The organism is Bordetella parapertussis (assembly GCF_020735925.1).
In the GTDB taxonomy this organism is placed as follows: Bacteria; Pseudomonadota; Gammaproteobacteria; order Burkholderiales; family Burkholderiaceae_B; genus Bordetella; species Bordetella pertussis.
In genome coordinates this window covers 1,761,709-1,874,594 of the sequence record NZ_CP085971.1, presented here as the reverse complement: position 1 = coordinate 1,874,594, position 112,886 = coordinate 1,761,709, and the positions used below count along the sequence as shown (strand labels likewise).

The 112,886-nt window shown below is 67.9% G+C and carries 107 protein-coding genes, 2 tRNA genes and 4 pseudogenes (2 of these 113 only partly in view); 41 read left to right on the top strand and 72 right to left on the bottom strand.

What is annotated here, in order from left to right; genetic code table 11:
* From LK409_RS08955 to LK409_RS08860, 19 genes and pseudogenes are all read right to left on the bottom strand, one after another.
* Positions 1-1,202, bottom strand: the 5' portion of a protein-coding gene (locus LK409_RS08955; RefSeq protein ID WP_010928410.1) for an NAD(P)/FAD-dependent oxidoreductase. Its footprint begins 31 nt before the window's first position; the window shows 1,202 of its 1,233 coding nt (coding positions 1-1,202); the start codon lies at positions 1,200-1,202; its stop codon lies off the left edge, out of view.
* Positions 1,203-1,302: 100 nt separating this feature from the next.
* Positions 1,303-2,541 (bottom strand): MFS transporter, encoded by a 1,239-nt coding sequence (locus LK409_RS08950; RefSeq protein ID WP_010928409.1) that lies wholly within the window; start codon positions 2,539-2,541, stop codon positions 1,303-1,305.
* 12 nt (positions 2,542-2,553) lie between these two features.
* Complete coding sequence (locus LK409_RS08945; protein ID WP_003809811.1) at positions 2,554-3,840, bottom strand: TRAP transporter large permease; 1,287 nt, start codon at positions 3,838-3,840, stop codon at positions 2,554-2,556.
* A 17-nt stretch (positions 3,841-3,857) separates the two neighbouring features.
* On the bottom strand, positions 3,858-4,415 hold the full coding sequence (locus tag LK409_RS08940; RefSeq protein ID WP_003809809.1) for a TRAP transporter small permease: 558 nt from the start codon (positions 4,413-4,415) through the stop codon (positions 3,858-3,860).
* A gap of 102 nt (positions 4,416-4,517) precedes the next feature.
* Positions 4,518-5,525, bottom strand: a complete 1,008-nt coding sequence (locus LK409_RS08935; protein ID WP_003809807.1) for a TRAP transporter substrate-binding protein — start codon at positions 5,523-5,525, stop codon at positions 4,518-4,520.
* 38 nt (positions 5,526-5,563) lie between these two features.
* Positions 5,564-7,060, bottom strand: a pseudogene (locus tag LK409_RS22860) (acetate--CoA ligase family protein).
* A gap of 7 nt (positions 7,061-7,067) precedes the next feature.
* The gene (locus LK409_RS08920) at positions 7,068-7,793 is read right to left on the bottom strand and encodes an acetate--CoA ligase family protein (protein WP_010928408.1); all 726 of its coding nucleotides are present in this window, start codon (positions 7,791-7,793) and stop codon (positions 7,068-7,070) included.
* The gene (locus tag LK409_RS08915) at positions 7,790-8,011 is read right to left on the bottom strand and encodes an acetyl-CoA carboxylase biotin carboxyl carrier protein subunit (protein WP_003809801.1); all 222 of its coding nucleotides are present in this window, start codon (positions 8,009-8,011) and stop codon (positions 7,790-7,792) included. The genes LK409_RS08920 and LK409_RS08915 overlap by 4 nt, the downstream gene beginning before the upstream one ends.
* 45 nt (positions 8,012-8,056) lie before the next feature.
* Positions 8,057-9,592 (bottom strand): acyl-CoA carboxylase subunit beta, encoded by a 1,536-nt coding sequence (locus LK409_RS08910; RefSeq protein WP_003809800.1) that lies wholly within the window; start codon positions 9,590-9,592, stop codon positions 8,057-8,059.
* A gap of 15 nt (positions 9,593-9,607) precedes the next feature.
* On the bottom strand, positions 9,608-10,978 hold the full coding sequence (accC, locus tag LK409_RS08905; protein WP_010928407.1) for an acetyl-CoA carboxylase biotin carboxylase subunit: 1,371 nt from the start codon (positions 10,976-10,978) through the stop codon (positions 9,608-9,610).
* Between the two features lie 32 nt (positions 10,979-11,010).
* Positions 11,011-11,802 (bottom strand): GntR family transcriptional regulator, encoded by a 792-nt coding sequence (locus LK409_RS08900; RefSeq protein ID WP_010928406.1) that lies wholly within the window; start codon positions 11,800-11,802, stop codon positions 11,011-11,013.
* A 12-nt stretch (positions 11,803-11,814) separates the two neighbouring features.
* Positions 11,815-12,870 carry an SDR family oxidoreductase gene (locus LK409_RS08895; RefSeq protein WP_003809793.1) on the bottom strand — a complete coding sequence of 352 codons (1,056 nt, stop codon included), beginning with the start codon at positions 12,868-12,870 and terminating at the stop codon, positions 11,815-11,817.
* 25 nt (positions 12,871-12,895) lie between these two features.
* A complete protein-coding gene (locus tag LK409_RS08890) occupies positions 12,896-13,771 on the bottom strand; it encodes an amidohydrolase family protein (RefSeq protein ID WP_003809791.1) in 876 nt (291 codons plus the stop codon).
* Between the two features lie 45 nt (positions 13,772-13,816).
* Complete coding sequence (locus tag LK409_RS08885) at positions 13,817-14,125, bottom strand: DUF4286 family protein (protein WP_003809789.1); 309 nt, start codon at positions 14,123-14,125, stop codon at positions 13,817-13,819.
* A gap of 34 nt (positions 14,126-14,159) precedes the next feature.
* Complete coding sequence (locus tag LK409_RS08880) at positions 14,160-15,614, bottom strand: carboxylase (protein WP_010928405.1); 1,455 nt, start codon at positions 15,612-15,614, stop codon at positions 14,160-14,162.
* Entirely contained in the window at positions 15,611-16,123 is a 513-nt protein-coding gene (gene accB, locus LK409_RS08875) for an acetyl-CoA carboxylase biotin carboxyl carrier protein (RefSeq protein WP_010928404.1), read from the bottom strand. Before accB ends, LK409_RS08880 begins: the two co-directional genes overlap by 4 nt.
* A 28-nt stretch (positions 16,124-16,151) precedes the next feature.
* Positions 16,152-17,504 (bottom strand): MmgE/PrpD family protein, encoded by a 1,353-nt coding sequence (locus LK409_RS08870; protein WP_010928403.1) that lies wholly within the window; start codon positions 17,502-17,504, stop codon positions 16,152-16,154.
* 223 nt (positions 17,505-17,727) lie between these two features.
* Positions 17,728-20,616, bottom strand: coding sequence for an HD domain-containing phosphohydrolase (locus tag LK409_RS08865; protein WP_003809780.1), 2,889 nt, complete (start codon positions 20,614-20,616; stop codon positions 17,728-17,730).
* 260 nt (positions 20,617-20,876) lie between these two features.
* Positions 20,877-20,953, bottom strand: a tRNA-Arg gene (locus tag LK409_RS08860).
* Between the two features lie 181 nt (positions 20,954-21,134).
* Between LK409_RS08860 and amaB the strand changes: the two genes are divergently transcribed.
* Both amaB and LK409_RS08850 read left to right on the top strand, forming a co-directional pair.
* Positions 21,135-22,637 carry an L-piperidine-6-carboxylate dehydrogenase gene (gene amaB, locus LK409_RS08855; RefSeq protein WP_010926191.1) on the top strand — a complete coding sequence of 501 codons (1,503 nt, stop codon included), beginning with the start codon at positions 21,135-21,137 and terminating at the stop codon, positions 22,635-22,637.
* Positions 22,638-22,771: 134 nt separating this feature from the next.
* Entirely contained in the window at positions 22,772-24,073 is a 1,302-nt protein-coding gene (locus tag LK409_RS08850) for a phospholipase A (protein WP_010928402.1), read from the top strand.
* Positions 24,074-24,088: 15 nt separating this feature from the next.
* Here the strand turns inward: LK409_RS08850 and LK409_RS08845 are convergent, their stop codons facing one another.
* Entirely contained in the window at positions 24,089-24,805 is a 717-nt protein-coding gene (locus LK409_RS08845) for a flagellar brake protein (RefSeq protein ID WP_003809774.1), read from the bottom strand.
* A 281-nt stretch (positions 24,806-25,086) separates the two neighbouring features.
* Here LK409_RS08845 and LK409_RS08840 point away from each other — a divergent pair.
* Positions 25,087-25,767 (top strand): annotated as a pseudogene (locus LK409_RS08840) (DUF3313 domain-containing protein).
* An 11-nt stretch (positions 25,768-25,778) separates the two neighbouring features.
* On the opposite strand, the gene LK409_RS08835 reads toward LK409_RS08840, so the two are convergent.
* From LK409_RS08835 to LK409_RS08825, 3 genes are all read right to left on the bottom strand, one after another.
* Positions 25,779-25,946, bottom strand: coding sequence for a hypothetical protein (locus LK409_RS08835; RefSeq protein ID WP_003809770.1), 168 nt, complete (start codon positions 25,944-25,946; stop codon positions 25,779-25,781).
* Positions 25,947-26,054: 108 nt separating this feature from the next.
* Entirely contained in the window at positions 26,055-26,204 is a 150-nt protein-coding gene (locus LK409_RS08830) for a hypothetical protein (RefSeq protein ID WP_041937190.1), read from the bottom strand.
* 93 nt (positions 26,205-26,297) lie between these two features.
* Positions 26,298-26,957, bottom strand: coding sequence for a thiopurine S-methyltransferase (locus LK409_RS08825; RefSeq protein ID WP_003809767.1), 660 nt, complete (start codon positions 26,955-26,957; stop codon positions 26,298-26,300).
* 398 nt (positions 26,958-27,355) lie between these two features.
* Between LK409_RS08825 and LK409_RS08820 the strand changes: the two genes are divergently transcribed.
* On the top strand, positions 27,356-29,188 hold the full coding sequence (locus LK409_RS08820; RefSeq protein ID WP_041937189.1) for an ABC transporter ATP-binding protein: 1,833 nt from the start codon (positions 27,356-27,358) through the stop codon (positions 29,186-29,188).
* A gap of 44 nt (positions 29,189-29,232) precedes the next feature.
* Entirely contained in the window at positions 29,233-29,775 is a 543-nt protein-coding gene (locus LK409_RS08815) for a YbaK/EbsC family protein (RefSeq protein ID WP_010928398.1), read from the top strand.
* Positions 29,776-29,815: 40 nt separating this feature from the next.
* Here LK409_RS08815 and LK409_RS08810 read toward each other — a convergent pair whose 3' ends face one another.
* Positions 29,816-31,117 (bottom strand): UDP-N-acetylglucosamine 1-carboxyvinyltransferase, encoded by a 1,302-nt coding sequence (locus tag LK409_RS08810; protein ID WP_010928397.1) that lies wholly within the window; start codon positions 31,115-31,117, stop codon positions 29,816-29,818.
* A 120-nt stretch (positions 31,118-31,237) separates the two neighbouring features.
* The gene (locus tag LK409_RS08805) at positions 31,238-31,441 is read right to left on the bottom strand and encodes a hypothetical protein (RefSeq protein WP_010928396.1); all 204 of its coding nucleotides are present in this window, start codon (positions 31,439-31,441) and stop codon (positions 31,238-31,240) included.
* A gap of 290 nt (positions 31,442-31,731) precedes the next feature.
* Between LK409_RS08805 and LK409_RS08800 the strand changes: the two genes are divergently transcribed.
* From LK409_RS08800 to LK409_RS08770, 7 genes are all read left to right on the top strand, one after another.
* The gene (locus LK409_RS08800) at positions 31,732-32,052 is read left to right on the top strand and encodes a hypothetical protein (RefSeq protein ID WP_010928395.1); all 321 of its coding nucleotides are present in this window, start codon (positions 31,732-31,734) and stop codon (positions 32,050-32,052) included.
* Positions 32,053-32,205: 153 nt separating this feature from the next.
* Positions 32,206-33,345 (top strand): ABC transporter substrate-binding protein, encoded by a 1,140-nt coding sequence (locus tag LK409_RS08795; RefSeq protein ID WP_010928394.1) that lies wholly within the window; start codon positions 32,206-32,208, stop codon positions 33,343-33,345.
* A 64-nt stretch (positions 33,346-33,409) separates the two neighbouring features.
* Complete coding sequence (locus LK409_RS08790) at positions 33,410-34,282, top strand: branched-chain amino acid ABC transporter permease (protein ID WP_003809752.1); 873 nt, start codon at positions 33,410-33,412, stop codon at positions 34,280-34,282.
* Entirely contained in the window at positions 34,279-35,283 is a 1,005-nt protein-coding gene (locus LK409_RS08785; RefSeq protein ID WP_010928393.1) for a branched-chain amino acid ABC transporter permease, read from the top strand. Before LK409_RS08790 ends, LK409_RS08785 begins: the two co-directional genes overlap by 4 nt.
* Positions 35,280-36,083: an ABC transporter ATP-binding protein gene (locus LK409_RS08780; RefSeq protein ID WP_003809748.1), complete on the top strand. Its 804-nt coding sequence runs from the start codon at positions 35,280-35,282 to the stop codon at positions 36,081-36,083. The genes LK409_RS08785 and LK409_RS08780 overlap by 4 nt, the downstream gene beginning before the upstream one ends.
* Complete coding sequence (locus tag LK409_RS08775; protein WP_003809746.1) at positions 36,076-36,828, top strand: branched-chain amino acid ABC transporter ATP-binding protein; 753 nt, start codon at positions 36,076-36,078, stop codon at positions 36,826-36,828. Before LK409_RS08780 ends, LK409_RS08775 begins: the two co-directional genes overlap by 8 nt.
* 13 nt (positions 36,829-36,841) lie before the next feature.
* Entirely contained in the window at positions 36,842-37,642 is an 801-nt protein-coding gene (locus LK409_RS08770; RefSeq protein WP_010928392.1) for a nitrilase family protein, read from the top strand.
* Between the two features lie 12 nt (positions 37,643-37,654).
* Here the strand turns inward: LK409_RS08770 and LK409_RS08765 are convergent, their stop codons facing one another.
* From LK409_RS08765 to LK409_RS08740, 6 genes and pseudogenes are all read right to left on the bottom strand, one after another.
* Positions 37,655-39,994, bottom strand: a complete 2,340-nt coding sequence (locus LK409_RS08765) for a molybdopterin guanine dinucleotide-containing S/N-oxide reductase (protein WP_003809741.1) — start codon at positions 39,992-39,994, stop codon at positions 37,655-37,657.
* A gap of 60 nt (positions 39,995-40,054) precedes the next feature.
* Positions 40,055-41,047 (bottom strand): tripartite tricarboxylate transporter substrate binding protein, encoded by a 993-nt coding sequence (locus LK409_RS08760; protein ID WP_010928391.1) that lies wholly within the window; start codon positions 41,045-41,047, stop codon positions 40,055-40,057.
* A 54-nt stretch (positions 41,048-41,101) separates the two neighbouring features.
* Positions 41,102-42,133, bottom strand: a complete 1,032-nt coding sequence (locus LK409_RS08755) for a M14 family metallopeptidase (protein WP_010928390.1) — start codon at positions 42,131-42,133, stop codon at positions 41,102-41,104.
* Positions 42,130-43,356 (bottom strand): annotated as a pseudogene (gene metC, locus LK409_RS08750) (cystathionine beta-lyase). The gene LK409_RS08755 and the pseudogene metC overlap by 4 nt, the downstream one beginning before the upstream one ends.
* A 30-nt stretch (positions 43,357-43,386) precedes the next feature.
* Positions 43,387-44,988 (bottom strand): rhodanese-like domain-containing protein, encoded by a 1,602-nt coding sequence (locus LK409_RS08745; RefSeq protein WP_010928389.1) that lies wholly within the window; start codon positions 44,986-44,988, stop codon positions 43,387-43,389.
* 1 nt (position 44,989) lies between these two features.
* Positions 44,990-45,580 carry a cysteine dioxygenase family protein gene (locus LK409_RS08740; RefSeq protein ID WP_010928388.1) on the bottom strand — a complete coding sequence of 197 codons (591 nt, stop codon included), beginning with the start codon at positions 45,578-45,580 and terminating at the stop codon, positions 44,990-44,992.
* Between the two features lie 107 nt (positions 45,581-45,687).
* Here LK409_RS08740 and LK409_RS08735 point away from each other — a divergent pair, with 107 nt between their 5' ends.
* Positions 45,688-46,578 carry a LysR substrate-binding domain-containing protein gene (locus LK409_RS08735; RefSeq protein WP_010928387.1) on the top strand — a complete coding sequence of 297 codons (891 nt, stop codon included), beginning with the start codon at positions 45,688-45,690 and terminating at the stop codon, positions 46,576-46,578.
* Here LK409_RS08735 and LK409_RS08730 read toward each other — a convergent pair.
* The 3 genes from LK409_RS08730 to LK409_RS08720 all read right to left on the bottom strand — a co-directional run bounded on the left by LK409_RS08730 (position 46,575) and on the right by LK409_RS08720 (position 50,078).
* A complete protein-coding gene (locus LK409_RS08730; protein ID WP_010928386.1) occupies positions 46,575-48,290 on the bottom strand; it encodes an aspartate:alanine exchanger family transporter in 1,716 nt (571 codons plus the stop codon). The two genes, LK409_RS08735 and LK409_RS08730, sit on opposite strands and share 4 nt — an antisense overlap.
* A gap of 221 nt (positions 48,291-48,511) precedes the next feature.
* Positions 48,512-49,087 carry a DUF4142 domain-containing protein gene (locus tag LK409_RS08725; protein ID WP_010928385.1) on the bottom strand — a complete coding sequence of 192 codons (576 nt, stop codon included), beginning with the start codon at positions 49,085-49,087 and terminating at the stop codon, positions 48,512-48,514.
* 91 nt (positions 49,088-49,178) lie between these two features.
* A complete protein-coding gene (locus LK409_RS08720; protein ID WP_003809730.1) occupies positions 49,179-50,078 on the bottom strand; it encodes a LysR family transcriptional regulator in 900 nt (299 codons plus the stop codon).
* 206 nt (positions 50,079-50,284) lie between these two features.
* Between LK409_RS08720 and LK409_RS08715 the strand changes: the two genes are divergently transcribed.
* Genes LK409_RS08715 through LK409_RS08680 form a run of 8 tightly spaced genes read left to right on the top strand, consistent with a single transcriptional unit; the run spans position 50,285 to position 58,143 of the window.
* Positions 50,285-51,244 (top strand): tripartite tricarboxylate transporter substrate binding protein, encoded by a 960-nt coding sequence (locus tag LK409_RS08715; RefSeq protein WP_003809729.1) that lies wholly within the window; start codon positions 50,285-50,287, stop codon positions 51,242-51,244.
* Positions 51,245-51,264: 20 nt separating this feature from the next.
* Positions 51,265-52,209, top strand: a complete 945-nt coding sequence (locus LK409_RS08710) for a tripartite tricarboxylate transporter substrate binding protein (RefSeq protein WP_223851095.1) — start codon at positions 51,265-51,267, stop codon at positions 52,207-52,209.
* Positions 52,210-52,247: 38 nt separating this feature from the next.
* Positions 52,248-53,042: a creatininase family protein gene (locus tag LK409_RS08705; protein ID WP_004568168.1), complete on the top strand. Its 795-nt coding sequence runs from the start codon at positions 52,248-52,250 to the stop codon at positions 53,040-53,042.
* Positions 53,039-53,833 (top strand): HpcH/HpaI aldolase family protein, encoded by a 795-nt coding sequence (locus LK409_RS08700; protein ID WP_003809725.1) that lies wholly within the window; start codon positions 53,039-53,041, stop codon positions 53,831-53,833. Before LK409_RS08705 ends, LK409_RS08700 begins: the two co-directional genes overlap by 4 nt.
* Positions 53,833-54,630: a maleate cis-trans isomerase family protein gene (locus tag LK409_RS08695; protein WP_003809724.1), complete on the top strand. Its 798-nt coding sequence runs from the start codon at positions 53,833-53,835 to the stop codon at positions 54,628-54,630. Before LK409_RS08700 ends, LK409_RS08695 begins: the two co-directional genes overlap by 1 nt.
* 4 nt (positions 54,631-54,634) lie before the next feature.
* Positions 54,635-55,909, top strand: coding sequence for a Zn-dependent hydrolase (locus LK409_RS08690; protein ID WP_010926185.1), 1,275 nt, complete (start codon positions 54,635-54,637; stop codon positions 55,907-55,909).
* 11 nt (positions 55,910-55,920) lie between these two features.
* Positions 55,921-56,898 carry a hydroxyacid dehydrogenase gene (locus tag LK409_RS08685; RefSeq protein ID WP_041937187.1) on the top strand — a complete coding sequence of 326 codons (978 nt, stop codon included), beginning with the start codon at positions 55,921-55,923 and terminating at the stop codon, positions 56,896-56,898.
* A 21-nt stretch (positions 56,899-56,919) separates the two neighbouring features.
* Positions 56,920-58,143: a pyridoxal phosphate-dependent aminotransferase gene (locus tag LK409_RS08680; protein WP_010928383.1), complete on the top strand. Its 1,224-nt coding sequence runs from the start codon at positions 56,920-56,922 to the stop codon at positions 58,141-58,143.
* A 19-nt stretch (positions 58,144-58,162) separates the two neighbouring features.
* Here LK409_RS08680 and LK409_RS08675 read toward each other — a convergent pair whose 3' ends face one another.
* The 6 genes from LK409_RS08675 to LK409_RS08650 all read right to left on the bottom strand — a co-directional run bounded on the left by LK409_RS08675 (position 58,163) and on the right by LK409_RS08650 (position 64,086).
* Positions 58,163-58,507: a hypothetical protein gene (locus tag LK409_RS08675; protein WP_003809720.1), complete on the bottom strand. Its 345-nt coding sequence runs from the start codon at positions 58,505-58,507 to the stop codon at positions 58,163-58,165.
* An 84-nt stretch (positions 58,508-58,591) separates the two neighbouring features.
* Positions 58,592-59,308, bottom strand: a complete 717-nt coding sequence (locus tag LK409_RS08670; RefSeq protein ID WP_161781416.1) for an amino acid ABC transporter ATP-binding protein — start codon at positions 59,306-59,308, stop codon at positions 58,592-58,594.
* 77 nt (positions 59,309-59,385) lie between these two features.
* A complete protein-coding gene (locus LK409_RS08665) occupies positions 59,386-60,540 on the bottom strand; it encodes an amino acid ABC transporter permease (protein ID WP_010926182.1) in 1,155 nt (384 codons plus the stop codon).
* 12 nt (positions 60,541-60,552) lie between these two features.
* A complete protein-coding gene (locus LK409_RS08660) occupies positions 60,553-61,764 on the bottom strand; it encodes an amino acid ABC transporter permease (protein ID WP_010926181.1) in 1,212 nt (403 codons plus the stop codon).
* A gap of 130 nt (positions 61,765-61,894) precedes the next feature.
* On the bottom strand, positions 61,895-62,905 hold the full coding sequence (locus tag LK409_RS08655; RefSeq protein WP_010928382.1) for an amino acid ABC transporter substrate-binding protein: 1,011 nt from the start codon (positions 62,903-62,905) through the stop codon (positions 61,895-61,897).
* Positions 62,902-64,086: an amidohydrolase gene (locus tag LK409_RS08650; RefSeq protein WP_010928381.1), complete on the bottom strand. Its 1,185-nt coding sequence runs from the start codon at positions 64,084-64,086 to the stop codon at positions 62,902-62,904. Before LK409_RS08650 ends, LK409_RS08655 begins: the two co-directional genes overlap by 4 nt.
* Before the next feature lie 372 nt (positions 64,087-64,458).
* Here LK409_RS08650 and LK409_RS08645 point away from each other — a divergent pair, with 372 nt between their 5' ends.
* The 11 genes and pseudogenes from LK409_RS08645 (at position 64,459) to LK409_RS08600 (ending at position 72,774) form a co-directional block, all read left to right on the top strand.
* Positions 64,459-65,661 carry a diaminopropionate ammonia-lyase gene (locus LK409_RS08645; RefSeq protein WP_003809714.1) on the top strand — a complete coding sequence of 401 codons (1,203 nt, stop codon included), beginning with the start codon at positions 64,459-64,461 and terminating at the stop codon, positions 65,659-65,661.
* 234 nt (positions 65,662-65,895) lie between these two features.
* Positions 65,896-66,399, top strand: a complete 504-nt coding sequence (locus LK409_RS08640) for an Lrp/AsnC family transcriptional regulator (protein ID WP_010928380.1) — start codon at positions 65,896-65,898, stop codon at positions 66,397-66,399.
* A 189-nt stretch (positions 66,400-66,588) separates the two neighbouring features.
* Positions 66,589-67,260 carry a GntR family transcriptional regulator gene (locus LK409_RS08635; RefSeq protein ID WP_010928379.1) on the top strand — a complete coding sequence of 224 codons (672 nt, stop codon included), beginning with the start codon at positions 66,589-66,591 and terminating at the stop codon, positions 67,258-67,260.
* Between the two features lie 46 nt (positions 67,261-67,306).
* Positions 67,307-68,221, top strand: a complete 915-nt coding sequence (locus LK409_RS08630; RefSeq protein WP_003809711.1) for a fumarylacetoacetate hydrolase family protein — start codon at positions 67,307-67,309, stop codon at positions 68,219-68,221.
* 40 nt (positions 68,222-68,261) lie between these two features.
* Positions 68,262-68,657 carry a cupin domain-containing protein gene (locus LK409_RS08625; protein WP_003809710.1) on the top strand — a complete coding sequence of 132 codons (396 nt, stop codon included), beginning with the start codon at positions 68,262-68,264 and terminating at the stop codon, positions 68,655-68,657.
* A complete protein-coding gene (locus LK409_RS08620) occupies positions 68,654-69,712 on the top strand; it encodes a TRAP transporter substrate-binding protein (protein WP_010928378.1) in 1,059 nt (352 codons plus the stop codon). The genes LK409_RS08625 and LK409_RS08620 overlap by 4 nt, the downstream gene beginning before the upstream one ends.
* A 78-nt stretch (positions 69,713-69,790) precedes the next feature.
* On the top strand, positions 69,791-70,303 hold the full coding sequence (locus tag LK409_RS08615) for a TRAP transporter small permease (RefSeq protein WP_010928377.1): 513 nt from the start codon (positions 69,791-69,793) through the stop codon (positions 70,301-70,303).
* Positions 70,303-71,583, top strand: coding sequence for a TRAP transporter large permease (locus LK409_RS08610; protein ID WP_010928376.1), 1,281 nt, complete (start codon positions 70,303-70,305; stop codon positions 71,581-71,583). The genes LK409_RS08615 and LK409_RS08610 overlap by 1 nt, the downstream gene beginning before the upstream one ends.
* Positions 71,584-71,617: 34 nt before the next feature.
* Positions 71,618-71,959: pseudogene (locus LK409_RS22665) on the top strand (SDR family NAD(P)-dependent oxidoreductase); the annotation flags it as partial.
* 67 nt (positions 71,960-72,026) lie between these two features.
* The gene (locus LK409_RS22660; RefSeq protein WP_231840526.1) at positions 72,027-72,446 is read left to right on the top strand and encodes an SDR family NAD(P)-dependent oxidoreductase; all 420 of its coding nucleotides are present in this window, start codon (positions 72,027-72,029) and stop codon (positions 72,444-72,446) included.
* Between the two features lie 19 nt (positions 72,447-72,465).
* Complete coding sequence (locus LK409_RS08600) at positions 72,466-72,774, top strand: Dabb family protein (RefSeq protein WP_003809704.1); 309 nt, start codon at positions 72,466-72,468, stop codon at positions 72,772-72,774.
* Positions 72,775-72,817: 43 nt separating this feature from the next.
* On the opposite strand, the gene LK409_RS08595 is transcribed toward LK409_RS08600, so the two are convergent.
* The 17 genes from LK409_RS08595 to LK409_RS08515 form a co-directional block, all read right to left on the bottom strand.
* Positions 72,818-73,480, bottom strand: coding sequence for a GntR family transcriptional regulator (locus tag LK409_RS08595; protein WP_226376531.1), 663 nt, complete (start codon positions 73,478-73,480; stop codon positions 72,818-72,820).
* A 115-nt stretch (positions 73,481-73,595) separates the two neighbouring features.
* Positions 73,596-74,990 carry an NAD(P)/FAD-dependent oxidoreductase gene (locus tag LK409_RS08590; protein WP_010928374.1) on the bottom strand — a complete coding sequence of 465 codons (1,395 nt, stop codon included), beginning with the start codon at positions 74,988-74,990 and terminating at the stop codon, positions 73,596-73,598.
* Positions 74,991-75,069: 79 nt separating this feature from the next.
* Positions 75,070-76,452: an amidase gene (locus LK409_RS08585; protein ID WP_010928373.1), complete on the bottom strand. Its 1,383-nt coding sequence runs from the start codon at positions 76,450-76,452 to the stop codon at positions 75,070-75,072.
* Positions 76,449-77,174, bottom strand: a complete 726-nt coding sequence (locus tag LK409_RS08580) for an ABC transporter ATP-binding protein (protein WP_010926176.1) — start codon at positions 77,172-77,174, stop codon at positions 76,449-76,451. The genes LK409_RS08585 and LK409_RS08580 overlap by 4 nt, the downstream gene beginning before the upstream one ends.
* Positions 77,171-77,932, bottom strand: a complete 762-nt coding sequence (locus LK409_RS08575) for an ABC transporter ATP-binding protein (RefSeq protein ID WP_003819916.1) — start codon at positions 77,930-77,932, stop codon at positions 77,171-77,173. The genes LK409_RS08580 and LK409_RS08575 overlap by 4 nt, the downstream gene beginning before the upstream one ends.
* Positions 77,933-77,934: 2 nt before the next feature.
* Positions 77,935-78,834, bottom strand: coding sequence for a branched-chain amino acid ABC transporter permease (locus LK409_RS08570; protein ID WP_010928372.1), 900 nt, complete (start codon positions 78,832-78,834; stop codon positions 77,935-77,937).
* Positions 78,835-79,710 (bottom strand): branched-chain amino acid ABC transporter permease, encoded by an 876-nt coding sequence (locus LK409_RS08565; RefSeq protein WP_010928371.1) that lies wholly within the window; start codon positions 79,708-79,710, stop codon positions 78,835-78,837. It abuts the gene before it with no gap.
* A 37-nt stretch (positions 79,711-79,747) separates the two neighbouring features.
* On the bottom strand, positions 79,748-80,986 hold the full coding sequence (locus tag LK409_RS08560) for an ABC transporter substrate-binding protein (protein WP_010928370.1): 1,239 nt from the start codon (positions 80,984-80,986) through the stop codon (positions 79,748-79,750).
* 86 nt (positions 80,987-81,072) lie between these two features.
* Positions 81,073-82,275 (bottom strand): CaiB/BaiF CoA transferase family protein, encoded by a 1,203-nt coding sequence (locus tag LK409_RS08555; RefSeq protein ID WP_010928369.1) that lies wholly within the window; start codon positions 82,273-82,275, stop codon positions 81,073-81,075.
* Between the two features lie 37 nt (positions 82,276-82,312).
* Positions 82,313-83,080 (bottom strand): enoyl-CoA hydratase-related protein, encoded by a 768-nt coding sequence (locus tag LK409_RS08550; protein ID WP_010928368.1) that lies wholly within the window; start codon positions 83,078-83,080, stop codon positions 82,313-82,315.
* A gap of 435 nt (positions 83,081-83,515) precedes the next feature.
* Complete coding sequence (locus tag LK409_RS08545; RefSeq protein WP_010926173.1) at positions 83,516-84,424, bottom strand: 3-hydroxyacyl-CoA dehydrogenase family protein; 909 nt, start codon at positions 84,422-84,424, stop codon at positions 83,516-83,518.
* Positions 84,421-85,935: a flavin-containing monooxygenase gene (locus tag LK409_RS08540; protein ID WP_010928367.1), complete on the bottom strand. Its 1,515-nt coding sequence runs from the start codon at positions 85,933-85,935 to the stop codon at positions 84,421-84,423. The genes LK409_RS08545 and LK409_RS08540 overlap by 4 nt, the downstream gene beginning before the upstream one ends.
* A 16-nt stretch (positions 85,936-85,951) precedes the next feature.
* On the bottom strand, positions 85,952-86,791 hold the full coding sequence (locus LK409_RS08535; RefSeq protein ID WP_225665818.1) for an alpha/beta fold hydrolase: 840 nt from the start codon (positions 86,789-86,791) through the stop codon (positions 85,952-85,954).
* A 60-nt stretch (positions 86,792-86,851) separates the two neighbouring features.
* Positions 86,852-87,826 (bottom strand): Bug family tripartite tricarboxylate transporter substrate binding protein, encoded by a 975-nt coding sequence (locus LK409_RS08530; RefSeq protein ID WP_010928365.1) that lies wholly within the window; start codon positions 87,824-87,826, stop codon positions 86,852-86,854.
* 66 nt (positions 87,827-87,892) lie between these two features.
* The gene (gene fabG, locus LK409_RS08525) at positions 87,893-88,642 is read right to left on the bottom strand and encodes a 3-oxoacyl-ACP reductase FabG (protein ID WP_010926169.1); all 750 of its coding nucleotides are present in this window, start codon (positions 88,640-88,642) and stop codon (positions 87,893-87,895) included.
* A gap of 131 nt (positions 88,643-88,773) precedes the next feature.
* Positions 88,774-89,550, bottom strand: a complete 777-nt coding sequence (locus LK409_RS08520) for an IclR family transcriptional regulator (RefSeq protein ID WP_041937186.1) — start codon at positions 89,548-89,550, stop codon at positions 88,774-88,776.
* A 5-nt stretch (positions 89,551-89,555) separates the two neighbouring features.
* A complete protein-coding gene (locus LK409_RS08515; protein WP_010928363.1) occupies positions 89,556-90,935 on the bottom strand; it encodes an MmgE/PrpD family protein in 1,380 nt (459 codons plus the stop codon).
* Between the two features lie 223 nt (positions 90,936-91,158).
* On the opposite strand from LK409_RS08515, the gene LK409_RS08510 reads away from it, so the two are divergent.
* Genes LK409_RS08510 through LK409_RS08490 form a run of 5 tightly spaced genes read left to right on the top strand, consistent with a single transcriptional unit; the run spans position 91,159 to position 95,652 of the window.
* Positions 91,159-92,367 (top strand): amino acid ABC transporter substrate-binding protein, encoded by a 1,209-nt coding sequence (locus LK409_RS08510; protein WP_003809685.1) that lies wholly within the window; start codon positions 91,159-91,161, stop codon positions 92,365-92,367.
* Between the two features lie 27 nt (positions 92,368-92,394).
* The gene (locus LK409_RS08505) at positions 92,395-93,258 is read left to right on the top strand and encodes a branched-chain amino acid ABC transporter permease (protein ID WP_003809684.1); all 864 of its coding nucleotides are present in this window, start codon (positions 92,395-92,397) and stop codon (positions 93,256-93,258) included.
* On the top strand, positions 93,255-94,202 hold the full coding sequence (locus tag LK409_RS08500) for a branched-chain amino acid ABC transporter permease (protein WP_003809683.1): 948 nt from the start codon (positions 93,255-93,257) through the stop codon (positions 94,200-94,202). The genes LK409_RS08505 and LK409_RS08500 overlap by 4 nt, the downstream gene beginning before the upstream one ends.
* The gene (locus LK409_RS08495; protein WP_010928362.1) at positions 94,199-94,933 is read left to right on the top strand and encodes an ABC transporter ATP-binding protein; all 735 of its coding nucleotides are present in this window, start codon (positions 94,199-94,201) and stop codon (positions 94,931-94,933) included. The genes LK409_RS08500 and LK409_RS08495 overlap by 4 nt, the downstream gene beginning before the upstream one ends.
* Entirely contained in the window at positions 94,930-95,652 is a 723-nt protein-coding gene (locus tag LK409_RS08490) for an ABC transporter ATP-binding protein (RefSeq protein WP_010928361.1), read from the top strand. Before LK409_RS08495 ends, LK409_RS08490 begins: the two co-directional genes overlap by 4 nt.
* Positions 95,653-95,676: 24 nt before the next feature.
* Here LK409_RS08490 and LK409_RS08485 read toward each other — a convergent pair whose 3' ends face one another.
* The 9 genes from LK409_RS08485 to LK409_RS08445 form a co-directional block, all read right to left on the bottom strand.
* A complete protein-coding gene (locus LK409_RS08485) occupies positions 95,677-96,903 on the bottom strand; it encodes an ABC transporter substrate-binding protein (protein WP_010926165.1) in 1,227 nt (408 codons plus the stop codon).
* An 83-nt stretch (positions 96,904-96,986) separates the two neighbouring features.
* On the bottom strand, positions 96,987-98,000 hold the full coding sequence (locus LK409_RS08480; protein WP_010928359.1) for a branched-chain amino acid ABC transporter permease: 1,014 nt from the start codon (positions 97,998-98,000) through the stop codon (positions 96,987-96,989).
* A gap of 7 nt (positions 98,001-98,007) precedes the next feature.
* On the bottom strand, positions 98,008-98,895 hold the full coding sequence (locus LK409_RS08475; RefSeq protein WP_010928358.1) for a branched-chain amino acid ABC transporter permease: 888 nt from the start codon (positions 98,893-98,895) through the stop codon (positions 98,008-98,010).
* 3 nt (positions 98,896-98,898) lie between these two features.
* Positions 98,899-99,603 carry an ABC transporter ATP-binding protein gene (locus LK409_RS08470; RefSeq protein WP_010928357.1) on the bottom strand — a complete coding sequence of 235 codons (705 nt, stop codon included), beginning with the start codon at positions 99,601-99,603 and terminating at the stop codon, positions 98,899-98,901.
* On the bottom strand, positions 99,596-100,447 hold the full coding sequence (locus LK409_RS08465; RefSeq protein ID WP_003809672.1) for an ABC transporter ATP-binding protein: 852 nt from the start codon (positions 100,445-100,447) through the stop codon (positions 99,596-99,598). The genes LK409_RS08470 and LK409_RS08465 overlap by 8 nt, the downstream gene beginning before the upstream one ends.
* A 274-nt stretch (positions 100,448-100,721) precedes the next feature.
* Positions 100,722-101,465, bottom strand: coding sequence for a TenA family transcriptional regulator (locus LK409_RS08460; RefSeq protein ID WP_003809670.1), 744 nt, complete (start codon positions 101,463-101,465; stop codon positions 100,722-100,724).
* A gap of 73 nt (positions 101,466-101,538) precedes the next feature.
* Complete coding sequence (locus LK409_RS08455) at positions 101,539-101,997, bottom strand: cupin domain-containing protein (RefSeq protein WP_010928356.1); 459 nt, start codon at positions 101,995-101,997, stop codon at positions 101,539-101,541.
* A gap of 98 nt (positions 101,998-102,095) precedes the next feature.
* The gene (locus LK409_RS08450) at positions 102,096-103,676 is read right to left on the bottom strand and encodes an aldehyde dehydrogenase (NADP(+)) (protein ID WP_010928355.1); all 1,581 of its coding nucleotides are present in this window, start codon (positions 103,674-103,676) and stop codon (positions 102,096-102,098) included.
* Positions 103,677-103,718: 42 nt separating this feature from the next.
* Positions 103,719-104,858: an iron-containing alcohol dehydrogenase gene (locus LK409_RS08445; RefSeq protein WP_010928354.1), complete on the bottom strand. Its 1,140-nt coding sequence runs from the start codon at positions 104,856-104,858 to the stop codon at positions 103,719-103,721.
* Positions 104,859-105,023: 165 nt separating this feature from the next.
* On the opposite strand from LK409_RS08445, the gene LK409_RS08440 reads away from it, so the two are divergent.
* A complete protein-coding gene (locus LK409_RS08440; RefSeq protein ID WP_003809661.1) occupies positions 105,024-105,971 on the top strand; it encodes a LysR family transcriptional regulator in 948 nt (315 codons plus the stop codon).
* A gap of 97 nt (positions 105,972-106,068) precedes the next feature.
* Entirely contained in the window at positions 106,069-106,809 is a 741-nt protein-coding gene (locus tag LK409_RS08435; protein ID WP_003809659.1) for a carbonic anhydrase, read from the top strand.
* A gap of 11 nt (positions 106,810-106,820) precedes the next feature.
* On the opposite strand, the gene LK409_RS08430 is transcribed toward LK409_RS08435, so the two are convergent.
* Genes LK409_RS08430 through LK409_RS08420 form a run of 3 tightly spaced genes read right to left on the bottom strand, consistent with a single transcriptional unit; the run spans position 106,821 to position 110,658 of the window.
* A complete protein-coding gene (locus LK409_RS08430) occupies positions 106,821-108,176 on the bottom strand; it encodes a cytochrome c (RefSeq protein WP_003809657.1) in 1,356 nt (451 codons plus the stop codon).
* A 10-nt stretch (positions 108,177-108,186) separates the two neighbouring features.
* Positions 108,187-109,956 (bottom strand): GMC family oxidoreductase, encoded by a 1,770-nt coding sequence (locus tag LK409_RS08425; RefSeq protein WP_010928353.1) that lies wholly within the window; start codon positions 109,954-109,956, stop codon positions 108,187-108,189.
* A 3-nt stretch (positions 109,957-109,959) separates the two neighbouring features.
* Complete coding sequence (locus LK409_RS08420) at positions 109,960-110,658, bottom strand: gluconate 2-dehydrogenase subunit 3 family protein (protein ID WP_003809653.1); 699 nt, start codon at positions 110,656-110,658, stop codon at positions 109,960-109,962.
* A 407-nt stretch (positions 110,659-111,065) separates the two neighbouring features.
* On the opposite strand from LK409_RS08420, the gene LK409_RS08415 reads away from it, so the two are divergent.
* Together LK409_RS08415 and LK409_RS08410 are read left to right on the top strand one after the other, a co-directional pair.
* A complete protein-coding gene (locus LK409_RS08415; protein WP_010928352.1) occupies positions 111,066-111,248 on the top strand; it encodes a type II toxin-antitoxin system HicA family toxin in 183 nt (60 codons plus the stop codon).
* Between the two features lie 22 nt (positions 111,249-111,270).
* A complete protein-coding gene (locus LK409_RS08410; protein ID WP_010928351.1) occupies positions 111,271-111,660 on the top strand; it encodes a type II toxin-antitoxin system HicB family antitoxin in 390 nt (129 codons plus the stop codon).
* 148 nt (positions 111,661-111,808) lie between these two features.
* On the opposite strand, the gene LK409_RS08405 is transcribed toward LK409_RS08410, so the two are convergent.
* The 3 genes from LK409_RS08405 to pstA form a co-directional block, all read right to left on the bottom strand.
* Positions 111,809-111,885: transfer RNA gene (locus tag LK409_RS08405), tRNA-Pro, on the bottom strand.
* 40 nt (positions 111,886-111,925) lie between these two features.
* Complete coding sequence (gene pstB, locus LK409_RS08400; protein WP_033448479.1) at positions 111,926-112,702, bottom strand: phosphate ABC transporter ATP-binding protein PstB; 777 nt, start codon at positions 112,700-112,702, stop codon at positions 111,926-111,928.
* A 44-nt stretch (positions 112,703-112,746) separates the two neighbouring features.
* Positions 112,747-112,886 carry the end of a phosphate ABC transporter permease PstA gene (pstA, locus tag LK409_RS08395; protein WP_003809638.1) on the bottom strand. It continues 718 nt past the right edge of the window, so 140 of the gene's 858 nt are visible here — the last part of the coding sequence; the start codon falls outside the window, past its right edge; the stop codon is at positions 112,747-112,749.

Genomic DNA, 112,886 nt, shown 5'->3' with positions numbered 1-112,886 from the left:
GCCAGCGGCGAGCGCGGGTCGGCCAGGCGCCGCGCATCCAGGCGCGCGCCTTCGGCGATGTATTTGCGCAGCTGGCGGAACTCGCGCGCTGCATTGACGCCCAGCACGGCCGCCGCCCTGCCATCGGCGCGCATCTCCACGCAGAGCAGCTGCGCCGGCCCGCCCTGGCGCAGCACCAGCGCGGCGCCCGGTTCGCTGGCGCCGGCCATCTGCACCAAGGTGTCGTACTGCTGCGACCAGAAAAACGGCAGCGGCGCGTAGCGCACCGCCTGGCCCAGCGCGGCGCGGGCCGCCGCGATGCCCTGGTCCTGCGCGTTCTGCCAGGATTCCAGGCCCGCCAGCTTCCCATCCGGCCGCGCCATCACCGCGACGTCGCCCGCGGCGTAGATATCCGGGTCCGACGTGCGGCAGGCGCCGTCGACGATCACCCCGTGATCGCAGGCCAGCCCGGCCTGTCTTGCCAGCTCGTCGTTGCGCACCAGCCCCACGCCCGCGACCACGATGTCGGCCTCGATCCCCTGGCCATCGGCCAGCGCCAGCCGGCAGCCGCGCCCATGCGCGTCTATGCGCTGGACCCGGGCGTTCAGGCGCAGGTCCACCCCCTGGCCGGCATGCAGCCGCGCCAGCGTCTCGGACAGCAGCCCCGGACCGCTGCGGGCGCACAGGCGGTCGGCGGCTTCGAGCAGCACCACCGCGCCCCCCCGCTGGCGCGCCGCGGCCGCCACTTCCAGCCCTATCCACCCTCCGCCCAGCACCGCGACGCGTGGCGTGCCGTCGAAGGCCGCGCGCAGACGGGCGGCATCGTCGATGGTGCGCAAGGTATGGACGCAGGGCAGGTCCGCGCCGGGCAGCGGCGGCAGCCTGGGCCGCCCGCCTGTGCACAGGATCAGCGCGTCGTAGCGCAACGCCTGCCCGTCGCCCAGCAGCACCCGGCGGCCGGCGCGGTCGATCCGCGTGGCGGCCGCGCCGCCGAGCCAGTCGATATGCAGCTCGGCCAGCTGCGCCGCGTCCATCAGGCTGGGCAAGGCCGGCGCCTGCGCCGCCAGTTGCTCCTTGGACAAGGGCGGCCGCTCGTAGGGCGGCGCGGTTTCGTCGCCGCACAGCAGCACGCGGCCGGCATAGCCCTCGGCGCGCAGCGTCCGCGCGGCCCAGCCGCCGGCCTGCCCGGCGCCGATGATGACGATGGTGTGCTGCTGCTCCATGGCTGGCCTCCCGTGCCTGTCGTGCGACGTGGAAGCGATCGTGCCGCGCGCGCCGCCTGCGGCGCAAGCCCGCCGCGGGAATAGCTGTTGTTCCCGCGGCCTAGCGTTGCGCGGGCAGCGCCAGCCGCTTCGCGCCGCCGTGCCCGGCAATGCGGGACTTGCACGCCAGCACGATGCCCAGCGCCAGCATGCTCAGCAGCAAGGCGGCAAAGAAAGCCAGGTCGAAACGGCCGCCGCGCAGATCGAACAGCGTGCCCACCAGCCAGGTCCCGAAGCCGGCCGCGATGAAGCTGGCCAGATACAGCTCGGTCAGGCGCCGGCCGACCTGCTCCTTGGGATAATGGCCCTGCATCAGCGCGCCGTAGGCCGGGTAGTAGCCGCCGAAGCCGATGCCGATGGCGGCCGCGCCGGCCACCACCATGGCGATGGAGTCGGTGAACTGCAGCAGCAGCGCGCCCACGATCTGGATGGCGGTGGTCGCCAGCAGCACGGCGTACTTGTCCAGGCGGTCGAGCGAATAGCCGATCGCCAGCCGGGCGACCAGCACGAGCCCATAGTGCGCCGACATCAGGGCGCCCGCGCGCACCGGCGACAGGCCGGCCTGCGCGCCGTACGAAACCAGGTGCGAGGCCACGCCCGCCGCGGCCGAATTGGCCAGGAGCAGCGCCAGCGCCAGCCACACGATCAGCCGGCCGCCATCCGGCGCGGCCGCGCCGGCAGGCGGGCCGGCCAGGGACCGGGGCCTGCCCAGGCCGACCGGCGGGCGCGGCATGTACAGCGCCATGGCGGCCAGCATCGCGACCACCGCGACGGCCGCGTAGGCCAGCAGCGCGTCGCGCCAGCCGTGCCCGCCGCTGACGGCGCGCAGCAGCGGCGGCACCAGCAGGCCGCCCACGCCCTGTCCGCACAGGGCAATGGCCACCGCCAGCGACCGGCTGCGCAGGAACCATTGCGACACCGCCGCGGCGACGGTGCTGAGAAACGCCCCCTGGCCCAGCCCGCCTATCAGCACCGCGTAGATCAGGTAGAACTGCCAGCGCGCCGTCGCCACGCTGGCCAGCGCCATCCCGCCGCACATCGCCAGCGTCGCCACCACGCCGATCGGAAAGAAACCGATGCGATCGAGCAGCCGCCCCATCAGCAGGGACGACACCGCCGCGCCGGCCATGGTGGCGCCATACAGCGAGGCCACGCTGCTGCCGTCCCAGCCGAACTCGGCCGAAAGCTCGGGAAACAGCATGGGCAGCGAGTTGGCGGCGCCGAAGCTGAGCGAGGCCAGCACCAGCGTGGCCGCCGCCACCGCCCAGCTGTACGGGCTGTCCGGATCAGCCGCGCGCATGGCCGCGGCGCCCTACCACGGAATGCCCATGGCGCGCGGCAGGCCGATCGAGATGACCGGAAAGGCCATGATCACCGCCAGGCCGGCCAGAAGCAGCAGCAGGAAGGGAATCAGCGGCCGGATGATGGCCTGCATGCTGACCCGCCCCACGCTGCATGCCACCAGCACCGCCAGCCCGGTGGGCGGCACGAACAGCCCGATGCCCGAGGCCAGCACCACGACGGTCAGCCAATGCACCACGTCGATGCCCAGCTCGCGCACCACGGGCAGCAGGATGGGCACGAAGATCAGCACGGCGGGCGCGCCCTCGAGCACCGCGCCGATGAACACGAAGATCAGCGCCGTGATCAGCATGACGCCCCAGGGGCTGATGTGGTTGTCGCGTATCCATTGCGCCACCGCGCCCGGCACCCCTTCGGTCGCCAGCAGGTAGCCGAAGATCATGGCGAACCCCATCAGCAGGCAGATCACGCCGGTCGCCACGCAGGTGTCGACCAGCGCCTGGTAGATGCCGCGCCAGCTCAGCCGGCGGTAGACCAGCCCGCCCACCAGCAGCGAGTACACCACGGCGAAGGCCGCCATCTCGGTGACGGTGGCCACGCCCATGCGTATGCCGCCGAAGATGAGGATGGGCACGCCCAGCGCGAACAGCGCGTCCTTCAGGCCCTTGAGGATGGCCACGAACGAGTAGGCTTCGCCGCGCGGCATGTTCTGCAGGCGTGCCTGGATGTGGATGAAGGCGAAGAACATCAGGCCGATGACGACGGCCGGCACCACGCCCGCGGCGAACACGGCGACCACCGAGGTATTGGCCACGGCCGCCACGACCACCATCAGGATGCAGGGCGGGATGAGGATGGAGAACGCGCACGATGCGCCGATCACCGACAGGCTGTACGGGCGTGGATAGCCTTCGTTCTCCAGCGGCTTGAGGGTCATCGCCGACATCGCGGAAACGTCCGCGACGGTCGAGCCCGAAATGCCGGACTGCAGCATGGTGGACCCCACCACCACCATGGGCAGGCCGCCGCGAAAGCGGCCGAGCAAGGTATAGGCGAAACGGACCAGCCGCTCGGAGATGCCGCCCTGCTCCATGATGGAGCCGGCGAAGATGAACAGCGGAATGGCCAGCAGGACGAACGAATCGATACCCATCACGGTGCGGTGCACCAGCAGGTTGATGGGCAGGTCGCTCTGGTAGAGCATCGCCAGCAGCGACGAAATGCCCATGGCGAAACTGATCGGCATGCCGACCAGTACCAGCAGTACGAAGGAGAACGAGAGAATGGCGATAGTCATAGGATGTCCTCCGGGGATCAGAGATCTCCGCCGGCCTCGTAATGGGGCGGCTGGCGCTGGCCCCGCAGCGTCTGGATGAGCATCAGGGTGGCGTAGACCACCATCAGCACCCCGGCGGCCACGCAGCTGCTGTACAGCCAGCCTATCGTGATGCCCAGGCCGGGCAGCGTCTGGATGCTTGCGAATTGCACGGTCTGGTAGGCGGCGTAGGTGAACACCACCGAAAACACCAGGATCAGTGCGTCCTGCAGGATGTAGAGGGCGCGTTTCATGCGCGGCCCGGCCTGTTCGACCAGGATGTCGACGGCCACGTTGGCGCGCTGCTGCACGGCGACGGCAAAGCCCACCATCACGATCCAGGCAAACAGGATGCGGGCGAACTCATCGGACCAGGGCGTGCCCAGTTGCATGAAATAGCGGCTGATGACGGACATCACCAGGAAAATGATCAGCAGTGCCAGCAGGCCCGCCAGCACCATCCTGGGAAATCCGACCAGCACCCTGGTGGTCAGCGCGGCGGCGCCCTGTTTGCGGTTCATGGTTTGGTACTCCCGTCGTTCGGACAGTTCAGCCATGGTTTTGTCTCCTCGTCAGCGGTCTGGGCCGGCCGCGGCATGCCGGATCGCATGCCACGGCGCCCTGGCGGGATGCCTGTGCAAGGCCTGGCGGGCCAGGCGCTACTTCTGCGCATCCAGGACTTGCTGGAACAGCGTCTTGTCCAGCTGGCCCTCGAACTGCTTCCAGATCTGCTGGCCGGTCGTGCGCCACTGCGTCATTTCCTCGGCGCTCGGATGGTAGACCTTCACCCCCTGGCTTTCCGCATAGGCCAGGGCCTTGGCCGCCATGTCATGGTCGATCCGGTTGCCGTATGCCTCGGCCTCGCGGGACGCCTCCAGGATGGCCTTCTGGCTTTCGGCCGGCAGCTTGGCGAACCTGTCCTTGCGCATCACCAGGGTCTGCACGCCGATCACCGCGTCGTTGGCGGTGGCGTACTTGAGCACTTCGTAGTGCTTGGCCGTCGCCAGCCAGGTCGGCATCACGAACTCGCCGTCCACCACCCCGGAGCTCAGGGCGTTGTAGACCTCGGCCCAGTCCACCGATGTGGGAATGGCGCCCCAGTTCTTGAACATGGCGATTTCGACCGGGGACGCCGTGGTGCGGATCTTCAGGCCCGCCAGGTCGCCCGGCACCTTGAGCTGCTTCTTGGTATTGACGACATGGCGAAAGCCGCCGTTGTTCAGCAGCATCAGCAGCTTGAAGCCGTCGCGCTCGAAGCGCTGGCGGATTTCCTCGCCGACCTGGCCCGCCATGGCCTTCTCGAACGCCGCCTCGTCCTTGAACACGTACGGCAGGTCCATGAAGATCAGCGTGCGGGTAAACGCCCCCCAGTTGGCGTTCGAGCCGCCGCCCAGGTCCACCGCGCCATTGAGCACCGCCTCGATGGAGGTGCGCTCGTTGTACAGCGAGCCGGCCAGGTGGGTCTCGATGGCCAGCGTGCCGCCGGACTTCTCCTTGACCAGCTCGGCGAACTTGAGGAAGGCCATGCCCACCGCCTGGTTCTCCGTGGCGCCGTGCGCCAGCTTGAGCACCTTGGCGGGCTTGCCCTGGGCATGGACGGCCGAGGCCGGCGTAAGCAACGACACCGCCGCCGCGGCGCAGGCCGCGGCCAACATCTTGAGCTTCATGTTTGTCTCCTAGGTTTTTATGTATTGGGTCCGTTTGGTCAGGACGCCTGACTGGCAGACTCCGGCGCGGACCGCGACCGTCCATCCACGGGGATCGACGGTTGCGCACGCCGGCAACGCACGGCCTCGATGACGCGCAGGCAGGCCAGGGCCTTGGCTGCCTCGGCAATCTCGTTGAACACGGGAATGCCCGCCTGCACGGAATCGCGCCGGTAACCGCGTTTTCTTTCCTCGATCTCCGCGTCGCCGTCCGAGCGCAGCACCAGGATGAGGTGCGCCACGCCGCGGCCGTGCTGCCTGGCCTGCGTCACGGCGGCGATGATGTTCTTCAGCATGTCCACGTGCTGGAAGTCGGTGATCACCGTCATGTTGGCGTGGATGATGACGGCGTCGATGCTGTCGTCCTGCGCGAGGATGCGCACGATATCCGTCGCCGCCCTGCCCTCGTTCTGCTGCAGGGCGCCGGCCGGCACGTCCACCGGATTGAGCACCGACGAGCCTGCCGGCCGCTTGAGCGCCTCCAATGCCGCCAGCGTGTCCGCCGCGAACGGCGGCACCGCGAAGCCGGCGCGGCCGCAGGCGTCGGTGCCCAGCACGCTGGTGCCGCCGCCGTTGCCGAACAAGGCGACGGTGCGCGTCGGCTGGGAGCGGGGCAGCAGGCACTGGCACAGCAGCAGCACGTCGAGGAACTCGTCCAGCGTGTCGACGATGGGCATGCCGGTCTGCTTGCCCAGCGCGGCCCACGCCTGTTCGCTGCCGGCCAGCGCGCCGGTGTGCGAAGACGCGGCGCGCCGTCCCTACGCGGTGCCGCCGCCCTTGAGCAGGACCACCGGCTTGCGGCATCCCGCCTGGCGCAGCACCTCGAACAGGCGGCGTCCATCGCGGGCGCTTTCGAGATACATGCCTATGACGCGCGTCTGCTCGTCCGCCAGGAAGTACTCCAGCAGTTCCGAGGCGCTGACATCGACGGCGTTGCCGATGGTGACCAGGCCGCTGAAACGCAGGCCGCGCTGCTGGCCGCGCCGGATGATGTCGGTGCCCAGCCCGCCGCTCTGGCAGACCACGCCGACATGGCCCGCCTCGTCGGTGACGCGGCGGGTGAAGCTGACGCGCGCGCGCGGCGAATACACCCCCAGGCAGTTCGGGCCCACCACGCGCACGTTGGCGTCGCGCGCCGCGGCCAGCAGATCCCGCTGCAGCGCGTCGCCTTCCTGGGTCTCGCCGAACCCGCTGGACATGACCTGGGCCACGCGCACTTTGCCGCGCCCGCTGCGTATCACCCCGGGCACCCGCTCGGCGGCCGTCGCCACGTAGGCGTAATCGACCGTCTCCGGCAAGGCCTCCAGCGACGCGAAGACCGGCAGGCCCTCGATCTCGCCGGCGCTGGGGTGCACCGGATAGATCGGCCCGGCATAGCCGAAAGCGCGCAGGTTGCGGATGAAGCGGTTGCCGCCGGACACCGTCGAGGCCGACGCGCCGACAACGGCGATGCTTTTCGGCTGGAAAAGCGAATCGAGAATCTTGGGTTCAGTCATGCTGCTCTCACTGCGTCAGGATGAATCGGGCGTCGACCGCGACGGCGCCGCGCGGCGATACGATGAGCGGATTGATGTCCAGCTCGGCCACCTCGGGCTGGCCGGCCAGCAGCACGCCGCCTTCGCCGCCCACGCGCAGGATGGTCTCGACCAGCGCGTCGATGCTGACCGCCTGCTTGCCGCGCGCGCCCGCGAGCAAGGGGCTGCTTCGCAACTCCCCTATCATGTCGAGCGCGTCCTCGCGCGTGACCGGGCAGATGCGAAACGCCACGTCCTTGAAGATCTCGACGAAAATGCCGCCCAGGCCGATCATCACCATCGGACCGAACTCGGGATCGCGCAGTCCGCCCACCAGCACTTCCACGCCGGGCTCGGCCATTTCCTCGACCAGCCAGCCCTCGACCCGCGCGCCGGCCTGCTCGACGCGCTGACGCATCTCGTCGGCCGCCTGCCGCAGCGCCGCCGGGCTGGCCAGGTTGAGCCGCACCCCGCCCATCTCGGTCTTGTGGATCACGTCGGGCGAGACCAGCTTCAGGACATAGGGTTGGGCCAACTGGCCCTCGACCTGCGCGAACGACGCGTCGGCGGGTAGCACCACGGACTTGGGCACGGCGATGCCGTGGCCGGCGAGGATGCGCTTGCCGGTCGGTTCGTCGAGCGCGCCGCGCCCCGCCTCCAGGGCCTGGCGCAGGATGGACGAGAGCTCGCGCTGGTCCATGGGCGCGGGGCTCATTCGCTGATCACCGCGATCACGTCGCCTTCGCCCACCGGCGCGCCCACCTCCATGCGCAGGTCGCCGATGGTGCCGCCGCACGGCGCCAGCACCGGGATCTCCATCTTCATGGATTCCAGGATGGCGATCTCCTGGTCTTCGGCGACCGTGTCGCCCGCCGCCACCAGCACTTTCCACACGGAACCGCTGACTTCCGAAATCACTTCTACATTGGCCATGATGTGCTCGACTCTCGATAAGGTTTGGACCGGCGCGCCGGTCGCTCAATAGGTAGTGGGCCAGTTCGACAGCAGGTGCTGTCCGATGCGGCGGCCCTGCGCGCCGCGATGGATGTCCAGCAGGCGGATGAGATGCGCGCGCGTCTCGCGCGGATCGATCACCGCATGCGTTTCGTACAGAGCGGCCAGCCCCCAGGCCGAGGTGTCCTTGGACAGTTGCGCCACCAGTTCGCGATAGCGCTCGGGGTCGTCCTGCTCGTTGACGCCGAACAGCACGTTGGCGCCGACGCCGGGCGCCATGAAGCCCAGGTCCGCGCTGGGCCAGGCCAGCACTTCGTCGGAGTTCCTGCCGCCGCCCATGTTCAGGTACGCCTGGCCATAGCTCTTGCGCATGATCACCGAGATCTTGGGCACGGTGACCAGCGAGATCGCGTTCATCCAGTTCATGATCCGGCCCGGCGCGGCGCGCCGCTCGCCCTCGATGCCGATCAGGAAGCCCGGCTGGTCGACCAGGAACACCAGCGGGATGTTGAACGAGTCGCACAGCACCAGGAACGAGATGGCCTTGTTGCAGGCGTCCACGTCGATCGCCCCGCCCTTGAACATCGGGTTGCTCGCCAGGATGCCGACCGGATGGCCGTCCAGGCGCGCGACCATGGTGCAGATGGAACGGCCGAACCTGGCCTTGAGCTCCATCACGCTGTCGCGGTCGACGATGCAGTCGATCGCCTTGCGCACGTCATAGACCTTGTTGCTGTCGGTCGGCACGTGCTGCAGGATCGCCCCGGTGTCGGGCACGCTTTCCGGCGTGACGGCCTGGCGCGGCGGCGGCTCGTTCTGGTTGCTGGGAAAATAGGCCAGCCACTTCTTGACGATCTCCAGCGCTTCCTCGTCGGTTTCCGCCAGCGCGTCGACCAGGCCGGTGGACTGCGTGTGCATGCGCCAGCCGCCGAGCTCCTCCGAGTCGATCTCCTGGCGGATGGCCTTGGACGTGACCCGCCCGCTCGCCACCGCCATGGTGGCGCCGCGGCGCATGACGACGAAATCCGAGAGGCAGGCGTACCACGTGGAGGACCCGTAGCACGGCCCGAGCAGCGCGCTCACCCAGGGGGTTTCGCGCAGGCGGCGGTACTCGTAGGGATCCTGCCCCAGGATCGCGCGGCCCTCGGCGCCCATGCGGTCGGGCATGCGCGCGCCGGTGGATTCGCCCAGGAAGATCAGCGGCAGGCCGTTTTTGGTGGCGACTTCGCGCATATGGCGGATCTTCTTGCCGTTGACCACCGAGCTGGATGCGCCCATCACGGTGAAGTCGTTGGCCACCACCGCCACCTTGCGCGCCTGGACCTTGCCGTAGCCGGCGATCTTGCCGTCGGCCGGGGTGCGCTCGGCCACTTCCTTGCGGTGCGACACCGCGAACAGGCCGCTTTCCTCGAAGGTGCCCGGATCGAGCAGGAGCTCGAGCCGTTCACGCGCGTTCAGCACGCCTTCGGCGCGGCGCTTCTCCAGCTTGGCCGGGCCGCCCATGCCCAGCGCATGGTCCTTGCGGGCGGCATAATCGACAAGCAGTTCTTCGTGTGACATGTGAGGCTTACCTTCTCAGAGCAAATGGCGCATGGGGTGGTCGGCGTACAGCTTTTCCTTGACGAACTGGGTGCTGACATTGGCGGCGATGAAATCCTCGTCTCGCATGAGCCGTTCGTGGAATTCCTTGGTCGTCTTCACGCCGACGATCTCCAGCTCGCCCAGCGCGCGCAGCATGCGGGCGATGGCTTTCTCGCGCGACTCGTCCCAGACGATCAGCTTGCCCAGCAGCGAGTCGTAGTACGGCGGCAGCTTGTAGCCGCGGTACACGTGCGAATCCATGCGCACGCCCGGCCCCGAAGGCAGCCGGATATCGTTGACCGTGCCCGGGCTGGGCATGAACGCCTTCTGCGGGTCCTCCGCGTTGATGCGGCATTCGATCGCGTGCCCCTTCATGACGATGTCCTGCTGGCGCAGGCCCAGCCTGCCGCCAGCGGCCACCGCCAGCTGGAGCCTGACCAGGTCCACGCCGGTGACGGCTTCCGTGACCGGATGCTCGACCTGGATGCGCGTATTCATTTCGATGAAGAAGAATTCGCCGCTCTTGCCGTCCATGACGAATTCCAGCGTGCCCGCGCCGCGATACTTGACCGCGCGCGCCAGCGCGCAGGCCGCCTCGCCCATGCGCTGCCGCGTTTCTTCGGACAGCACCGGCGACGGGCTTTCCTCCAGCAGCTTCTGGTGGCGGCGCTGGATCGAGCATTCCCGCTCGCCCAGGTGGATGACGTCCTCGCCATCGCCGAACACCTGGATCTCGACGTGACGCACGGGCGAGATATAGCGTTCGATATAGACGGAGCCGTCGCCGAAGGCCGACTTGGCCTCCATCGACGCGCGCTCCAGCCCCTCGCGCAGCTGCGCCTCGCCCTGGATCACGCGCATGCCGCGCCCGTCGCCGCCCGCCGCCGCCTTGACCAGCAAGGGATAGCCGACCTCGCGGGCCACCTTGATGGCCTCCTCGACGTCGCTGACCGGCTCGGGCGCGCCCGGCACAATGGGCACGCCCGCCTCCTTGGCGATCTTGCGGGCCTGCGCCTTGTCGCCCATCATGCGGATCGCGCCGGGGTCCGGGCCGATGAAGACGATGCCGGCGTCGATGCAGGCCTGGGCGAAGTCTTCGTTCTCGGACAGGAAGCCGTAGCCGGGATGGATGGCGTCGCAGCCATGCTCGCGCGCGGCGGCGATCAGCGCCGCGATGTTCAGGTAGCTTGCCGACGGCTCGGGGCCGCCGATGGGGACCGCTTCATCGGCCAACCTGACAGGCAATGAATCCTCATCCGCGCTGGAGTAGACCTGGACGGTCCGTATGTCCATCTCCCGGCACGCGCGGACGATACGCAGGGCGATCTCTCCCCTGTTCGCAATCAATACCTTTTTCAGTCTCATGGATTGGCCTCTTGAATGAAGGGTTCCCGATGTCAACCGTAGCGGCTGGTGTCTCCGCCGGTGACATCGACGTATTCGTGATTCTCCGAATCGAGCAGGCTGCAGCGATACTCGATCGGCGTATCTCCAAAGCTGTACGCCACGCGCAGGATGCGCAGCATGGGCGCGCCCAGCTTGCAACCCAGGCGCTTGGCCGTGTCCTTGTCGGCAACGGTCGCGCTGACGCGGTCTATCGTCTTGACGATATTGATGCCGTACTGTTCGCGGTAGAAGTCATAGATGGTGGCGTCGCGCGCGCTCAGCTTCTCGCGGGTCAGGCCCTCGAACGTGCGCACCGGAACATAAATCGTGTCGAGCAGCACCGGCGTGCCCTGCATCGTCATCGAGTTCTTGATGACGAAGACCGGGTCGCCAGGCTGCAGCGCCAGTTTCTGCGCCACCTCCTCGGTGGCCGACGCCTGGGAAAAGCCGTGCGTCGACACCAGCGGCACGTCTACCACGCCATCGCGCCGCTCGATGTGCCAGAACGAATTGAGCATGCGGCTGGTGTCGTAGGGAGCCAGGAAGGTGCCGCGCCCTTGCTGCCGGATGACGATGCGCTCCGAGACCAGCTCGGCAATGGCCCGGCGCACGGTGCCCACGCTAACGCCGAACTGGCTGGCCAGCTCGTTGTCGCCGGGCAGCGCCATGCCGGACTTGATGCCCTTCTTCTGCACGAACCGGATCAGCTCCTCCTTGATCATCCGATAGAGCGGGATGAAGCGGTTCTCATACAGGACGAGGGTCGCGCGATTCGAGACGTTGTTATCTTTCATTTGAGCCATGGTGGGTCCTGGTTATGCTGGAAGCAGCTTCCGTTGCCGTAAATCCGAAAGCATAGACTTGAGCATATCGTCAAATAAAAGAATTTCCGTCCATCCCGCGCGGCGGAGCTTGTACAGGCTGCAGACCTGGTCGAAGCCGTTGGAATAGACCCAATCGGCAAACGACCAGTTGACATAGGCCTCCAGGGGAAAATGGCGCAGCCCCTGCCGCTGGCAGATCGCCTGCCAGGCGGCTTCGTTGGCCGGCATCATGGCGGCCAGGCGTATCTGCTGCACGCCCCCCGCCTGCATGCCGAACGCCTCGGCGACCGCCGGCCAGAGATTGGCCCAGCGCTCGGGCTCGCCGTTGTGGAAATTGAAGGCCTCGTTCTCGCAGGCCGCGACATCCACCGACCAGGCCATGGCGCGCGCCAGCAGCCGGGCGTCGGTGCACTGGTTGAGCGCCGCGAAGGCCGCCGGCGTGCCGGGGAACTTCAAGGGCGTCGCCGCGGCCTTCATGACCGAGGCATACAGGGACAGGGCCATGAGGTGGTTCATGGGGCTGCCCAGGGCGTAGCCGAAGATGCCGTGCGGCCGGAACGCGGTCCAGCTCCAGCGTCCGGACTCGCGCTGGCGCGCGGCGATCCAGTCCTGCTGGTCGTAATAGAAATTGGGCGGGCAGTGGCGCGCATCGTCCTCGCGCGCCGGGGTGCGGAAGGGCCCCAGGTGATTGCCATACCATTTCGTTCCGTGCACCAGCACGACGCGCGCCAACCCGCGCGCGTGCCTGTCCACCGCCGACACCAGGTTGGCCAGCATGGCCAGATTGGGCGCGGCCTCCTCGCCCAGGGTGGGGCGCGGCGCGTAGGCGCAATAGAAGACGTGCGTGATGCCGGGGAAGGCGGCCAGCGCGGCCTCGGCCTGGGCCGCGTCCAGCAGGTCGGCCGCGATATGCCGCACGCCGGGCAGCGTCGCTTCCTGGCGTCGGGAGATCGTCACGACATCCCAGGCCGCGTCGCGCGCCAGATGCTGCACGAGCGCGTTGCCCACGATGCCGTACGGTCCGGCGATCAGCGCTGTCCTCTTCACGTCGTCCTCCGTCCTGGCCGCCGCGTTACTTGTCCACGCCCAGCAGGCGGGCGGCGTTGGTCCACAGCACCTTGTGGATGATGTCCTCGCGCCAGCCCAGCTGCAGGAAGTCGCGCAGGGAATCCTGGATGTCCTTGACCGGATACGCGGTGCCGAACAGGGTGCGGTCCTCCAGGAACATGTTCGCGCCCTTGACGTAGCTGTCGGCGCAGATCATGCCGCGCGTCGACGCATACAGGTCCGGCGATACATAGATGTTGGGACAGGCCAGCGCCACCACGACCATCTCGTCGGCATAGGGCCAGGCGGCGTGCGACACCACGATCTTCAGGTCGGGGTAGCGCTGGGCCACCCGCTGGATCGACACCGGGCTGGACCAGGTGATATCGTGGCCGGCCAGCGCCGACAGCAGGCCGGAGAGCGAGATCGACACCGGCAGCTTGAGCTCCAGCGCCAGTTCGTAGACCGGATCCAGGGTCTTGTCGTCCGACCAGCGCGGAACCCGGGCCGAGCCGGGCTCGATGGAAATCCCCTTGACGCCGGGAGCGCCGGCCAGCTCGCGGATCTCCGCCAGGCTGCCTGCGATGTTGTCCAGATCCACGCCCAGGAAACCGAGAAAGCGGTCGGGATAGGTGGCCAGCAGGTCGACGATGTCCTGGTTGGCCACGCCGCCCAGATTGCCGGCCCCGCTGGAAGCCCGGCCCATGGCCACGCCGTAGCGGATGCCGGCCGAGTCCATTTCCTCGAACAGCAGCCCGACGTCCTCGAGCCAGGCCGAGCGCGCGCCCTTGAACGTCAGGTTATGGCGCGGATAGTGCATGGCCGTGCGGAACACCGAACCCTTGGTCCAGGCCGGAACGGGCGGCCGCAGCCGCATGTCGAGGATGGGAGGCATGATCATTCTTGTGGTCCTTGGGTCAGGTGGGTTGGGCGCGTCGCGGGCATCTCAATAGATGCGCCGGCAGGTCAGGCCGAGGCGGTTGGCGACGCCGCGCTGGTTGGCGTCCTGCTGCGAGCGCGCGCCGGCTTCGCTGTCGCGCCACGCCAGCGTGGCGTCCAGGTCGTCGGTCTCGATCACGGCGAGGTACTTGCGGCAGGCTTGCGGCCCGTCCAGCACCTCGTAGCGGCGCACGCCCGTCACGCCCGGGGTGGCCAGCACCTCGCGGTAGTGGTCGCCGTGCATCCAGGCGTCCAGTTCGGCGGGCGCGTCGTACATCACGATGACGGCGTGGGAGGAAGCGGCGGGCTGTGTCATGCGGATTCTCCGTGGCAACGAAACCGGGACCGGCTCAGGGTCGCGTGAACGAAATGTGTTCGGACTGGCTGCGCAATTCGAAATGGCGTATGCCGGCGCGCGGCAGGATTTCCTCGATCAGCCTGACGATCGGCCCGCCGGCGGGAACGGTCAGCTTCAGCGGCTTGCAGCCCAGCGTCGCCTCGACGTCGTCGGCCGGGAACATGTAGCGCAGCAGCAGTTCTTCGTCGGTCATGCCGGGATTGGCCTTGCGCAGCCCCGGCAAGGCGGGGTCCTTCGGTTGCGGCGTCAGGCCGACATCGGGCGAGCCGTTGGCGACGATGCGGTCCAGGGCGTTGGGTTCGACCGGCCCCAGCAGCCTGCCGAAGTGGCCCAGCGCGTACATCTTCACTTCGTCGGGCACGGCGCGGTAGCGCTCGCCGTTGACCACGTTGAGCATGGCCTGCACGCCGATGATCTGCGAGAACGGCGTCACCATGATCGGCCAGGCCAGGTCCTCGCGCACGCGGCCGATCTCTTCGAGGATTTCCTCGAAGCGGTTCTCCAGCCCCGCCTGGCGCAACTGGAAGCGCCAGTTCTCCGTCATGCCGCCCGGCATCTGGTGCCGATAATGGAATTCGTCGTATTCCATCGGCTTGCCCAGCGGGAAGTCGTAGCGGGCCGCCAGCCGGTGCAGATAGGCGCTGATCTCCTCGACGCGCGCCATGTCCACGTCGGTGCGGTAGCCGCGCTGCGCGAGATTGCGCGTCATGTTCTGGATGGAGGGCTGCGCCACCCCGCCGGCCAGCGGCGCGATCGAGGTATGCAGCTGGTCAATGCCCAGGTCGGCCGCGTCCAGGTAGACGCGCTGGACCAGGCCGGTATTGCTGTGGCTGTGCACCTCGATCGGGATGTCGCCGACGGCGGCGCGCAGCGCCGGGATGAGCGTGCGGATGCGCTCGATCGTCAGCAGGGCGCCGGAGTCCTTGAGCATGATGCCGTCCACCCCGCAGCGCACCAGCTCGGCGGCCGTGCCGGCATACAGCGCGTCGGTATGCAGGGGGCTTTCGCAGAACACCAGCGCGCCGATCGACTTGATGCCGATCTTCTTGGCGCGCCCGACGCTGACTTTCATGTTGTCGACGTCCAGCAACGAATCGAGCGTACCGACCGCGCTGAAGCCGTTGGCCGCCAGGCAATCGATCCACAGCTCGACCATGTCGTCGGGCACCATGCTGAACCCGACCAGGCTCTTGCTGCGGCAATAGCTGCGCATGGGCGTGTTGCGAAAGCGCTTGCGGAAGTGGCGCGCCTTCTCGAACGGGTCTTCGCGCAGGTAGCGCACGCACACATCGAACTGCACCGGGGCCATGAAATCGATCATGTCGAACCCCGCCTCGTCCAGCGCCTGGGCGATCGGGTCCATCATGCCGGCCGTCATCCGCGTCGCCCACAGGCATTGCTGGGCGTCGCGCAGCGTCGTGTCGATGATTCCTATGCGGCGGCTCATTGCGGCTTCACCCGGAACAGCACATCGCCCTCTTCGACCATGTCGCCCTCCTGCACCAGGATCTCGACGATTTCGCCCGCCACGCCGGCCTTGACCGTGTTGAACAGCTTCATCACCTCGAGAATGCAGACGCTGTCGTCCGGCCCGACCTGGCTGCCCAGCGCCACGAACGCGGGATCGTTGGGCGATGGCTTGGCATAGAAGCGGCCTATCATGGGCGCCGTGATGCTGAGCAGGTCCTGCCGCGCCGCGGCGGGCGCGGCCGCCGCGGCGACCGCGGGCTGCGCCGCCGGCGCGGGAGATGGCGCGGGAGCCGGAGCCTCGGCGGCGGCCGGCGCGGATACGGCCGGCAGAGCGACCGGCGCGCCGACATTGCCCTTGCGTACGCGCAGGCCCAGGCCGTCGACCTGGATCTGCAGGTCGATGTCGTCGACCCGGTTCACGATTTCGAGAATCCGATCAATGTCTTCGTGCGTCAAATCGGAGAATTTTGTTTTCACCACAAGCATCCTTGCTCTTTGATTGGAAGACGGCGGATCAGGCGGGCGTGGCCAGGCACCGCATGAGCTCGGCGACGCTGTCCAGCCCGGCCAGCCCGCGCAGCAGCGCGATCGAGCGCTCGACCTGTTGTTCGGGATAGATGCCCTGCACGCAGCCCAGGTACTTGGGCACGCACTGGTCGAACGTCAGCAGCGCCGGCGGCTGCCCGCGCGCCTGCTCGGGCTCGCGCACGATCACCCGGCCGTCGGCCAGGCGGTAGGTGATCCGCGGCGTCCAGCCCGTGGGGGTCCAGCCCCAGTCTTCCCGCACCACCTGCTTGACCTTGCGCCGGAATACCTGGAACGCCGCGTCGTCGATGCGCGCCTGGGAGAATCCGGCCGGCACCACCTGGTCCTCCAGCATGGCGATGGCCAGCACGTGCGGCAGGCTGAACTGCGCCTCGATCTCGTCGTGCGGTTCCATGTGCTGGACAACGGTGGGGAAGAACGCGTTGACCTCCACCGAAATCTCCTCGATGTCGGCGGCGGCCAGGCCTTCGGCGTGGCGCAGGTCCACGGTGGTCTCGATGATGCGCTGCAGGTGATAGCAGCAGGGATAGGACTTGATGCCGATTTCCATCAGGCGGTACGGCCTGCCCCAGTGCTCGATGATGGCGGCCGGCGCTTCGACCTGGTCGCCGGTGATCATGTTCATGAGCCCGCGCGGCGCTTCCAGCACGTCCGGCTGCCCGGTCATGCCCTGGGCCGCCATCAGGGCGGCGGCGATGCCGTTGCGGGCCGCGAACCCCATTTCCACGATGTGCGCCATCGAGCCGGTCTGGTAGCCGATGCCCGCCCCTTGCGAGGCCGCAAGGCTGAGCGCCATGGTGGTCTGGCGCTCGTCCAGGCCCAGCAGCTTGGCGGCGGACGCTGCGCAGCCGATCGACCCGGCCAGGCTCAGCACCATGAAGCCGTTGCGGCGCGCCTGGCGGCACGCCAGGCCGATGCGCGCCTGCGCTTCGTAGCCGGCGGCGAAGGCCTCCACCACGCGGGCGCCGCTTGCCTGGGCGTGCTCGGCCACGGCGAAGATGGCCGGGAACAGGGTGTAGCTGGACACTGCCTCGGGGAAGCTGTCGTCCTCGTATTCGGTCGCGTGCGCGAAGGTGCCGTTGGCCAGCCCGGCCATTTCCATGCTGGTCTTCAGGCCGTGGCCGAGCACGGTGGCCTGGGCGGCGCCGCCGGCGCTTTTGACGTAATCGACGATTTCCCGGCCGCCCGCGCTGCGGTGGCCGGCGGCCATCGCGCCCAGCGCGCTCATGGCCAAGGTTTCGGAGTAACCCACTGCATCGGCCGGCAGGTCCCGGATCGAAGTCTGCACGACCCGCTTGGCGATTTCTTGCGTGATATTCACGACGTCTCCGTTGTTGGTGTGTTTCGATGAATTCTAAACTTCTATATATAAGTTGTACAAGATAGATATCTAACTAAGATGACTAGGTGTTTTCCCGCATCGCCGGCGGCGCGAGACTGGCACAGGGGGAGGAGAACGGAATGGGCGCGGCCATCCGGCCGCCCGCGGCTTGCGCCGCGGCGGCCGGATGGCCGGCTTCAGGACAGGGGATGAAAGAGGCGGGTCAGCCCTGGGCGATGCGCGCCAGCGCTTCGATGTCCACGTCGTCGATCTGCGACGGGTTCATGTGCTGCTGCGCGTAAGCCAGCCAGATGCGGTGGCGCAGGAAATACAGATAGAGCTCGGTGTCGAGATGCCGCTCCTTGCACATGACCGCCATGATGCGCAGGGATTCGGACAGCGTTTTGGGCAGCTTGTAGGGACGGTCCGCGGCCGTCAACGCCTCGAACACGTCGGCCACCGCCATCACCCGCTCGGTCAGGTGCAGCGCCTCGCCCGGCAGGCGGCGCGGATAGCCCGTGCCGTCCATTTTCTCGTGATGGTTCGCGGCGATGTCCGGCACCCGCTCCAGGTGGCGCGGCCACGGCAGCTGCTTGAGCATGATCAGGGTCTGCACGATGTGGTCGTTGATCGCGAAGCGATCCTCGTCGGTCAGGGTGCCGCGCCGGATGCTCAGGTTGTGCAGTTCGCCCATGTCCTGCCGGTACGCCGGCAGCTTCATGTCGAAGCCCAGCGCGTTGCGCGGATCGTCGCGCTCGACGGCGGGCTTGTTGTCGCCCCACTCCACCCGGTGCTGCGGCTTGTCGGCCAGCAGCGGTTCGATGGCCGGCAGCGCCGGCGCGCCGGCGCGGCTGCCCTCGAGGCGGCGCCGCTCGGCCGCGGCCAGGCCCAGGCCATCGTCGAAATGGCGCAGCCAGGTTGCCTGCCCCAGCCGGCGCAGGCGCTCGATTGCCTCGTCGGCGAGAAACTCGCCGCCCAGGTTGCATTCGGCGACGAACCGGAAGTCGTCCTGCAGTTGCGCCTGCCGTTCGTCGCGCGCCTGGGCGCTGGCCGCGGCCGGCTGCCCGTCCAGGCACGCGCGCAGGTGCGCGATCTCCGCGTCGCGCCACAGCACCTCGAAACGCATGCGGATTTCATGGATGCGGTTGTAGATGACCTCCAGCTTGGTGGCCTTGTCCACGATATGCTCGGCGCTGGTGATCTTGCCGCAATCGTGCAGCCAGGCGGCCAGGTAGAACGCGTAGCGCTCGTCCTCGGTGAACGTGAAGTCGGCGTAGGGGCCGCTGGTATCGGCGCACATGCGGTCGGTCATCATGATCGCCAGCGCGGGCACCCGCTCGCAGTGGCCGCCGGTATAGGGGCTCTTGGCGTCGATCGCATCGGCGAGCACCCGGATCACCGCGTCGAACAACTGCTTCTGCGACTCGATCAACTGCCGCGTCTCGATCGCCGCGCTCAACATGCCGGTCAGGCGAAACGCAAAGGCCTGGAACCCCGGCGCGGCATGGTCCTGGTCCTGGGCGTGGCGCAGCACCAGCAGGCCCTCCACCCGGCCGGCGCGGCTGCGCAGCTCGAACTGGACGCGCTGCAAGCCGTCCGCGGCGCCTGCCGCGGGCGCCGCATCGCCGCCGCCAGCGCACGGCAGCGATTCCTCCAGGCCGTGCGCATCGCCGGCAACGGCCGCCCGGGCCATGGTTCGCGAGTCCTTCTGCAGCAGGTAGATGGCGCCACTGCGGCAACGCGTGGCATGGACGAACTTCTCCAGCACCTGGGCCAGCATGGTTTCGATGCGGGGCTCGGCGCCGAGCACGTCGCTGATCGCCAGGAAGGCCTCGACCGTGTTGCTGACGTTGTCCATGACGCCATTGAGCTCCCTGGTCTCGCGCAGCCATGCCGGCGCATCCGGCGGCCGGCTGAAATCGAAGGCGGACATGCGCTTGGCCTGCGCGGTGGTGCGCTCCAGCGCCCGCCCGATGCGGCTGCCGCCCCACCACCCCAGGCCCAGGAACAGCAGGATCAGGCCCCCGGTGATCAGGACCATGCGCTGACGGTCGTGCTGCAGGTCGCCCAGCAGTTCGTCGGCCGGCGCCGTCAACAGCAGGCGGAGGTCCACATTGTCGAAGCCGTCGAAAGGCAGCATGACCCCCAGCCACTCATGTCCTGCGACGTCATACGAGACGGGTCGGCCGTCGCGGGCGATCCGGCGCAGATCCGACAAGGGCTCGACCCCCAGGTCGTCCAGCGGCCGCAGGTGCGTATCTCCCGCGGCCTGGGCCCTGGCCGTGAGGACCTGCGGGTCGCGGTAGGCGACCACCGCGCCGCTGCCGTCGACCAGCGCAAGCTCGGCGCTCGGCGTGATGCGCAGTTCGTCCAGCATCCTGCCCAGGTCGTCCAGCACGATGTCCAGGCCCACGATGGCCTTGCCGCCCTCGGCCCGCCGCGACAGGCTGACGCCCACCTGGCGGGTCGAGAAAAACACATAGGGCGCGGAGATGGTCAAGGCCGCGCCCTCGCCGGCGTTCGCATACCAGGGCCGCTCGCGCGGGTCGTACCGGTAATCGGCCTCGCTGCGGCGCGTAATCGGGCTCAGCCCGCCGTCGTAGAACAGGAAATCTCCCTTGGCCGTGCCGTCGGCCGCGCGGGTGACCGTCTGCACCAGGAAGCGGGCCTGCCCGGGCGCGCCGAAATGCTGGCGGATGCCCGGGTCGTCGAGCATGCGGGCCAGCAGGAAATCCCCGTTGTCATAGCCGACGTACAGCGCGGAAATCAAGGGATTGGCAGCCAGCTCTTCGGCCAGCAGCCGCATGCGCTCCAGGCGGTCCTGCAGGCGCGGCGCGCTCACGATGGGATCGAACGACAGGGTGCGCAAGGTGGCCGAGGCCGGCTCGATCATCCGGCGCGTGCGCTCGAAGGTGATCTGCGCCGCATCGTTGGCGGTGCGCGCGGCCGCGTCGAGCAGCAGGTTGCGCGAGTTCATCCAGCTCAGCGCGATCAGGACGGCCGCGACCAGGAAAATCGCGGCGACGGCCAGGCCCGCGATGAGCAGGCGCACCGGCCAGCCCCGCAAGCGTCGAGCACCATTTCCCATCTTGCACACCCTCGCTGGAGCCATGCGGCAGGACTGCGCGCCGCCGCACGGCGATTGGATCGGGGAAGCGGACCGCCGCGGGCAGCCCCGGCGAAGCCCTCCGGCCCCTCCGGCAAGCCTGAAGGACTGGCGTCAATATGCCATTAAATAAAACTCGAAGTAACCATTATTATCTTCAGGGTGGGCAACCCAGGGCGGCCACGGCGCCGAAGCGCAAAAAAATCCCATGCAAATCAGTGATCTGCATGGGATTTCCGGTCTGGCCGCAATGCGCGGGAAAGCTGTGGCCCGCCCTACAAGATTCGAACTTGTGACCCCAGGTTTAGAAGACCTGTGCTCTATCCAACTGAGCTAAGGGCGGTACGGAATGCGCGCGGCGCGGCGATGCCGGCGGGCGCATGGCCGGGCGCGCATTTTACCCCGGAAGACGCAGGCCGGCCCAATCGCCCCCGCCGATCGATGCCCACGGCATGCCGGCGACGTAGTACGGTGTCTGTTTTTCCGGCTTCAATGCCGCCGTTGCCACGCTTACAGGAGCAATCATGGATACGCCTTCCGATCTCTTGCGCAAGCTGGGGCTGGACCCCGCCGCCCTGGCCCAGGGCAGCCTGCGGGCCCGCAGCCCCATCGACGGCGCGCTGCTGGCCCGCGTTCCCGAGCACAGCGTGGCGCAGGCGCATGCCGCGATCACCCGCGCGCGCCAGGCCAGCCAGCAATGGCGCGACGTGCCCGCGCCGCGGCGCGGCGAGCTGGTGCGCCGGTTCGGCGACGTGCTGCGCGAGCACAAGGAGGCGCTGGGCCGGCTGGTCTCGCTGGAGGCCGGCAAGATCCTCGCCGAAGGCGCCGGCGAAGTGCAGGAGATGATCGATATCTGCGATTTCGCCGTCGGCCTGTCGCGCCAGTTGTACGGGCTGACCATCGCGTCCGAGCGCCCCGGCCACCGCATGATGGAAACCTGGCATCCGCTGGGCGTGGTCGGCGTGATCAGCGCGTTCAACTTCCCGGTCGCGGTCTGGTCCTGGAACGCCGCGCTGGCGCTGGTGTGCGGCAATGCCGTGGTCTGGAAGCCTTCCGAAAAAACGCCGCTGACCGCGCTGGCCTGCCAGGCGCTGCTGGCGCGCGCCCTGCAGGATTACGGCGAAGCGCCGGCCGGGCTGGCCGAAGTACTGATAGGCGGGCGCCAGCTTGGCGAGGCGCTGGTCGATTCGCATGACGTGGCGCTGGTATCGGCCACCGGCTCGACCCGCATGGGCCGGCAGGTGGGCCCGCGCGTGGCGCAGCGCTTCGGCCGCGTCCTGCTGGAGCTGGGCGGCAACAACGCCATCATCGTCGCGCCCAGCGCCGACCTGGAGATGGCCACGCGCGGCATCGTGTTCGGCGCCATCGGCACGGCCGGCCAGCGCTGCACCACCACGCGCCGCCTGATCGCGCACACCGATATCGCCGATACCCTGGTCGCGCGCCTGAAGCAGGCCTACGCCAGCGCGACGGTGGGCGACCCGCTGCAGCCCGGCACCCTGGTCGGGCCGCTGATCGACCGCGCTGCGTACGACGCCATGCAGGCCGCGCTGACGGCCGCGCGCGAACAGGGCGGCCAGGTCAGCGGCGGCGAGCGCCTACTGGCCGAGCGATATCCCGACGCCTGGTACGTGCGCCCGGCCATCGTCGAAATGCCGGGCCAGACCGACGTGGTCTGCCACGAGACCTTCGCCCCCATCCTGTATGTCATGCGCTACGGCGACTTCCCGGCGGCGCTGGCCATGCACAACGGCGTGCCGCAAGGCCTGTCGTCCGCCATCTTCACCAACGACCTGCGCGAAGCCGAGGCGTTCCTGTCGTCCGCCGGGTCGGACTGCGGCATCGCCAACGTGAACATCGGCACCTCGGGCGCGGAGATCGGTGGCGCCTTCGGCGGCGAGAAGGAAACCGGCGGCGGCCGCGAATCCGGCTCGGACGCCTGGAAGCACTATATGCGGCGCGCCACCAACACCGTCAATTACTCGCGCGCGCTGCCCCTGGCGCAAGGCATCCGGTTCGGCGAGTAACCGCTTGTAGCCCGCCGCCTGCCCGCGGCGGCTCGGCCTTTTCACCAGCGGCATGCAAGCCTGCCTTACATGGCGTTTCAACGGCTACAGCGTCGAATGCTACAGTTCGCCGTCACCATAGCTGGTCGTTTCCTATGCAAGTGCCGGACCCCCGATCCCCGTTCATTCGCCCCGCCCTGGCTGGCGCGCTCGCGCTGGCGCTGGCGGGAATGTCGCTTCCCGCTCTCGCCGGCATTTCCTACCGGCTCGACCGCCCCGCGGCGGCGCCGGGCGAGACGGTGCGCCTAGAGGCCGTGTTCTTCAACGATGGTTCGGCCAGCGCGGCGTGGAACGCGCCGCAGCAGCTGGTATTGCAGTGGCGCGGCGCCGACGGCCAGACCATACGCAGCCTGGCGCAGCGCCCCGCGGGCGAGGCGGCGCTGAACATCCCCGTCAACAATTTCGCCCGCATGAGCTGGGACGCCGTGGTGCCGGTGCACGCGCGCGGCCTGCAGGCGGTGTCGATCGAGGGCGAGTCCACCATGTTGGCGCTGGACGCCACCGGCCGCGAGCAGGATACGCTGGCCAGCACGCCGGCCGATGTGCCGGTGCCCGATGCGCGCACCGGGCAGCCCCTGCCGCCGGCGGCCGTGACGGCGGCCGGCGTCTCGCCCGACTCCGGCCCGGCGCCGGCGCAGGTGGCCGTCAGCCAGACCTTCCAGCCGGCCAGCGCGTTCGATGTGTTCCGCAGCGCCATCAGCGAGTACCAACCGATGTACTTCGACATCGGCACGCGCGAGCAGACCACCGCGCGCTTCCAGATCAGCGCCAAATACCGGCTGTTCTCGCCCAAGGGCGACCGTCCGGCCACCTTCGGCGAGAACTTCTACCTGGGCTACACCCAGACTTCGCTGTGGGACCTGGAAGGCGACTCCAAGCCTTTCATCGACACCACCTTCAACCCCAGCGCATTCTGGCTATCGGACAATATCTGGTCGTCGGCCAGCCAGAACTGGCGCGTCGGCCTGAACACCGGCGTCGAACACCAGTCCAACGGCAAGAGCGGCAACGACTCGCGCTCGCTCAACGACGCCTACGTGCAGCCGGCGCTGAACTACCGCTTCGACAGCGGCAGCACGCTGACCTTCGCGCCCAAGGTCAAGACCTACTTCGGCGTGGCGCGCGAAAACCGCGACTACGCCGACTATGCCGGCTATGTGGACTGGAACCTGCGCTGGGCGCAGGACGGCGGCGCGGTGGTGTCGGCCATGTACCGCCAGGGCGCCAGCAGCCGGCGCACCACCCAGCTGGACTTCGCCTGGCCGCTGAAGCGGACCTGGCTGGACATGAACGGCTACCTGCACCTGCAGTACTTCAACGGCTACGGCGAGACGCTGCTGGGCTACGACCAGCGCCACGACTCGCAGTTCCGCATCGGCCTGTCGCTGGTGCCCTGAGCGGACGCGGCGGGCCTACAGGCCGCGCTGGCGCGCGATCTGGTCGCGCTGCAAGGCGTTGACATAGGCCTGGATGCGGATGCCCGTGCCCTTGTCGAGCTCGACGAACGCGCAGCCGATGCGCCGGCTGGTCTTGCCCTTGGCCAAGACCTCGTCCAGGTGATGGACCACGCGGATCGCCGCGGCGAACGCGCCCAGCTCCGGCAAGGCCAGCACGCCGCGGTAGATCTTGCCCGGCGCCGGGTCCAGCGTCTGCTGGGGGTCGGCCAGCGCCAGGCCGCCCGGGCTGATGTCGCACAGCGCCAGCGGCTCGGCCCCGCCCGCCTCGCGCACCCAGGTCGCGGGCTGCGCCACCGGCACGGCGATGCGGAACGTATCGCGCCGCTGCACCCTGGTCAGGGTTTCGGGCAGATCGACCAGCAGGGCCGGCCGCGCCTCGAACTCGCAGCGCGTCACGCGCGCGGCGGCAAACGAAATGCTGATGTTATCCAGCGAGGTGTCGAAAGCCACATCGCCGGCATCGGCCAGGCGCTGATTGAGGGTGTCGTCCTGGGCCGCGTCCAGCACGACCTGGCCTGCCTGCGCATCCACGTGCAGCACGGAGGTCACGCTGTTGAAGGGGCGGCCCGGGATGCGCATGAGCAGCAGGCACTGGCGGGCCTGGAGCGTCTGCAGCAGGTTGGCGATTTCGAACCTGCCGCTTACCAGGTACGGGTCGTGAGCATCGGGCATAGGGAATGTCGGGGCAAGGCAGGACTGCCGGCACGCAGCCGGGAAGCTGGCGGGGCGCCGGGCAGCGCCGAAAATTGCCGATTTATTACGAAATCTTTATTATTTTACCAGACCATGCCGCGGATCCCGGCGCCGGGCCTGGCCGGGCTCGGCCATCGGCAGCCGTCCCGACGGATGAGCGGCGCCGTTGCGTGCGTGCCCGCGTTGCAGGGGGGTGCCGCGCCGCGTATGCTGGGCCACCCGTCTCCTGGGCCAACGTCTCTTTTGTAGGGAAACCCGCTATGAAGTCGTCCCTGTATCGAATCGCAGCGCTCAGCGCCGCTGCCCTGTTGCTGGCCGGCTGCGCCAGCTAGCGCGCCCCGAAGGAGTCGGGCTTTCTCGGCGATTACTCGCAGTTGCGCGAGGAGCAAGTGCCCGGCGGCGCGCGGCTGATCTACCGCGACGCCGCGCTCAAGCCGCGCCAGTACACCGCCATGTGGCTGTCGCCGGTCGAGTACTATCCCAGCCCGCAACCGTCGGCGCAGGTGTCGATGGAAACGCTGACCGAACTGCAGAACTACCTGGACCAGTCGCTGCGCCGCAAGATCGGCCGCGAGATCCGCCTGGTCAACGGCCCCGGCCCGGGCGTGGCCAAGGCGCGCATCGCAATCACGGCGGTCGGCAGCGAAAGCGAGGCGCTGGCGGCCTACCAGTACATCCCCGTGGCGCTGGCCATCACCGGCGCCAGGGCCGTGCTGGAAGGCGGCCGGCCGCAGCAGGCCACCATCGCGATCGAAAGCAAGGTCACCGACAGCCAGACGGGCCAGTTGCTGTGGGCGTCGGTGCGCGGGGGCACTGGCGAGCGCGTGCGCGCCATCGCCCAGGGCCAGGCCTCGGTGCCGGCCGAGGCGCTCAAGCCGCTGATCGACGAATGGACCGATAACGTCGCGCGTGAAATACGCAACTACGTGCGCAGCAAATAAGGCCGCGCGGTTCAACGGCCGGTATCGGGGTAGTCCGGGCCGGCGTCGTGGAAACCGCCGCTGCTGTAGGGGTTGACTGCGCCGGGATGCGGCGGGCCCGGCTGCGAACCCTGCCCGCCCGCGCAGCCGGCCAGCGCCAGGCTGGCCGCCAGCATCAATGTCGCCATGCAGAATTTCATGATCGCCTCCTTGGGCGCGGCGCGGCCGATGCGCCGACGCGCGCCCGTACGTCCAGTGTAGCGATTTCGGCGCCGCGCATGCGGCGCGCCGCGCTCAGCCGTGCGCAGTCAGCAGTTGCCCTTCTTGGCCTGGCCGGGCGGACAGAAGCCGCCGCCGCCGCGGTCGGGCGGATCCACCACGACCGCGCCGTGCGGGGTATAGACGGCACAGCCGCCCAGCAGCGCCGCGGCAAGCAACAGCCCGAGTATCGATTTCATGCCCATATTCCTGTTGTGGGAGACGGCGCAAGTGTAGGCCCGCCCATCGCAACCAGGCATGGATGTCGGTAACAAGGCGCAGCATCGCCGCGCTCAGCCCAGGCGTTCGAGCCGGTATACCAGCGTGTCCAGCCGCGCCACGCCGCGCTGGTTGAACTTGGGCTCCTTGTCGAGGATGTCGCGCCGGTCGATCAGGCGGGCCTCGGTATGGCCGGCATACAGCGCCTGCACTTCGGCGTCGTCCACGGAAAAGGGCGGACCTTCCATCTGGTCCTGCGGATAGTCCAGCGTGATGAGAATGCCCCGGCAGCCCCGGCCCAGGCGGCCATAGACCTCGCGCGCATAGCGCTTGCGCATGGGCTCGGGCAGCGCCACCAGCGCGGCGCGGTCGTACACGCCGGCGCAGGCGGCCAGCGTGGCGTCTTCCAGCGCGAACACGTCGCCGCAGATCAGTTCGAGGTTGCCCGCCACATAGTGGCGGCCCTGCGCCGATTGGTGGATCTCTGGGCGCAGGCCGTTCTCGTCGAAGAACTGCTCGACCGCCAGTTGCGACAGCTCCACGCCCAGCACGCGCAGCCCCTGCCCGGCCAGCCACACCATGTCGAGCGACTTGCCCGCCAGCGGAACCAGCACCTGGCCGCCGGCCGGCACGTCCAGCGCCGGCCAGTATTTTTGCAGCAGCGGCGTCACCCGCGTCTGGTGAAAATGCGTGCGCCCTTCGCGCCAACGATCCAGCCAGAAATCCGCGTCCATGCCTCATCCTCCATCGATCATGTTGGGACATATTGTAGAGACCCGGCGCGCCCGGCCCGGCACGCGCCTTCCGTGTCGATTACGCAACGCCGGCGGCGGCGAATCTTGCGCGCGCTCCGGGCTCGCTGCTAGGATCGCACTTCGGGCCCTGCTCACGGGCCCTCGTTCCCATCCACGATCACTCACCCGGAGGCGCCCCATGCTCGTACCGCACATCGCCACTCCGCGCGTGACCCCGCCGCGCCATTAGGTCGCAGCCCGCGCCGGGCCGCATCGCGGCCCACGCGCCCTCCCCTACGCAATCCGTAGCCTGCCGGCCCCCCATGGGCGGCCCGCGCTGGCTGACATTCACTTTCTACTGACGTCCTGGCGCGCGCCGCGTGGCCGGACCCTGGCAAATGGCTCGCAATAAACTCGACTTGCGCGGATCCGCGTTCAAGGCCGTTCTCGGCTTTACTTTCAGGCACTGGGCCAGGCAACCCTGGCGCATCGGCCTCATCGCCATGCTGGCGCTGCTCTCGGCGCTGGCCGACATCCTCACGCCCCTGTATGTCGGCCGGCTGATCGACGCCGTGGCCGGCGGCGCGCCCGCCGACACGGTGGCGCGCAACGCCGCGCTCGGCGCCTTCTGGCTGCTGATCGCGCTGGGCGTGGGCGCCACCTTGCTGCGCCAGGCCATCTTCATGAACATCATCGCGCTGACGCTGAAGATGATGCACGACATCGCCGGCCTGGCCTTCCACCAGGTGCAGCGGCTGTCGTCCGACTGGCACGCCAACACCTTCGCCGGCTCGACCGTGCGCAAGATCACGCGCGGCATGTGGGCGCTGGACCTGCTCAACGACACGCTGCTGATCGCCCTGCTGCCCTCGCTGGTCATGCTGGCCGGCGCCACCGCTCTGCTGGGCTGGCACTGGCCCCTCATGGGGCTGGTGGTCGGACTGGGCTCGCTGCTGTACGTGGCGGTGACGATGGCGCTGTCGCTGGGCTACGTGGCGCCCGCGGCGCGCCTGGGCAACGCGTGGGATACCCGCATGGGCGGCGCGCTGGCCGACGCGGTGAGCTGCAACGCCGTGGTCAAGGCCTTCGGCGCCGAATGGCGCGAGGAAGCCCGGCTGGCCCGCGTCACCGGCAAATGGCGCCACCGCACCCGGCGCGGGTGGGTGCGCGGAACCATCAACGGCGGCGTGCAGGGCGCGATGCTGGTGGCCATGCAGGCGGCCATCCTCGGCGTGGCGCTGCTGCTGTGGCAGCGCGGCCAGGCCAGCGTGGGCGACGTGACCTTCGCCTTCACGACCTTCTTCATGCTGCAGGGCTACCTGCGCGACGTGGGCATGAACATCCGCAACCTGCAGCGCTCGATCAACGACATGGAGGAGCTGGTCTCGCTGCAGCGCCAGCCGCTGGATGTCGAGGACCTGCCCGGCGCCGGGCCGATCGACATCGGCGCGGGCGAGATCCGCTTCGAGAACGTCACGTTCCGCTATGGCCCGCACGAGCAGCCGCTGTACCGCGACTTCTCGGTGCGCATCGCGCCGGGCGAACGGGTCGGCCTGGTCGGCCACTCCGGCTCGGGCAAGACCACGTTCATCAAGCTGATCCAGCGCCTGTACGACGTGGACGGCGGGCGCATCACCATCGACGGGCAGGATATCGCCGCGGTGCGGCAGGCGTCGCTGCGCAGCCAGATCGCCATCGTGCAGCAGGACCCGGTGCTGTTCCACCGCTCGCTGGCCGAGAACATCGCCTACGGGCGGCCCGGGGCCACGCAGGCCGAGATCGAGCGCGCCGCCCGGCTGGCCAGCGCGCACGACTTCATCATGGCGCTGCCCAAGGGCTACGACACGCTGGTGGGCGAGCGCGGCGTCAAGCTGTCGGGCGGGGAACGCCAGCGCGTGGCGATCGCGCGCGCCTTCCTGGCCGATGCGCCCATCCTCATCCTGGACGAAGCCACCTCCAGCCTGGACAGCGAAAGCGAGGTGCTCATCCAGCGGGCCATGGAGCGCCTGATGGAGGGCCGCACCACGCTGGTGGTGGCGCACCGCCTGTCCACCGTCCGCGCGCTGGATCGCCTGCTGGTCATGGACCGGGGCCGCGTCATCGAGGAAGGCAGCCACGAAGCGCTGATCCGCCTGCACGGCGGCGTGTACCGGCGCCTGTTCGAACGCCAGGCGCTGGAGCTGACGCGCGGCCTGTCGCAATGGGAGCTGGGCGGCGCGGCGGCCAGTTAGCGCCGCGCCGCTACAATGGCGCGCATCGTTGTTTCCTGGTATCGATGCGCGCCATGTCCCTGTCCGACCACGCCGAGAAGTTCAGCTTCGACATCATCGCCGCCGAGCAGCGCGCCGCGCGCCTGCCGGCCTGCGTGGCTGCGGGGCTGCCCGACGGCCTGCTGGTGTTCGCGGTGGACGACGCGCACTCCGACACCGCGCAGTTCAGCGAACGCTACGGCTTCGGCCTGCAGGACTGCGCCAACACCCTGGTGCTGCGCTACAGGAAGGACGGCGGCGAACACTACGCGGCCGTGGTCGCGCTGGGCGACCGGCGGCTGGATGTCAACGGCGCGGCCAAGGCCCGGCTGGGCGCGCAGCGCCTGTCGTTCGCCAGGCGCGAAGACGCGACCGCCCTGACCGGGATGGAATTCGGCGGCATCACCGCCTTCGGCCTGCCGGCCGGCTGGCCGATCCTGGTCGACGAGGCCGTCATGCGGCGTCCCCACGTCGTCATGGGCGCGGGCGTGCGCACCGCCAAGCTGCTGCTCGCCCCCGCGCAACTGCGCGCGCTGCCGGGCGTGGATGTGGCGGCGCTGAGCGTCTGACGCGGGTGCCTGTCCGCGCGGGGACAGGCACCAGAGTGGATTACTCTTCGCTCTCCCACTCCACTTCCACGCCCAGGCTGCGCAGGTTTTCGACGAAGCGCGGGTGGGCGCGGCGGATGGGCGTGGCGTTGCGGATTTCCGAGCGGCCTTCGATGCTGGCCGCCACCATGAACAGCGCGATCGCCACGCGGATGATGTACGGGCTTTCGACGCTGGCCGGCGTCAGCGGGCTGCCGCCGAAGGTGATGAGGCGGTGCGGGTCGGACAGGAACACGTGCGCGCCGAACTTGGACAGTTCGCCCGTCCAGCCCATGGCCCCGTCGTATACCTTGTTCCAGAACATGGCGTTGCCGCGCGCCCGCACGCCCAGCGCGATGAAAATCGGCAGCAGGTCCACCGGAAAATACGGCCACGGCGCCGCTTCGACCTTGGTCAGCACATTGCTGGTGAACGGCGTCTGCACCTGCAGGCTGCCCGGCGTGCTGGCGCGCGACCAGCCGTCCTCGTGCGTGATGCGCACGCCGAACTTGGCGAAGGTGCGGTCGATCAGGGGGAAGTTGCCCGGCGCGCTGTTGCGCACCGCCACGTCGCCGCCGGTGATGGCGCCCAGCGCCAGGAAGGTCGTGATTTCGTGGAAGTCTTCGTCGAAGGTGAACTCGCCGCCGCCCAGGGCGCCGCCGCCGTGCACGGTCAGGCGCGACGTGCCGATGCCCTCGATGCGCACGCCCATCAGCGTCATGAAGCGGCAGAACTCCTGCACGTGCGGCTCCGAGGCCGCGTTGGTCAGCGTCGAAACGCCCGGCGCCGCCGCCGCGCACAGCACGAAATTCTCCGTGGTGATGACCGACGCATAATCGAGCCAGTGGTCGTTGGGAACCAGGTCGCCGGCGCTGTGCACCAGCAGCGAGCCTTCGGCGCGCGTCACCGCGCCGCCGAAACGGCAGAACACGTCCACGTGCGGGTCGATCTCGCGCACGCCCAGCGTGCAGCCCTTGACGTTGTCCTCCAGCCGCGCCACGCCGAAGCGCGCCAGCAGCGGCGGCACCAGCATGATGGACGAGCGCATTTCCTCCGGCAGCCGGTGGGTGGCGGCGTCAAAGCGCGTGGCGCGGTGATGCAGCTCCAGCGTGTCGGTGGCATGGTCCATGCGCACTTCGCTGCCCAGCATGCGGAAGATATCCAGGATCTTGCGCACATCGGTGATGTCGGGCACCCGATGCAGGCGCAGCGGTTCGCTGGTCAGCAGCGTGGCGCACAGCACGGGCAGGACGGCGTTCTTGTTGGCGGAAGGCGTGATACGGCCACGCAGCGGCTTGCCGCCGTGCACGATGAGATTGGACATGGCTGAAGGCGAAGAAATTCGATCGCCAGCAGTGTACCCGGCGGCCACTTTCCACTCGTAACGCCGTGAATACAAAACTATCGTCGCGTTACATACCGCGCGCAGCCTGTATCGCGCGCCCTAACGGTTGGCCGGCCTGGCGTAGCGTTGGTTCAGGTACGCGACCAGCTCGGCCTCGGTCGATACCGGGTCGGCCGCGGGCGGGGTCGCGCCGCTCTCGGCCATCAGCTGGCGCGCTGTCTCGAGGGTGCGCAGGGCGCGCCGTTGCGCTTCGGTGGGTTGACTGGTTTGCCTCAGGGTGTAGTTCAATACGGATGCTGTCATGACTGCTCTCTTGGACCGGCCGCGGACGCGCCGATCGGCGGACGCGCGCGACGGCCCGCATCCGGCGAGCGCAAGACTACCGCAGCGCGCCGCGCCGTACCGTCAAACATTGTCAAGACACGTCCTGCGCCGCGTCGCTCAGCCCCCGGCCAGGCGCCGGTAGATGGCCGCGTCGGCGGCGCAATCGCCCGCCGCGGGCGGCTCGGGCAAAATGCGGCATCCATTTGGCCGAGTTCGCCGCGGCCGCGAAACTGCTAGCCTGCTCGGCACGAGCAGACAGGGAGACTCGCATGAAGACGATGCAGGCCGCGCTCGCCGCGGCATTGATGGCGGCCACGGCCGGCGCCGGCGCCCAGTACGTCATCGACGTCCAGGACATGAACGGCGCCTGGAAAAAGGCCGATCCCAACGCCGTGGGATTGACCAACCTGCAGATCGCCACCGGCGCCGCGCAGCAGCAATGCGTGGACCGCGGCATCCCCGGAGAGCAAAAGCGCGCCGCCAATGTGATCGACAAGACCACCGGCGTGGTGATCGAGGAAATCGATTGCGCCGCCTGGCGCAAGCAGGCCGAGATCCTCGCGCGCAAGGCGGCCGCCTCGCGCCACTAGCCCACGGCCGGCCCGCCCGGCCCTCCCCTGTCCCCAGCCAATAGATTAGCGAAACTAATCACTTTCATTGACGCTTCGCCTTGTTGCCACCCGTCGGGTTTCCTAGACTGATTCGCGGCAGTTTCCGACACTCTCACAACAAGGGGAAGACATATGAATGCAAGCAAACGGCTGGCCCTGGCCGCCACGCTGGCGGCCACGCTGGCCGCAACCGGCGCCATCGCCCAACCCATCGTCGTCGGCGTTTCCACGCCGCTGTCCGGCAGCGCGGCCTTCCAGGGCCAGCATGACCGCTGGGGCGCCGAACTGGCGGTCGAGCAGATCAACGCCGCCGGCGGGGTGCTGGGGCGCCCCTTGCAACTGAATGTCCAGGACAATGCCTGCAACCCGGCCGAAGGCGTCAACAGCGTCGGGCGGATGCTGGAAAACCGCGACCTGGTCGCCGTGAGCGGCGCGATGTGCAGCTCGGTCACCCTGGCCCTGATGCCCATCGTCGAACGCGCCAGCGTGCCCATGCTGGTCAGCTCGTCGTCGGCCGCCAGCATTACCGAGAAGGCCGGCGCGGGCGGCAATATCTGGACGTTCCGGGCCGGCCCCAGCGACGACAGCATGGCGGTGGCGCTGGCCACCTACCTCAAGGACGAGGCGCGCTTCAAGAAGATCGCCGTGCTGGGCGAGAACACCGACTACGGCCGGGGCGGCGCCGCCGCCATCGCCAAGGCGCTCAAGCCGCTGGGCGTGACCATCACGTCCTCGGAGTACTACGACAAGGGCACGCAGGACTTCACCACCGTGCTCACGCGCCTGAAGCTGGCCGCTCCGGACGCGATCGCGCTGTATACGGTGGGCGCCGACCAGATCAACTTCATCCGCCAGTACCGCGGCTTCGGCATGCGGGTGCCGCTGACCGGCCGCATCGAACTGGGCAGCCTGCAGGCCGAGGGCATCAAGAGCGGCGCGATCAACGGCGCGACCAGCGTGTTCCAGTACGCGGCCGAGCTCGACACGCCCGCCAACCAGGCGTTCGTCAAGGCGTACAAGGAAAAGTACAAGGAAGACCCGCTGCTGCAAAGCGCCATCTCGTACGAGAACATCCAGCTGCTGGCCGACGCCATCAAGCGCGCCGGGTCGGTCGACCGCAAGGCGGTGCGCGACGCCATCCAGGCCAGCGACTACGCCTCGATGATGGGCGGGCGCGTCGCCTTCGACAAGAACAACCAGGCGCACAACAACGCGGTCATCCTCAAGGTGGAGGACGGCAAGGTCAAGGTTGTCGCCACGCCGGGCACCTGATCCCCGCTGCGGCCGCCGCCGGGCGCGGCGGCCCCGACAGGCATCGACTTCTTCGGATGACTCCATGACCGACTTCATTCTTCAACTGATCATCAACGGCCTGGCCATCGGCGCCATCTATGCGCTGGTGGCCGTCGGCCTTTCCCTGATCTATGGCGTGCTGGAAATCGTCAACTTCGCGCATGGCGAACTCGTCATGCTGGGCGGTTTCGCGGCCTTTTTCGCCGTCTCCACGCTGGGCTTGGGCTACTGGCCCAGCATCCTGGTGGCCACGCTGCTGGTCGCCGCGGCGGGGCTGCTGCTGTTCGACAGCGTGCTGTTCACGCTCAAGTCGGACGACTTCCAGAAAGGCATCCTGCTGACGCTGGGCCTGGCCATGATCATCCAGAACGGCGCGCTCTACCTGCTGCGCGCCACGCCCCGCACCATCACCACGGAATACGGCTTCGACGCCTTTCAGGTGGGCAACCTCAGCATCGGCGTGCTGCGGCTGATCGCCTTCTGCCTGGCCATCGCCGCCATCGTGCTGCTGCACGCCTTCCTGAAATGGACCCGCAGCGGCAAGTCCATGCGCGCCCTGGCGCAGAACCGCGAGGCCGCGCTGATGGTCGGCATGCGGCCGCGCACCATCGCGCGCACGGTGTTCGTGCTGGGCGCGGCCCTGTGCGGGCTGGCCGGCGGCGTACTGGCGCCGCTGTACACCGTGCATCCGCTGATGGGCATGCCGTTCGTGTTCAAGGCGTTCGCCATCATCATCATCGGCGGCCTGGGCAACATCTGGGGCGCCATCATCGCCGCGCTGATCGTCGGCATGACCGAAAGCCTGGCCGGCGGCTTCGGCTCGGTCGTGCTGCAGGACGCGCTGGCTTTCATCATCATGATTCTTATCCTGCTGGTGCGCCCGCTGGGCCTGTTCGGCAAGGGGATGCGAGTATGAAAGAACAAACCCTCGACTTGCCGCTGGGCGTTGCGTCGCGGCGGCGCGCGGCGCCCTGGCTGCTGGCCGGCGCGCTGGTGCTGCTGGCACTGCCGTTCGCGGGCCTGGGCGGCTACGCCCTGAAAGTGGCGATCATGGCCATCGTGTTCGCGGTGCTGGCCACCAGCCTGAACCTCATCTACGGTTTCACGGGCCTGCTGTCGTTCGCGCAGATCGCGTTCTGGGGCATCGGCGGCTATACGGCCGCGCTGCTGGCCGTCGACGCCCATTGGTCGCCCTGGCTGGGCGTGCTGGCCGGCGGCGCGGTGGCGGTGGCCGCCTCGCTGGTGATCGGCTACGCGTCGCTGCGCCTGTCGCGGCATTCGTTCGCCATCGTCACCTTGAGCCTGGTGCTGCTGATGCAGCTGGTGGCCAAGGACTGGGTGGATCTCACGCGCGGGCCGCTGGGCATTCCCAACCTGCCCACGCTGGAGCTGGCCCTGCCCGGCCTGGGCCAGCTCAGCTCGGCCAACCCGCTGGTGTTCTATTTCATCATGCTGGCCTTTGCCGTGCTGGCCCTGGCCGGCGTGCACCGGCTGGTCGGATCGCGCATCGGGCGCACGCTGCTGGCCATCAAGCAGAACGAGCCGCTGACCCAGTCGCAGGGCGTCGCGACGCTGCGCTACAAGCTGCTGGCCTTCGCCGTCTCGGCGCTGGTCGCCGGCATGACGGGCGGGCTGTTCGTGTTCTACCTGAGCGTGGTCGACCCGTCGATCTTCGACTTCTACTACACGCAGATGATCCTCATCATGGTGATCATCGGCGGCACCGGCAGCTTCTGGGGCGTGATCGCCGCCAGCGCGGTCTTCACCATCATCCCGGAACTGCTGCGCGTCAGCCCGGACCTGCGGCTGGTGCTGCTGGGCTGCGTGCTGGTGGCCGCAATCCTGGCCCTGCCCCAGGGCATCGCGGGCTATTTCCGCGAACGCCGGCTCGAACGCATCAGGAGGACCCTGCGATGAAGGCCCCAACCCCCAACACCCCCGCCCTGTCGGTGCGCGGGCTGGCCAAGGCCTTTGCCGGCGTGCGCGCGGTCGACGGCCTGGACTTCGACGTGCCGGCCGGCTCGGTGACTGGACTGATCGGCCCCAACGGCTGCGGCAAGAGCACCTCGATCGATTGCATCAGCGGCTTCCAGCCGCCGGACGCCGGCCGGGTTCAGCTGGCCGGCGCGGATATCGGCGGCCTGCCCCCGCACGCCATCGCGCGGCGCGGCCTGACCCGCACCTTCCAGAACATCCGGCTGTACGACGAGCTGACGGTGCGCGAAAACCTGCTCATCGCCGCGCAGGAGTACGACGGCCACGGCTGGCTGGACGCGTTCCTGAACCGCCGCGCGCTGCGCGACAGCGAGGCGGCGGCCGGCGAGCGCGCCCGCGAACTGATCGCCGAGGTAGGCCTGAGCCGCTACGACAGCCTGCCGGCCGGCATCCTGTCGTATGGCCAGAAGAAACTGGTGGCCCTGGCCGCCTGCCTGATGTCGCGCCCCAGCGTGGCCATCCTGGACGAGCCGCTGGCCGGCGTGAACCCGACCATGATCGCCAACATCGAGCGCATCATCGACGACCTGAACCGCGCCGGCCAGACCTTTCTCATCGTCGAGCACAACATGAATTTCGTGATGCGCCGCTGCCACCAGGTCGTGGTGATGGAATCCGGCCGCAAACTGGTCGAAGGCGCGCCTTCGATCATCCGCAGCGACGAACGCGTCGTCAACGCCTATCTCGGCAGCGCGCCGCAGGAGGAAAGCCATCATGCCTGATACCGCCCCGTGCCTGGAGCTTGCCGGCTTTTCGGCCGGCTACACCGACACGCCCATCGTCCGCGACATCTCGCTGACCATTCCCGCCGGCACGGTCACGACCCTGCTGGGCGGCAATGGCGCGGGCAAGTCCACGCTGCTGAAGGCCATTTTCGGCATGGTGCGCCAGTTCGGCGGCGCGATCCGCTTCGAGGGCCGGCCGATCGACCGGCTGGCCTGCGATGCCCGCCTGCGCGCCGGCATCGGCATCGTGCCGCAGGGACGCTGCAACTTCCCGCGCATGAGCGTGGGCGAGAACCTGGAAATGGGCGCCTACCTGCTGGGCCGCGCCGACAAGCAGCGCGCCATGGAGGAAGTCCTGGCGCTGTTTCCCATGCTCAAGCGCAAGTACCACAGCCTGGCGGGCAATCTCAGCGGCGGCGAGCAGCAGATCCTCGAAACCGCCATGGTGCTGGAAATGCATCCGCGCCTGCTCCTGCTGGACGAACCCTCGCTGGGGCTGTCGCCCAAGATGCAGCAGGAGGTGTTCGATTCGGTGCAGGAGATCCGCGGCGCCGGCCTGACCGTCATGATGGTCGAGCAGAACCTGCACGGCGCGCTGCTGATCTCGGACACTGCCGTGGTGCTGGAGACCGGCCGCAAGTTCAAGGAAGGACCGGCGCGCCAGATCATGAACGACCCCGATATCAAGCGGGCCTACCTGGGCGCCACCGAAGACGAGACGGCGCCCGCGACCGTGCATTGAGGACTGCAAACCCATGACCCCGACCGGAAAGATCGCCGCCATCCAATTCGATGTGCGGCAGGGAGAAAACGACGCCAACCGCGCCAGGAGCTGCGAGCTGGCGCGCCAGGCCGCGGCCGCCGGCGCCAATCTGATCGTGCTGCCGGAATGCTGCGTCGGCGGCCTGGTCTTCGACAGCCGCGACGAAATCCGCGCCGTCAGCGAAACGGTGCCGGGCCCGTCCACCCGGGCCTGGAGCCAGGTCAGCCGCGAAACCGGCGCCTGGATCGTGGCCGGCCTGTCCGAGACCGACGGCGCGAAAATCTACAACACCGCCGTGCTGGTGGGGCCGAACGGCGAGCTGCACCGGCATCGCAAGCTGCATGTGCGCGGCATCGAGCAGCGGCTGTTCGACGTCGGCGACGCGCTGACCTGCGTCGATACGCCGCTGGGCCGCATCGGCCTGGCCATCTGCTATGACATGTGGTTTCCCGAGGTGTGCCGCAACTACGCCCTGGACGGCGTCGATGTGGTGGCGGCGCCGGCCAACTGGAGCAAGAGCGTGCGCACGGCCGACGCGTTCGACGCCTACGGCCTGCCGCAGGGGTACCACCTGATGGCGGCCACGGCGGTAAGCAACGAGCTGGTCGTGGTGGCGGCCGACCGCGTCGGCACCGAGCGCGGCGTCGCCTTCCTGGGCACGAGCTGCATCTTCGGCCCCAGCGGCGAGGAGCAGATCCTGCTGGCCGACTGGCCCGACATCGCCGCCGTCCGCGCCCAGGGCGGCCCGCACCTGGGCCAGCGCCAGCCGGCCGTCTATCCGGTGACGCGCTAGGCGCCGCGCCCGCTACCCGCGGGCCGCCGGCACCGGCGGCTCGTAGGCGCGCACCGGCGGCAAGGGGCCGTCGTAGCGCTCCATCTGCACGGCGGTCAGCTGGCCCGTGCACCCTTGGGCCAGCGACGAGGTGCCGACATCGCGCGTGAGCACATTGGGGTTGCCATGCATGCACATGGGCCGCTCGGCGTGCACGTCCTGCGGGTCGTACCAGGCGCCCGTGGGCAGCTGCACCACGCCCCGCATGATGGCATCGGTGACGCGCGCCGCCGCCAGGCAGGCGCCGCGCGCGTTGAACAGGCGCACCACGTCGCCGTCGGCGATCCCGCGCGCGGCGGCATCGGCCGGGTGCACCTGGCATACCTCGCGGCCGTGGCGCTTGGCGGCGGCGCTGTGCGCGCCGAAATCCAGCTGGCTGTGCAGCCGGGTGGCCGGCTGGTTGGCCACCAGGTACAGCGGCCACTGCGCATCGGGCGCGTCGGCCGGCGCGAGCCAGGCCGGGTGCCCCGGGCAATCGGCATAGCCGAACGACGCCACCGTGGGCGAACTGACCTGTATCCGGCCGCTGGGGGTGGGCAGCGGCCGGCCCTGGGGATCCTGGCGGAACGCCCGCAACAGCCCGCCGTCGTCGTCCGCCTGCGGCAGGCGCAATTCGCCGCGCGCCCAGAACGTGTCGAAGTCCGGCGCCTCGTCGCCGCGCGCGGCCAGGGCCGCGCGGGTGGTTTCGTAGATGTGCCGCAGCCATCCGCGGCTGTCGCGCCCCTCGGTAAAGGCGGCGCGCCGCTGCAGCCGCCCGGCCAGGTCGGCGAAGATATCGTAGTCGTCGCGCGCCAGCCCCACCGGCGGCGCGACGCGGTGCATCGCCACCAGCAGCGGATCGGTCGGCGTGCCGCCGATATCCTCGCGCTCCAGCGTCATGGTGCACGGCAGGACGATGTCGGCGTGGCGCGCCGTGGCGGTCCAGACCGTCTCGTGCACGATGAGGGTATCGAGGCGCCGGAACGCCGCGCGCAGCCGCGCCAGGTCCTGGTGGTGATGGAAGGGATTGCCGCCGGCCCAATACGCCAGGCGCACATGCGGATAGCGCAGGCGCTGGCCGTTGTAGTCGAACGGCTCGCCCGGCTTGAGCAGCATGTCGGCGATGCGCGCCACCGGAATGTAGGCGTCCACGCCATTCCTGCCCTGCGGCAGCGCCGCGATGGGCACGGCGTTGTTGCGCTTGCCGTAATGCGCCAGGGTGCCCAGCGCGTAGTTGTAGCCCCCGCCGGGCAGCCCCACCTGCCCCAGCGCCGCCGCCAGCACCGCGCCCAGCCAGACCGGCTGCTCGCCATGCTCGGCGCGCTGCAGCGAATGCGACACCACCACCAGCACCCGCCGCGACGGCAGCATGCGCGCCAGCGCGGCGATGTCGGCCTCGGCCAGGCCGGTCAGCGCGGCGGCCCAGGCCGGGTTCTTGGGCTGGCCGTCGGCGCGGCCCATCAGGTAATCCTCGAAGGTCTCCCAGCCCGCGCAATAGCGCGCCACGAACGCGCGGTCGTGCAGGCCTTCGTCGACCAGCACGTGCAACAGCGCCAGCATGAGCGCCGCGTCGGTGCCCGGGCGCGCCGGCAGCCAGCTCGCCGCGGCCTCCTCGGGCAAATCGTCGCGCAAGGGGCTGATGCACACGAAGCGGCAGCCGCGCCGGGCGGCCGCGCGCATGGCGCCGCGCTCGGTGTGGCGACTGACGCCGCCGCTGGCCACCTGGGTATTGCGCAGCGCCATGCCGCCGAAGGCCAGCACCACGTCGGTATGCTCGACGATCTGCTGCCAGGTGACATTGCGCCGCGCCACGTCGTCGAGCGGACCCAGCACGTGCGGCAGGATGACCGCCGAAGCGCCGGCGCTGTAGTTGTTGACCGAGCGCACGTAGCCGCCCAGCGCCGTATTGAGGAAACGGTGCACCTGGCTCTGGGCATGATGGAAGCGCCCAGCGCTGGACCAGCCGTACGAGCCCCCGAACACGGCCTGCGGGCCATGCGCGTCGCGCACGCGCGCCAGTTCGCGCGCCACCAGATCCAGCGCCTCGTCCCACGACACCGCCACGAATTCGTCGGCGCCGCGCGCCTGGTCCGCGCCCGGCCCGCGCTCGAGCCAGCCGCGCCGCACCATGGGCGCGGTCACGCGTACCGGGTGCCGCAGCGCATTGGTGAAATTGTCGATGAGCGGGCTGGGGTCCGGGTCGTCCGGATGCGGGCGCACCCGCACGGCCTGGCCATCGAAGGCGGCGTAGAACGCGCCCCAGTGCGCGCTGTGGGGATGTTCGGGGTCGCCGGGCCGGCTGGCCGAAGGCGCGGAATCGGAAGCAGAGCTCATCGCGTATCCACGAAAAGAGAAAACAGCGGCGGCGCGGCCAGGGCCGCGCCGCCTGGCGCCTTATTCCGCGCGCATGTTGGCCTGCTCGACCAGCTTGCCCCACTTGGCGCGTTCGGTGGCCATCAGGCGGCCGAAGCCGTCCGGCGCGCTCGAGGTCGCTTCCATGCCCGCGGCCGCCAGGCGCTGGACCACCTCGGGCTGGGCCATCACCTCGACCAGCGCGTCGTTCAGGCGCTGGACCACCTCGGCCGGCGTGCCGGCCGGCGCCACGATGCCGTACCAGTTCATCAGATCGTAGCCGGGAACGCCGGCCTCATCCATGGTGGGCGTATCGGGAAACAGCGGCGAACGCTTCGAGGTGGTGACCGCCAGCAGGCGCAGCTTGCCCGAATCGATCATGCCCTTGGCCGACGGATCGCAGAACGTCAGCGGCACCAGCCCGCCCATCACGTCGGTCAGCGCCGGCGTGGTGCCCTTGTAGGGCACGTGCGTCATCTTCAGGCCCGCCATCAGCTTGAACTGTTCGCCGGCGATCTGCCCGATGGTCGCCACCCCGCCCGAGGCGTAGTCGATCTGCCCGCCGGGCGCCTTGGCCGCCGCGATCACGTCCTTGACGGACCGATACGGCGTGGAAGGCGAGACCACCAGCAGATTGGGCATGGTCACCAGCGTGCTGATGGGCGCGAAGTCCTTGCTGGGATCGTAGTTCAGCTTGCGCAGGTTGGGCCAGATGGTGAACGAGCCCGGCGTGGCGATATACAGCGTGTACCCGTCGGGGGCCGACTTGGCGACGTATTCGGTGGCGGTCAGGCCGCCGGCGCCCGGACGGTTCTCGACGATGACATTGCCCGACAGCTTGCCGGCCAGGCCGGGAGCGATGGCGCGCGCCAGTACGTCCGCCCCGCCGCCGGGCGGGAATCCCACCACGATGCGCACGGGCCGCCCCTCGGCCGGAAAGCCGGCCGCCTGCGCGGCGGGCCCGAAGGCCGCCAGCGCCGTGGCCAGGGTGGCGGCCAGCGTCAGGCGGCGAGTAAAATTCGCCAAAATGGTCATGATGCAGTTCCCTTGTCTAGGTATCGGAGTCGGAAGAAGCGGCGACGGCGCGGCTCAGCGCCACGACGGCGCCGGGGTCGGCGCGTCGCGCCACTCCCAGGCCACGAAGGCGAGGCGCTCGCCGGTGTGCACCACCGGATCCGAACGCAGCCCGATCAGGATGCCTTCGCGCGGCATCGGCGCGACCGGCGTGACCGTGCCGTCCAGGGCGATCACCTCGCCCAGCGAAGCGCCTTCGGGCACGCGGTCGCCGGCGCAGTAGCTCGGCACGAACAGGCCGCCTTCGTCGGCCGTGATCCAGCCGCGCCGCGACACCTGGCGCAGCGCCGGCGCGTGGTCCTCGGCCGCCGGCGCGCCGGGCAGGATGCCCATGCTGCGCGCCAGCGTGCGAAAGCCCATCTCGGCGCGCTCGATATGCTCGGGCTGGTAGCGGTTGCCCGCGCCCAGCTCCAGCATGAAGGCGCATACGCCGGCAGCCAGGCATTGGTAGTCCAGCGCGCCGGCGATATTGCCGGGCAGCTCGCCCTTGCCGCCCACGTCCTGGCGGCAGGCCAGCACCGGGAAGAACGGCGCCATCGCGGCCAGCAGATCATCCTCGCGCACGCGGTCGTTGGGCGGGGTCTTGTACACGCAGTACGGACGCGAATCGAACAGCGGATTCATGGTGTGCAGATTGATCAGCACATCGGCCACGCCGCGCACCTGCTCGATGAGCGCGTGCGCCACCCGCTCGGTGATCATGCCGTCGGCCTTGCCCGGATAGCTCTGGCCCAGGTCCAGTTCGTCGTAGGGATTGCGCTTGCGGCGCGCGTCGAGCGCCTGCGGGTTGCCGGTGGGCGTGACCACCAGGTTGCCGCTCATGGCCGCCGGATCCAGGCTGTTGGCAAAGCGCAGCGCCGCCACCATGCCGTTGATCTCGTCGCCGTGGACCTGTCCGTGCAGCCACAGCGTGCGTCCGGGGCGCGCGCCGCGCAAGGCGATATAGGGCAGGAATACCTCGACGCCCGAGGCCATCGACCCGACCCGTAGCCGGCCGCTGCGGCGCGCCGCGCCGCCGTCCTCTCTCAGCCATTGACCAATGTTCACGCTTCGCTCCTCGATACAGTGTTGTGCCTGCCGGCCGGACCGATGGCGGCGAACGCCTGGTCCAGGTCGGCGATCAGGTCTTGCGGGTCTTCCAGGCCGATGTGCAGCCGCACCACGACGCCGCGTCCGGATCAGTCGGCCACGCTGCGCGCGGCGCCCAGGTCGGCCAGCGTCACCAGGCTTTCGTAGCCGCCCCATGAGGCGCCCAGGCCGAACAGCGCCAGGCTGTCGATCCATTGCTCGGCGGCGGCGCGGTCGAATCCGGCTTGCAGTTCGAACGACAGCAGGCCGTTGGTGCCGGTGCAGTCGCGGCGCCAGATGTCGTGTCCGGGATGGCCGGGCAGCGCCGGGCAGAACACGGTGCGCACCTCGGGGCGCTCCTGCAGGTAGCCGGCGATGCGCAGCGCGTGGCGCTCGTGCATGGCCAGGCGCGCCGCCAGGCTGCGTATGCCGCGCAGCACCAGGTATGCGTCGTCCGGGCTGACCGTCATGCCGAACGCGTCGCTGCGCTCGGACAGCGCCGGCCAGGCCGCCTCGGTGGTGGCCACCGTGCCCATCATGACGTCCGAGTGGCCGCTGAGGTATTTGGTGGCCGCCATGATGGACACGTCCGCGCCCAGCGCCAGCGGCCGGTACTGGCAGCCCGAGCCCCAGGTGTTGTCGCAGGCCAGCAGCGCGCCGTGGCGGTGCGCGATCTCGGCCAGCCGGGGCAGGTCGCACATCTCGTACACCAGCGAGCCGGGACACTCGGCGTAGATCATGCGCGTGGCGGGCTCCAGCTTGTCCTGCACGTCCGAGCTGTCCGCGGCGAAGAAAGTGCAACGGATCTGGTACGGCGCCAGGAACGAATGCACCAGCTTGCGCGCCGGCTCGTAGACCGCGTCGGACATCAACAGATGGTCGCCCGGCTTGAGGTACGACAGCAGCGCCATGGCGATGGCGGCCAGGCCGGTGGGAAACAGCTTGGTGCGGTACGCGCCTTCCAGCTCGCTGACCGCGTCCTCCAGCGCGAAGTTGGTGGGGTTGCCGCGCGCGCCGTAGGTGAACAGGCGTTCGCCCGAGCGCCGCGCGCGCAGGTCGCGCTGCTGCGCGACGTTGTCGAATATCACCGTGCTGGCCCGCACGACCGGCGGGTTGACCGGGGCGCCGCCGTCGTAGGCGGGCTTCTTGCCTGCGTGCAGCAAACGGGTCTGCAAGCGGCGGGGGGAAGTGGTGTCTGTCATGGTCCTGGCCAAGGTGAAGAACGCCGCGGCTCAGCGCCGCGGCAGGCGGAATTCGCCCAGCTCGCGTTCGTCCAGTTGCGAGATGAGGTTGACTTCCCATTCCAGGTACTGGCGCGCCGCGGCCTTGTTGCCGCTGTGGCGATCATGCACGAAGAACAGATAGTCGACGCAGGCTTCGTCCGGCGGGATATCGGGGCTGGACTGCACCGGCAACCCCGCGTCGATCCACGCCTGCAGCCCGCCGGCCAGCACCCGCGCCGGCACGCCCAGCACGGCCAGTTCCGCCGCGGCGCAGGCGGCCACGCCGGGTTCGTCGGCCACCAGCACCACGGGCTCGGCGCAGCCGGCCAGCGCGGCGGCCAGCAGCGGCCGGATCGACCAGCGCGATTGCGCGATATGCGCCTGGCGGTAGCGCATGCTGGCGCCCACGTCGACCAGGGCGAGCGGCCGGCCCTCGTCCAGCCAGGCGGCCAGCGTGGCGGCGTCGATCTCGTCGGGCCGCGGCAGGGCCGGCGCCGGCGCCGGCAGGGCCAGCCCGCTGGCCAGCCCGCCTTCGAGCACATAGGCCTCGTGCCCCATCTGGCACAGCCAGCTGGCCACCACCCGGGCCCGCACACCGTCGGCGTCGAACAGCACCAGCCGCGCGCGGCGCACGCCCACGTACTGGTCGGTGGCCTGGATCAACTGGCCGCCGGGCGTGTGCTGCGCGCCGGCCAGCGTGCCCGCCGCGTATTCCTCCGGCGTGCGCACATCGCACAGAAAGACCGTGCGCTGTCCGTCCCGCGCCCAGCCCCGCACCGTCTCGGCGTCGACCATCGGCACCTCGTAGCGCCGCGCCAGCGCCTCGGCCGCGCCGCGCGCGGCCTCGATGTCATCGGACGGCCCGCCATAGCGGCGGCTCGCGCCGTGTTCCAGTTCGAGATCGGCCAGCATCCAGCCCTGCGTGCCGCTTTGCAGCGCCGCCACCGGATTGGGCAGGCCCAGGTTGATCAGCGTCTGCGCGCCGATGATGCTGCGCGTGCGGCCGGCGCAATTGATCACGATGCGTGTCTTGTCGCTGGGAACCAGCTTGCCGACGCGATAGGCCAGCTCGCCGTTGGGGCAGTACGTCGCGCCGGGAATCGCCATCTTGCGGTATTCCGCATAGGGGCGTCCGTCCAGCACGACGACGTCCTCGCCGGCGCCGAGCATGGCGTCCAGTTCGGCAGCGGTGACGTGCGGCGTGTCATAGACCTGCTCGACCAGTTCGCCGAACGTCTTGGACGGCACGTTCACGCCGGCAAACAGCGCATAGCCCGCGGCCTGCCAGGCCGGCGTGCCGCCCTCGAGCACGTGCACGTCGCCGTAGCCCAGCGCCGCCAGCCGGCGCGCGGCGGCCTGCGCGATGCCCTGGCCGTCGTCGTAGACGACCAGGCGCACCTGCCGGCGCGGCGCCAGGCGCTGCACGTCGGCCTCCAGCCGGCTGTAGGGCAGCGTGATGCCGTGGAACAAATGGGACTCGCCGTACTGCCCGTGCTCGCGCACGTCGAACAGCGCGATCTCGGCGCCGTCGTGCAGCCAGGACTTCAGGGTCTGCGCGTTGATGAAATGCATGTCCGCCACGGTAGGAGGGATAGGATGGATACTGGGCACGTCAGTGGCGGCGCGTCTGGACGCCGATCGACATGATTTCGCAGGTGCCTTTCTCCAGGTCGTAGCCGATGCGCGCGGTCAGCGTCTCGAGCGCGCGTCCGTACAGGTGCAGGTGGCGGATCACCTGCCCGGGCAGGATTTCCACCGAATGGATGTCGTCGGGCATCAGGGCGATGCCGGTGCCCGGCTCGACCGTGACCTGGTCGATCTCGCGCAGCTGGGCCTTGCCCGGCACGCTGCCGTCGTCCAGGCGTTCATAGACGCGGTTGAGCTCGACGCCGTCGACGGCGCTGATACACGCCCAGGTCGTGTGGTTGTGCGGAACGATGCGCTTGCCCGGACGCATGACGTTGAGATAGAGCGCATAGCTCTGGTCGGGGTCTTCCGAGATCAGGTAACGGGCCTGCAGCTCGCCGTCCTGCGGCGCCGCGAAATCCGCTTCGCTCCACAGCGAGGCGCGCGCCGCCAGTTGATTCAGCTCCGCCAGGATGCCGTCGAGCGCCGCGCGATCGAACTCGCCCGCCTCGGCGATCCGCTTGATGCGCTGGATCGCGCCCTGCACAACCTGCTCGCGTTCTGCCGCTGCTGTCATGATTCACTCCCTATGGTTTCGCCAAACTGTCAGAGTCCAAAATATAGGCACCCGGACAGGGGGAAACAATCTAGAATCGAGCCAAAATCAATTAGCGAAACTGATAAATGGACACACTGGATCTGGATGCGCTCAGGACGCTGGTCGTCATACAGGAGAAGGACGGCTTTGCCGCGGCCGCAGTCCATATCGGCAAGACCCAGTCCGCCGTCACGCAGCAGATGCAGCGGCTGGAGAGCCAGCTGGGACGGGCGATCTTCGAGCGCCGCGGGCGGCAGAAGCGCCTGACGCCGCTCGGCCTGCGCCTGCTGGACTATGCGCGGCACCTGCTGGCGGTCAACGACGAAGCCCTGCGCAGCCTGCAGCAAGGCAGCCTGGAGGGAGTGCTGCGCATCGGCGCGCCGCACGACGTCGCCGACAACATGCTGCCGCCGCTGCTGGCGCAGGTGGCGCGCGTCTCGCCGCTGCTGCAGATCGACATCCATGTCGGGCGCAGTCCCTTCCTGATGGAATCGCTGCATCGCGGCGAGATCGACATGACGATCTCCAACCGCCACGATCCCACGCTCGAAGGCGTGGTGCTGCGCAGCTCGCCCACCGTGTGGCTCTGTTCGGCCAGTTATGTGCTCGACAGCGCCAAGCCCATTCCGCTGGTGCTGGCCGACGGGCCCAGCCTGTTTCGCCGCCTGGCGCAGGAGGCCCTGGACGACGCGGGCATCCGCTGGTCGCCCAGCTACACATCATCGAGCCTGATAGGAATCAAGGCGGCGCTGCGCGCCGGGCTGGGGGTGACCGCGCGCGGCGTGGAACTGCTCGACGCCGAATTCCACGTGCTGGGCGAGACCGACGGCCTGCCCCGCCTGCCCGACGTGGCCTATTACCTGTTCGTGCGCAAGAACGTCGTGCGCCCGCTGACGCGCCGCGTGTTCGACATGCTCAAGAGCAACATGCGCCTGCTGCGCAGCAGCGAGCGCAGCTTCCGCGCCGACCTGGGCTAGCGCGACAACGCCACCGCGCACGCCACGATGACCGGTCCCCACAGCGTGATCAGCACGTTGCTGACGGCAAACGGCACGGTGAAACCGATGGCGTAGACGTCGCTGCCGCCGCGCTCCTTGAGCGCGTTGAGCGTGGCCACGGTGGTCTGTGCGCCGGCGATGCCGGGCAACAGCGCAACGGGCGGCAGCTTGAGCACGTAATGGCCCAGCAGCAGGCCCGCGATGGGACCCGCCAGCGTCACCACCACGCCGGCGCCGACCAGCTTGGCGAACAGCGCGATGCCGCCCTCGTGGATGGCCTGCACCGCGTGCGGGCCGGCGGCCAGCCCGATGGCGGCGATGAACACGATCAGGCCCACGTCCGAGAGCAGGCGCAGCGCGGGCTCGGGGATATGGCCGACCACCGGATAGCGGCTGTACAGCCAGCCCGCGACCAGCCCGACCACCAGCACCCCGCCGCTGGTCCCCAGCCCCAGCGGCACGCCCGTCAGGCGCACTTGCAGCAAGCCGAACAGAATGCCGACCACCACCCCGCCGGCCAGGTAGACCAGGTCGGTGCGGCCCTGGTCGTGCTCGATGAAGCCGAGGTTCCTGGCCGCCGTCGCGATGGCGGCGCGGCTGCCGGTCAGCTTGAACACGTCGCCGCGCTGCACCCGCGTGCCCATCGCGCGCGGCAGCGTGCTCTCGCCGCGATGCAGCGAATCGAGGAACAGGCCGCGCGCGGCCCCGCGCGCCAGCTCGCCCAGCGTCTTGCCGGCCATTTCACGCCGCGTCAACACGATCGAGGCGCGCACCATGGGTTCGCTGAGCAACTCCTGGTCGTCGACCTCGGTGCCCACTTCGAGCGCCGCGCCCACCACGCCGGCGCGCCGCGACGCCACCAGCACGATATCTCCCAGCGCCAGCCGCGCATCGGCGCCCACGTCGCGCAGCAGCTGGTCGCCGCGCCGTATCCCCGTCACCGTCAGGCGGCCGGCCGCGTAGCGGCGCTCGAACTCGTGCACGGTGCGCTGGTCCAGCTCGGCGTTTTCCAGCCGGTAGGTCCGCAGCGACAGCGGCGCCTGGTCCCACAGCGCGGCGTCGTCCTCGTCGGTGCGCGCCTGCAGCTCGGCCTCGGCCTCGCGCGCCACCTGCCGCAGGTCTACCTTCAGCAGGCGCGGCGCGACCACCGTCACGAACAGGATCAGGCCGACTTCGCCGAATATGTAGGTCGTGGCGTCGGCCAGCGGGGCGTGCGCGGTCAGCAGCGCGCGGGTCGCTTCGTCCACGTCCATGGCGGCGATGGCGCTGAGCGCGCTGCCCAGCGCCGCCGACTGGGTCATGGACCCCGACACCAGCCCGGCCGACAGCCCGGGATCGAAGCGGAACAGCGCCACCATGGCGATGGCCGCCGCCAAGCCGGTGCACGACACCACCACCGCCAGCGCCATCTGGGGCAGGGCTTCGCGCTTGAGGCTGGCGAAGAACTGCGGGCCGGCCGAGTAGCCGACGGCAAACAGGAACAGGTCGAAGAAGGCCCACTTCAGCAGGTCCGGGATCTCGGGCTCGAACAGCAGGCCGAGGATCATGCCCGCGATCAGGGTGCCCACCACCGTGCCCAGGCTTACCTTGCGGATCTCGATCTTGCCGATGAAGTGCCCGAATACGATGGCGGCGAACAGCGCAAGTTCGGGGTGCAGCCGAACGACATCCGCGAGAGCCTCTATAGTCATGGTGCCCCACTCACTCTGTCAGAAGACGCATGGGCCGGACTGGGCCGGCATCGGTCAGGCAGGAGAAATCCGTGTCACCGCAGGCCGGGGCGGGCAGCCATGGCCTGGCTGCCCGACCGGCACGAAATGCCGTATCGCGCAGAGCATATTCCCACAGAGTCCGCGCCGCGCCAATAGGGGGGCTTGGATGAGGCGTCGGCCAGGCCGCCGGCCGCGCAGTGTCAGGGCTTGGCAGGCGCCACGGCCTGTTGCAGCGTCCGGGCCATCTCCAGGTGGGCCTTGAGGCTTTCCAGCGTGGCGGTGGCGAACTGCTTGACGTCGGGGTCCTTGGCCTCGCCGGCGGCCTTGGTGAACAGTTCGACCGCGTCCTCGTGCGCCGCCACCCCGATCTCATCGGCGTAGGCCTTGTCGAAGCCCTCGTCGCGCAGGCTGAGCGCCTGCAGCTTGACCTTCTGCACCAGCGACGGCTCGGCCGGCGCCTGGTAACCCTTGCTGCGCGCCAGGGTATCGAGCTGCACGCCGACCTTGGTATGGTCATCGATCATCTTCTGGGCGAAATCCTTGACCTGCGTGGCGCGGGCCTTTTCCAGGGCCAGCTTGCTGCCCTCGACTTCGAGGCGGCCGGCCTGGGCGGCGTCCTCCAGGAAGTCGCGGTCGGCGCTGTCCAGCTTGTCGACGCCGGCTGCCGGCGAAACCGGCGGCGGCTGTGTCTGGGTCTGCGTCTGTGCCTGCACCGCGCCGGCGGCGGCCAGTCCCACCGCCATGCAGGGGGCGCCAGTGATGAAGAGGGATTTCATGCGAGGCTCCTTGTGTCGCGCGGCGCGGCCCGGATGGCGCGCCGAGGGTGGTAAACCCCGCGTACCCCCGCAATCCTCGTGCCTGTAGCGCTCACTCCACCGCAAGCAAGGGATGCGCGAACGGCGCGCCGCGCAGCTGCGCCTGCGTGACGCGCACCAGTTCCATCGCCAGCCCGCCCTGGCGCGGATGGACCGGATGCACCATGCCCACTTCGCGATAGAAGCAATGCTCGCCCAGGTCGAGGGCGCGTATCCGGCCCTGGTGGCGCGCCCCGTCGGTGATGGGAACCAGCGCCGCGCCCAGGCCGCAGGCCACCATTTCCAGGATGGCGTCCACATCCTGCGACTGGATCTGACAGCGGGGCACCAGCCGGTGCGCCTGCAGGAAGCGATCGACCACCCGGCCGCCGAACGAGGCGCTGTCATAGCGGATGAAGGGCAGCGTCTTCAGGATCTGCCGCCAGTCGCCGCCGGCCTCGCCCGCCGGGCATACGACCTTGAACGGCTCCTGCAGCAACGGCACCCACTTCAGTTCGGGCGGCAGGGCGAAGAAGGGCTTGACCACCAGCGCCGCATCCAGCTTGCCGTGGTCCACCAGCGTCAGCAGCGGCAGCGAGCCGCCCAGCTCCAGGTGGGTGCTGACTTCGGGGTGCTCGCCGATCAGCGCTTCGATGATGCGCGGCAGGTATTGCCGCTGCATGCTCTGGATGGCGCCCAGCCGCAGGTGGCCGCGCAGGCTGCCGCGTTGCGGTGCGTCGCGCAGCTCGTCGCAAAGATGCAGGATGTGCTCGGCGCGCGCCACCGCATCCACCCCGGCCGCGTTGAGCCGCACCTGCCGGCCCACCCGGTCGAACAGCTGCGCCTGCAGGCTTTCCTCCAGGCGCTGGATCTGCGCGCTGGCCGCCGCCTGCGTCAGGCCGATGTGCTGCGCCGCCGCGGTGATGCTGCCGTGCTCGGCCACGGCGACCAGGGTGCGAAGTTCCTTGATCATGATCAACAAATAATATTTATAAAAAATACAAAAAAATAGAGTTATTCATATACTAAATCTATGTATAGCATGACCCCGGAGTTGAACGAAAGTGTTGTTTGCAGTGGGCGTCGCCACGCCTGGCCGGCCATGCAGGCCAGCCGCGGCGGCAGGCTTTTGCCGGACGCATCAGACGGACGGACCGAACAATGCAAGGGGTATGAACCATGCTGCTCCCGTTTCGCGCCCTGCCGGGCCTGCTTGCCGCGCTGGCCATCGCCGCGTCGGCTTCGGCCCAGTCCTATCCCGACAAGCCGATCACGCTGGTGGTGCCGTTTCCCGCCGCCGGCGGCACCGACCTGACGGCGCGCCTGTTCGCCCGGGCCCTGGAGCGCCAGGCCGGCCAGCCGGTGACGGTGATCAACAAGCCTGGCGCGGGCGGCGAGATCGGCATGGCCCATGTGGCGCGCGCGGCGCCCGACGGCTACACGCTGGGCATCATCAACACGCCCAACGTGCTCAGCATCCCGATAGAGCGGCGCGCCCAGTTCGGCCTGGATTCGTTCGTCCTGGTCGCCAACCTGGTCGATGACCCGGCCACGCTCAGCGTCCATGCCGACCAATCGATCCACACGATCGCCGACCTGGTCGAGACCGCCCGCCGGCAGCCCGGCGGACTGACCTATGGCAGCGCCGGCATCGGCTCGGCCGGCCATCTGTCGATGCTCATGTTCGAGAAGGCGGCGGGCGTGCGGCTGCAACACATTCCGTTCAAGGGCACGGCCGACGTGCGCACGGCGCTGATGGGCCGCCAGATCGACGTGGCGACGGCCAACCTGGGCGAGGCGCTGGCCTATGCCAAGGGCGCGCCGTGGCGCACGCTGGGCGTGATGAGCGCGGCGCGCTCGCGCATGGCGCCGGACCTGCCGACCTTCGGCGAAGCCGGCTATCCGCTGCAAAGCGGCTCCCTGCGCGGCATCGGCGCTCCCGCCGGCATGGATGCGCAACGGCGCGGGCAGGTGGCCACGCTGGTCGCGCGGGCCGCCGCCGACCCGCAATTCCTCGACGATGCGCGCAAGGCCGAGCAGGAAATCAGGGTGGTGGCCGGCGACGACTACGCAAAGGTATTGACGGACCAGCTCGCGCAGTTGCAAAACCTGTGGCAGACCTCCGCATGGAACCGTTGAACCCTCCAGGAATCCTCACCATGAAAAAAGCCCTGCTCTGCTCGCTGCTTGCCTTGCCCGCGCTCTGTTTCGGCGCGTATCCCGAGCGCCCCATCAACCTGATCGTGCCCTTCCCGGCCGGCGCCGGTTCGGACCTGACCGCGCGCACCATCGCCGCCTGCATGGAAAGCAAGATCCCCGCCGCGCGCTTCGTGGTGCTCAACAAGCCCGGCGCCTCGGGCGACATCGGGCTGACCGCGCTGGCCCAGGCCGCGCCGGACGGCTACACCATCGGGCTGGTCAACACCCCGGGCGTGATCAGCCTGCCGATCGAACGCAAGACCGCCTACACGCTCGACAGCTTCGACTTCATCGCCAACCTGGTGGAAGACCCGGGCACCATCAGCGTGCACGCCGACAGTCCGATCCGCACCGTCGCCGACCTGGTGGCGGCGGCGCGCGCCAAGCCGGGCGCCATTACGGTCGGCACGCAGGGCATCGGCTCGGCCGGCCACATCTCCGCGCTGTCGCTGGAGCAGGCCGCCGGCATCAAGCTGACCGCCGTCCCGTTCCAGGGCGCCTCGCCGGCCAGCGTCGCGCTGCTGGGCAAGGTCATCGACGGCGCCATGACTAATCTGGGCGAAGCCATCACGTTCGCCAACGGCAAACCCTGGCGCATCCTCGGCATCATGAGCCCGGCCCGCTCCAGCCAGGCGCCCGACATCCCGACCTTCCAGGAGGCCGGCTATACCGTCCTGGGCGGCTCGATGCGGGGCCTGGCCGCGCCGCGCGGCATCCCCGCCGCCGCCATGGCGCAGCTCACGCGCGCCGTGGACGAGTGCAACCGCGACGACACCTACCTGACGCGCGCCCGCAACACCTACCAGCCGCTGCGCTACCTCAAGCGCGACGAATACATCAAGAACCTGCAAGCCGTGGACCGCGAACTGCGCAAGCTGTGGTCCGTCAATCCGTGGCAGCAATAGCGCCGCCCATTCCCCTTTCCACCCGGACCCTCTACGCCATGCGAATAGACCAACACCCCTACGACGATATCCGCGCCTATCTGGGCAAGCACGACACCATCCTGATTCCGGTCGGCGCCGTCGAGCAGTACGGCGCCCACCTGGCCACCGGCACCGAGCTGCGCATCTGCGAAGGCATCGCCACCGAAATCGGCGCGCGTACCGGGCTGGCGGTCGCGCCCATCGTGCCGGTCAACTACTCGGCGATGTTCCTGGACTATCCCGGCACGCTGTCTGTGGAGATGCGCACCATCGAGGACTATCTCAAGGAGATCGGCGACAGCCTGGCGGGCCAGGGCTTCAGGCATTTCTTCTTCATCAATATCCACGCCGGCTCGCTGGGGCCGATAGAAAGCGTATGCCGCCACCTGCGCCGCCGCTACGACGCGGTGGGCGGCCTGATCGACGTCTTCTCCATCATGCGCGACATGGCGGCGGGCCGGCTCAAGACCCGTCAATCGCCCAGCGGCCATGCGTCCGAAATGGTCACTTCGGTGGCGCTGGCAAAGTTTCCCGAACTGGTCTTCATGGAACGGGCGCGCGCCGCGCAATCGCTGCGTTCGTTCACCGAAGGCGTCAATACGGTGTCCAGCGGCAAGGTGACGCTGGGCGGCTCCAGCTTCTCGGTGTTCAGCGACATCAGCGACTACTCGCCGATCGGCACGCAGGGCGACCCCACCCAGGCCAGCGCCGAGCAGGGCCAGGCCATCTGGGACGCCACCGTGGACTACATGAGCGAAGCCGCGCGCAAGTTCAGCGCCATGTCGTTCCAGACCGAAGGAGCCAAGGCGTGAAGCACAATCCCCTCAAGCAGATCTGGCGGCAGGGCAAGCCGGTGTTCGGCACCTGGGCCACGATGGTCCGCCATCCCCGTTTCATGAAGCTGCTGTCGGTCACCGGGCTGGACTTCGTGCTGATAGAGATGGAGCACAGCGACTTCTCCATCTCGGAGGTCGCCAACCTGTGCCTGATGGCCCGCGAAGCCGGCATCGTGCCCATCGTGCGTCCGGCCGGCTCGGATTCGCACGACTACACCCGGCCGCTGGACGCCGGCGCCATGGGCCTGCTGCTGCCCAACGTCGAGACGCCCGAGCAACTGAGCCGGATCCTGCACCAGACCAAGTACTACCCCGACGGCCAGCGGATCCTCAACATGCGCGGCCCGCACACCGACTACGTCAGGCTGTCCGCGCCGCTGGCGCAGACCGCCGAACTCAACGCCCACACCCTGACCATCGCGATGGCCGAGACCCGCCTCGGCCTGGACAACCTCGACCGCATCTGCGCCGTGCCCGGCCTGGACGCCATCATGATCGGCCCGGACGACCTCACCCAGGACCTGGGCGTACCCGGCGACATGCAGCACCCGCTCTACCAGGAAGCGGTCGAGCACGTGATCGCCACCTGCGACCGGCACGGCGTGCCCTGGGGCTTCAGCTGCCAGGACCTGGCCGCCGCCGAGCGCTGGATCGCGCGCGGCATACGCTGGATGCCGTTCAGCAATGACGTCAACGCCCTGTTCAATACTTTCAGCCAGGCCGCAGCGGGGCTGCACCGCCTGGCCCCGCGCGAGGAGACCGCCTGATGCCCGCCCCTACCCAGATGAAAACCACCGCGCGCTACCGTCCGTATGCGTGGCGCGCCAAGGTCGGCCTGATCGTGCCCTCGACCAACACCATCAACGAGCCCGAGTTCTACCGCCTCGCCCCCGACGGCGTGACGATCCATACCGGCCGCGCCATCAATGCCGGCCCGGCCACGCAGGAGAACTACGACCGCATGGCGCGCGGCGTGCTGGAGGCGGCCGACCTGATCAAGACGGCCGAGGTCGACGTGGTGGCCTACGGCTGCACCTCGGGCTCCATCGTGTGCTCGCTCGACGAGCTGTGCGACGGCATGAGCGAGCGGGTCGGAGTGCCGGCCATCGCCACCGCCGGCGCCGTGGTGGCGGCGCTGCGCGCCCTGGGCGTCAGGCGCGTCGCGGTGGGCACGCCCTACATCGACTTCGTCAACCAGCGCGAACGCGAGTTCCTGGAGCAATACGGCTTCGAGGTCGTGTCCATCGAAGGGATGGACCTCGGCCACACCCAGGAAGAGCGCCGCGACATCGGCCGGGTGCCGCCGCAATCCACGTTCCAGCTGGCGCGCGACATCGACCGCCCGCAGGCCGAGGCCATCTTCCTGTCGTGCACCAACCTCGCCACCCTGGACATGATCGAGCGCATCGAGAACGAGCTGGGCAAGCCGGTGGTCACCAGCAACCAGGCCACCTTCTGGGCCTGCCTGCGCCTGCTCGGGCTGTCGTGCGCCATTCCCGGCTACGGCCGGCTGCTGACCGACTGCCTGGCGCCCATCACGCGCGCCAGCTATGCGCTGGCCTGAGCCCATGCACTCTGCTCCCGACCCCGACCTGGACCTGGCGGCGCGGCTGTTCGACAGCCTGCGGGCCCAGTCGTTCGACGGCGTGGGCGTCACGCGCGACGCCTACGGCGCGGGCGAGCAGCGCGCCCACGACCTGGTGCGCGCCTGCGCGCGGGACCTGGACCTGCCCGTCCGCGTCGACGCCAGCGGCAATCTCTATGTCACCCTGCCGGGGCGCGATCCGGCACGGCCGGCGCGCATGACCGGTTCGCACCTGGATTCGGTGCCGGCGGGCGGCAATTTCGACGGCGCGGCCGGCGTGGTCGCCGGCCTGGCCGTGCTGGCTGGCTGGCGCGCGGCTGGCTGGCGCCCTGCTGCGGACGTCACGGTCATGGCGATCCGCGCCGAGGAAAGCACCTGGTTCCCCTACTCCTACCTGGGCAGCAAGGCGGCCTTCGGCCTGGCCGCCCCGGACGTGCTCGACCTGCGGCGCGCCGACACCGGCCGCAGCCTGCGCGACCACCTGGCCGACCTGTCGATCGATCCGCAACGCTATGGGCAGCCGGCCTTGCGCGCCGCCGGCATCGACCGTTATGTCGAGCTGCATATCGAACAAGGCCCCACCCTGGTCGAGGCCGGCCTGCCGGCGGGCATCGTCACCGGCATCCGCGGCAGCTTCCGCTATCGGGACATGGCCTGGCATGGCGAATACGCCCACTCCGGCGCCGTCGGCCGCGCCCACCGGCGCGACGCCGTGCGCGCCGCCGCCCTGTGGATGGCCAGCCTGGACCGCGACTGGGAAACCCTGGAAGACTTCGGCGAAGACCTGGTCGTCACCGTGGGCAAGGTAGCGACCGACCCGCAGCAGCACGCCTTCAGCAAGGTGGCCGGCGAACTGCAATGCTGCGTGGACGTGCGCAGCATCAGCGCCACGCTGCTGGAGCGCTTCGACCGCCTGTTGCGCCAACGCGGCGTAGCGGCGGCGCGCGCAACAGGCACCCGGGTCGATTTCGGGCCGCGCACCGGATCGGCCCCGGCCGCCATGGACCCCGGCCTGATCGCCCGGCTCACGGCGCAGGCGCGGCAGCGCGGCATCGCCGCGCTGTCCATGCCCAGCGGCGCCGGCCACGATGCGGCCATCTTCGCCCAGCAAGGCATCCCGACCGCCATGATCTTCGTGCGCAACGAACATGGTTCGCACAATCCCCATGAAGCCATGGACATGGCGGACTTCGCCTGCGCCACCCAATTGTTGTCGGACATCCTGGCCGACGACCAGCCCGTTACGCCGCACCCGTGAGAACCTCGACCATGAAATGCCTGATCGTCCAACCCATTCATGAAGAAGGCCTGGCGCTGCTGCGCGAGGCCGGCGTCGAATGCATCGCGCCGGCCAGCGCCGCCATGGCCGACGTCGCTGCGGCCATCGCCGACTGCGACGCGGCCATCACCCGCAACGCCGGCCTGGATACGCGGGCCATCGAGGCCGGCCGGCGCCTGCGCGTCATCGGCAACCATGGCACCGGCACCAACATGATCGACCTGGCCGCGGCCGAGCGGCTCGGCATTCCGGTGGTCAACACGCCCGGCGCCAACGCGCGCTCGGTGGCCGAACTGGCGCTGGCCATGGCGATGGCGCTGCTCAAGCGCACCGTACCGCTGAACCAGGCGGTGCGCCAGGGCAACTGGAACATCCGCTACGAAGCCGGGCTGCGCGAGCTGTCCGGCATGTCGCTGGGCATCGTCGGCTTTGGCCAGATCGGCCGCGCCCTGGCGGCCATGGCAATCGGCGGCTTCGGCATGCGGGTGCACGTCTACTCGCCCTCGGTGGCGCCGCAGGACATCGCCGCGGCCGGCTGCCAGCGGGCCGACAGCCTGCCCGCGCTGGCGCGCGAGGCCGACATCGTCTCGCTGCACCGGCCCGCGCGCCCCGGCGCCGGCCCCCTGGTCGATGACGCGTTGCTGCAGGCCATGAAGCCGGGCGCGCTGCTCATCAACACCGCGCGCGCCGACCTGGTCGACGAAGCGGCGCTGGCGCGCCACCTCGAGGCGGGCCGGCTCGGCGGCGCCGGGCTGGACGTCTTCTCCAGCGAACCGCCGCCGGCCGACCATCCGCTGCTGCGCCTGCCCCAGGTGGTGCTGGCCCCGCATGCCGGCGGCAGCACCGACCAGGCGCTGGCCCGTACTGCGCGCGCGGTCGCCGAGCAGGTGATCGAAGTGCTGCGCGATGCGCGCCCGGCCCATCTGATCGCCCCGCACGCCTGGCCGCGCCGGCGTGGCGCGCGATAACCCGCTGCAAGGAGAACCCGCATGACCCCGATCGAAGCCAAGTTCGCGCGCCTGTCCACCGATCACGCGCCCGACCAGGAAGTGCGCCAGGGCAACGCCGGCCTCGATGGCCTGCTGCGCGGCGACACCCTGCCCGGCACCCCGGTCGACTTCTCCCACGGCGACGTCAACACCAGCGCCTTCGCCCCCACCCCCGGATCGCTGCAGGAATTCGTCCAGGGCGTGGAGCGCGGCGGCGAACAGGCCTACACCGAATACCGCGGCGCGGCCGACCTGCGCCTGCGCGTGGCCGCCCACCTGGCCGAGTTCACCGGCGCCCCCGTCGACGGCGCCAACGAACTCATCATCACCCCGGGCACCCAGGGCGCCCTGTTCCTGGCCATCGCCTCCTCGGTCACCGCCGGCGACAAGGTCGCCATCGTGCGCCCGGACTACTTCGCCAACCGCAAACTGGTCGAATTCCTCGGCGACGAAATCGTCCCCGTCGACATGCGCCACCTCGAACGCGACAGCGGCGCCGGACTGGACCTCGACCAGCTCGAAGCCGCCTTCAAGGCCGGCGTGCGCACCTTCCTGTTCTCCAACCCCAACAACCCCGCCGGCGTGGTCTACTCGCCCGAGGAAATCGCCCAGATCGCCGACCTCGCCCGCCACTACGACGCCACCGTCATCGTCGACCAGCTCTATTCGCGCCTGCTCTACACCGGCACCCGCTACACCCACCTGCGCGCCCTGCCCCAGGCCCCGGCCAACGTCATCACCATCATGGGCCCGTCCAAGACCGAATCGCTCAGCGGCTACCGCCTGGGCGTGGCCTTCGGCGCCGCCCACCTGATCGACCGCATGGAAAAACTGCAGGCCATCGTCTCGCTGCGCGCCCCGGGCTACTGCCAGGCGGTGCTGCGCACCTGGTTCCAGGAACCCGCCGGCTGGATGAACGAACGCATCGCCCAGCACCAGGCCATCCGCGACGACCTCATCCGCGTCCTGCGCGCCGTGCCCGGCCTGGCCGTGCGCGCCCCCGAGGCCGGCAGCTACCTGTTCCCGCGCCTGCCCAGGCTGGCCGTCGGACTGCACGACTTCGTGCGCATCCTGCGCACCCAGGCCGGCGTCACCGTCACCCCGGGCACCGAATTCAGCCCCCACGCCGATGACAGCATCCGCCTGAACTTCTCGCAGAACCACGCCGCCGCCGTCCAGGCCATCGAACGCACCGCGCAACTCATCGAGCGCTACCGCGCCTGAAGGCCGCCGCGCCGGCGTCTCAGTCGTCGTCGTCCAGGTGGAACTTGTGGATGACGCGATGGGCCACCGGCGCCAGGATCAGGCCCAGGGTGGCCACGAACAGCAGCCCGATCAGCATGCCGTAGAGTGCGAAGAAGATCTTGCCGGCCACGGTGGCCGGCATGATGAACGGCCCGATCCCGCCGATGATCAGCGCGGTGTTGAGCATGGCATCGTGCCAGCTGATGTCCTCGAGCCAGAGGTGCGCGACGACGCCGACGAATACCACCAACGCGATGACCAGGACGGCCCACAGCAGATGGACCAGCAAGCGCAACATGAAATGCCGCGTGGGCAGCAGCGGTTCGCCCTTGGACTCGTACATATCCCCCTCCCTAGGACCGGATTGAGGCGGATTATGCCAACACCCCCGGGTTCCGTCACCTCGCGGGCCCGCGCCAGGACGCGCTCAATGCACGATCTGCCGCAGGAAGGCGACCGAGCGCTCATGCTGCGGACGGGTGAAGAACGCATCCGGCGTGTTGACCTCGACGATCTGGCCCGCGTCCATGAACACGACGCGGTCGGCGACTTTGCGCGCGAAACCCATTTCGTGGGTCACGCACAGCATGGTCATGCCGTCCTGGGCCAGCGTGGTCATGGTATCGAGCACTTCCTTGACCATCTCCGGGTCGAGCGCCGAGGTAGGCTCGTCGAACAGCATGATCTTGGGCGCCATGCACAGCGAGCGGGCGATCGCCACGCGCTGCTGCTGCCCGCCCGACAACTGGCCCGGGAATTTCCCGGCCTGGTCGGGGATGCGCACGCGCGACAGGTAATGCATGGCGATATCGCGCGCCTCGGCCTCGGACTTGCGCTTCACCCAGACCGGCGCCAGCATGCAGTTCTGCAATACCGTCAGGTGCGGGAACAGGTTGAAGTGCTGGAACACCATTCCGACCTCCATGCGCACCGCGTTCAGCCGCTCCAGATTGTCGTCGACCTCGGCGCCCCCGATGCGGATCTCGCCTTCCTGGTGGCGCTCGAGCTGGTTGATGCAGCGGATCATGGTCGACTTGCCCGAGCCCGACGGCCCGCAGACCACGATCCGCTCGCCCTTGCCCACGGTGAGGTCGACCTCGCGCAGGACATGGAAGTTGCCATACCATTTTGACACCTTGCGCATTTCCACCGCTGGATGGCGATCGAGATCGATGGCCGAGACCGGGTCCTTGGAGAACAGCTTGCGAAGGTTCATGATTTCTACCTTTTTTCCGAGCGGGCCAGGGTCCGCTCGACCGAACGTGAATAGCGCGACATCGCGTAGCAGCATGCGCAATAGAAGAAAGCCAGGAACGCATAGCCGGTGTAGCGCGTGACCGGCGTGGCCCATGCCGGGTCGTTGATGGCCACCTCGACGACCTTGAGCAGGTCCAGGATCCCGACCATGGCCACCAGGGTGGTGTCCTTGAACAGGCCGATGAACGTATTGACGATGCCCGGCACGACGATGCGCAGGGCCTGCGGCAGCACGATGAGGAAGGTGGTCTGCCAGTAGCCCAGGCCGAGCGACTGGGCCCCCTCGTACTGCCCCTTGGGCAGGGCCTGCAGGCCGCCGCGGACCACCTCCGCCATGTAGGCCGAGGCGAACAGCGTGACGCCGACCAGGGGCCGCAGCAGGCGGTCGGGCCGCAGGCCTTCGGGCAGGAACAGCGGCAGCATCGTGTTGAACATGAACAGCACCGTGATCAACGGCACGCCGCGGCCCAGCTCGATGGCGACGGTGGACGCCAGCCTGACGAACGGCAGTTCCGAGCGCCGCCCCAGGGCCAGGACGATACCGATAGGCAGCGAGAACACGATACCGACCAGCGAGACCACCAGGGTGACGAGAATGCCGCCCCACAGGTCGGTCGAGACGTGCGGCAGGCCCAGCGCGTCGGCGCCGACCAGCAAGGCGTACGAGAGCGGCGGCAGCACCACGAAGAAGTAGGCCGCGCCCACGCGTTTGGCGCGGATGCGCCTGGCCAGCAGCCAGACGATCCCGGCCGCGGCGAGCACGAAGAACAGCACGACCCGCCAGCGCTGCGGCGGCGGATAGCCGCCAAAGACGAAATAGCCCAGCTTGGCGTCGATGAAGGGCCAGCAGGCGCCGTAGCGCCCTTGCGCGATGGACGCCTGGCAGGCCTGCACGGCGCCGCCGGACCAGGTGGCATCCAGCACCAGGAAATCGAGCAACCCGCGCAAGACCCAATAGAGGATGGCCGCGCAGGCCAGGGTCAGCGCAAACGTCCTGGGCGACTCGAAGACATACTGCCGCACCCAGGCCCATGCCGTGCCCGCCTGGTGCGGCGGGGGACGCTCCTGCACCGCCTGTGCCTGCACGAAGGCAGGCTGCTTCGTCGTCGAATGATTCATCGCCAGCCCCTTTTATCGTTCGACCAGGCGCACGCGCCGGTTGTAGACGCCCATCAGGGCCGAAGTGACCAGGCTGATCGCGAGATAGACCGCCATCGTGATACTGACGATCTCGACCGCGCGGCCGGTCTGGTTCAGCACCGTGCCCATGAATACCTGCACCAGGTCCGGGTACGCGATGGCGACCGCCAGCGAGGAGTTCTTGGTCAGGTTGAGGAACTGGCTCGTCAGCGGCGGAATGATGACCCGCAACGCCTGCGGGGTGATCACCAGCGATTGCGTGTGCCGTGGCGACAGGCCCAATGCGACCGCCGCCTCGCGCTGCCCCTGGCCCACCGCGCCGATGCCCGCGCGCACGATCTCCGCGATGAAGGCCGCGGTGTACGTGGACAGGGCCACCACCAGGGCGACCATCTCCGGATAAATCCTGAGGCCGCCCGCAAAGCCGAAACCGCGGAACCGGGGCAGGTCGAGCGAGGCCGCCGGGTCGACAGCCAGCAGCCCGCCCCCCAGCACCACGACGAACAGCCCCAGCGCCATGGTCCGCGCCGGATAGGAGCGGCCGCCGCGCAGGCGGGCGCGCAAGGCCAGGCGGCGCGCCAGCGCATACCCCAGCACGGCCAGCGCCAGCACCAGCCAGAGCGGCCAGGCCGGCCCATCGATATTGACGAACGGCAGGTACAGCCCGCGGTTGTTCAGGAAGACCCAATCCGCCAGATGCAGGGACTCGCGCGCCGCGGGCAGCGCCACCAGCACGGCCGAGTACCAGAAGAATATCTGCAGCAGCAGCGGCAGGTTGCGCAGCGTCTCGACATACAGCGTCGCCACCGCGGCGACCACCACATTGGACGACAGCCTGGCGATACCGACCAGAAAGCCGATGAGCGTGGCCAGCACGATGCCGATGGCCGCCACCAGCAGGGTATTGAGCAGCCCGACCACAAAGGCGTCGCCGTAGGTCGAGGTCGCGCCGCTATAGGGGATCAGCGACTGGTTGATATCGAACCCGGCGGTACTGGCCAGGAAGCCGAACCCGGACGCGATGTTGGCCGCCTTGAGATTGGCGACGGCATTCGAAACGCCCACGTATCCTAGCCAGAGCAGCAGCGCCGCCAGCAGCAGCTGCAGCAGCACGCCCCTGACCTTGCGGTCGTGGAGCCTGGAAAGTAGCGGCCGGGCGGCGCGCTTGTCCGGCCGCTTGAGCGCAATGGTGGAATCTTGCATAAATCACGAATCCGTTTTCCCTAGCCGGGAATGCTGGAGGTCGCCGGCCCGCGAGCGCGGCCGGGCGATTCGGCGCATGCCTCGATATGGCGGGGGACGGCGCCGCCCTCCCCCTGCGCCACGGTACGGTTCAACGGAACGGCGGGGTATAGAACAGGCCGCCGTTCTTCCACGAGGCGTTGATGCCGCGCTCGAGGTTGAGCGGGCTGGCCGCGCCAATGTTGCGGTCGAAGATTTCCGCGTACGAACCCACCTGCGCAACGATCTGGTATGCCCAGTCGCCGTTCAGCCCCAGCACCTTGCCCAGGCTGCCTTCCTTGCCCACGAAACGCAGGACTTCCGGGTTGGTCGTGCTCTTGGCCTGCTCGGCGATGTTCTTCGACGTCAACCCGAGCTCCTCGGCCGCCTGCAGCGCGAAGATGGACCAGCGCACCACGCTGAACCAGGCATCGTCGCCCTTGCGCACCGCCGCGCCCAGGGGCTCCTTCGACAGCCGGTCGGCCAGGATCACATGGTCGTCGGGCGCCTTCATCTTGCTGCGCAGCGCCGCCAGGATGCCGGCATCGGCGCTCCAGGCGTCGCAACGGCCGGACTCATAGGCGTTGGCCGCCTCCTGCACCGTCGCGAAGGTGATCACCTCGTTGCTCACCTTGTTGGCGCGGAAGAAATCGACCAGATTGAGCTCGGTCGTCGAGCCCTGGTTGGTGCAGATGGCGCCGCCATCGAGTTCCTTGGCGCTCGCGATGGTTCCCTTCCTGACCAGCACGCCCTGGCCGTCGTAATAGGTCACGCCGGCGTACAGCGCGCCGGCGCCTTCGCGCGACAACGTCCAGGTCGTGGTGTTGAACAGGATGTCGACCTCGCCGGACTGCAGCGCGGTGAAGCGCTGGATCGGATTGAGGACGACAATCTTGTGCCGCTCGGGATCGCCGAACACGGCGGTCGCGATGGCGCGGCAGACATCGACTTCCAGTCCGTGCCGCTTGCCCGCGTCGTCGGGCATCGAGAAGCCCGGCGACCCGGTGGTCGAACTGCACAGCAGATTCCCCCTGGCTTTCACATCCTCCAGGGTTCCCGCGTGGACCGGCGCAGCCGTATGGGCGATGGCGGCGACAAGCGGGGAGGTAAGGGTTTTCTTCACGTTTCGCTCCTGAATTGGGCTTGGGGAAGGCGCGCAAGCGCGATGGCAACAAAGAATCCGACGCCGTAGGGAATGGCCTCGTCGTTGAAGTCGTAGGCGGGGTTGTGCAAGGCCGCGCTCGGGCCGTTGCCAAGATTGACGTAGCAGCCCGGGATGCGCCTGAGCAATTGCGCGAAGTCTTCCGAGCCGTTGCTGGGCGCGGCGGCCGCATCGATGGCGTCGCCGCCGAAGCGGTCCTTGACGATGCCCTCGACCGCGGCGGTGATGCGCGCGTCGTTGACCGTGGGCACGAAGACCCGGCTGTAGTCCACCGACGCGGCGCAGCCATAGCCTGCCGCCACGTGATCGGCGACCCGGCGCATTTCCGCCTCGATCAGGGCGCTGGTTTCCGGCTTGAACGAGCGGCAATCGCCGCTGATCACGACCTCGCCGCTGCTGACGTTGCGCGTCCCGGAGGTCGTCATGTCGGTGCACGACACGATGGCGAACTCGCCTGGCGCGACAACGCGCGACACAATGGTCTGCAGCGCGACGATGACGCCGGCGGCGGCCACCAGCGCATCGCGTCCCAAGTGCGGACGCGCCGAGTGCACGCCCTTGCCGGCGATCCGGATCTCGAAGTTGTCCTCGGCCGACTTGAACACGCCGGCGCGCGTTTCGAATTTGCCCACGGGCAGGCCGGGCGCATTGTGCAGCGCATACGCTTCGCTGGCCGGAAACCGCTCGAGCAGGCCGTCGTCCAGCATGGCCAGCATGCCCTTGCCCCACTCCTCGGCCGGCTGGAACACGAAGTGGATCGTGCCGTCGAAGTCCGGGTTTTGCGCCAGCAGCTGCGCCGCCCCCAGCAGCATGGTGGTATGTCCGTCATGGCCGCAGGCATGCATGTAGCCGTCGTTCCTGGACGCATGCGGACGGTCTTCGGCGGGCGCCTCGGCGATGTGCAGCGCATCCATGTCGGCCCGCAGGATGATGGCCTTGCCGCTGGCGCCGCGCTTGAGCGTGCCGACCACGCCCGTTCCGCCCACGCCTTCGGTCACCGCGATACCGCAGGCCCGCAGCATGGCGGCCACGCGCCCGCTGGTGCGGCGCTCCTGGAAGCCGAACTCAGGGTTCGCGTGGATGTCCTGCCGGATCGCCCGCAGTTCCTTGAATAGCGCGTCATGGCTGAATGGGGTTCCCACACCTGTCTCCGTCGAATCTGCGAATCTCGTCGCGGCGCGTGCGCCGCGGCCTGCGCCGTGCAGCCACCGGCCCGATGGCGGGCGGAGCATGACGGCGGGACAGGCAAAATTCTAGTGAGGGGCATGCGCGCGATTGATGCGTTGTTGCGAGGCTGGGCGCAATATCTGCCCGTTTTGCCGCAACGGCGGGTAAACGTTGCGGGTTTACCCGCGACATCGGCCGCGCGCACGGCGCGCCGCGCGAACGCAAAGCGGTACAAACTTGCGTCCAGGCGCGCGAACTAGCGCGATTGTCGCGGGCGGGCCAGCCTAGAATTTCCAGCGTGCCGATGCACGGCACCCAGGAATTCGCAACATTCATTCGAGGAACCGATGCTCCTTATCAACGCCCACCCCGACCGCAACAAACCGCTGGACGAACCTGACCGGAAGGTCTTCGACGCATCGGCGGCGCAGCAGGCCGAGCGGTTCGCCAGGGCGCGGCCCGGCTACGCGCCGACGCGCCTGGTGGCGCTGCCCGGGCTTGCCCGGGCGCAACGCGTCGCCTCGATCCAGGTCAAGGACGAGAGCACCCGTTTCGGCCTGGGCAGCTTCAAGGCGCTGGGCGGCGCCTATGCCGTGATCCGGCTGGCCTTGCAGCAGGCCTCGCAGGCGCTGGGGCGCGCGGCGGGCATCGACGAGCTCGACTCGCAGGCCGTGCGCGCCGCCGCGGCGGATATCGTCGTGGCCTGCGCCACGGACGGCAACCATGGCAAGTCGGTGGCGCAGGGCGCGGCGCTGGTGGGCGCGCGCGCCGTCATCTTCGTGCATGCCGGCGTGAGCCAGGCCAGGGTCGACGCCATCGCGCAGTTCGGCGCGCAGATCGTCCGGGTCGAGGGCAACTACGACGACTCCGTGGCCGAGGCCACCGCGGTCGCGCAGAAGAACGGCTGGACCATCGTCTCGGACACCTCCTGGCCCGGCTATGAACACATTCCGTCGCTGGTGATGCAGGGGTACACCACCCTGCTGCGCGAAGCGATGCAGGCCATGCCGCAGCCGCCGACCCACGTCTTCATCCAGGCCGGCGTGGGCGGCATCGCCGCGGCCACCGCCGCCTGCATGAGCCTGGCCTATGAAGCGGCGGGCGCCGCGGCGCCGAAGTTCATCGTGGTCGATCCGCAACGCGCGGCCTGCCTGTTCGAAAGCGCGCGCCTGGGCAAACGGGTGCGCGTCGACGAACAGGAGCCGACCATCATGGCGATGCTCGAATGCTACGAACCGTCCATGGTCGCGTGGCGCATCCTGGCGCGCACGGCCCACGCCTTCATGACCGTCGATGAGCAGGATGCCGTGCAAGCCATGCGGACCCTGGCCGCCCCGGCGGCCGGCGACGCCCCCATCGTGGCCGGCGAAAGCGGCGGCGTCGGCCTGGCCGCCTTCCTGGCCGCCGCGCGCGACGACGGCATGCGCCGCGACCTGGGCATCGACGCCGAGGCGCGCATCTTCGTCATCAACACCGAAGGCGCCACCGACCCCGCCCGGTACCAGGACATCGTGGGCCGCACGCCCGAAGCCGTCCTGGCCGGGGCCTGAAGGCAGGCCGGCCGCCGTGCAACACCGGCCCGAATAAAGCCGGGTATTCGGGCCAAAAACGCGCCGCCTACGCAATAAACTACCGCCAGGGGCCGCGCCGGCCGCTGGCGCTCGCCATCGCGCCGGCGCCGCGCGGTCCGCACCGGATGCCGGCCGGCGCGTCGCCGCGCCGCCCATCCGCCACCTGACTCGCGCCGCCCGGCATGCCGGGGCGGCCATCCGGCGTTGACGACCATGGCCATCACCCTCGATGCGTACGATAGAAAAATCCTGGAACTGCTCCAGGAGAACAACCGGCTCTCGCAGCGCGAACTCGCCGGCTCCGTGAATCTGTCCGCATCGGCCGTCAACCGCCGCATCGCCGCGCTGGAGGCCAACAAGGTCATCCGCGCCAACGTCGCGCTGGTCGACCCCGAACTGGTCGGCCGGCCCATCACCCTGATGGTCGAGGTCAAGATCGAGAACGAGCGCCTGGATCTGCTCGACGAAGTCACCAACCGGTTCGTCCGCTGTCCGCAGATCCAGCAGGTCTATTACGTCACGGGCGACTTCGACTTCCTGCTGGTGCTCAACTGCAAGGACATGACCGAGTACGAGCGCCTGACCCGGGAACTGTTCTTCACCGCCGGCAACGTGAAGAAATTCAGGACCGTCGTCGCCATGAACGTCGCCATGAACGTCGCCAAGTCGACGCTCCAGGTGCCGCTGGGCGATGTCCCCGCCCCGCCCGGCGACTAGGCATCCGGCCAGGCCGCACGCGGCCGCGCATGACCCATCGATCTGGCTCGGCCGGCGCGCCCCGCACCGGCGGCCGGCCCGCGCCCGGCCGCCGGTGCGGGGCGCGCTTGCGCTAGCGTAAACCCCTATGGCTATCCCGTGCACAGCATCGTTATATTGCGTACGTAAATTAATCCTGTATACAAAACGATGGCTGGCATACAAAAGAAAGCGGGTGCGCAGTCCGTGTTCGAGGACGTCAGCGCCCTCTTGCGGGACATGATGAAAGACATCACCGAGCCGGTGCGGGTGCGCGAGGAGGATCTCGCCAACCAGCTCGGGGTCAGCCGCACGCCGGTGCGCGAGGCCTTGATCCGCCTGGAAAGCACGGGCATGGTCCACTTGCGGCCGGGCCGCGGGGCCTTGCTGACGCCGGTGACGGACGAGGAATACATCGAGTGGCTCCAGCTGCGCGAACAGCTGGAAGGCTTCGCCACGCGCGAGGCGGCGCTCAATGCCTCGCAGCGCGACGTCGAGCGGCTGCGCGCCCTGTTCGCCCCCTTCATCGGGCTGGACGAGGATGCTTTCGCGCCGGTGCCCTACGGGCAGGCCAATGTCGCCTTCCACAAGGAAATCATCGCGCTGGCCAACAACCGCCTGCTCGAACGCGTCTGGGCGGCGTTCGGCCATCGCCAGACCACCTATCGGCGCCAGACCATCAAGCGCCTGCACCGCTTCGGCACCTCGCTGCGCGAGCACCTGGCCATCATCGACGCGATCGAACGCCGCGACGCCGACCTGGCCGAAAAGCTGGCCAGGCAGCATGTGCGCACGCTTTACGACGCCTTCGTCAAGGCCCTTCAGTCGGGCGGCGGCGCGTGAATCCGCCGCCACCCGACCTAGCCTTCAACCCTGATTCGAGCCTGAAATGAAGTTTCTGACCTTCTCCGTACAGGAGCAATCGCGTCTCGGCATGTTGCTGGACGAAAACCGCGTGCTGGACCTGACCGCCCTGCTGGCCGCGCGCCCCGACCTGGGGTTGCCCGGCGCGCTGCGCAACGTCGGCGAGCTCATCGCCCTGGGCGAGGAGGCGCTGGCCCGCCTGCGCGAACCCGGCCTGCTCGACGGCGTGGACGTCGGCGCCTTGCCGACGCTGCAGGCCGTGCGCGTATTGCCCCCCCTGCCCATGGCGCGCAATGTGTTCTGCGTGGGGCGCAATTACCGCGAACACATCATCGAAGGAAACCTGGCGCGCGGCCGGCCCGCCAACAGTTTTCCCGAGGCCATCGAATTCTTCACCAAGGCGCCCACCGCCGTCATCGGCCATGGCGGCCACGTCAAGCGCCATGCCGGCCTGACCGACAGCCTCGACTACGAAGTGGAGCTGGCCATCGTGATCGGCCGCGCCGGCGCCGACATCCCGCGCGAGAAGGCGCTGGACCATGTGTTCGGCTACACCATCGTCAACGACATCACCGCGCGCGACCTGCAGGCGCGCCACGGCCAGTGGTTCAAGGGCAAGAGCCTGGACACGAGCTGTCCCATGGGCCCGGTGGTGGTGCATCGCTCGGCGATTCCCGACGCCAACAATCTGGCGGTGTCGCTGTCGGTCAATGGCGAACTGCGTCAGCAAGACAACACCTCGGACATGATTTTCGACGTGGCCACCGTGGTCGCGCAGCTTTCGGCCGGCATGACGCTGCTGCCAGGCGACGTGATCGCCACCGGAACGCCCAAGGGCGTGGGATTCGCCCTGACTCCGCCCCGCTGCCTGCAAGTGGGCGATGTGGTGTCCGCCAGCGTGGAGCACATCGGCACCTTGACCAACGAAATCGTCGCTTGATTCCGGACGCGCCTGGCGCGTCCTCCCGGAGGAGAACCCCATGAACATCCCTGACGCACTGAAACCCTATGCCACCGGCGAGCTGGCCTCGCGCTACGTCAACGTCGACGAGCTGGACTGGAAGCCCACGCCCACCCCGGGCATCGACATGAAAATCCTGCTCGACGTGCCCGAGACCGGCTTGCTGACCGCCCTGTTCCGCTGGGCGCCGGGCACCGCGCTGCCCTTGCACGAACACGTCGAGATCGAGCAGACCTATGTCCTCAGCGGCAGCATCGTCGACGACGAAGGCGTAGTCCGGGAAGGCAACTACGTATGGCGCCCGAAGGGCAATCGCCACATCGCACGCTCGCCCGACGGCGCGCTGGTGCTGTCGTTCTTCCTGAAGCCGAACAAGTTTCTGGAAGGCGAGCTGGCGGGCAAAGAGCTCAAGTGAGCAGGCAAGACACCATTCCCAGAACCAGACAGGAGAGACAGATGAAGTTCCACTACAAGCGTGTTGCGGCAGGACTGGCGATTGCCCTCGGGGCCGGCATGGCGATGCAGGCCGCCGCCGATATCCAGGAGCGTCGCGTCAAGTTCAGCTACCCGGTCAGCAAGACCAATCCGGTCGTCCTGGCGACAGACAAGTTCATCGAACTGGTCGGCCAGAAAACCGGCGGCAAGATCAAGGTCACCGGCTATGCCGACGCACAGCTGGGCAACGAGATCCAGGCCATGTCGTCGGCCCAGGGCGGCATCATCGAACTGACCGTGGTCTCGACCGCGGGCGCGGCCAACAACGTGAAGGAACTGGGGATCTTCGATCTGCCGTTCCTGTTCCACTCGGTCGAAGAGGCCGATGCCGTGATCGACGGCCCGGTCGGCAAGGAATTGCTGGGCAAGTTCGCCGCGAAGAACCTGGTGGGCCTGTGCTACTGGGACTATGGCTTTCGCCAGGTCTCCAACAGCAAGCACCCCATCAACAAGGTCGAGGACTTCGACGGCCTGAAACTGCGCGTGCTGCAGAACCGCATCTACATCGACACCTTCAAGGCCCTGGGCGCCAACCCCCTGCCGCTGCCCTATCCCGAAACCTATACCGCCCTGGAAACCAAGGCGATCGACGGACAGGAAAGCGCATACCTGGTGACCAAGAGCAGCGGCTACCAGGAAATCCAGAAGTACATGACGGAAACCAATCATGTGTTCCTGCCGGCGGTCGTCATGGCCAGCAAGCGCTTCTGGGATCGCCTGAGCAAGGACGAGCAGGCCATCATCCAGCAATCGTGCGATGAGTCGGTCGCGTACTTCCGCACGACCAGCCGCGACCTGGAACGGAAAGTCGTCGGCGAGCTGACCGCCGCGGGCATGACCATGAACCAGATCGCGCCCGCGGAGAAGGCGCGCATGGCCCAGGCCACCGCCGCCGTGACCGACAAGTACAAGGCCGAGCTGGGCGCGGATCTGGTCGACCGCACCCTGGCGACGATCAACCAGGCCCGCAAATAACAACAAGCCGGCGCAAGTCGCCGGGTCATGTAAGGAGGCGGTCGCCACGACCGCCCGCTCTCTTCAAGGACGTCGACGATGACAAGAATCGTGCACGCCTATTTCACCCTGCTCAAAGCCGTCATCGTCATTTGCCTGGCAGCCATGGTGGTAATGGTGTTCAGCAATGTGGTGCTGCGTTTCATCTTCAATTCAGGCATTCCCGTTTCCGAGGAACTGTCGCGCTGGAGCTTTGTCTGGCTGACTTTCCTGGGCGCCATCCTGGTGCTGCATGAGCGCTCGCACCTGGGCGTGGACGTGGTGCTGCAGGTGCTCGGACCGCTTGCGCGCAGGGTGTGCCTGATCGTGGCCAACCTGCTGATGATCTACGCGACCTGGCTGATCCTGCTGGGCAGCATCGAGCAGACGACCCTGAACATGGGCGCCAGCGCGCCGGCCAGCGGCCTGTCCCAGGCCTGGTTCTTCGGCGTGGGCGTGGTGTTCGCGGCCTCGACGGGATTGATCCTGCTGTACCAGCTCTACCAGCTCTTCACCGTTCCCGCAGCCAATCTGCACAAACTCATTTCCCCCCACGAGTCGGGAGCCGAATAATGACGCTGGCAATCTTTGTCTTCGTGCTGCTGGCGGGCCTGGCCATCGGCTTGCCGGTCGCGTACGCGCTGATCCTCACGGGCGTGGCGCTGATGTACCAGCTGGACTTCTACGACGCCCAGATCGTGGCCCAGAACCTGCTCAACGGCGCCGACAGCTTTCCCCTGATGGCGGTGCCGTTCTTCATGCTCGCCGGCGCGGTCATGAACGCCGGCGGCCTGTCGGCGCGCATCGTCGACCTGGCCCTCAAACTGGTGGGCCACATCAAGGGCGGGCTGGGATACGTCACCATCCTGGCCGCCTGCATTCTGGCCAGCCTGTCGGGCTCGGCGGCCGCCGATGCGGCGGCCCTGTCGGCCCTGCTGGTGCCCATGATGATGAAAGCCGGGCACAGCCGCGCGCGCTCCAGCGGGCTGGTGGCCTCGTCCGGCATCATCGCGCTGGTCATCCCCCCTTCCATCGGCCTGGTGCTGATCGGCGTCACCGGCAACATCAGCATCACCGGCCTGTTCATGGCCGGCATCGTGCCCGGGATACTTATGGGCATGTCGCTGTGCGTGGCCTGGTGGCTGCTGTCGCGCAAGGAACGGATCCAGCCCCTGCCGCGGGTGGATCGTGCCGAGGTCCGGCAGTCGCTGGTAAGAAGTTTCTGGGCCCTGATGCTGCCGGTCATCATCATCGTCGGCCTGCGCTTCGGCATCTTCACGCCCACCGAAGCGGGCGTGGTGGCCGCGGTGTACGCCATCTTCGTGGCCACCTGCATTTACCGCGAACTGCCCATGCGCCGGCTCTACGAGGTCTTCCTGACCTCCGCCAAGATGACCGCGATGGTGATGTTCCTGGTGGCCGGCGCGCTCGTCTCGGGATGGATGATCACCGTTGCCGGGCTGCCGGCGCAGGTCTCCGACATCATCAGCCCCTTCAGCGACACGCCGACCTTGCTGATGCTGGTCATCATCGGCCTGGTGATCGTGATCGGCATGGCCATGGACATGATTCCCATCGTCCTGATCCTGATCCCCGTGCTGCTGCCTTCGGTGACGGCCGCCGGCATCGACCCGGTCTACTTCGGCGTCGTCTTCATGCTGGCCTGCGCCATCGGACTCATCACGCCGCCGGTGGGCGCCGTTCTCAACGTGGTGGCCGGCGTGACGGGCACCCGCATGGTCGAACTCGTCAAGGGCGTCTGGCCGTTCCTGCTGGCGCAATGCGCGACCCTGCTGCTGCTGATCCCGTTTCCGCAGCTGGTGCTGGCCCCGTATCGCTGGATCATGCATTGAGGCGCCGCCCTCGCCATAGAAGAGAGACATCAGGATGGACCATCAAGACGATTTCACCGGTTGCCGCGTCATGATTTCGGCCGGCGCGGCCGGCATCGGCCTGGCCATCGCCCGCGCCTTCCATGAACGGGGCGCGCGCGTGCAGGTGTGCGACGTCTCGGACGAGGCGCTGGCGGCGGCCGGCGCCGCGCTGCCCGGCCTGGGCGCGTACCGTGCCGACGTGGCCTCGGAAGCCGGGGTCGACGCCTGGTTCGCGCATGCCCTGGCCGAGCTGGGCGGACTGGACGTGCTGGTCAACAACGCCGGGATCGCCGGGCCGACCTCGGCCATCGGCGATCTCAGCGTCGAGGACTGGGACCGCACCATGGCCGTCAACGTACGGGGACAGTTCCTGTGCGTGCGGCGCGCCCTCGAACCGCTGCGGCAATCGTCCAGGGCGGGACGTGCACGTCAACGGCGCCTTCCATTGCGCGCGCGCGGTGCTGCCCGGCATGATCAGCCAGGGCGGCGGACGCATCATCATCACTTCGTCGGTGGCGGCCCTGGCGTGCATGCCCGGCATTGCCGCCCATTCCGCCGCCAAGGGCGCCCTGGCGGCATTCACCCGGGCATTGGCGGTGGAATACGGCGGCCAGGGCGTCACCTGCAATGCCCTGGCGCCAGGCTTCGTGCGCACCGGTTTCACCACCGCGCTGCAGGAACGCGAACAGTTCAACGACTTCCTGAAAAGCCAGGTCCCGCTGGGCCGCTGGGCCGACCCCGACGACATCGCCCCGGCGGTCGTGTACCTGGCGTCGCAGGCCGGCCGCTTCGTCAATGGCCATGTCCTGGCCATCGACGGCGGACTGCTGGCGCACATGTGATTCACGCTGACGACAAGGAGTGACGATGTTCCTGCATGTGGTGATGATGGAATTCGACGATGGCATCGACGCCGGATTCTTCCGGACCGTGGACGAATACGTGGCCCGCATGAAGCGGGAATGCGACGGCCTGCTGCTCTATCACTTCGGCGAGAACGTGGCGGCGCGCTCGCAGGGGTACACGCACGCGACCAGCTCGGCCTTCGTCGATGCGGCCGCCCACGATGCCTACCAGGTATGCCCCGCGCACGTGGCCATGAAGGCGTTCATGGGCCCCCGCATCAAGCGGGTGGTGGTGTACGACGGGGAAGTGCCGGCCATCGGCTGAAGCGCGGCCGGCGCGCCATCGCGGCGCGCCGGCCGGTCGCGGGCTAGACGACGTAGCGCTCGTATTTCTGGATCGCCGCGCGGTTGTTGCGGTTCAGAATGCCCATGAGCTGTTCGGCCTCTTCGGCGTCCGAGCGCGCCAGCGCCGCCAGCACCGCCCGGTAGTCGGCCACCATGGTTTCGGCGCGCCCGGGCAGCAGCACGACCCGCTGCCGCACCACGCGGATGCGCTCGTGAATGCGTTCCGCCAGATCGGACAGGACCGGGTTGTTGGCCGCCGTCTGCAGGCGATTACGGAACGTCTCGATCAAGGAAATGAGCCGATCCACGTCCCCCGTTTCCAGCGCCTTCTGGAAAGGCTCGCCGAACTGCTCGACCAGGTCCGCCCAGTCTTCGGGGCGGGTCTGGCGCGCGGCCAGCCGCACCATCATGCCGTCGAGCGCCTCGCGCGCATCGTAATAGTGATACACCCACTGCATGTCCACATGCGCGACCACGGCCCCCTTGTTCGGGATGCGCCGGACGATGCCGCGATCTTCCAGGACCGCCAGCACCTCGCGCGCCATTGCCCGCGGAATGCTGTAGTTGTCGACCAGTTCCTCTTCCGTGAGACGGGCGCCGGGAAGAATGGACTGCAGGGAAATTTTCTCTCGCAGGTTGGTAAGTACGGCCTGGATCGTGCTGGCCGGGCGTCTGGCTTGGGTCATAAATTCCGGGGATAGAGGACGGCTGTGTATTGTTGCCTGAAAATTCGCCATAGATTATAGCCAATAATTTATGCAATCTTGTATGTCAGAAAAAACACAATCCAGCCGGACGCCGCTATGCTTTCTCCTTCCTGGCCACCGGCACCAGCCCGCCAGGCGCCAGCCCGGCCAGCATGGTATCGAGGCGCGCCGGCGCCTGGCCCTGGTCTTCGGCCGCCTCCTTGCGCACCAGCGCCGCCTTCACCACGCGCGAACCCACATAGCGGAACGGCTCCGGCGGGAAGCGCCCGCGCAGCCCGCGCGCCAGCGCCGAGTGTCGCCAGGCGTCATCGTTTTCCAGCACCATCGACGCCAGGAATTTGCCGCCCAGATAGGTCGGGCCCACGCCGTTGCCCGAATAGCCGTATCCGTAGACGATATCCGGATGTCCGCCCAGATGGCCGAAGCACGGCAGCCCGTCCATGCTGCGATCGATGGGCCCGGACCAGCTGCGCACGATGCCCAGCGGGGCCAGGGCCGGATAGAACCGGTGCAGGATCGCCGCCACCTCGCGGGCGAACCCGGACGGGCCCTCGTACAGCCGCCCCACCGCGCCGTTGAAGGCGAAGTCCCCGCCGCCTCGGCCAAACACCATCTCGCCGGCGCAGGTGTTCCGATAGTAATTGGTGAACAGGCGCGAATCGGAAATCGCCACGCCGCTGGTCAGGCCGATTTTTTCAAGCGCCTCGGGATGCGGCGCCGTGGCCACCAGATCGCTGCCCACCACCACGACCCCCTTGTTCAGCTCGCGAAAGCGGGTGCTCCAGGCATTCATCGCCAGCACGACCTTGGCCGCGCGCACCTCGCCCCGCGCCGTGGCCACCGTGGGCTGCGGACGCGCGCGCAGCGACCGCATGGGCGTATGCTCGTATATGCGGATACCCTTGGCCAGCGCGATCCTGCGCAGGCCGCGCACGTACATACCGGGATGCACCGTCGCCGAAGACCTGGAAAGCACGCCGGCCAGGTGCGCGGCGCTGCCCGACAGCCGCCGCACCTCGTCGGCCGGCAACGCGACAAAGGCCTGCTGCCCATGGCGAGCCAGCAGTTCGATGCACGGCATCCACGAATCCACCTGCGCGGCATTGCTGGCCGTCCACAGCCAGCCGTCCTGGCGCAGCTGGGCATCGACGCCATGGCGCTTCAGGTACCCGGCCACGTCGGCGGCGATGCGTTCGGACTCGCCCAGCAGGCGCAAGGCCTCGTCCGTGCCGCAGACCTTGAGCAAGGTCTCGAATTTCGCCGCCCAGCTGAGCATGAAGCCGCCGTTGCGTCCGCTGGCGCCGGCGCCGCACTCCTGCGCCTCCAGCAACACGATGTCCAGGCCGGGCGATTGCTCGCGCAGTTGCAGGGCCGTCCACAGGCCGGTGTATCCGCCGCCCACGATACAGACGTCGGCCCGCGTCGCCCCCTGCAAGGCGGGGCAGGCAGGCTCGCTGCCTCTTGCCTGGTCTAGCCAGAGACTACTCATAGGGAAATCCAACTGGAGAAGGGAGCGGCAACCCGCCGCATCGGCGGCGGGTTGCCGGGCGCGTCATGCAACAGGCCGGTCAGACGTCGTGCACCCGCGTTCCCAGGATGCTCTCGACGCAGCGGGCCCAGTACAGGAAGCGCGCGTCCTCTTTCTGGAACCCCACCAGCTGCAGGCCGACCGGCAGGCCGCGCGGACCGCGCGCGATGGGCAGCGTCAGCGACGGGTTGTGCAGCAGCGTCCAGATGCGGATGAAGATGTTGCTGCCGGTATCGCTGACATCCGGCGCCTCGCCCAGGGTCGCAGGGGTGGGCAGCACGTCGACATCGCGGGCGACGTCCAGGAAGGCGCGCCGGCAGGCGTCGGCCAGGTCCAGCGTGCGGGCGTAGTCCTGCGCGGTGTCGCGGTCGCCCTTGTCCAGGTACTCGAGCAGCGCCGGGTCGCACTTGTCATGGTGGTCGCGCCGGATCTCCTTGAACGAGCGGGCCAGGTCGTAGGCCATGATGATGTCATGGTCGTCGGCGATCTGCGTGAAGATCTTCGGCATGTCCAGCACCTTGACCCGCACGCCGGCCTGCTGCAGGCGCGCGACGGCGTCGTCGAACGCCTCGCGCACGCAAGGCTCCGCATCGTCCCAGCCCAGCGGACGCCACACGCCCACGGTGAAGTCCCGCCTGACCGCCAGCTCGCTGTCGAAGCGGGGGTCGCCCAGCGCCTCGCCGAACAGGATCGACAGGTCGGCCACCGAACGCGCGATCGCGCCCAGCGTATCGAGCGGACGGGAGTAGCGCCGCAACCCGGCATAGGGCAGCGTATCGATGGTCGGCTTGAAGCCGACGGCCCCGCAGAACGTCGACGGCCGCACGATCGAGCCCCCGGTCTGGGTGCCCAGCGAAATGGGCGTCTGGAAGTCCGCCACCGCCGCCGCGGAGCCGGCCGAGGAGGCGCCCGGCGTGCGCGACGGGTCGTGCGGATTGCGGGCCGGGCCAGGCAGCATGATGGAGTGCCGCGACACCGTGTTCTTGCCCAGCAGCACCACGCCCAGCTCGCGCATCAGGCGCGTGACCGCCGCGTCTTCGGCAGGACGGCGGCCGGGGAAGATCTCCGGATCGCCCAGCTCGGTCGGCATGTCGGCGGTATCGATGATGTCCTTCAGCCCCAGCGGCACGCCGTCCAGGCGCTGGCGCCGCCCTTCGCGGTCCACCAGGCGGGCACGCTCGAGCGCCTTGTCCGCGTTGACATAAACCCAGGCCTTGACGACGGGATTGCGCGACGCGATGCGCTCCAGGCACGCCTGGGTCCATTGCTCGCTGCTCAGTTTGCCCGCCTCCATTTCACGCAGCCCCTGCTCGACCGTCAGCGCGGCGATGCGGGAGGGGGCAGGCCGGCGCTCGGCCGGTTGGGACACAGTACGTTCTTCAGACATCGAAATCACTCCTTGGGTAGAAAAAGCCTCGTTCACGAGTCTTGGTTGGAAGCGGCGGACCGGCCTATGTACAGGTCCGCCATTTCTTGGTTCTGCAAAAGGGCCTGGGCCGTATCGGCAAGCACGATGCGGCCGGAATCGAGGATGTAGCCCCGGTCGCTGAATTCCAGGGCCTGGCGGGCCCGCTGCTCGACCATCAGCACGGCGACGCCCAGTTCGGGCAGGCGCTTGACCTCCCTGAAGACCTGCTCGGTCAGCGCCGGGGACAGGGCCGCCGACGGCTCGTCCAGCAGCACCAGGCTGGGCTTGGACATCAGGGCCCGGGCGAAGGCCAGCTGCTGGCGCTCGCCGCCCGACAGGTTCTCGGCCTGGGTGCGGCGCCGCTCGGCCAGCACGGGAAAGAGCGTCAGCATCCGGTCGATCATGGCCTTGCGGTCGTCGACGGCCTCGACCACCTGCAGGTTCTCCATGACGGTCAGGGTGCCGAAGACGTTGCTGACTTGCGGCACGTAGCCGATGCCCTGGAAGATCCGCCGCTCGACCGGCAGCTCCTTCAGGCTCTTGCCGTTGAGCACGATGCTGCCGGCCACCCTGGGCAGCAGGCCCATGACCGCCTTGATCAGCGTGGACTTGCCCGCTCCGTTGGTGCCGGCGATGGTGACGATCTCCTTTTCCGACACGGACATGTCGATGCCCTGGACGATCGGCGTCTCGCCGTAGCCGGCCGACACATTCTCCAACTCAAGTATCGTCTTCATACGGTCCCGCCCATATAGGCTTCGCGGACGCGCTCGTCCGCCAGGACATGTTCCGGCGTGCCTTCGCACAGGACCTTGCCCCGGTCCATGATGTACATGCGCGGCACCAGCTCCGACAGCGCCTGCAGGTTGTGTTCGATGATCAGCACGGTAATGCCCTGCTCGTTGAGCTCGACGATGCGCCGCGAAAGCTCATCGACCAGCACGGGGTTGACGCCGGCGAAGGGCTCGTCGAGCATGATGAAGCCCGGCTTCATCATGAGCAGCCGCCCCAGCTCCAGCAGTTTCTTCTGCCCGCCGGACAACTTGCCGGCGAGCACATTGGCCACCTTGGCAAGATTGAGGAATTCCAGCAGGTCCTGCGCCCGCTCGCGGATCTCGGCCTCCTGCCGCCGCACGCGCCCCGGCGACAGGAACAGCGTCCCGAGATGTTCGCCACGTTGGTCCGGCGCGGCAGCCATCATGTTTTCCAGCACGCTGAGCTGGCCGAATTCGCGCGGCACCTGGAAGGTGCGCGCCAGACCGAGATTGACCCGGCGCTGGACGCCGAACTGCGAAATGTCCTGGCCGTCGAAATGCACCCTGCCGCCTTGCGCGGGCACATAGCCGCCGATGACGGAGAACAGGGTGCTCTTGCCCGCGCCGTTGGTGCCGATCAACCCCACCCGCTCGCCTTTCTCCACGGCGATCGAGACGTCGTCGAGCGCGAGCAGGCCGGCAAACCCCGCGCGGATGTTCTGGACGGAAAGCTGTGCCATGTTTATTTCCCCTCCGCCGACGCGCTGCCGAATATGCCGTTGGGCCGGTACAGGATGCAAAGGATCAAACCCACGCCGATGATGAAGAAACGCAGGCTGGCCATCTGGACTTCGGAGATGTCGAAGAACAGGAACTCGCGGACGAATCGCGAACCTTCCAGGAACACCATCAGGATGACGGTTCCCGCCACCACGCCCTTGAGGCTGCCGACCCCGCCGACGATGATCGCGATCCAGACGTAGAACGTGATCAAAGGCACGAACTGCTCGGGCGCGATGAAGGTCAGGTAGTGCGCCGTGAAGGCGCCTGCCAGGCCGGCGAGCGCCGCGCCGATCATCAGGGAGCGCGTCTTGAACCAGGCCGGGTTCTTGCCCAGGGCCATGACGGCCACTTCGTTGTCGCGAATGGCCTTGATGGTGCGGCCGAACGGACTGCCGATGATCTTGCGTATGCCCAAAAACACCAGGATGTTGGTCAGCAGCAAAGTGGCCAGGATCAGCACGTCCACCATCGCGCCGGACGCATACTGGCCGAACAGGCGCGGGATGCCCGGTATGCCATGCACGCCGCGCGTCAGCCACTCTTCCTTTTGCAGGATCATGCGCACCGACTCGGAAAATCCCAGCGTGACAATGGCCAGGTAGTCGCCGCGCAACCTCAGCGCGATCACGCCCAGCGGATAGGCGCTCAGCCCGCTTACCAGCGTCGCCGCCAGGATGCAGGCCACCAGCGGCCCCCCCTGCAGCGACAGCAAGGCCGAGGTGTAGGCGCCGATGGCGTAGAAGCCGACGTGGCCGAAGTTGATCAGGCCGGTGAAGCCGTACTGCAAGGCGAGCCCGCCGGCCAGCAGCATGTAGATCAGCACCGTGATGAAAATAGCGATCAGATAGGCTTCCATCATTTACCTCACTGCCTGGACGCGGTCCATGATGCCCTGGGGCCTGAACAGCAGGACAACCAGCAACACCAGGAAAGCGATCACAATCTTGTAGGCGGACCCGATATAGAGCGTCGCGACCTCCTGGGCGATGCCGAACACGATCATCCCCAGCACGGCGCCGACCGGACTGCCGACCCCGCCCAGGATCACCGCGGCGAACATGGGCAGCAGCAGTTCCCAGCCCAGTTCCGGCAGCACCGTCGCCTTGATGCCCAGCAATACGCCGCCCAGCCCCGAGAACACCCCGACGATCCCCCAGAGGATCACCATTACCTTGCGCACGCCGATGCCGCCGACGGCCGCCAGTTGCGGGTTGTCCGATACGGCCCGCATGCGCCGGCCCGTCGGCGACAGGTAAAGCAGGCCGAACATGAAGGCCAGGGCAAGCAGCGCGGCCAGGAGGATGTACACATCCAGCGGCAGGATGCGTATCCCGCCGAAGTTCCAGGCCCGCTGCAGCGGCGCCTGGATGGTGTATTGCCCGTGCCCGGCGAAGAAGGTAATGGCGGCCCTGACGGCGAAGGCGATGCCGATCGAGGCGATCAGGCGCGCCACCAGCGAGCGCTGCGCCAGTTTCCTGAAGACCCAGAAATAGAAGAACAGGGAAAGCAGCCCGGTGGCCAGCGTCGCCACGATCGCGCTGCCGACCAGCGACGCGCCCATGAACGCCTGCGCGGCCACGGTCGCGTAGGCGCCGAAGGTCATGTAGTCGCCGGCGGCGGCGTTGGGAAACCGGGCTATGCCGAATACCAACGTAATGGCCAAGGCCGGTAACGCCAGCAGCAACCCGACAATGACGCCATTGATGATGGCATTGGCGAACAGCACTGTATCCATACAGTATTCATCCTTGAAGAAAAGCGTCGCCGTGCGACTACATCAGCGTTGCGCCGGGTACGACGTCCTTCAGGGCGAATGCCTTGCCATCGAATTCATAGATACCGAAGTCCGGAACGGTGTCGCCGTTGGCGTCGAAATCGAGCGAGGACGACGCGCCGTCGAAGTCGATCTTCGCCTTCTGCCGCAGCAGGTCGCGGCCCTGGACGAACGAGCTGACCTTCTGTCCCGGCGGATTGGAGACCTGGCGGACCAGCGCGGACAGGTCGGCGGGCTTGGCATCCGGCCCGGCCGCCTCGATCGCGAGCGCCAGCGTGATGACCATGTCGTAGGCGGCGGCCGCGAACATTTCGGGCGGGCTCTTGGTCACGGCCTGGAATTTCTCGACGAAGGCCTTGTACGCCTGGTTGTCGCTGGCCGGCACGTTCGCGGTCGACACGATGTTGCGCATCACGTCCGGCCCCAGGGCCTTGATCAGCGCCGGCGTGGCCGAATAGCCGGGCATGATGAACTTGCATTCGTAGCCGGTCTGGTACCACTCCTTGAGCAGGATGGTCGCGTCCGGCGTGTACGAGCTGAGGACGATGACGTCGGGCTTGGCCGCGACGGCCTTCTCGACCTCGGTGCGGTAAGTGGCCTGGTTGGGCTCGTAGATCGCCGAGCTGACGATCTGGTTGCCCTTTTTCTCCCAGGCTGCCTTGAAGTGGTTGGCCTGCACCGACATGGTGGCGTTGTTGTAGCCCAGCACCGCGGCCCGCTTGTACCCCAGGCGCTGGCCGATGGCGGCGAACGCGGCGCCGATGATGGCGTTCGATGCATAGAACTGGAACACCAGGTCGCGCTTGTCTTCCGTGCGGATCTCCGGCGCGCCGCAGGTATTGAACGACAGGATGCCGGCGGCGTTGGTGATCGGCAGCGTGGCCAGCTGCACCGCCGAGGACCATATGCCGATCATGGCGTCGACGTGCTGGATATCCACCAGTTTCCGGGCGGCCAGCACGGCGGCGTCGGGACGCGTCTGGTCGTCTTCGGCGTACAGCTTGAGCTCGCGCCCGGCGGCGCCGCCGGCGGCGTTCACTTCGGCAATGCCGATCTTGATCGCTTCCAGCATGCCCGGCCCGTAGGTGCCGCCAGCGCCCGTGATCGAGTTCAGGGCCCCCACCTTGAACGGCGCGGGACGGCCCTGGGAGAACACCGGCCCTGCCGCGCCCATGGCGGCCAGGGCCATCATGGCCTGCGAGAAATGCCGGCGCGAAGCATTGATTGATGTAGTCATGTCTCTTCCTGTCAGGTTTGTTTTAAGAATGTCCAAGTCCCTTTACGGGCTGGTGTGGCCAACAGAGTCATGCGGAAAACAGGGGATCAGGCTGCAGCTCCCTGGGCCTTGAGTTGCTCGATCGTTTCATCGGACAGGCCGATGCCCCGCAGCACCTCGTCCGTATCCTGGCCGAACAGCGGCGCGGCCTTGCGCAGGCTGCCGGGCGTGCGCGAGAACTTCGTCGGTATCCCGATGACATTCATCTGGCCGATCACAGGATGGTCGAGGCTGGCGACCATCTCGCGCGCGCGGTAGTGCGGGTCTTCCACCGCCTGCTTGAAGTTGTTGATGGGCCCGCACGGCACGCCGGCCTCGTTGCAGCGCCGGATCCATTCCTGCGTTCCCGCCGAGGCAAAGGACGCTTCCAGCAGCGGCTCGAGCATGTCGATGTTCGCCAGCCGGTCCATATTGGTCAGGAAACGCGCATCCTCGGTCAGCTCCGGGCGAAACAGCACCTCCTTGCACAGCTTCTCCCACGTGCGCTGGTTGGCGCAGCCCAGCACCATGTACCCGTCGCCGGTCTTGATGGCCTGGTACGGGGCATCGACGCGATGGCGGCTGCCGGTCGCCTGCGGGACCGTGCCTTCGGCGAAGTACGCGGCCGCCTCCCAGACGAACCAGGGCAGGCCGCACTCGGCCAGGCCGATGTCGATGTGCTGCCCCTTGCCGGTCTTGAGCTGGTTCACATAGGCGGCCAGGATGGCGTAGGCCGCCGTGATGCCCGCGCCCACGTCGTAGACCGCGATCCCCGACTTCAAGGGACGCCCGTTGGGTTCGCCGGTCATGCTCATGATGCCGCTCAGCCCCTGGGCCACCAGATCGAAACCGCCGTGGCGCGCGTAGGGACCGGTCTGGCCGAACCCGGAGATCGAGCAATAGACCAGGCGGGGGTTGATCTTGCTGAGCGTGTCGTAGTCGACGCCCAGCCGGGCGGTCACCCCCACCCGGTAGTTCTCGACCACCACGTCGGCCCATTTGGCCAGCTCGTAGACCGCGTCCCGGGCCTGCGGGTCCTTCAAGTCCAGGACAACGCCGCGCTTGTTGCGGTTTATCTGCGCGAAGCAGGTGGATTCGCCCTTGACGTAGGGTCCCATCTGGCGCGAATCGTCGCCGCCCGCAGGCTTCTCGATCTTGATCACGTCCGCGCCAAGGTCGGCCAGCACCATGGTGCAATAGGGGCCGGCCATGATCTGGGAAAGATCGAGCACTTTCAAACCGGCCAGGGGAGTTGCAGCGTCACTCGTCATTGCATGCTTCCAACAAAAGAGTCGTCGTGGCGATCGTTCAGCGACCGATGAACTGCGGGCGTTGTTTTTCCAGGAACGCCCTGGAACCTATCTGGTAGTCCTGCGTGTCGAAGCACGCGTAGGCCTCGTCGCGCTGGGCCTGCGTCAGGAGCTGGCCCGACTGCAATTGGCGGATGAATTGCTTGTGCCACCGGTTCGACAGCGGGGCCAGCCGCGCGATGCGCCGCGCGGTCTCGTCGGCATCGCTCCAGGCATCGTCGACCACCCGGGACAGCAGGCCTTTGGCCAGCGCTTCCTGGGCGCCGAACACGCGCCCCTCGAGCAGGATCTCGAGCGCGACCCCATGCCCGACGACCGCCACCAGGTCCGCCAGCTCCTGGTGGTCCAGCGTCAAACCGATCCGGTTGACGGGGATGCCGAAACGCGCATCGGCCTGGGCGATCCGGATGTCGCACAGCGCGGCGATTTCCAGCCCGCCCCCGACGCAAACGCCCTCGATGCAGGCGATGGTCGGGTGGCGCAGGTGCTTGAACTTGTCGAACATGGCCAGGGTGAATGCCGCGTAGGCCCTGGCCTGCTCGACCCCGCTGCGGTTCTCGTCGAACCCGCCGATATCGCTGCCCGCGCAGAACGCCCCGCCCGCCCCGCGCACGATCACGCAACGCACCGAATCGTCGGCCTGCAAGGCATCGCAGGCCGCCCCGAATGCTTCGTACATCTCCCAGGTAAAGGCGTTATGCTTGGCCGGACGGTCCATCAGCAGGGTGACGACCCCGTTGTCCGGCTGGCTGACTTTGATAGCCATTTCTGCTCCCCCTTCTTCGCGACCTTGCCCGTGGTTGGCATCAGTCTTTGTAGATTGAATGATATTTCATATGAACGATTGAATGCAATCATACATGCAAGATCATTTGCAACTTAATCCATATGATTATTTATCGAAGCGGGAATGGGTATTAGGGTATGTCAGGAGGGTCGGTCGGCCGGGCGCCCGTCACGGGGTGCCTGTCCCGGCGGGGACAGGCACCCCTGAACGTCGCGTGGATTGCTGCGCCCAGACGGACCGGGGCCGGATGGCGACGTCGCCATCCGGCCCCGGAAACCATCGCATCGTCGACGCCCGCCACGGCGCCGCCTCAAACGCGACGGAAGGCCTCGTACGCAGGCTTATTGCAATTCCACTCCTGCATCCTTGGCCGCTGCGGCCCGCTCCCCATGCGGGGACAGGCACCGCGCCGGCCTATCCGGGCTTGCCGGCGGCGGCGATCAGGTGTCGCAGCAACTGGGCTTCGGTTTCGTCGCGCTCGCCTTCCTCCCACTCGAAGACGCCCTGCCCCGACTTGGCTCCCAGTTGCCGGACGGCCACCTTGTCGCGCAGCAGCCGCGGCGCCTGCTTGCAATCGGACAGGCTGGGCGCAAGGTAATCCAGGATGTCGCAGGTCAGGTCCAGGCCGATGAAGTCCGCGTTGCGCAACGGGCCCACGCAGGCCCAGCGACGGCCGAAGGTCATCCTGGCCACCAGGTCCGCCGTCTCGGCGGAACAGACGCCCTCCTCGACCAGCCAGGCCGCCTCGCGCAGCAGGGCGAACTGCATGCGATTGCCCACGAAGCCCGGCACGTCGCGATAGACATCGACCGGCGTCTTGCCGGCCTGCGCCAGCCATACCGAAACACGCCGGGCCACATCCTCGCCGGTGCGCTCGCCGCGCACCACTTCCACCACGGGAATCAGATACGGCGGGTTCCACCAATGCGTACCCACCACGCGCTCGGGACGGGCGCTGTCCGCGGCGATCTCGGTAATCCGCAGCACCGACGTGTTGGTGGCGACGATGGCGTCGGGATTGAGCTCGTCCAGGACGGCCAGCAGCTCGCGCTTGAGCTCCAGCTTCTCCGGCACGGCCTCGATCACGAGCTGGCTGCCCGCCACGCACGAGGCCAGGGTGTCGCACACCCGGACCGTGACCGGCCGCTCCATGCCCAGCAGCGCCAGGTGCGCGGCGATGCGTTGCGGGGCCGACGCCCGCGCGGCCTCGGCCGGATCCCAGATGGAAACCGGAAAGCCCGCGACCATGAAGGCCTGGGCGATGCCATGCCCCATCAGGCCGGCGCCGACGACGGCGATGCGTGTTTCGGCGGCGCCGCTCATGCCTGCTCCGCGGCGTGCGGCGCGCGCAGGGCCACCTGGTAGCCTTGCCGGGAGAACGTGCCGTTTTCCTTGCGGAACTGGGTCATGAAGTCCGGCCACAGCGTGGTCAGCTTGCCGCTTTGCGGGTGCAGATACCAGCTGCTGCAGCCGCCGTCCAACCAGACGGTGCCCGCGCTGCGCCGGTAGATGCTCTCGACATAGTCGCGCTGCGCGTCCGGGTCCGGGTCGACGATGGCGCCGTGCTCGAAGATGAACGCCACCGCGCCCTTGATGTAGTTGATCTGGGTCTCGACCATGAAGATCATCGATCCCGCGCCCAGGCCGGTGTTGGGTCCCAGCATGAGGAAGAAATTGGGAAACCCCGATACCGCGGTGCAGGCGAACGCCTGCCCGCCGGCGCGCCACTGGTCCGACAGCCGCCGGCCTTGCCGGCCATGGATACGCTCGGCGATCGGCAGCTCCGCCGCCTCGAAACCGGTGGCCACCACCAACAGGTCCAGGTCCACGCGCCCGCCGCTTTTCAGGACCACGCCCTGCTCGTCGATGCGGGCGATGCCGGCGGTCTCCAGGGCCACGTTAGGCTGCTGCAAGGCCGGGTAGTAGTCATTGGAAATCAGGACGCGCTTGCAGCCGATGGCGTAATGGGGGGTCAGTTGCGCGCGCAGCGCCTCGTCCGGCACCTGCTTGCGCAGGTGGCTCAGCGCCATGGCCGTGACCTGCTCGATGAAGGCCGGCACCTGGCGCCGCTGCGGAAAGCGGCTTTCATTGCCCCAGAACAACTCGTCGCGCAGCTCCTGGGCCGCTTCGGGAAAGCGCGCGAACAACCCCTTCTCGGCCTCGCTGTAGACATGGTCGCGCCGCGGGATCACGTAAGGCGCCGAGCGCTGGAACACGGTCAGTTGCCCGGCGTCGCGCGCCAGCTCCGGCACGATCTGGATCGCCGAGGCCCCCGTGCCGATGACGCCGATGCGCTTGCCGGCCAGGTCATACGAGTGATCCCAGTTGGCCGAGTGAAAGACCGCGCCCCTGAAGGAGGCCAGCCCCTCGATATCGGGGAACGACGGGTCGGACAGGTGGCCGGCCGCCGAGATCAGCACCTGCGCCTTGAAGCGTCCGGCCGTGGTATCGACCAGCCAGGCCGCCTGCGCGGCGTCCCAGGCGGCGCGCACGACGTTGGCCCCGAAGCGCACGTGGTCCAGGATGCCCTCGTCGCGCGCGGTGTCGCGCAGGTACTGCAGGATCTCCGGTTGCGGCGCGTAGACGCGGCTCCAGCGCGGATTGGGGCGGAAAGAATAGGAATAAAGATGGGACTGGATGTCGCAGGCCGCCCCGGGATAATGGTTGTCGCGCCAGGTGCCGCCGACATCGCCGGCGCGCTCCAGCACGATGAAGTCGCGCCGCCCCTCGCGCTTGAGCGCGACGGCCATGCCCAGCCCGGAAAAGCCCGTGCCGATGAGCAGCACCTCGGTTTCGGTGCGCGTGCCGCCTTGCGCGGCGTCGTGTTCTTTCATGGCTGTCTCCCGCGTTTCAGGCGTGGCTGTTCTGGACGATGTGGCCGGCCGGCCAGGCTTGCGGCTCGCGCACGAAGGCATCGATCATGGTGAAGAGCTCGGACGGGCGCTCATGCACCACGCCGTGGCCGGCATTGATTTCCGCGTAGCGGCAGTCCTGGATGCTGCCGAACAGCAGACGCGAATGGCGCACCGGCGCCATCTGGTCGTGCGTGCAACCGATGACCAGGCTGGGCGCGGCGATGCCGGCCACCTCGTCGCCGATGTCCACGTCGCGGTTGAATGCCATCTTCCTGGACCGGTCGGGACCGTTGCGCACGCCCTGGATCAGCGCTTCCAGTTCGGCCTCGTTCCTGGTGTTGAGAAAGGCCTGGCTGAAACTGGTGAACACCGAGAACGGCGCGAGGGCTTCGTGGCCGCTTTCGTAGAGGCCGCGCCAGACCGCATTGCGCAGCCTTTGCTGCGCATCCGTCTTCAGCCAGCCTGCCACCAGGGTCAGGGACTCGACCCAGCGGCCGTGGCGCGCCGCAAGCAGCGCGCCGATCACGGCGCCGAACGAATACCCCACCAGGTGCACCGCGCGGCCCCGGGAAACGGTCTCCACCACGGCCAGCGCCTGCTCCACGTAGGCCCGGGCGTCAGGCACCCCGGAGCCGTCGGGGTCGACGAAATCCAGCGCGACCACGCGATGCCGCATGGCGAGCATGGGAAACAGCGCCCAGAAATTGTTTTCCGCGGAACCGCCGGTGCCATGCAGCAAGACCACCGTCTTCGCATCGTCGGCCTGCGGCGCGCAGTCGTGGTACACGACCCGGAACCCTCCGGCGGACACGCTGTCCGTCCGTACATCTTTCATCAAAATCATGAGTGACCGTCTTCCATCATTGAATAATTGAGCGCGGCTGGCGCCGCCGCGTCAGTTGTCGAACGAGACGACTTTCGTTACCGCCTGGATGTTCTTTTCCTCGGTCAGGATCTGGCGCGCCAGGTCTTGCGCCGGCCCGCCCAGCGGCTGCGCGCCCAGCGAGGCCAGGCGCTCGCGCACCGCGGGTTCGGCCAGCACCTTGTTCAACGCGGCGTTGAGCGCCTGGATCCGGTCCTCGGGCGTGCCCGCCGGCGCCGCGACGCAGAACCAGACCGACACCTCGTAGTCGGGAAAGCCCGCCTCGCGCAAGGTGGGCACGTCCGGCAGTTGCGCCGAACGCGTCCTGGAGGTGACCGCCAGGGCCTTGATCTTGCCGCCCTGGATGAAGCCGATCGCCGAGGAAATCTGGTCTATCGTGAAGTCCGTATTGCCGCTCATCAGGTCGACCAGCATGGGCGAGCTGCCCTTGTAGGGCACGTGCACGGCGCTGACGCCGGCCTGCAGCTTGAACAGCTCGGTCGACACGTGGCCGCTGGAGCCCACGCTAGGGCTGCCGAAGGTCAGGCCGTCCTTCTCCTTGCGGGCCAGGCCGACCAGCCCGGCCACGTCATCGACGCCCAGGTCGGGCCGCACCATGAGCACGTTGGGCAGCTCCGCCACCAGCGCCACCGGCGCGAACGCCGTCTTCGGATCGAAGGCCAGGTTCTTGTACACGTATTTGTTGACGATCATCGGCCCCGGCGTGCCGAGCATCAGCGTGTTGCCGTCCGGCTTGGCGCGCGCCACCGTCTGCGCGCCCAGGTTGCCGTTGGCGCCCGCGATGTTCTCGGCGATGACGGAGACCTTCAGCTCCCGGCTCAGGCCCTCCGCCATCATACGGCCCAGGATATCGGTGGTGCCGCCGGGCGCGAAGGGAATCACCAGCCTGATCGGCTGGCGCGACTGCGGCCAGGGCTCGGCATGCGCCGCGCTGGCGCCGAGCAACAGGGCGATGGCGCCCGCGAACAGTCCCAAGGGTTTGATCATGATGTCTCCGTGTTTTCTGGTTCGTGATGGAATCGTCGGAAAGCGGGATGCGGCGGCGGCGCCCCATCAGCCATAGCGGCCGCCGCTGATATGCAGGACTTCCCCGGTGATGAAAGCGGCCCTGGCCGAGGCCAGGAACGCGACGGCGTCGGCGACCTCCTCGGGCCGGCCGATGCGTTTGATCGGCATGGCGCCCAGCGAGCGCGATTCGATGCCGGCGAACTGCGGCAGGTTCCGCACGCGCGCCGTCTGGATGATGCCGGGCGCCACGGCATTGACCGTGATGCCGTGCTCGCCCAGCTCCAGCGCCAGGGCCTTGGTCATACCGATGACGCCGGCCTTGGCCGCGGAATAGTTGGCCTTGTTGATGTCGCCGAAGTGCGCGCGCGAGGCCATGTTCACGATGCGGCCGAATTTGCGCGCCACCATGTGCGGCGCGATCTCCCGGATGCAGTGGAACGCGCCGGACAGATTGACCGTCAGCACATCGGTCCATTGCGCGTCGCTCATCGCCCCGATCGCGCTGTCGCGCGAGAAGCCGGCGTTATTGAGCAGGATCTCGATGGCGCCCCAATGGGCGAGCACGGTCGCCACGGCGTCGCGCACGGCCTGCGGCCGTCCCACATCCAGGGTCAGCGCCAAGGCGCTGCCGCCCGCCTGCTCGATGGCCTGCGCGGCGCGCCCGGCGGCGTGCGCATCGATATCCGCCACGACCACCCGGCAACCCTCGCGCGCCAGGACCTGGGCGCAGGCCCAGCCTATGCCATTGCCCGCGCCCGTGACGAACGCAACCTGATTCCGTATGCCCAGTTCCATCTCTGCTCACCTCGCCAGCGCGGTTTGTCTGTGTGTACGGCGAGGAGTGTGACGGGGCGGACGCGGGCGGAGTTAGCGCGACTTGGCAATTTATTCACCATGTGAACAATTTGCTCACCAAGTGGTCCGCGCTAGGTAGAAACGCCTTGCAGATAGGAGGGAATGAAGTCGCCGAGCTGCAGCTCTTCGGCGATCAGTTGCGCGATCCAGGCCTTGCGTTCGGGCGGCATGCGGCTGCGTATGGCCGCCACGCTGAGCGCCGCCTGGCTGCCGCTGGCGAACTCGAAGCGCATGCCCACGCCGCTGACGCCGTCGGCCACGAGGTCGGCGGTATCGGCGTAGCCCCGGCGGCGCGTCTGCTGCACCAGCCGCCGCAGTTTTCCCAGGCTCAGGCCGCGCGGATCGAATTCGTCCTGATGGCGCTGGTACAGCGCGGCGATCTCGTCATCCGGCAGATTGGCCAGCAAGGTGCTGCCCGCCGAGCCGATGCCCAGCACGCGCATGCCGCCGACCTGCAGCACCAGCGCCTTGACCGGGTAGCTGCCCTCCTCGGAATGCAGGCAATGGCCATAGTCGCCGTTGCGCACGACCAGGAAGACCGTGTCTTCGGTACGCCGCGCCAGCCGGCGTATGATGGGCCGCAGGCGCTCGACGACCGGCGCCGAGCGCATCGCGGCCAGGCCCAGCTGCATGGCTTCGACCCCCAGGCGGTAGTTGCGCGCCGGGTCGCGTTCGACCAGGCCGAACTCGACCAGGCTGGATGCCAGGCGGTACGCGGTGATGCGGTCCAGCTGCGCCGCGATCGCGAGCTCGGCGATCCCGATGCCGTGCGGGTGGCTGTGCGAAATGTGGCGCAGCAGACTGAGCGCCCGGGACACCGCCTGGGCGCCCTTCATGGTGGCTGTCATGGGATTCACGCGTGGTCGTTCACGGCCTGATCATAGGCGGCGGCCTGCAACACAGGCCAGCCCGCCCGCGCGCTCGCTTCCAGATCCTCCACCGCCCGCGCCAGCGCCGCGTAGCGGCGCGGCTGCCCCGCGCCCGGCCACTCCCGGGACACGGCGCGGCCCAGCGCCACGGTCTGCGCCCAATCCAGCACGAAGCCGCCATCGCAGGCGCCTTCGTGGCGCGTACCATCCTCCAGGGTCGCGACCACGCGGCAGGCCCAGCGGGCCACCGTTTCGCAGGCGCGTATCCGCACCCGCGCCGATCGGGCGTGCAACGGGCCGTCGGCGTAATCGCGGCCGAAATGCGCCATGCCCGGCTGCCCATCCTGCAAGGTCGCGGCCAGCATGAACGGCGCGCTCATGATCGCGCCCGACGGCGACGGGAACGGCCCGTAGGCATCGATGCCGGGATAGCCGGCGTCAAACGGATGCATGGCCACCTCCAGCGCGGCGACCTGCCCGGGGTCGATGCCGGTTCGTCGCAACAGCTCGCGCAACGCATGGACCGGCGCCTGGTTGAAGGCGCAGCCCGGGTAAGGCTTGAACGCCATCTCGGGCAGGCGCCAGCCGGAGAAATCCGCCGGGCCGGCCGCGCCGCCCGCATAGGCCCGCGCGAAACCGCTGTCGCCCTCCAGGGCGCGCCGCGCGCCCTGCAGGCCGGCGCGCGCCAGCAGGGCCGCGCTCACGGCGTCGCGGCTGGCCTTGGCGACCTGCAGCCGCCACTCCTGCGACCCGTCCACCCACGGCTGCATGGTCCCGCACGCGTATTGCGTCGCGATCGACAGCGCGGCCGCGGCCCGCGGCACGGGCAGCCGCAGCAGGCGCGCGCACGCCACGGCGGCGCCCAGCACGCCATACAGCGGGGTAGCCCGCAGGCCGCGGCGACTGGTCGCCTCGGCCATGCCTCGCGCCAGGCGGGGGATCAGCTCATAACCGGCCAGCAAGGCATCCAGCACATCCGGCCATGCCGCCTGCTCCTCGTCGGCCAGCGCCAGCACGGCCGGAATAACGATGCAGCCGATATGCGCCACCACATCCGGATGCGTATCGTTCTGGCCGCGCGCGGTCACCAGGGCGGCGTTGATGAAGGCGGCGTCCTGGGCCGAGCGCGCGCCGCGCCCGCCGAACAGGCGGGCCGCGCCGGCCTGGCGCGCGACCGCGCCCAGGGTATCGCCCAGCGGGTCGTCGGCCGGATCGACCGCCAGCGCCATGGCCAGGTTGTAGAGCAGGCAGTTGCGCAGGGCCTGGCGGACATCGCGTGGCGCGTCCGCGTAGCGCAGCGCGCATGCCCAGGCGGCATATTGCTCGGCAAGATCGGGGGAAGCGGAAATGGCGGAGGTCGGCATCGGGCTGGAAGGCATGGCTGCCGGGCCGCGCGAACGCGGGTCCGGCCGGGAAGCCCGACGATCGCGTTCGAGCCGCGCGCGTGTCAACCGGCGCGTGGCGCCATGTTCACAATGTGCACGCGCGGCGCCGAGCCCAACAACCCCTTTGCCATGTTCAGATTCAGGTTAACGTAAACATGCGGGTCAGAGAATGGACCGCATAAAGTCGAAAGGAGACATCATCATGTCTCGAAAACTAATGCGGGCCTTACCCGCTTTGGCGTTTGTCATGTGCACAGGCGCCTCGGCAGCCGCCCCGGCGCCGACCGTCCTCCTGGGGGCCTCCATCCAGCTGACCGGCCCCGTCGCCAACACCGGACGCTACTACCGCGACGCCTACCAGATCGCGGTCGACCAGATCAACGCCGCCGGCGGCGTGAAGATCGGCGGCGTGCCCCACAAGCTGGCGCTCAAGATCTACGACAACCAGTCCGACGTGAACCTGAGCGTGCGCCAGTACACGCAGCTCGTCACCCAGGACAAGGTCAACCTGCTGCTGGGCCCCTTCGCCAGCAACTTCGCCCTGGCCGACTCGGCGGTCTCGGAAAAATACAAGGTGCCCATGGTCCAGGGCGGCGGCGCATCGGACCAGATCTTCGCGCGCAAATTCAAGTACATCTTCGGCACCCTGGCGCCCGCCAGCAATTACTTCGGCAGCACGGTCGACATGCTCAAGGCGCTCAAGCCCGCGCCGGCCAGCGTGGCGCTGCTGTACGCGGACGATGCGTTCGACGTGTCGGTTGCCCAGGGTACCCGTCCGCTGCTGAAATCGGCCGGCTTGAACGTGGCGATGGACGAGCGCTACAGCACCAACGCCACGGACTTCAACTCGCTGCTGTCGCAGATCAAGAGCAGGAAGGTGGACGCGGTGCTGGTGGCCGGGCACGAAACCGAGATCCTGAATTTCGTGCGCCAGGCCAAGAGCCTGGCCGTCGCCCCCAAGATGTATTCGTTCACGGTCGGCGTGCCGTCGGAGGACTTCCGCAAGGCGCTCGGCGCCGACGCGGACTATGCCTTCGGCATGACCGCATGGCTGCCCTCGGCGGCCTTGAAGGACCGCTGGTTCGGCGACGCCGAGCAGTTCGCGCGCGCCTACAAGGCCAAGTATGGCTATGACCCGGATTACCACGCGGCCTCGGGCGTGGCCGATGTCGAAGCCCTGGCGCACGCCATGGAAAGCGCCGGCAGCCTGGATCCGCAGAAAGTACGCGACGCGCTGGCCAGGAGCCGGTTCGACAGCCTGTACGGCCCCATCTCCTTCAACGCGCAGGGGCAGATCGACCTGCCCCAGGTGGTGATCCAGGTGCAGGGCGACAAACTGGCCGAAGTCTACGGCGCCAAGGGTTTCATCACGCCGCCCAAGTACCCGATGCCGGCCTGGGACGCGCGCTAGGCGCGCGGGCGCCGCGGGAGAGCAACGATGGATCTGCTCGCGCAAATCCTCGTCAACGGCATCCTGCTGGGCGGGCTGTATGCCGTGATGGCGCAGGGCCTGGCGCTGGTGTGGGGCGTGCTGAATATCGTCAACCTGGCGCACGGCGCGTTCATCATGCTGGGCGCCTACGTATCCTGGTACCTGTACACCGACCTCGGCGTCGATCCCTTCCTGGGCCTGCCGGTCACGGCCGCCGTGCTGTTCGTGCTGGGCTATGTCCTGCAGCGCGGGCTGCTGAACCTGGTGGTGCGCGCGCCCATGTTCAATACGCTGCTCATCACCTTCGGCCTGGAGGTCGTGCTGACCTACCTGGCGCAGCTGGCGTTCTCGGCCGATTTCCGCACCATCAACCCGCCCTACGCGGGCGACAGCTACGTCCTCGGCCCGGTGACGCTGCCCGTGGCGCGGCTGGCCGCCTTCGGCGTGGCGCTGGCGCTCACGCTGGGGATGTGGCTGTTCCTGCTGCACAGCCGCCTGGGCCGCGCCATCCGCGCCACCGCGCAGAACCTGATCGCGGCGCGGCTCTACGGCGTGGAGCCGCGCCACCTCTATGCGGTCACGTTCGGACTGGGCCTGGCGCTGGCCGGCGCGGCCGGCGGGCTGTACGGGACCGTCTCGCAGATCAACCCCTACATCGGCGCGACGCTGACCGCGAAGTGCTTCGCCATTTCCATCATCGGCGGCCTGGACAATCCATTGGGCGTCATGGTGGGAGGATTGTTCCTGGGCATCGTCGAATCGCTCACCACGCTGTACGTGGGGCCGACCTTCGCCGACGTGGCCAGCTTCGGCATCCTGGTGCTGGTGCTGTTCCTGCGGCCCAGCGGGCTGCTCGGCAGAGCGGCATGAAGGCCTGGCGCGCGATACTGGCGCTGGCGGCGGTGGCGGCGCTGGCCGGCCTGCCCTGGTACGGCTCGGACGTCATGGTGCAATTCGGCATCAACACCCTGCTGCTGGCCGTACTGGCCCAGGGCTGGAACATCATCGGCGGGTACACCGGCTACGCATCCTTCGGCAATTCGGTCTTCTATGGGCTGGGCAGCTATGGCGTAGCCATCGCCATGGTGCAATGGGAGCTGCCCTTCGCGGCGGGCCTAGTGTTCGGCGTGGCGCTGGCGCTGGCCTTCGCCTTGCTGCTGGGCATGCCGGTGCTGCGGCTGCGCGGTCACTACTTCGCCATCGCCACCCTGGCGCTGGCGCAGGTCATGACGGCCATCGTGTCCAACATCGAGCTGGCCGGCCAGAATATCGGCCTGGTGCTGCCGCCGCTCAACAACGACCCGCTGTTCTACGAACTGTCGCTGGCCCTGCTGGCGCTGGCGACCCTGGCCGTGGCGTGGCTGACGCGCAGCAGGTTCGGCTTCGGCCTGATCGCGATCCGCGAGAACGAAGAAGGCGCGGCGGTCATGGGCGTGAACACCACGCTCTACAAGGTCGCCGCGTTCGCGCTGTCCGGCGTGTTCAGCGCGCTGGCCGGCGGCATCCATGCCTACTGGATCACCTTCCTGGATCCGGAGAGCGCCTTCGACATCGGCCTGAACGTCAAGATGATCATCATGGCCGTGTTCGGCGGCGCGGGCACCGTGCTCGGCCCGGTCGTGGGCGCGTTCTCGCTGTCGGCCATATCCGAGCTGCTGTCCAGCGAGATCACCAGCGCCGCGGGCCTGTTCTTCGGCGTGGTCATCGTCGCGGCGGTGGTGCTCATGCCGCGCGGGCTGAGCGACCTGCTGCGCCGCTACCGGAAATCCGGCTGGCGCTACTTCATCGAAAATGTCCGGGCGCACAAGCTATGACGGCCATCCTGGAAATCCGCAACGTCACGCGGCGCTTCGCCGGGCTGGTCGCCGTGAACCAGGTCAGCTTCACGCTGGCCGAGGGCGAGATCCTGGGCCTGATCGGCCCCAACGGCGCCGGCAAGACCACGCTGGTCAGCCTGATCAGCGGCACCCTGGCGCCCACCCACGGCGAGATCCTCTACCAGGGCAAGCCCATCGGCGCGCTGCCGGCCTATCGGCGGGCCCGGCTGGGCATTGGCCGCACCTTCCAGATCATGCGGCCCTTCCCCGGCCTGTCCGTGCTGGACAACGTCGCGGTCGGCGCATTGTTCGGCCGCGGCGGCGCCCAGCCCGATCTCGCCAAGGCGCGCGAACAGGCGCGCGCCTGCCTGGATTTCGTCGGCCTGGGCCGCGCGGCCGGGCAGCGCGCCGAGGAACTGGGCGGACCCGGCCGCAAGCGGCTGGAACTGACCAAGGCGCTGGCCATGCAGCCGCGGGTGCTGCTGTGCGACGAAGTCATGGCGGGACTGAACCTGGTCGAGATCGACGAGGTCATCGACGTGATCCGCAAAGTGCGCGCCACCGGCATCAGCGTGCTGGTCATCGAACACGTCATCAAGGCCATCAAGAGCCTGTCGGACCGGCTGCTGGTCCTGCACCATGGCGAGAAGATCGCCGACGGCGACCCGGGCGAGGTGCTGGCCGATGCGGAAGTGGTGCAGGCCTACCTGGGCAGGCGGCGCACATGAACGACACCGCCGCGCCGCTGCTGACCGTGGAAGGCCTGAGCGCCGGCTACGGCGAGCTGCCCGTGCTGCACGACGTATCGCTCGAAGTCCGGCGCACCGAGATCGTCGCGCTGGTGGGCAGCAACGGCGCGGGCAAGACCACGCTGCTGCGCGCCCTGTCGCGCGTGCTGCCCTGCACCGGCAGCATCGTCATGAACGGCCGGCAGCTGTCCCTCGCCAGCCCCGACCAGGCCTTCGCCGGCGGCATGGTGCAGGTGCCGGAAGGCCGCCAGCTGTTCGACCGCATGACGGTGCAGGACAATCTGCTGATGGGCGCCTACCGGCGCACCGCCCGCGCCGACATCGCGCGCGACCTGGACAAGGTCTACGGCCTGTTTCCGCGCCTGGCGCAGCGGCGCGGCCAGCTCGCCGGCAGCATGTCCGGCGGCGAACAGCAGATGTGCGCCATGGCGCGCGCCCTGATGGCCGCCCCCGTGCTCATGATGATCGACGAAATGAGCCTGGGCCTGGCGCCGGTGGTCGTCGACCAGCTGATGGCGATGCTGGCCGATATCCGGCGCGAAGGCGTGACGACCCTGCTGGTCGAACAGGACATCCACCTCGCCCTGTCGAGCGCCGACCGCGGCTACGTCATGGAGACGGGCCGCATCGTGCATAGCGGCCCGGCCAGCGCGCTGCTGACCGATCCCAAGGTACGGCAGGCGTACCTGGGAATCTGAGCGCGCGATCGGCCGGTCGGCGCATCACTGCTTGCCGACCAGCGGGCAGGCGCTGTCGGCCAGCGCCTGGAACGCCTGGTCGGCGGGCACCGTCGTCAGCACCTTGTAGTAGTCCCATGCGCGCCGGGATTCGTCGGGCTTCTTGACCTCGACCAGATACATGTCGTGCATGACCTGTCCATCCTCGCGGACGCGCCCGTTCTCGATATTCATGTCGCGCACCGGAAGTTCGCGCATCTTGGCGGCCACCGCGACCGCGTCGTCCGTCTTGGCTGCCTCCACCGCCTTCAGGTAGTGGCGCACCGCGGAATACACGCCGGCCTGCGTCATGGACGGCATGGCCTTCTGGCGCGCGAAGAACTTCTCGGCCCAGGCCCGCGAGTCCGGCGTGCGGTCCCAATAGAATGCCGTCACGAATTGAAGGCCTTGCGCGGCCTGCAGGCCCATGCTGTTCACATCGGTGATGAACACCGCCGGGGCAGCCAGCGCCTGGCCGGGCGTGATGCCGAACTCGTTGGCCTGCTTCACCGTGGAGGTCATGTCGCTGCCGGCGGCCGCCGTCACGATCAGCTTGGCTTTCGACGCCTGCGCCTGCAGCAGATAGGAGCTGAGGTCGAACGAGTTCAACGGGAAGCGCACCTCGCCCAGCACCTTGCCGCCGTTCTCGGTGACCGCCTTGCGCACGTCATTGGCGAAGGCATGGCCGAAGGTATAGTCCACCGTCAGCAGGAATACCGAATCCATGCCGCGGCTGGCCAGCAGGCGCGCCAGGCCGTAGCCGTTGCTGTAGCTGTTGTAGACCCACTGCGTCGAGAAGGGGCTGCAGGCCTTGCCGGTGAAATCGGACGACCCCGCCGCCACCAGCGTGATCTTCTTGCGCTCGTTGGCCAGGCCCTGCACCGCGAACCCGACGCTCGAGTTGGAGAAATCCGCGATCGCGTCGACGCCTTCCCGGTCGAACCAGGCGCGCGCGATGCCGGCGCCGATATCGGCCTTGTTCTGGTGGTCGGCCCAGACCAGCTCGATCTTCTTGCCCAGCACCTGGCCGCCGAACTCCTCGATCGCCATGCGCGCCGCCTGTACCGAGCCCGCGCCGGCCAGGTCGGCGTACAGGCCCGACTGGTCGTTGAGAATGCCGATCTTGACGACATCGCCGGACACCTGCGCCCCGGCGGGGGCTGTACAAAGCGCACCGGCGAGCAAAGCGAGCGCGGCGGCGGATTTCATGGGTGGGTTCTTTTTGGCAGACATGTGGAATCCTCGATGGGGATGGAGTGAAACAGCAGGCAAGCCGCGGCGCAGCCGTGTGCTTGGCGATGAAGGGAAAAAGGCGGTCATTTGCCGGACCACGCATCCGAATGCACGACAAAGCTGCCGGGCGCATGGCGCGGCGGCAAGGCCGGCTTGCCGGGCATAGAGGCCATGCGAACGCGCCATGCCTCGAACTCGCCGACCAGCCCGCGCCGGAAGATCATCACGACCGTGACCAGGACCGCCCCCTGGATCACCATGACCCACTCTCCGAGCGGCGCCAGGTAATACTGCATGGCAAGAATCAGCACCGCCCCGACCAGCGGTCCGATGATCGTCCCCATGCCGCCCACCAGCACCATCAGGACCACTTCGGTGCTGATGTGCCAGCCCACGTCGGTCAGCGAAGCCAGCTGGAACACCAGCGCCTTCGTGCCGCCGGCCAACCCGGTGAGCGCCGCCGAAATGACGAACGCCAGCAACTTGTAGCGGTTGACCGTGTAGCCCAGGGATATGGCGCGCGGCTCGTTGTCGCGGATGGCCTTGGCCACCTCGCCGAACGGCGAATGGATCGCCCGGTGATAGACCGCGACCGCCGCCAGGAAGATGGCGAGCACCACGACATAGAGCTTCCAGTCGTCGGCGGTATCGAACAGACCGAGGACGACGGGCCGCGGCACGTTCTGCAGGCCGTCCTCGCCGCCGGTGAACGGCGCCTGCAGGCAGAAGAAATAAACCATCTGCGCCAGGGCCAGCGTGATCATCGCGAAATAGATGCCTTGCCTGCGGATCGCGATCGCTCCCGCGATCAGGCCCAGCGCCGAGCAGGCAAGGACCGCGGCGGGCAGCGCGGCCTCGAACGGCCAGCCCCACACCTTGAGCGTATGGGCCGTGATGTAGGCGGACATGCCGAAGAACATGGAATGGCCCAGCGACAGCAAGCCGGCGTAGCCGACCAGCAGATTGACGGCGCAGGCGAAGATCGCGAAGCACATGACCTTCATGAGAAAGATCGGGTAGACGATGGCCGGTGCCACCATGGCGCACGCCAGCAGGACCAGCATGGGGCGCAGCATCGAGGAGGTATGGTTTTTCATGGTGGAGTCACTTCGCCTTGCCGAACAGGCCCGTCGGCTTGATGAGCAGCACGATGATCATCACGAGGAAGATCACGGTCGCCGAGGCCTGCGGGTAGAAGAGTTTGGTCAGGCCTTCGATGGCGCCCAGCGAGAAGCCGGTCAGGATCGAGCCCAGGATCGAGCCCATGCCGCCGATCACCACCACGGCGAAGACCAGGATGACCAGGTTGGAGCCCATCAGCGGACTGACCTGGTAGATCGGCGCCGCCATGACGCCCGCCAGGCCGGCCAGCCCCGCGCCGAACGCGTAGGTCAGCGTCAGCAGCACGGGAACCTTGATGCCGAAGGCGCGCACCATGTCCGGGTTCTCGGTCGCCGCGCGCAGATAGCTTCCCAGCCGCGTCTTCTCGATCAGCAGCCAGATGGCCTGGCAGACGAGCAGCGAGGCCGCCACGACCCAGGCCCGGTAATACGGCAGGAACATGAAACCCAGGTTCATGCCGCCGGGGATGACATTGGGATAGGCAAGCCCGGACGAGCCGAAGCTCTTGCGAAACAGCCCCTCGACCATCAACATCAGGCCGAAGGTCAGCAGCATGCCGTAGAGATGGTCGAGACGGTAGAGATGCCGCAGGAACAGGCGCTCGACGAACACGGCGCCGATCGCGACGACCAGCGGCGCCACCAGCAGGGCGACCCAGTAGCTCAGGCCCGCCCACGCCAGCAGCATCCAGGCGATGAACGCCCCCACCATGAACTGGGCGCCGTGCAGGAAATTGATCACGTTGAGCAGCCCGAAAATGATCGCCAGGCCCAGGCTCAGCATGGCGTAGAAGGCGCCGTTCATCAGCCCCATCAGCAACTGGCCCATGAACGCATTGATCGGAATGCCGAGAATGGATTCGATGTTCATGGTTCAAACACTCAGGTAGGCGCTCAGCCGAGCGCTCTGGCTTGCGATTTCCGCATTGGAAAAGGCATCGATCACCTCTCCATGCTCCACGACGTAATGCCGGTCCGCGACGCAGGTGGCGAAATTGACGTTCTGCTCCACCAGCAGGATGGAGATGCCACGGTCCTTCAGCTTGCGGATGGTCAGGCCGATCTGTTCGATGATCACCGGGGCCAGCCCCTCGCTCGGCTCGTCGAGCAACAGCAGGGTCGCCCCCGTGCGCAGGATGCGGCCGATCGCCAGCATCTGCTGCTCGCCGCCGGACAGCTTCGTTCCCGGGCTTTTCAGCCGTTCGGCAAGGTTCGGAAACAGCGCCAGGATCTCCGGCACCGTCATCCCGCCCGCGCGCACGACCGGCGGCAGCATCAGGTTCTCCTGGACGCTCAGGCCCGAGAAGATCGCCCGCTCCTCCGGGCACAAGGCGATGCCAGCTCGGGCGATCGCCTCCGGCGCCAGCCCCATCAGCTCGCGCGCCTCGAACCGCACCGAGCCGCTGCGCCTGGCGAGCAGGCCCATGATGGCGCGCAGCGTCGTGGTCTTGCCGGCGCCGTTGCGGCCCAGCAGCGTCACGACTTCGCCGCGGCCCACCGTGAGGGCCATGCCGTGCAGCACCTGGCTTTCGCCGTACTGGGCATGCAGATCGCCGATCTGCAGATGCGTCTCAGGCATGGGCGCCTCCCATGTAGGCGGCAACGACCTCGGGATTGCTCGACACCGTTTCATAGGCGCCTTCCGCGAGCACTTCGCCGCGGCACAGCACCGTGATGGTGTCGGCCAGCCGCGCGACCACGCCCAGGTTGTGCTCCACCATCAGCACGGTCCGGCCCTTGGCGACTTTCTGGATCAGCGCGGCGACGGTCTCGATATCCTCCCGGCCCATGCCCGCCATCGGCTCATCGAGCAGCAGCACCTCCGGCTCCAGCGCCAACGTCGTTGCAAGCTCCAGCGCGCGCTTGCGTCCGTACGACAGCAGGCCCGCCGGCTCGTCGCGCCGCTCGGCCAGTCCCACCGACTCCAGCAGGCGGTCCACGTGCTCGTCGAGGACGCGCAGGCTGGCAAGCGGCTTCCAGAAATGCCAGGACGTTCCCAGCTTGCGCTGCAAGGCGACCCGCACGTTTTCGCCCAGCGTCAGCTTGGGAAAAATCGCGGAAATCTGGAACGAGCGCACCAGCCCGCGGCCGGCGATGTCCTCCGGCGCCGCGCGCGTGATGTCGCTGCCTTGGTAGTAGATGCGCCCCGCGCTGGGCTGCAGGAACTTGCTGAGCAGGTTGAAACAGGTCGTCTTGCCCGCGCCGTTCGGACCGATCAGCGCATGGATGGTCTGCGCGCGCACGCGCAGGTCGACGTTGTTGACGGCGGTGAATCCACCGAATGTCTTCGTCAGCCCCTGGGCAACGAGCACATGGCCGTGCGTGCCGGCAGGCGCCGCTTGCGCGGCAGGCGTTGCGTGAGCTTTGCCGTCCCGGGCATTCGCCGGGGAAGCGGTCTCATCCAGTTTGGCGATGTGTTCCACAAACTCTGTCTCCGTCTTGTCATCGTGTTTTCAGGCGGCCAGGCCAGGCGCCCGGAGGGCAGCATCCAGCGTCGCTTGAATTGAATAAAAGTTATATTCAAGGCGGCACTGAGGCCCGCAGCGCCCGACCGATGGCCGGGGCTGCTTTTGAATTTGCGTTGATTCTAGGCCGCTCTCATCGAGCTGAATATTGAAAGCTGCTCATACAGATATAACTCGCAGCTAATCCAGCGCATTGCGACCGCCAGGCCGCCGCCGGGCCTGGGCCCGCGCGTCAATCCACGCGACGGGCGCCGAGGTCGGGCGCGACATACTGGTCGTAGATCGCCTGCGCGTAGGCGTAGCGCATCTCCGCGCCCCATCGCACGAACTGCAGGCAGCGTTGCTGCAGCGCAGGCGTCGTCGCCCCGTCGAGCACGATCCGGTAGCCCCGCTCGGCGTGCGCGCCATCCGACGTGATCCTCAAGGCGAAAAAGGCGACCTCATGCTCGCTGAACCCGTAGACGCGCGGGTCGCGCAGCGGAACGATCTGCCTGGCGTAGATCTGCGGAATCTGCGACGCCAGGCCGACCAGCAAGGCGGCGGTCGCCACCACGGGAGACTCGCGGATCGCGGTGGCGTAGCACCATGCCTGCATGCCGCGGGTAATCGGGTTGCAGGCCTGCGGGGACTCGACCCGCTCGCGCGTGGTGCCGCACGCCTGCGCGAAACGGATCAGCAGGTCCGTGTGGGAGACCATGGCCTCGCCTTCCTGCAGGTGCCGGAACTCGTACATGCTCTGCAGCAGGAGGTCCTTGACTCCATCCTGCTCGTCGCGGGCATTGTTGTAGATGTACCCGAGGTAATCCGCGAAGGGGCCGACGTAGTGGTAGTGGTTTTCGGCCCAGCGGGCGAAATGATGGCGTTGCAGCGTCCCGTCCATCCAGGCCTGGCTGAAGGCCGCCTTCGCCGAGGCCTTGCCCGCGATGGCCTCCTGCAGCGCAACGCGGAAATCATGCTTCGAGAGTAGACCGGTCATTGCTTGCTCCTGCCCTCGTTGTTTTCCAGGAGGAAGCGGGCGGCGCCCACGGGGCCGCCCGCCCTTGCGAAAGCTAGAGATCGATACGTTCGGCCTCGACCGCCGCGCGCTTGTCCATATTGAAGCGCTTGTCGTAAATCACCCGCCCGCCGGTGGTGGGGCCGGGGTACTGCACGATGAACATCACGCCGCCGGATTCGGTGTGCAGCTCGGGCTCGCAATGCGGGTCGCCATGCTGCAGCACGGTGCCGGGCCCGCACTTGACGCCGCCGATGGTGAACTCGCCTTCCAGGATGTACCAGACCTGGGCGAAATCGTGCCGGTGCCACGGGTGGTAGGCGCCGGGCTCCAGGCGCAGCAGCCCCGCATTGGGCAGCGTCAGGTCTTCCGGTGTCGGGTGGCTGAGCATCTTGCCCGTTTCGCCCGGCCAGCGAATGGTTTCCCATTCCATGTCATCGACGTGCATGATCCGCGGCGGCGGATCGTCGGTGGTGGCCGTGCCTTGCTTGTCGTTCTGCTTGCTTGCCGTCATGTCATCCTCCATACCAGTCAAAAATGCAGCGCTCAGGCTGCGTTCAATCGGCGCAGGGTCTTGTCCGCGGCGCGGCCAGGGATCGGCCGCGCCATCGCTCAGCCCTGCTGCATGCGCCCATCGCGCAAGCGCCACAATGCAAGCGGATTGCCGTCCTGCAATGCCGCCGGCACCAGCTCGCTCGGGAAATCCTGATAGCAGACCGGACGCAGGAACCGGTCGATGGCGCTGGCGCCCACCGACGTCGCCCGGGCATTCGAGGTCGACGGGAATGGCCCGCCATGCACCATCGCATGCGAGACTTCGACGCCCGTAGGATACCCGTTGGCGATCAGGCGCCCGGCCTTTTTCTCCAGGATGGGAAGCAGGCGCCCGACCTCGTCCCTGTCGGCATCCTCGAAATGCAGGGTCGACGTCAGCTGGCCTTCCAGCGACTCGGCCAGGCGATGCAATTGCGGCCGGTCCCGGCAATAGACGACCACGGATGCCGGCCCGAAGATCTCCTCGTGATGCAAGGCTGCCGCCATGAAATCGCCGGCATCGATCGCAAAAAGGGCCGGCCTCGCGCTGCACGGCGAGGGGCCGCGCGCCGGCGGCAGGACCTGCTCCACCCCCGGCTCGCCCAGGCGGCGCTCGAGCGCCGCGCCGTATGCCCTGGCAATGCCCGCGGTCAGCATGGTTTGCGGCGCCTTGCCGCCCAGCGCCTGCGCCAGCTCGCCCACGAAGCGCCTGGCCGCCTCGCTATCGAGCAGCACGATCAGGCCGGGGTTGGTACAGAACTGCCCGGCCCCCAGGGCGATCGAATCGGCCAGCCCCGCCGCCAGCGCCGGGGCGCGCCGGGCGAGCGCGCCCGGCAGCACGAAAAAGGGATTGACGCTGCTCATTTCCGCGTACACCGGAATGGGCTCCTTGCGCCGGGCCGCCACGTCGACCAGCGCCAGGCCACCCTGCCGCGAGCCGGTGAACCCCACCGCCTTGATGGCGGGATGGGCAACCAGGCTGGCGCCCACCTCGGCGCCCGGCCCGACCACCAGCGAAAACACCCCATCCGGCATATCGCACTCGATGCCTGCCTGCTGCACGGCCCGCGCAACCAGTTCGGACGTTCCCAGATGCGCGCTGTGGGCCTTGACGACCACCGGACAGCCGGCGGCAAGCGCCGAGGCGGTATCGCCTCCCGCCACGGAAAACGCCAGGGGAAAGTTGCTGGCCCCGAACACCGCGACCGGCCCCACGGGCATCCTGGCCATGCGCAGGTCCGGCCGGGGCGCCGGCTGGCGGTCCGGCTGCGGGCTGTCCAGCGTGGCGTTCAACCAATGCCCGCTTCCGACCACCTCCGCGAACAGCCTGAGCTGGCCGACCGTCCTAGCCCGCTCGCCCTCCAGGCGCGCGCGCGGCAGACCCGTCTCGCTATGCGCGCGCTGGATCAGCTCATCGCCGATGCGTTCGATGTTGGCCGCGATGCGCTCCAGGAAGCCCGCCCTGGCCTGCAGCGGCAACCCCCGGTAGCGATCGAACGCCCGCGCCGCGAGATCGCAGGCGGCATCGACCAGCCCCCGGGAGGCCGACGAGAACGCCGGCTCGATCTCGCGATTCTCATTGGGATCGAAAGCGTAGAGCCGCGGCCCGTCGCCGGCCACCGCACTGCGCCCTATCATCATTGCGCCGCTGATTGTCATGTCTGGTCCCCGTCCATCCTGCGAGTCATGGCTGCCTGGCGCTCAAAACGCGGCATCGAGCATCCGGGCATAGTCTTCGGCCGAAGCGTCCCGGGGATTGGTCTTGTGGCTGTGGTCCTTGAGCGCGCCGTCCACGATCCGGGCAAACAGCTCGCGGGCGACCCCCACTTGCCCCAGGGACGTGGGCAGGCCCAGCCTGGCGGTCAGGCCTTGCACCGCGCCGGCCACCGACTCGCCGTCCGCCAACCCTATCGCCGCGGCGATCCGGTTCAGTTTGTTTTCCCGCGCCATCGTGGGCGCCGGCGCGTTGAACTCGATGACCGCCGGCAGCAGGATCGCATTCAGCGTGCCATGGTGCAGGCGCGGATCGATCCCCCCGAGCGCGTGGCTCAGGCTGTGCACGCAGCCCAGGCCCTTCTGGAACGCCAGCGCACCCTGCATGCTGGCGCTCATCATGTTCATGCGCGCGTCGCGGTCGCCGGGCTCGCGGGTCGCGCGCTCGATGTGGCGCCAGGCCCGCGCCAGGCCATCGAGCGCGATGCCGTCGGCCGGCGGGTTGAACAGCGGCGACATGAACGTCTCCAGGCAATGCGCGATGGCATCCATGCCCGTCGCCGCGGTCAACGCCGGCGGCAGCTTCAGCGTCAGCTCCGGATCGCAGATCGCCGTGCGCGGCACCACGAAGGGCGAAATCACCCCGACCTTGCGGCCATCGTCGAGAATCAGGATCGCGCCGCGCCCGACCTCGCTGCCCGTGCCGGCCGTCGTGGGGACGGCAATCACCGGCGCGGTGGCCGCCGTGATATGGCCCAGCCCGCCTTCGGTCACCGCGAAGCGCTTCAACGCCCCCTCGTGCGTGGCGCACACGGCCACGCCCTTGGCAAGGTCGATGGACGAGCCGCCGCCAAGGGCGATGATGCCGTCGCAATCGTTGGCGGCGTACACCGCCACCGCCTGGCGCACGGCCTCCTCGTTCGGGTTCGGCGGCGTCGCGTCGAAGACCGGCACCGCATCCGGCCGGTCCAGGTGCGACAAGGCCGCATCCAGTATGCCGGCGGCCTGGATGCCCTGGTCCGTTACCACCATGGGGCGTTTGATCCCGATGCGGTCGCACTCGGCCTGCAGCAGGCGCACCGCGCCGAAGTCGAACTGAATGTGCGTGAGATATTGGATGAGCGCCATCTGAATTGAGAGAAAGTTATAATAGGAGCGACACCGGAACAGGCCGCCATGCCCCGGCGACTGCCGCCGGCCAGGGCTTTTCCCGCGCCATGTCGGCATTCTAGGGTGGCCCGCGGGGAATGAATATTGAAAGCCGCTCATACAGCTATAACCAGAAGGCAACCCATGACACCGCCGCTGACGTCCATCGTTTCCCGCCTGCACATCAAGCACCTGCGCCTGTTGCTGGCGATCTACGAGCACGGCTCGCTGCTGGGCGCGGCCAAGGAAGTGGCCATCAGCCAGCCCGGGGCCAGCAAGGCGCTGCAGGAGATCGAAACCACCTTCGGCGCGGCGCTCTTCGTGCGCACCAACCGAGGCCTGGAAGCCAACGACCTGGGGCTGTGCGTCGTGCGCTACGCGCGCATGATCTACACCGACCTGGGCCATCTGCGCAATGAACTGGATGCGATCCAGAAAGGCGACGGCGGCCGGGTGGCGGTCGGCTCCATCATGGGAGCCATACCGCTGCTGACGGACGCCGTTTCGGATTTGATGCAAACCCACCCCGGCATGTCGGTGGAGATCGTCGAAGACACCAGCGCCGAGCTGCTGGGCCTGCTCGACAGCGGCCGGCTGGACCTGGCGATATGCCGCACGGTGGTCACCAAATCGCCCGAGCTGTACGAAAGCGAACTGCTGCAGCCCGAGGAATTGCGGGTGATCGCCAGCATCGGCAGCCCGCTGGCGCTCGCCGACGAACTGACCCTCCAGGACCTTGCCCACTGCAAATGGATCGTCTACCGCGCCAACATGCCGATGCGCATCCTGCTTGAGCGAGAGTTCTACGATGCGGGCATCCGGTTTCCGACCAACCTGCTGGAAACCACGTCACCGTTCGCCACGCTGGCCCTGCTGCGCAGGAATTCCTCCTTCGTCGCGCTGGCTTCGACCGACGTCGCGTCGTTTTTCGCCCGCAACGGCCTGGTCAGCATTCTTCCTTTCCAGTTCACCTTGCGCAGCGAACCGTACGAATTGGTGCGCCGCCGTGGCTCACTGATGTCGATCGGCGCCCGCCTGCTGAAAGAGCGCCTGCTGGAGCGGCAGGACCACCACGTAGACCATGTGGATTGACTCCGGCGCGCCCTGTCCAAACAAGGCGCAACCGGCGCTATCATTCGGCTTGCCATTCCTGCCATGAATTGGCGCCATCCCCCGAACGAGGTGTGCCATGTCCAAGAAAACGACGCCGACGTGCAACTGCCTGCAGCATCTGTTGCCGCTCGATAGCCAGGAAAAACCCGTGCGCCTTTCCCGCAGGAAGCTGTTGAGCGCCGGCCTGATGGCCGGCATGGCGGGCGGCCTGGGCATCGTTTCGCCAAGCCCGGCGCACGCGCAGACCACGCTCACACCCGAGCAGGCCCTGGAAAAACTCCGTCAGGGCAATGAGCGCTTCGCACGCCGCGCCATCACCTCGTTCCAGGAAGACCTGGACATTCTTCAGCGCCGCACCGCCGACAAACAGGAGCCGTTCGCCGCCGTCCTGGCCTGTGCCGATTCCAGGATGCCGGTCGAACTCGTCTTCGACCAATCGATCGGCAAGCTGTTTGTCGCCCGCGTGGCGGGGAACATTGCCACGCCCGCCATCATCGCCAGCCTGGAATACGGCGCCGCGATACTGGGCATCAAGGCACTGGTCGTCCTGGGCCACGTCGACTGCGGCGCGATCAAGGCCGCGGCCGCGAACGCAGGCGCGCCAGGGCAGATCAGCGCGCTGTATCCCTATATCCGTCCGGCGATCAACGCCAGCTCGTCCACCGATATCACCGAAATGGCGCGACAGAACGCCATCAACCAGGCGCGGCTGCTGCGCTCGGCCTCGCCCGTCCTGGCAAAACTGTCCGACGACGGCGCGTTGCGGATCCTGCCGGCGCTCTACGACGTCGCCGATGGACGGGTCAGCTGGCTCTGAGCGCCGCCAGCTCAATGCTTGCCGGCCGAACGGGCGGCGGCCACCTCCTCTTGCGTAACCGCGCTGGCCTGGTTTCCCCAGCCTGAACGCACGAAGCTGGCCAGCACGGCCACTTCCTCGTCGCTCAGGCGATCGGCATAGCCTTGCATGGCCAACCTCATGGGACGCCGGCCTGTCGATGGCACGGCGGTGCCGTTCAGTATGATCGACAGCAGCGGGCCGGCATCCTTGCCCAGCACCACGGCACTGCCCTGCAGTTGCGGGAAGATCTCGGCCGCGCCCTTGCCCGTGACGAAATGGCAGCCGGCGCAGTTATCCAGGTACAGGCGCGCGCCCAGGGGCATGTCGGGCGAGGCGGCAGTCAGCAGCCTGGCTGTAGCCTGCCCCGCTTCGTCGGCCTGGGCCGCCGGGACGGCGTGGGGGCCGGGCATGGCGACCTGCGCGGGGATGTCCTGCACCGGCTTGCCATCCATGCCTTTCAGGAAAGCGGCCATCGCGTTCAGGTCGTCGTCGCTCAGGTACTGCAAGGAATGCTCGATGGCCAACGCCATTTCGCCGCTGGCGGTGGCATGCGTGTTGCGCCCCGTGGCAAGGTAGTCGGCCACCTGGGCGGTGGACCACGTCGCGATCGCCGAGTCGGCGCCACGCAGCGCGGGCGCGGTCCAGCCATCCAGCACGCCGCCGCTCAGGAACGCCGCGTCGCGCGCGACGGTGCCGTCCTGCGCCATGAAGGCAGTGCGCGGACTGTGACAGGCGGCGCAATGGCCGGCGCCTTCCACCAGATACTGGCCGCGGGTCTGCAGCTTGTCGTCGCTGGCCGGCTTGAACGCGGACTCGCCCCTCAGGGCAAGCCAGTTCCACGCGCGCAAGCCAAAACGCAGGTTGAACGGGAAACTGAGCTGCGTGGCCTGGACTTCGTTCCTGACCGGCGGCACCTCCTTCATGAGGTAGTCGTACAAGGCGCGAATATCGCTCTCGCTCATGAAACGGTAGTTTTCATACGGCATGGCCGGGTACAGGTGGCCCTCCTTGACGCCGATGCCATCGACCAGGGCGGCGCGGAACTGATCCAAGGTCCAATCGCCGATGCCCGTTTCCTTGTCCGGGGTGATATTGGATGACCAGATCGTGCCCATCGGCGTGGGGATGCCGCGTCCGCCGGCCAGGGGCGAGCCGCCGTTCGCGGTATGACAGGCCATGCAGTCGCCGGCGCGCATGACATACTTGCCTCGGCCGGGCTCCGCTTTCCAGTCGGCCGCCAGCGCTTCATTGGGCGGCGTCACCTTGACGGGCACATAGATCAGGGCAAGCGTCGCGAGAACGGCCAGCGCCACCAGGGCGCCCAGAATGGCAAGGGCTTTTTTCATGGCGCGCTCCTCAAACCAGTGGGCGCGGATCGCGCAGGTATTGCGTGCGGATCGCGTGGATCGTCCAGTAGGCCAGCGCCCCCACCATTCCGGTGGGGTTGTACTGGGTGTTCTGCACGAAATTACCCGCCCCCATGACGAATACGTTGTGCTTGTCCCAAGCCTGGCAGTAGCGATTCACCACGCCCTCGCGCGGGTCTCGGGACATGATGTGGCCGCCGGTATTGTGGGTGGTCTGGTAGGGCCTGACGTCGTACATGGCTCCCGGGCCCTTGAAACCCAGCTGCATCAAATCGGGTTTCATGGCCTTGCCCACTTCCCCCGCCTTGAGCTTCATGTACTGATTCATCCTGAGGTCGTTTTCCTGCCAGTTGAACGTCATGCGCATCAAGGGGCGGCCATGCGGATCCTTGTAGGTGGGATCCAGGTCCAGGTGGTTGGCCCGGTATGCCATGTGCGAGCCATGGGTGCCGATGGACATGGAATGGCCATACCACTGGCCAATGGCCTTCTTCCAGCCCGCGCCCCAGCCGGGGGTTCCGGCCGGCAGGATCATGGAACGGATCGGCTGGCCGTTGAACGTGCCGGAGCGCCAGTAGGCGCCGCCGATGAAGCCCAGCGCGCCGAAGTCGTTCTGGTTGACGCTGAAGTCATCGATACAGAAACCGTTGGACCCATGGCCGATGAACGGGTTGAAATTGGCGTCCTTGAAGAACATGGTGACGCCGCCATTCATCTGGTAGGCGTAGTTCTTGCCCGTCACGCCGGTGTTGGTGGCCGGGTCATAGGGTTCGCCTATGCCCGACAGCAGCAGCAAGTGGACATTGTTCAGCTGGTAGGCGGCAAGAATCACCAGGTCCGCTGGCTGGAATACCTCCTCCTGCGCGGCGGCATCGAAATAGGTGACGCCCGTGGCGGTCTTGCCATCGGCCGAGCTTTCGATCCTCAGCACCTCCGCGTGCGTGCGATAGCTGAAGTTGGGCTTGCGCTTGAGCGCGTCGAAGATGGCCGTCTGCGGCGACGACTTGGAGTATTGATAACAGCCGAAGCGCTCGCAGAAGCCGCAGAAATTACAGGGCGCCATCTGCATGCCATAAGGATTCACATAGGCCGTGGATGCGACGCCTGCCGGCGCGGGGAAGGGATGGTAGCCCATGGCCTGGGCGGCATCGCGAAACTTGGTGGCATCGTAGGTGGGCGGCATCGGGGGCATGGGATACTCGCTGGAGCGCCAGCCCTCGAACGGATTGCCGCCGGGCTGGATCTTGCCCTTGAGATTGCCCGCCTTGCCTGAAATGCCCGCGACCTCGTCGAACCGCGTGAAAAACGGCTCCAGTTCGTCATAGGTGACGGGATAGTCCATCAGGTTCATTCCTTCGGGAATGATGGACTCGCCCCACCTCTCCTTCACATAGCTGCGCAGCTGGATCTCCTGGGGCTGGGGCCGCCACAGCAGGCCGTTCCAGTGCGTGCCGGCGCCGCCCACCCCATTGGCGGGCAAGAACGAACCCATGGAGCGGTATGGCAGCGCCGTCTCGGCGTCGTTGCGCCGGACCGTCACCGTCTGCTGGCTGGGGTGCTGCATGTTCACCAGCCGCACGCCATAGGTCAGCTCATCGATCTGGTTGGGGTACTTGAATTCCGGTACGGTGTTCTGATCGCGGCCGCGCTCCAACGCCACGATTTCCAGCCCCTCGGCAGCCAGTTCCATGCCTGCGATCGCGCCTGTCCAGCCCAGGCCCACGATGACCACGTCCTTCTTTTTTTCGGTACGCGCCATGGTTCACGCCCTCTCGCCCTTGATGGAAACAGGCCCCAGCGGGTACTTCACGTTGTGCTGGTCCACCCACTCGGCATAGCTGGCGCGCGCGCCCGGAAAGCCGATATAGACCCACGATTGCATGCCGAAATTGCCGCCATGCATCGGGTCGGCGAAGTAGCCTTCCTTGGTGTTGGCCAGCAAGGTCGTGAAGAAAATGCTCAGTTCGGGCGCCAGCGCAGCCTCCCCCTTTTGCAGGGCGGTCAAGGTCTCATCCTGCTGTTCGGGCGCCAGATCCTTGAAGTCCTTGCTCCACCGCAACTGGCACAAGGCATTGACCGCGGGAATCGCCTTGCGGTAGAGCTGCGCGGGATTGAGCGGGGTTTGCCAGCCACGGTCAGGCGATGCCGCGGGATCGTGCGGACCCTGCATGTACCAGTTGCTGGCGCTTCCATACTCGCCCTTCAACTGGCGATCCAGGAAAATCGGCACATGGGCTTCCAGCGCGCCCGGGCCCTCGCCTTCCGATGGAATCAGGCGTGCGGTGGCCGCGAGCACGAACGCCCATTCCTCGGGCGTGAAGTATTCGGGCTTGTAATCCGCCAGCTGGACGGGCGCAGCCTTGGCGTGTGCATGGAAGGTGAGCGCGATGCCGGTGAGTGCGGCGCTGGCTCCTGACGCGAGCAAAAACTCTCTGCGGCTTGAATGCGGCGAGTCAGACATATTGCGGCTCCTGTCTGGCGACATGGGATATCGACCCTGCGCGCGGATCGATGGCTTGCCTGCCTTTCCAGTATAAGAACGCTCTTTCGGAACTCAACCAAATCGCCCGGGGAAACGCTGCTTTGACGCAACAATGGGCTAGGTACAGGATATAGGAATACGCGCCGGGCGACCTGACAAGGCGCTGAAGGCCGAGAAGCGCGGCATGCAAAACGTCCCGCGCTGCGTCAGGCGTGCGGGCTTGCAGCCTCCTCCGAGTATGGTGTCCAGGACACAGCGCAACGCGTATTTCCTTGTTGTTGCCGCGTGCACGGAACCAGCCACGAATCGTCGGCAACCACGGGGCACGCGATAGAGAATTGGCAGATAAAGTTGTGTATTCTTATGTATTGTGTATAATTACACAAATGAACAGCACAGACCTGATCCAGCAACCGAAGGCCGACGGCTGGTATCGCGTGCATACCGTGGGTTCACACCACCAGTACAAGCACCCGACCAAGCCCGGCAAGGTCACCGTGCCGCATCCCAGGAAGGGCCTGCCGACAGCGACACAGCGCAGCATCCTTAAGCAAGCCGGCCTGCGATAAACAGGCCGACCAGGAGAACCGCATGCTCTACCCGATCCATGTTTCCAAAGACGAAGGCAGCGCCTACGGGGCCGCCTTCCCTGATTTTCCCGGCTGCTTTGCAGCCGCCGATGAACTCCAGGACCTCCCCCGCGCGGCGCAGGAAGCCGTTGAGGCGCACTTCTACGGAGAGACCGAGCGTATCCCCGCCCCGTCCGCCCCTGAAGCGTGGGCCAACGATGAGGACTATCAAGGCGGCTATTGGATGATGGTCGATATCGACCTGTCGAAGGTCAACACGAAGGCCGTGCGGCTCAACATCAGCCTGCCGGAAAACCTGGTTCACCGTATCGACGAGGAAGCCAAGGCACGACGCCTTTCGCGCTCAGCGTTTCTGGCCATGGCTGCGGAGCACGAAATGGCCGACGCCTAGCACCCCGCAGAAACGCGAAAGCCCCGACCGGAAATCCGTATCGGGGCTTTGGCATGCATGGAGCGGCTATTTCAGGGATATGGCCCGCATTTCGGGTCCACATGTGCGTTTTCGTGCACTGCGGAAATCCCAAGAACCGCATGAATATTGGTCGGGGCGGCGGGATTCGAACTCGCGACCCTCTGCTCCCAAAGCAGATGCGCTACCAGGCTGCGCTACGCCCCGAAGGACCGCAACTATACCAGAATCGGCCCGCCGGCCGGCCTCAGCCGAAGCGGCCGGTGATGTAGTCTTCCGTCTCTTTGCGCGCCGGCTTGACGAAGATCTGGTCGGTGGCGCCATACTCCATCAGCTCGCCCAGGTACATGTAGGCGGTGTAGTCGGAGCAGCGCGCCGCCTGCTGCATGTTGTGCGTGACGATCACCACCGTGTACTCGTGCTTGAGTTCGGCGATCAGTTCCTCGATCTTGGCGGTGGAGATCGGGTCCAGCGCCGAGCAGGGCTCGTCGAGCAGCAGCACTTCGGGCTTGATGGCCACGCCGCGCGCGATGCACAGGCGCTGTTGCTGGCCGCCCGACAGGCTGTTGCCGCTCTGGTGCAGCTTGTCCTTCACCTCGTTCCACAGCGCCGCCTTGCTCAGCGCCCACTCGACCCGCTCGTCCATCTCGCCCTTGCTGAGCCGCTCGAACAGGCGCACGCCGAAGGCGATGTTGTCGTAGATGCTCATGGGAAACGGCGTGGGCTTCTGGAACACCATGCCGACCTTGGCGCGAATCAGCGAAATATCGGTCTTGGACGTCAACAGGTTTTCGCCGTCGAGCAGGATCTCGCCTTCGGCGCGTTGGCCGGGGTACAGCTCGAACATGCGGTTGAAGGTGCGCAGCAGCGTCGACTTGCCGCAGCCCGACGGGCCGATGAAGGCGGTGACCTTGTTCTCGCGGATCGACATGTTCACATTGCGGATCGCGTGGAACTTGCCGTAGTAGAAATTCAGGTTCTTGACTTCCAGCTTGGCGTTGGGAGCGGTTGCGGTGTTTTCCATTTTGCTTCCTATGGCCGGCGCCCCGCGGGCGCCGGCGGCGGCGATCACGATTTGCGGAACAGGTTGCGGGCCAGGATGTTGATGCCCAGCACCAGCAGCGTGATGAGCGTGGCGCCGGCCCAGGCCAGGTTGTTCCAGTCTTTGAAGGGGCTGGCGGCATACTGATAGATGACGACCGGCAGGT

Excerpts from the sequence above, each read along its gene's own strand:
- amaB (WP_010926191.1), top strand. The coding sequence starts at position 21,135 with ATGGATACGCCTTCCGATCTCTTGCGCAAGCTGGGGCTGGACCCCGCC.
- LK409_RS08640 (WP_010928380.1), top strand. The coding sequence starts at position 65,896 with ATGGCCATCACCCTCGATGCGTACGATAGAAAAATCCTGGAACTGCTC.
- LK409_RS08880 (WP_010928405.1), bottom strand. The coding sequence starts at position 15,614 with ATGAGCCGCCGCATAGGAATCATCGACACGACGCTGCGCGACGCCCAG.
- LK409_RS08765 (WP_003809741.1), bottom strand. The coding sequence starts at position 39,994 with ATGAGCTCTGCTTCCGATTCCGCGCCTTCGGCCAGCCGGCCCGGCGAC.
- LK409_RS08505 (WP_003809684.1), top strand. The coding sequence starts at position 92,395 with ATGGATCTGCTCGCGCAAATCCTCGTCAACGGCATCCTGCTGGGCGGG.
- LK409_RS08625 (WP_003809710.1), top strand. The coding sequence starts at position 68,262 with ATGAACATCCCTGACGCACTGAAACCCTATGCCACCGGCGAGCTGGCC.
- LK409_RS08910 (WP_003809800.1), bottom strand. The coding sequence starts at position 9,592 with ATGTCACACGAAGAACTGCTTGTCGATTATGCCGCCCGCAAGGACCAT.
- LK409_RS08485 (WP_010926165.1), bottom strand. The coding sequence starts at position 96,903 with ATGTCTGCCAAAAAGAACCCACCCATGAAATCCGCCGCCGCGCTCGCT.
- fabG (WP_010926169.1), bottom strand. The coding sequence starts at position 88,642 with ATGGAACTGGGCATACGGAATCAGGTTGCGTTCGTCACGGGCGCGGGC.
- LK409_RS08555 (WP_010928369.1), bottom strand. The coding sequence starts at position 82,275 with ATGACGAGTGACGCTGCAACTCCCCTGGCCGGTTTGAAAGTGCTCGAT.
- LK409_RS08695 (WP_003809724.1), top strand. The coding sequence starts at position 53,833 with ATGCCCGCCCCTACCCAGATGAAAACCACCGCGCGCTACCGTCCGTAT.
- LK409_RS08900 (WP_010928406.1), bottom strand. The coding sequence starts at position 11,802 with ATGGCTCAAATGAAAGATAACAACGTCTCGAATCGCGCGACCCTCGTC.
- LK409_RS08710 (WP_223851095.1), top strand. The coding sequence starts at position 51,265 with ATGAAAAAAGCCCTGCTCTGCTCGCTGCTTGCCTTGCCCGCGCTCTGT.
- LK409_RS08665 (WP_010926182.1), bottom strand. The coding sequence starts at position 60,540 with ATGAATCATTCGACGACGAAGCAGCCTGCCTTCGTGCAGGCACAGGCG.
- LK409_RS08735 (WP_010928387.1), top strand. The coding sequence starts at position 45,688 with ATGGACACACTGGATCTGGATGCGCTCAGGACGCTGGTCGTCATACAG.
- LK409_RS08815 (WP_010928398.1), top strand. The coding sequence starts at position 29,233 with ATGCGCGCCATGTCCCTGTCCGACCACGCCGAGAAGTTCAGCTTCGAC.
- LK409_RS08610 (WP_010928376.1), top strand. The coding sequence starts at position 70,303 with ATGACGCTGGCAATCTTTGTCTTCGTGCTGCTGGCGGGCCTGGCCATC.
- LK409_RS08565 (WP_010928371.1), bottom strand. The coding sequence starts at position 79,710 with ATGGATACAGTGCTGTTCGCCAATGCCATCATCAATGGCGTCATTGTC.
- LK409_RS08920 (WP_010928408.1), bottom strand. The coding sequence starts at position 7,793 with ATGAGCCCCGCGCCCATGGACCAGCGCGAGCTCTCGTCCATCCTGCGC.
- LK409_RS08940 (WP_003809809.1), bottom strand. The coding sequence starts at position 4,415 with ATGGCTGAACTGTCCGAACGACGGGAGTACCAAACCATGAACCGCAAA.
- LK409_RS08785 (WP_010928393.1), top strand. The coding sequence starts at position 34,279 with ATGAAAGAACAAACCCTCGACTTGCCGCTGGGCGTTGCGTCGCGGCGG.
- LK409_RS08795 (WP_010928394.1), top strand. The coding sequence starts at position 32,206 with ATGAATGCAAGCAAACGGCTGGCCCTGGCCGCCACGCTGGCGGCCACG.
- LK409_RS08630 (WP_003809711.1), top strand. The coding sequence starts at position 67,307 with ATGAAGTTTCTGACCTTCTCCGTACAGGAGCAATCGCGTCTCGGCATG.
- LK409_RS08490 (WP_010928361.1), top strand. The coding sequence starts at position 94,930 with ATGAACGACACCGCCGCGCCGCTGCTGACCGTGGAAGGCCTGAGCGCC.
- LK409_RS08715 (WP_003809729.1), top strand. The coding sequence starts at position 50,285 with ATGCTGCTCCCGTTTCGCGCCCTGCCGGGCCTGCTTGCCGCGCTGGCC.
- LK409_RS08460 (WP_003809670.1), bottom strand. The coding sequence starts at position 101,465 with ATGACCGGTCTACTCTCGAAGCATGATTTCCGCGTTGCGCTGCAGGAG.
- LK409_RS08865 (WP_003809780.1), bottom strand. The coding sequence starts at position 20,616 with ATGGCTCCAGCGAGGGTGTGCAAGATGGGAAATGGTGCTCGACGCTTG.
- LK409_RS08475 (WP_010928358.1), bottom strand. The coding sequence starts at position 98,895 with ATGAACATCGAATCCATTCTCGGCATTCCGATCAATGCGTTCATGGGC.
- LK409_RS08825 (WP_003809767.1), bottom strand. The coding sequence starts at position 26,957 with ATGGACGCGGATTTCTGGCTGGATCGTTGGCGCGAAGGGCGCACGCAT.
- LK409_RS08550 (WP_010928368.1), bottom strand. The coding sequence starts at position 83,080 with ATGGCTATCAAAGTCAGCCAGCCGGACAACGGGGTCGTCACCCTGCTG.
- LK409_RS08810 (WP_010928397.1), bottom strand. The coding sequence starts at position 31,117 with ATGTCCAATCTCATCGTGCACGGCGGCAAGCCGCTGCGTGGCCGTATC.
- LK409_RS08580 (WP_010926176.1), bottom strand. The coding sequence starts at position 77,174 with ATGAAGACGATACTTGAGTTGGAGAATGTGTCGGCCGGCTACGGCGAG.
- LK409_RS08515 (WP_010928363.1), bottom strand. The coding sequence starts at position 90,935 with ATGCCGACCTCCGCCATTTCCGCTTCCCCCGATCTTGCCGAGCAATAT.
- LK409_RS08850 (WP_010928402.1), top strand. The coding sequence starts at position 22,772 with ATGCAAGTGCCGGACCCCCGATCCCCGTTCATTCGCCCCGCCCTGGCT.
- LK409_RS08530 (WP_010928365.1), bottom strand. The coding sequence starts at position 87,826 with ATGATCAAACCCTTGGGACTGTTCGCGGGCGCCATCGCCCTGTTGCTC.
- LK409_RS08480 (WP_010928359.1), bottom strand. The coding sequence starts at position 98,000 with ATGAAAAACCATACCTCCTCGATGCTGCGCCCCATGCTGGTCCTGCTG.
- LK409_RS08790 (WP_003809752.1), top strand. The coding sequence starts at position 33,410 with ATGACCGACTTCATTCTTCAACTGATCATCAACGGCCTGGCCATCGGC.
- LK409_RS08615 (WP_010928377.1), top strand. The coding sequence starts at position 69,791 with ATGACAAGAATCGTGCACGCCTATTTCACCCTGCTCAAAGCCGTCATC.
- LK409_RS08845 (WP_003809774.1), bottom strand. The coding sequence starts at position 24,805 with ATGCCCGATGCTCACGACCCGTACCTGGTAAGCGGCAGGTTCGAAATC.
- LK409_RS08770 (WP_010928392.1), top strand. The coding sequence starts at position 36,842 with ATGACCCCGACCGGAAAGATCGCCGCCATCCAATTCGATGTGCGGCAG.
- LK409_RS08705 (WP_004568168.1), top strand. The coding sequence starts at position 52,248 with ATGCGAATAGACCAACACCCCTACGACGATATCCGCGCCTATCTGGGC.
- LK409_RS08520 (WP_041937186.1), bottom strand. The coding sequence starts at position 89,550 with ATGACAGCCACCATGAAGGGCGCCCAGGCGGTGTCCCGGGCGCTCAGT.
- LK409_RS08675 (WP_003809720.1), bottom strand. The coding sequence starts at position 58,507 with ATGTACGAGTCCAAGGGCGAACCGCTGCTGCCCACGCGGCATTTCATG.
- LK409_RS08775 (WP_003809746.1), top strand. The coding sequence starts at position 36,076 with ATGCCTGATACCGCCCCGTGCCTGGAGCTTGCCGGCTTTTCGGCCGGC.
- LK409_RS08425 (WP_010928353.1), bottom strand. The coding sequence starts at position 109,956 with ATGGCGCGTACCGAAAAAAAGAAGGACGTGGTCATCGTGGGCCTGGGC.
- LK409_RS08430 (WP_003809657.1), bottom strand. The coding sequence starts at position 108,176 with ATGAAAAAAGCCCTTGCCATTCTGGGCGCCCTGGTGGCGCTGGCCGTT.
- LK409_RS08455 (WP_010928356.1), bottom strand. The coding sequence starts at position 101,997 with ATGACGGCAAGCAAGCAGAACGACAAGCAAGGCACGGCCACCACCGAC.
- LK409_RS08495 (WP_010928362.1), top strand. The coding sequence starts at position 94,199 with ATGACGGCCATCCTGGAAATCCGCAACGTCACGCGGCGCTTCGCCGGG.
- LK409_RS08420 (WP_003809653.1), bottom strand. The coding sequence starts at position 110,658 with ATGTCTGACTCGCCGCATTCAAGCCGCAGAGAGTTTTTGCTCGCGTCA.
- LK409_RS08595 (WP_226376531.1), bottom strand. The coding sequence starts at position 73,480 with ATGACCCAAGCCAGACGCCCGGCCAGCACGATCCAGGCCGTACTTACC.
- LK409_RS08720 (WP_003809730.1), bottom strand. The coding sequence starts at position 50,078 with ATGATCAAGGAACTTCGCACCCTGGTCGCCGTGGCCGAGCACGGCAGC.
- pstB (WP_033448479.1), bottom strand. The coding sequence starts at position 112,702 with ATGGAAAACACCGCAACCGCTCCCAACGCCAAGCTGGAAGTCAAGAAC.
- LK409_RS08575 (WP_003819916.1), bottom strand. The coding sequence starts at position 77,932 with ATGGCACAGCTTTCCGTCCAGAACATCCGCGCGGGGTTTGCCGGCCTG.
- LK409_RS08725 (WP_010928385.1), bottom strand. The coding sequence starts at position 49,087 with ATGAAATCCCTCTTCATCACTGGCGCCCCCTGCATGGCGGTGGGACTG.
- LK409_RS08540 (WP_010928367.1), bottom strand. The coding sequence starts at position 85,935 with ATGAAAGAACACGACGCCGCGCAAGGCGGCACGCGCACCGAAACCGAG.
- LK409_RS08685 (WP_041937187.1), top strand. The coding sequence starts at position 55,921 with ATGAAATGCCTGATCGTCCAACCCATTCATGAAGAAGGCCTGGCGCTG.
- LK409_RS08440 (WP_003809661.1), top strand. The coding sequence starts at position 105,024 with ATGACACCGCCGCTGACGTCCATCGTTTCCCGCCTGCACATCAAGCAC.
- LK409_RS08445 (WP_010928354.1), bottom strand. The coding sequence starts at position 104,858 with ATGGCGCTCATCCAATATCTCACGCACATTCAGTTCGACTTCGGCGCG.
- LK409_RS08740 (WP_010928388.1), bottom strand. The coding sequence starts at position 45,580 with ATGACAGCAGCGGCAGAACGCGAGCAGGTTGTGCAGGGCGCGATCCAG.
- LK409_RS08730 (WP_010928386.1), bottom strand. The coding sequence starts at position 48,290 with ATGACTATAGAGGCTCTCGCGGATGTCGTTCGGCTGCACCCCGAACTT.
- LK409_RS08820 (WP_041937189.1), top strand. The coding sequence starts at position 27,356 with ATGGCTCGCAATAAACTCGACTTGCGCGGATCCGCGTTCAAGGCCGTT.
- accC (WP_010928407.1), bottom strand. The coding sequence starts at position 10,978 with ATGAGACTGAAAAAGGTATTGATTGCGAACAGGGGAGAGATCGCCCTG.
- LK409_RS08410 (WP_010928351.1), top strand. The coding sequence starts at position 111,271 with ATGCTCTACCCGATCCATGTTTCCAAAGACGAAGGCAGCGCCTACGGG.
- accB (WP_010928404.1), bottom strand. The coding sequence starts at position 16,123 with ATGCTTGTGGTGAAAACAAAATTCTCCGATTTGACGCACGAAGACATT.
- LK409_RS08545 (WP_010926173.1), bottom strand. The coding sequence starts at position 84,424 with ATGAGCGGCGCCGCCGAAACACGCATCGCCGTCGTCGGCGCCGGCCTG.
- LK409_RS08935 (WP_003809807.1), bottom strand. The coding sequence starts at position 5,525 with ATGAAGCTCAAGATGTTGGCCGCGGCCTGCGCCGCGGCGGCGGTGTCG.
- LK409_RS08570 (WP_010928372.1), bottom strand. The coding sequence starts at position 78,834 with ATGATGGAAGCCTATCTGATCGCTATTTTCATCACGGTGCTGATCTAC.
- LK409_RS08450 (WP_010928355.1), bottom strand. The coding sequence starts at position 103,676 with ATGACAATCAGCGGCGCAATGATGATAGGGCGCAGTGCGGTGGCCGGC.
- LK409_RS08660 (WP_010926181.1), bottom strand. The coding sequence starts at position 61,764 with ATGCAAGATTCCACCATTGCGCTCAAGCGGCCGGACAAGCGCGCCGCC.
- LK409_RS08680 (WP_010928383.1), top strand. The coding sequence starts at position 56,920 with ATGACCCCGATCGAAGCCAAGTTCGCGCGCCTGTCCACCGATCACGCG.
- LK409_RS08415 (WP_010928352.1), top strand. The coding sequence starts at position 111,066 with ATGAACAGCACAGACCTGATCCAGCAACCGAAGGCCGACGGCTGGTAT.
- LK409_RS08590 (WP_010928374.1), bottom strand. The coding sequence starts at position 74,990 with ATGAGTAGTCTCTGGCTAGACCAGGCAAGAGGCAGCGAGCCTGCCTGC.
- LK409_RS08510 (WP_003809685.1), top strand. The coding sequence starts at position 91,159 with ATGTCTCGAAAACTAATGCGGGCCTTACCCGCTTTGGCGTTTGTCATG.
- LK409_RS08945 (WP_003809811.1), bottom strand. The coding sequence starts at position 3,840 with ATGACTATCGCCATTCTCTCGTTCTCCTTCGTACTGCTGGTACTGGTC.
- LK409_RS08950 (WP_010928409.1), bottom strand. The coding sequence starts at position 2,541 with ATGCGCGCGGCTGATCCGGACAGCCCGTACAGCTGGGCGGTGGCGGCG.
- LK409_RS08635 (WP_010928379.1), top strand. The coding sequence starts at position 66,589 with ATGGCTGGCATACAAAAGAAAGCGGGTGCGCAGTCCGTGTTCGAGGAC.
- LK409_RS08915 (WP_003809801.1), bottom strand. The coding sequence starts at position 8,011 with ATGGCCAATGTAGAAGTGATTTCGGAAGTCAGCGGTTCCGTGTGGAAA.
- LK409_RS08885 (WP_003809789.1), bottom strand. The coding sequence starts at position 14,125 with ATGACACAGCCCGCCGCTTCCTCCCACGCCGTCATCGTGATGTACGAC.
- LK409_RS08645 (WP_003809714.1), top strand. The coding sequence starts at position 64,459 with ATGCTCCTTATCAACGCCCACCCCGACCGCAACAAACCGCTGGACGAA.
- LK409_RS08835 (WP_003809770.1), bottom strand. The coding sequence starts at position 25,946 with ATGAAATTCTGCATGGCGACATTGATGCTGGCGGCCAGCCTGGCGCTG.
- LK409_RS08805 (WP_010928396.1), bottom strand. The coding sequence starts at position 31,441 with ATGACAGCATCCGTATTGAACTACACCCTGAGGCAAACCAGTCAACCC.
- LK409_RS08435 (WP_003809659.1), top strand. The coding sequence starts at position 106,069 with ATGTCCAAGAAAACGACGCCGACGTGCAACTGCCTGCAGCATCTGTTG.
- LK409_RS08800 (WP_010928395.1), top strand. The coding sequence starts at position 31,732 with ATGAAGACGATGCAGGCCGCGCTCGCCGCGGCATTGATGGCGGCCACG.
- LK409_RS08760 (WP_010928391.1), bottom strand. The coding sequence starts at position 41,047 with ATGACCATTTTGGCGAATTTTACTCGCCGCCTGACGCTGGCCGCCACC.
- LK409_RS08535 (WP_225665818.1), bottom strand. The coding sequence starts at position 86,791 with ATGAAAGATGTACGGACGGACAGCGTGTCCGCCGGAGGGTTCCGGGTC.
- LK409_RS08890 (WP_003809791.1), bottom strand. The coding sequence starts at position 13,771 with ATGATCATGCCTCCCATCCTCGACATGCGGCTGCGGCCGCCCGTTCCG.
- LK409_RS08500 (WP_003809683.1), top strand. The coding sequence starts at position 93,255 with ATGAAGGCCTGGCGCGCGATACTGGCGCTGGCGGCGGTGGCGGCGCTG.
- LK409_RS08780 (WP_003809748.1), top strand. The coding sequence starts at position 35,280 with ATGAAGGCCCCAACCCCCAACACCCCCGCCCTGTCGGTGCGCGGGCTG.
- LK409_RS08470 (WP_010928357.1), bottom strand. The coding sequence starts at position 99,603 with ATGCCTGAGACGCATCTGCAGATCGGCGATCTGCATGCCCAGTACGGC.
- LK409_RS08690 (WP_010926185.1), top strand. The coding sequence starts at position 54,635 with ATGCACTCTGCTCCCGACCCCGACCTGGACCTGGCGGCGCGGCTGTTC.
- LK409_RS08830 (WP_041937190.1), bottom strand. The coding sequence starts at position 26,204 with ATGAAATCGATACTCGGGCTGTTGCTTGCCGCGGCGCTGCTGGGCGGC.
- LK409_RS08560 (WP_010928370.1), bottom strand. The coding sequence starts at position 80,986 with ATGACTACATCAATCAATGCTTCGCGCCGGCATTTCTCGCAGGCCATG.
- LK409_RS08670 (WP_161781416.1), bottom strand. The coding sequence starts at position 59,308 with ATGCGCAAGGTGTCAAAATGGTATGGCAACTTCCATGTCCTGCGCGAG.